General features: G+C 62.6%; 83 protein-coding genes and 1 tRNA gene (2 of these 84 cut by a window edge). 51 read left to right on the top strand and 33 right to left on the bottom strand.

The annotated features are described in order from the left end of the window. From JS541_RS03925 to JS541_RS03950, 6 genes are all read left to right on the top strand, one after another. Positions 1 to 615, top strand: the 3' portion of a protein-coding gene (locus JS541_RS03925; protein WP_214373192.1) for a hypothetical protein. 471 nt of this gene lie to the left of the window's left edge; only the last 615 of its 1,086 coding nucleotides appear in the window; its start codon lies beyond the left edge, outside the window; its stop codon occupies positions 613 to 615. Then, entirely contained in the window at positions 581 to 1,459 is an 879-nt protein-coding gene (locus tag JS541_RS03930) for a glycosyltransferase family 2 protein (protein WP_214373193.1), read from the top strand. Before JS541_RS03925 ends, JS541_RS03930 begins: the two co-directional genes overlap by 35 nt. Before the next feature lie 5 nt (positions 1,460 to 1,464). Further along, positions 1,465 to 2,481 (top strand): glycosyltransferase family 2 protein, encoded by a 1,017-nt coding sequence (locus tag JS541_RS03935; protein WP_214373194.1) that lies wholly within the window; start codon positions 1,465 to 1,467, stop codon positions 2,479 to 2,481. Positions 2,482 to 2,741: 260 nt separating this feature from the next. After that, positions 2,742 to 3,059, top strand: a complete 318-nt coding sequence (locus JS541_RS03940; protein ID WP_214373195.1) for a serine acetyltransferase — start codon at positions 2,742 to 2,744, stop codon at positions 3,057 to 3,059. 35 nt (positions 3,060 to 3,094) lie between these two features. After that, positions 3,095 to 4,213, top strand: coding sequence for a polysaccharide pyruvyl transferase family protein (locus JS541_RS03945; protein ID WP_214373196.1), 1,119 nt, complete (start codon positions 3,095 to 3,097; stop codon positions 4,211 to 4,213). A gap of 38 nt (positions 4,214 to 4,251) precedes the next feature. Beyond that, positions 4,252 to 5,766 carry a lipopolysaccharide biosynthesis protein gene (locus JS541_RS03950; RefSeq protein ID WP_214373197.1) on the top strand — a complete coding sequence of 505 codons (1,515 nt, stop codon included), beginning with the start codon at positions 4,252 to 4,254 and terminating at the stop codon, positions 5,764 to 5,766. A 37-nt stretch (positions 5,767 to 5,803) separates the two neighbouring features. On the opposite strand, the gene JS541_RS03955 is transcribed toward JS541_RS03950, so the two are convergent. The 3 genes from JS541_RS03955 to JS541_RS03965 all read right to left on the bottom strand — a co-directional run bounded on the left by JS541_RS03955 (position 5,804) and on the right by JS541_RS03965 (position 14,618). Beyond that, entirely contained in the window at positions 5,804 to 7,189 is a 1,386-nt protein-coding gene (locus JS541_RS03955) for a Coenzyme F420 hydrogenase/dehydrogenase, beta subunit C-terminal domain (protein WP_214373198.1), read from the bottom strand. A gap of 251 nt (positions 7,190 to 7,440) precedes the next feature. Continuing rightward, positions 7,441 to 10,416, bottom strand: coding sequence for an Ig-like domain-containing protein (locus JS541_RS03960; RefSeq protein ID WP_214373199.1), 2,976 nt, complete (start codon positions 10,414 to 10,416; stop codon positions 7,441 to 7,443). 173 nt (positions 10,417 to 10,589) lie between these two features. Continuing rightward, positions 10,590 to 14,618, bottom strand: a complete 4,029-nt coding sequence (locus JS541_RS03965) for an Ig-like domain-containing protein (protein ID WP_276310677.1) — start codon at positions 14,616 to 14,618, stop codon at positions 10,590 to 10,592. A gap of 480 nt (positions 14,619 to 15,098) precedes the next feature. Here JS541_RS03965 and JS541_RS03970 point away from each other — a divergent pair, with 480 nt between their 5' ends. After that, complete coding sequence (locus JS541_RS03970; RefSeq protein WP_214373200.1) at positions 15,099 to 16,463, top strand: hypothetical protein; 1,365 nt, start codon at positions 15,099 to 15,101, stop codon at positions 16,461 to 16,463. 155 nt (positions 16,464 to 16,618) lie between these two features. Here JS541_RS03970 and JS541_RS03975 read toward each other — a convergent pair whose 3' ends face one another. Next, entirely contained in the window at positions 16,619 to 17,575 is a 957-nt protein-coding gene (locus tag JS541_RS03975) for a conjugal transfer protein (protein WP_214373201.1), read from the bottom strand. A 210-nt stretch (positions 17,576 to 17,785) separates the two neighbouring features. Between JS541_RS03975 and JS541_RS03980 the strand changes: the two genes are divergently transcribed. The 6 genes from JS541_RS03980 (at position 17,786) to JS541_RS04005 (ending at position 26,798) form a co-directional block, all read left to right on the top strand. Next, positions 17,786 to 18,931, top strand: a complete 1,146-nt coding sequence (locus tag JS541_RS03980; RefSeq protein ID WP_214373202.1) for a hypothetical protein — start codon at positions 17,786 to 17,788, stop codon at positions 18,929 to 18,931. Further along, on the top strand, positions 18,928 to 19,566 hold the full coding sequence (locus tag JS541_RS03985) for a TetR family transcriptional regulator (RefSeq protein WP_214373203.1): 639 nt from the start codon (positions 18,928 to 18,930) through the stop codon (positions 19,564 to 19,566). Before JS541_RS03980 ends, JS541_RS03985 begins: the two co-directional genes overlap by 4 nt. A gap of 163 nt (positions 19,567 to 19,729) precedes the next feature. After that, positions 19,730 to 22,075: a glycoside hydrolase family 3 N-terminal domain-containing protein gene (locus tag JS541_RS03990; protein ID WP_214373204.1), complete on the top strand. Its 2,346-nt coding sequence runs from the start codon at positions 19,730 to 19,732 to the stop codon at positions 22,073 to 22,075. A 276-nt stretch (positions 22,076 to 22,351) separates the two neighbouring features. Continuing rightward, entirely contained in the window at positions 22,352 to 22,885 is a 534-nt protein-coding gene (locus JS541_RS03995; RefSeq protein ID WP_214373205.1) for a MarR family transcriptional regulator, read from the top strand. Continuing rightward, positions 22,882 to 24,783 carry an ABC transporter ATP-binding protein gene (locus tag JS541_RS04000; RefSeq protein WP_214373206.1) on the top strand — a complete coding sequence of 634 codons (1,902 nt, stop codon included), beginning with the start codon at positions 22,882 to 22,884 and terminating at the stop codon, positions 24,781 to 24,783. Before JS541_RS03995 ends, JS541_RS04000 begins: the two co-directional genes overlap by 4 nt. After that, on the top strand, positions 24,780 to 26,798 hold the full coding sequence (locus tag JS541_RS04005) for an ABC transporter ATP-binding protein (RefSeq protein WP_214373207.1): 2,019 nt from the start codon (positions 24,780 to 24,782) through the stop codon (positions 26,796 to 26,798). Before JS541_RS04000 ends, JS541_RS04005 begins: the two co-directional genes overlap by 4 nt. Positions 26,799 to 27,003: 205 nt before the next feature. Here JS541_RS04005 and ilvD read toward each other — a convergent pair whose 3' ends face one another. Both ilvD and JS541_RS04015 read right to left on the bottom strand, forming a co-directional pair. Next, entirely contained in the window at positions 27,004 to 28,866 is a 1,863-nt protein-coding gene (gene ilvD / locus JS541_RS04010) for a dihydroxy-acid dehydratase (RefSeq protein WP_214373208.1), read from the bottom strand. A gap of 111 nt (positions 28,867 to 28,977) precedes the next feature. Further along, positions 28,978 to 29,691 (bottom strand): 3'-5' exonuclease, encoded by a 714-nt coding sequence (locus JS541_RS04015; RefSeq protein WP_236036782.1) that lies wholly within the window; start codon positions 29,689 to 29,691, stop codon positions 28,978 to 28,980. A gap of 68 nt (positions 29,692 to 29,759) precedes the next feature. Here JS541_RS04015 and JS541_RS04020 point away from each other — a divergent pair, with 68 nt between their 5' ends. Continuing rightward, on the top strand, positions 29,760 to 31,922 hold the full coding sequence (locus JS541_RS04020; RefSeq protein WP_214373209.1) for a TetM/TetW/TetO/TetS family tetracycline resistance ribosomal protection protein: 2,163 nt from the start codon (positions 29,760 to 29,762) through the stop codon (positions 31,920 to 31,922). A gap of 87 nt (positions 31,923 to 32,009) precedes the next feature. Here the strand turns inward: JS541_RS04020 and JS541_RS04025 are convergent, their stop codons facing one another. Both JS541_RS04025 and JS541_RS04030 read right to left on the bottom strand, forming a co-directional pair. Then, positions 32,010 to 34,511, bottom strand: a complete 2,502-nt coding sequence (locus JS541_RS04025) for a DUF2156 domain-containing protein (RefSeq protein ID WP_236036810.1) — start codon at positions 34,509 to 34,511, stop codon at positions 32,010 to 32,012. Between the two features lie 194 nt (positions 34,512 to 34,705). Then, the gene (locus JS541_RS04030; RefSeq protein WP_236036783.1) at positions 34,706 to 36,082 is read right to left on the bottom strand and encodes an alpha/beta hydrolase-fold protein; all 1,377 of its coding nucleotides are present in this window, start codon (positions 36,080 to 36,082) and stop codon (positions 34,706 to 34,708) included. A 305-nt stretch (positions 36,083 to 36,387) separates the two neighbouring features. Between JS541_RS04030 and JS541_RS04035 the strand changes: the two genes are divergently transcribed. Then, complete coding sequence (locus JS541_RS04035; RefSeq protein ID WP_236036784.1) at positions 36,388 to 38,604, top strand: alkaline phosphatase family protein; 2,217 nt, start codon at positions 36,388 to 36,390, stop codon at positions 38,602 to 38,604. Between the two features lie 91 nt (positions 38,605 to 38,695). Here JS541_RS04035 and JS541_RS04040 read toward each other — a convergent pair whose 3' ends face one another. From JS541_RS04040 to JS541_RS04050, 3 genes are all read right to left on the bottom strand, one after another. Further along, entirely contained in the window at positions 38,696 to 39,235 is a 540-nt protein-coding gene (locus JS541_RS04040) for a low molecular weight phosphatase family protein (protein WP_214373211.1), read from the bottom strand. A gap of 223 nt (positions 39,236 to 39,458) precedes the next feature. Next, a complete protein-coding gene (locus tag JS541_RS04045; RefSeq protein ID WP_214373212.1) occupies positions 39,459 to 40,406 on the bottom strand; it encodes an ROK family glucokinase in 948 nt (315 codons plus the stop codon). Positions 40,407 to 40,662: 256 nt separating this feature from the next. Further along, a tRNA-Arg gene (locus JS541_RS04050) sits at positions 40,663 to 40,735 on the bottom strand. A gap of 215 nt (positions 40,736 to 40,950) precedes the next feature. On the opposite strand from JS541_RS04050, the gene JS541_RS04055 reads away from it, so the two are divergent. After that, a complete protein-coding gene (locus tag JS541_RS04055; protein WP_240539241.1) occupies positions 40,951 to 41,955 on the top strand; it encodes an endonuclease/exonuclease/phosphatase family protein in 1,005 nt (334 codons plus the stop codon). A 122-nt stretch (positions 41,956 to 42,077) separates the two neighbouring features. On the opposite strand, the gene JS541_RS04060 is transcribed toward JS541_RS04055, so the two are convergent. Further along, positions 42,078 to 42,374, bottom strand: a complete 297-nt coding sequence (locus JS541_RS04060; RefSeq protein ID WP_214373213.1) for an exodeoxyribonuclease VII small subunit — start codon at positions 42,372 to 42,374, stop codon at positions 42,078 to 42,080. Positions 42,375 to 42,459: 85 nt separating this feature from the next. After that, the gene (xseA, locus tag JS541_RS04065) at positions 42,460 to 43,722 is read right to left on the bottom strand and encodes an exodeoxyribonuclease VII large subunit (protein WP_214373214.1); all 1,263 of its coding nucleotides are present in this window, start codon (positions 43,720 to 43,722) and stop codon (positions 42,460 to 42,462) included. A 301-nt stretch (positions 43,723 to 44,023) separates the two neighbouring features. Here xseA and nrdD point away from each other — a divergent pair, with 301 nt between their 5' ends. Together nrdD and nrdG are read left to right on the top strand one after the other, a co-directional pair. Continuing rightward, positions 44,024 to 46,420, top strand: a complete 2,397-nt coding sequence (gene nrdD, locus JS541_RS04070) for an anaerobic ribonucleoside-triphosphate reductase (protein ID WP_214373215.1) — start codon at positions 44,024 to 44,026, stop codon at positions 46,418 to 46,420. Between the two features lie 181 nt (positions 46,421 to 46,601). Continuing rightward, on the top strand, positions 46,602 to 47,312 hold the full coding sequence (gene nrdG, locus JS541_RS04075; protein ID WP_214373334.1) for an anaerobic ribonucleoside-triphosphate reductase activating protein: 711 nt from the start codon (positions 46,602 to 46,604) through the stop codon (positions 47,310 to 47,312). A 101-nt stretch (positions 47,313 to 47,413) separates the two neighbouring features. On the opposite strand, the gene JS541_RS04080 is transcribed toward nrdG, so the two are convergent. Beyond that, positions 47,414 to 48,745 (bottom strand): MFS transporter, encoded by a 1,332-nt coding sequence (locus JS541_RS04080; protein ID WP_214373216.1) that lies wholly within the window; start codon positions 48,743 to 48,745, stop codon positions 47,414 to 47,416. A 659-nt stretch (positions 48,746 to 49,404) separates the two neighbouring features. Here JS541_RS04080 and JS541_RS04085 point away from each other — a divergent pair. From JS541_RS04085 to pafA, 6 genes are all read left to right on the top strand, one after another. Further along, a complete protein-coding gene (locus JS541_RS04085; RefSeq protein WP_214373217.1) occupies positions 49,405 to 54,552 on the top strand; it encodes an acyl-CoA dehydratase activase-related protein in 5,148 nt (1,715 codons plus the stop codon). 224 nt (positions 54,553 to 54,776) lie between these two features. Further along, positions 54,777 to 56,048: a glutamate-cysteine ligase family protein gene (locus tag JS541_RS04090; RefSeq protein ID WP_214373218.1), complete on the top strand. Its 1,272-nt coding sequence runs from the start codon at positions 54,777 to 54,779 to the stop codon at positions 56,046 to 56,048. A 98-nt stretch (positions 56,049 to 56,146) separates the two neighbouring features. Beyond that, on the top strand, positions 56,147 to 57,787 hold the full coding sequence (gene dop, locus JS541_RS04095; RefSeq protein WP_214373219.1) for a depupylase/deamidase Dop: 1,641 nt from the start codon (positions 56,147 to 56,149) through the stop codon (positions 57,785 to 57,787). 126 nt (positions 57,788 to 57,913) lie between these two features. Then, positions 57,914 to 58,741 (top strand): inositol monophosphatase family protein, encoded by an 828-nt coding sequence (locus tag JS541_RS04100; RefSeq protein WP_214373220.1) that lies wholly within the window; start codon positions 57,914 to 57,916, stop codon positions 58,739 to 58,741. 87 nt (positions 58,742 to 58,828) lie between these two features. After that, positions 58,829 to 59,020 (top strand): ubiquitin-like protein Pup, encoded by a 192-nt coding sequence (locus JS541_RS04105; protein ID WP_214373221.1) that lies wholly within the window; start codon positions 58,829 to 58,831, stop codon positions 59,018 to 59,020. Next, positions 59,020 to 60,480, top strand: a complete 1,461-nt coding sequence (gene pafA, locus JS541_RS04110) for a Pup--protein ligase (protein WP_214373222.1) — start codon at positions 59,020 to 59,022, stop codon at positions 60,478 to 60,480. Before JS541_RS04105 ends, pafA begins: the two co-directional genes overlap by 1 nt. A 141-nt stretch (positions 60,481 to 60,621) precedes the next feature. Here pafA and JS541_RS04115 read toward each other — a convergent pair whose 3' ends face one another. The 3 genes from JS541_RS04115 to purB all read right to left on the bottom strand — a co-directional run bounded on the left by JS541_RS04115 (position 60,622) and on the right by purB (position 65,154). Further along, positions 60,622 to 60,903, bottom strand: coding sequence for an HU family DNA-binding protein (locus tag JS541_RS04115; protein WP_163228992.1), 282 nt, complete (start codon positions 60,901 to 60,903; stop codon positions 60,622 to 60,624). 234 nt (positions 60,904 to 61,137) lie between these two features. After that, entirely contained in the window at positions 61,138 to 63,666 is a 2,529-nt protein-coding gene (locus JS541_RS04120) for a lysylphosphatidylglycerol synthase transmembrane domain-containing protein (RefSeq protein ID WP_214373223.1), read from the bottom strand. Positions 63,667 to 63,717: 51 nt separating this feature from the next. Continuing rightward, entirely contained in the window at positions 63,718 to 65,154 is a 1,437-nt protein-coding gene (gene purB / locus JS541_RS04125) for an adenylosuccinate lyase (protein WP_214373224.1), read from the bottom strand. A 255-nt stretch (positions 65,155 to 65,409) separates the two neighbouring features. Here purB and JS541_RS04130 point away from each other — a divergent pair, with 255 nt between their 5' ends. The 4 genes from JS541_RS04130 to JS541_RS04145 all read left to right on the top strand — a co-directional run bounded on the left by JS541_RS04130 (position 65,410) and on the right by JS541_RS04145 (position 69,046). Next, positions 65,410 to 66,171, top strand: coding sequence for a response regulator transcription factor (locus JS541_RS04130; RefSeq protein WP_214373225.1), 762 nt, complete (start codon positions 65,410 to 65,412; stop codon positions 66,169 to 66,171). A gap of 129 nt (positions 66,172 to 66,300) precedes the next feature. After that, a complete protein-coding gene (locus tag JS541_RS04135; RefSeq protein ID WP_214373226.1) occupies positions 66,301 to 67,248 on the top strand; it encodes an ATP-binding cassette domain-containing protein in 948 nt (315 codons plus the stop codon). Then, positions 67,245 to 68,120 (top strand): ABC transporter permease, encoded by an 876-nt coding sequence (locus JS541_RS04140; protein ID WP_214373227.1) that lies wholly within the window; start codon positions 67,245 to 67,247, stop codon positions 68,118 to 68,120. The genes JS541_RS04135 and JS541_RS04140 overlap by 4 nt, the downstream gene beginning before the upstream one ends. A 20-nt stretch (positions 68,121 to 68,140) precedes the next feature. After that, entirely contained in the window at positions 68,141 to 69,046 is a 906-nt protein-coding gene (locus JS541_RS04145) for a HAMP domain-containing sensor histidine kinase (protein WP_214373228.1), read from the top strand. A gap of 34 nt (positions 69,047 to 69,080) precedes the next feature. Here JS541_RS04145 and JS541_RS04150 read toward each other — a convergent pair whose 3' ends face one another. From JS541_RS04150 to JS541_RS04190, 9 genes are all read right to left on the bottom strand, one after another. Further along, entirely contained in the window at positions 69,081 to 70,682 is a 1,602-nt protein-coding gene (locus JS541_RS04150) for an alpha/beta hydrolase (RefSeq protein WP_214373335.1), read from the bottom strand. Further along, the gene (locus JS541_RS04155; protein WP_214373229.1) at positions 70,682 to 71,020 is read right to left on the bottom strand and encodes a hypothetical protein; all 339 of its coding nucleotides are present in this window, start codon (positions 71,018 to 71,020) and stop codon (positions 70,682 to 70,684) included. Before JS541_RS04155 ends, JS541_RS04150 begins: the two co-directional genes overlap by 1 nt. 193 nt (positions 71,021 to 71,213) lie before the next feature. Then, entirely contained in the window at positions 71,214 to 71,792 is a 579-nt protein-coding gene (locus JS541_RS04160; RefSeq protein ID WP_214373230.1) for a DUF6466 family protein, read from the bottom strand. Next, the gene (locus JS541_RS04165) at positions 71,789 to 72,817 is read right to left on the bottom strand and encodes a vWA domain-containing protein (protein WP_214373336.1); all 1,029 of its coding nucleotides are present in this window, start codon (positions 72,815 to 72,817) and stop codon (positions 71,789 to 71,791) included. The genes JS541_RS04160 and JS541_RS04165 overlap by 4 nt, the downstream gene beginning before the upstream one ends. Before the next feature lie 14 nt (positions 72,818 to 72,831). Beyond that, positions 72,832 to 73,905, bottom strand: coding sequence for a VWA domain-containing protein (locus JS541_RS04170; RefSeq protein WP_214373231.1), 1,074 nt, complete (start codon positions 73,903 to 73,905; stop codon positions 72,832 to 72,834). Continuing rightward, a complete protein-coding gene (locus JS541_RS04175) occupies positions 73,905 to 74,438 on the bottom strand; it encodes a hypothetical protein (RefSeq protein ID WP_214373232.1) in 534 nt (177 codons plus the stop codon). Before JS541_RS04175 ends, JS541_RS04170 begins: the two co-directional genes overlap by 1 nt. Beyond that, the gene (locus JS541_RS04180; RefSeq protein WP_214373233.1) at positions 74,435 to 75,370 is read right to left on the bottom strand and encodes a DUF58 domain-containing protein; all 936 of its coding nucleotides are present in this window, start codon (positions 75,368 to 75,370) and stop codon (positions 74,435 to 74,437) included. The genes JS541_RS04175 and JS541_RS04180 overlap by 4 nt, the downstream gene beginning before the upstream one ends. Beyond that, the gene (locus JS541_RS04185) at positions 75,367 to 76,464 is read right to left on the bottom strand and encodes a MoxR family ATPase (protein WP_214373234.1); all 1,098 of its coding nucleotides are present in this window, start codon (positions 76,462 to 76,464) and stop codon (positions 75,367 to 75,369) included. Before JS541_RS04185 ends, JS541_RS04180 begins: the two co-directional genes overlap by 4 nt. Positions 76,465 to 76,500: 36 nt before the next feature. Then, on the bottom strand, positions 76,501 to 77,214 hold the full coding sequence (locus JS541_RS04190) for a uracil-DNA glycosylase (RefSeq protein ID WP_214373235.1): 714 nt from the start codon (positions 77,212 to 77,214) through the stop codon (positions 76,501 to 76,503). Positions 77,215 to 77,335: 121 nt separating this feature from the next. Here JS541_RS04190 and JS541_RS04195 point away from each other — a divergent pair, with 121 nt between their 5' ends. The 3 genes from JS541_RS04195 to groL all read left to right on the top strand — a co-directional run bounded on the left by JS541_RS04195 (position 77,336) and on the right by groL (position 80,312). Next, positions 77,336 to 78,040 carry a LytR C-terminal domain-containing protein gene (locus JS541_RS04195; RefSeq protein ID WP_214373236.1) on the top strand — a complete coding sequence of 235 codons (705 nt, stop codon included), beginning with the start codon at positions 77,336 to 77,338 and terminating at the stop codon, positions 78,038 to 78,040. Positions 78,041 to 78,233: 193 nt separating this feature from the next. Continuing rightward, positions 78,234 to 78,437 (top strand): cold-shock protein, encoded by a 204-nt coding sequence (locus JS541_RS04200; RefSeq protein ID WP_094729628.1) that lies wholly within the window; start codon positions 78,234 to 78,236, stop codon positions 78,435 to 78,437. Between the two features lie 255 nt (positions 78,438 to 78,692). After that, positions 78,693 to 80,312: a chaperonin GroEL gene (gene groL / locus JS541_RS04205; protein ID WP_214373237.1), complete on the top strand. Its 1,620-nt coding sequence runs from the start codon at positions 78,693 to 78,695 to the stop codon at positions 80,310 to 80,312. A gap of 64 nt (positions 80,313 to 80,376) precedes the next feature. Here the strand turns inward: groL and JS541_RS04210 are convergent, their stop codons facing one another. Beyond that, positions 80,377 to 80,667: a WXG100 family type VII secretion target gene (locus JS541_RS04210; RefSeq protein WP_214373238.1), complete on the bottom strand. Its 291-nt coding sequence runs from the start codon at positions 80,665 to 80,667 to the stop codon at positions 80,377 to 80,379. 86 nt (positions 80,668 to 80,753) lie between these two features. Between JS541_RS04210 and JS541_RS04215 the strand changes: the two genes are divergently transcribed. The 5 genes from JS541_RS04215 to JS541_RS04235 all read left to right on the top strand — a co-directional run bounded on the left by JS541_RS04215 (position 80,754) and on the right by JS541_RS04235 (position 86,085). Further along, positions 80,754 to 81,602: a TPM domain-containing protein gene (locus JS541_RS04215; RefSeq protein ID WP_214373239.1), complete on the top strand. Its 849-nt coding sequence runs from the start codon at positions 80,754 to 80,756 to the stop codon at positions 81,600 to 81,602. Positions 81,603 to 81,656: 54 nt separating this feature from the next. Continuing rightward, positions 81,657 to 82,400: a response regulator transcription factor gene (locus tag JS541_RS04220; protein WP_214373240.1), complete on the top strand. Its 744-nt coding sequence runs from the start codon at positions 81,657 to 81,659 to the stop codon at positions 82,398 to 82,400. After that, positions 82,397 to 84,565, top strand: coding sequence for a HAMP domain-containing sensor histidine kinase (locus JS541_RS04225; protein WP_240539243.1), 2,169 nt, complete (start codon positions 82,397 to 82,399; stop codon positions 84,563 to 84,565). Before JS541_RS04220 ends, JS541_RS04225 begins: the two co-directional genes overlap by 4 nt. 89 nt (positions 84,566 to 84,654) lie before the next feature. Continuing rightward, entirely contained in the window at positions 84,655 to 85,044 is a 390-nt protein-coding gene (locus tag JS541_RS04230; RefSeq protein WP_214373241.1) for a cold shock domain-containing protein, read from the top strand. Positions 85,045 to 85,047: 3 nt separating this feature from the next. Next, a complete protein-coding gene (locus JS541_RS04235; RefSeq protein ID WP_346428288.1) occupies positions 85,048 to 86,085 on the top strand; it encodes a DUF3027 domain-containing protein in 1,038 nt (345 codons plus the stop codon). An 85-nt stretch (positions 86,086 to 86,170) separates the two neighbouring features. Here JS541_RS04235 and JS541_RS04240 read toward each other — a convergent pair whose 3' ends face one another. Further along, positions 86,171 to 87,133: a universal stress protein gene (locus JS541_RS04240; RefSeq protein ID WP_214373242.1), complete on the bottom strand. Its 963-nt coding sequence runs from the start codon at positions 87,131 to 87,133 to the stop codon at positions 86,171 to 86,173. A 151-nt stretch (positions 87,134 to 87,284) separates the two neighbouring features. Here JS541_RS04240 and JS541_RS04245 point away from each other — a divergent pair, with 151 nt between their 5' ends. Then, positions 87,285 to 89,900: an ATP-dependent Clp protease ATP-binding subunit gene (locus JS541_RS04245; protein WP_214373243.1), complete on the top strand. Its 2,616-nt coding sequence runs from the start codon at positions 87,285 to 87,287 to the stop codon at positions 89,898 to 89,900. A 74-nt stretch (positions 89,901 to 89,974) separates the two neighbouring features. On the opposite strand, the gene JS541_RS04250 is transcribed toward JS541_RS04245, so the two are convergent. Then, complete coding sequence (locus JS541_RS04250; protein ID WP_214373244.1) at positions 89,975 to 90,856, bottom strand: AraC family transcriptional regulator; 882 nt, start codon at positions 90,854 to 90,856, stop codon at positions 89,975 to 89,977. 196 nt (positions 90,857 to 91,052) lie between these two features. Here JS541_RS04250 and JS541_RS04255 point away from each other — a divergent pair, with 196 nt between their 5' ends. Next, positions 91,053 to 92,522, top strand: a complete 1,470-nt coding sequence (locus JS541_RS04255; protein WP_240539244.1) for an alpha-L-fucosidase — start codon at positions 91,053 to 91,055, stop codon at positions 92,520 to 92,522. A 111-nt stretch (positions 92,523 to 92,633) separates the two neighbouring features. Here JS541_RS04255 and JS541_RS04260 read toward each other — a convergent pair whose 3' ends face one another. Then, positions 92,634 to 94,103: a DUF349 domain-containing protein gene (locus JS541_RS04260; protein WP_214373246.1), complete on the bottom strand. Its 1,470-nt coding sequence runs from the start codon at positions 94,101 to 94,103 to the stop codon at positions 92,634 to 92,636. A gap of 103 nt (positions 94,104 to 94,206) precedes the next feature. Here JS541_RS04260 and hisS point away from each other — a divergent pair, with 103 nt between their 5' ends. Further along, positions 94,207 to 95,601 carry a histidine--tRNA ligase gene (gene hisS, locus JS541_RS04265; protein ID WP_214373247.1) on the top strand — a complete coding sequence of 465 codons (1,395 nt, stop codon included), beginning with the start codon at positions 94,207 to 94,209 and terminating at the stop codon, positions 95,599 to 95,601. A gap of 79 nt (positions 95,602 to 95,680) precedes the next feature. Continuing rightward, positions 95,681 to 97,477 (top strand): aspartate--tRNA ligase, encoded by a 1,797-nt coding sequence (gene aspS / locus JS541_RS04270; RefSeq protein ID WP_214373248.1) that lies wholly within the window; start codon positions 95,681 to 95,683, stop codon positions 97,475 to 97,477. A gap of 208 nt (positions 97,478 to 97,685) precedes the next feature. On the opposite strand, the gene JS541_RS04275 is transcribed toward aspS, so the two are convergent. Then, complete coding sequence (locus JS541_RS04275) at positions 97,686 to 97,835, bottom strand: hypothetical protein (RefSeq protein WP_214373249.1); 150 nt, start codon at positions 97,833 to 97,835, stop codon at positions 97,686 to 97,688. 231 nt (positions 97,836 to 98,066) lie between these two features. On the opposite strand from JS541_RS04275, the gene JS541_RS04280 reads away from it, so the two are divergent. After that, positions 98,067 to 99,818 carry a DUF6020 family protein gene (locus tag JS541_RS04280; RefSeq protein ID WP_214373250.1) on the top strand — a complete coding sequence of 584 codons (1,752 nt, stop codon included), beginning with the start codon at positions 98,067 to 98,069 and terminating at the stop codon, positions 99,816 to 99,818. After that, positions 99,790 to 100,431: a response regulator transcription factor gene (locus JS541_RS04285; protein WP_214373251.1), complete on the top strand. Its 642-nt coding sequence runs from the start codon at positions 99,790 to 99,792 to the stop codon at positions 100,429 to 100,431. The genes JS541_RS04280 and JS541_RS04285 overlap by 29 nt, the downstream gene beginning before the upstream one ends. A 130-nt stretch (positions 100,432 to 100,561) precedes the next feature. Here the strand turns inward: JS541_RS04285 and JS541_RS04290 are convergent, their stop codons facing one another. Further along, complete coding sequence (locus JS541_RS04290) at positions 100,562 to 101,326, bottom strand: hypothetical protein (protein WP_214373252.1); 765 nt, start codon at positions 101,324 to 101,326, stop codon at positions 100,562 to 100,564. 247 nt (positions 101,327 to 101,573) lie between these two features. Here JS541_RS04290 and JS541_RS04295 point away from each other — a divergent pair, with 247 nt between their 5' ends. From JS541_RS04295 to JS541_RS04315, 5 genes are all read left to right on the top strand, one after another. Then, a complete protein-coding gene (locus JS541_RS04295; protein ID WP_214373253.1) occupies positions 101,574 to 102,125 on the top strand; it encodes a YbaK/EbsC family protein in 552 nt (183 codons plus the stop codon). Between the two features lie 121 nt (positions 102,126 to 102,246). Beyond that, positions 102,247 to 103,050, top strand: a complete 804-nt coding sequence (locus JS541_RS04300; RefSeq protein WP_236036790.1) for an amino acid ABC transporter ATP-binding protein — start codon at positions 102,247 to 102,249, stop codon at positions 103,048 to 103,050. Between the two features lie 62 nt (positions 103,051 to 103,112). Next, entirely contained in the window at positions 103,113 to 103,913 is an 801-nt protein-coding gene (locus JS541_RS04305) for a glutamate ABC transporter substrate-binding protein (RefSeq protein WP_214373340.1), read from the top strand. After that, positions 103,913 to 104,590, top strand: coding sequence for an amino acid ABC transporter permease (locus tag JS541_RS04310; protein WP_214373341.1), 678 nt, complete (start codon positions 103,913 to 103,915; stop codon positions 104,588 to 104,590). The genes JS541_RS04305 and JS541_RS04310 overlap by 1 nt, the downstream gene beginning before the upstream one ends. Before the next feature lie 6 nt (positions 104,591 to 104,596). Further along, on the top strand, positions 104,597 to 105,877 hold the full coding sequence (locus JS541_RS04315) for an amino acid ABC transporter permease (protein WP_214373254.1): 1,281 nt from the start codon (positions 104,597 to 104,599) through the stop codon (positions 105,875 to 105,877). A gap of 128 nt (positions 105,878 to 106,005) precedes the next feature. Here the strand turns inward: JS541_RS04315 and JS541_RS04320 are convergent, their stop codons facing one another. Then, a complete protein-coding gene (locus JS541_RS04320; protein WP_214373255.1) occupies positions 106,006 to 106,773 on the bottom strand; it encodes a fibronectin type III domain-containing protein in 768 nt (255 codons plus the stop codon). A gap of 311 nt (positions 106,774 to 107,084) precedes the next feature. On the opposite strand from JS541_RS04320, the gene JS541_RS04325 reads away from it, so the two are divergent. The 4 genes from JS541_RS04325 to JS541_RS04340 all read left to right on the top strand — a co-directional run. Further along, positions 107,085 to 111,200, top strand: coding sequence for a 5'-nucleotidase C-terminal domain-containing protein (locus tag JS541_RS04325; protein ID WP_214373256.1), 4,116 nt, complete (start codon positions 107,085 to 107,087; stop codon positions 111,198 to 111,200). Positions 111,201 to 111,387: 187 nt separating this feature from the next. After that, entirely contained in the window at positions 111,388 to 112,368 is a 981-nt protein-coding gene (locus JS541_RS04330) for a PPK2 family polyphosphate kinase (protein WP_214373257.1), read from the top strand. A 211-nt stretch (positions 112,369 to 112,579) separates the two neighbouring features. Continuing rightward, entirely contained in the window at positions 112,580 to 114,958 is a 2,379-nt protein-coding gene (locus JS541_RS04335; RefSeq protein ID WP_214373258.1) for an alpha-L-rhamnosidase, read from the top strand. A 185-nt stretch (positions 114,959 to 115,143) separates the two neighbouring features. Then, positions 115,144 to 115,343: the start of a DEAD/DEAH box helicase gene (locus tag JS541_RS04340; protein WP_214373259.1), read on the top strand. Its footprint extends 2,365 nt past the window's final position; only the first 200 of its 2,565 coding nucleotides appear in the window; the start codon lies at positions 115,144 to 115,146; its stop codon lies beyond the right edge, outside the window.

Genomic DNA, 115,343 nt, shown 5'->3' on the forward strand with positions numbered 1-115,343 from the left:
ATTAAAAAAATAAATTTGATTTGGGTTTTCATCGGAGAAACGGCCAATTATATTTTATATAGATATACTGGATCTAGAACGGGTTTGCTTATAACTGCGGTGTGCCTCTTGATGTTTATTGTCTTGAAGAAGATACCGCGATTGGTTGGTTCGTTTAGGTTTCTCTTTAGATATTCCTTTTGGATAATGTTGTTTATCTCCATTGGAACTGCTCTGCTATATCCAAAGGTAGCGTTTATACAAAGAGTGGATTCTCTTTTGACCGGTAGAGTTTTGTATGCATATGAAATTTTACAGTATAGGATACCTCTAATTGGCAGTATAAAATACAATGAATATGTGAACTTTGACAATGGATATATTACTCTTCTATATGAAGGGGGTCTTTTTGCCTTCTTGTGGATTGCAATCTATATTTCGTTGCTAACTCGTTTTCTATATAATGAGAAAAGAACAGAAGACCTTCTTCTTATTTTCATTTTCAATGTCTATGCTTTGACTGAGAGCTTCTACCCTAGTGCAGTTGTGAATATCTCTCTTATTCTTATTGCGCAGATTATTTTTCGAAAGGATAGAATAAATGGGATTGGTCACCATATTTACGCCAACGTATAATCGTGTTCCGCTTCTTTCTAAACTCTATGAGTCACTATGCCAACAATCGGATAAGGATTTTGTTTGGTACATTGTTGATGATGGTTCCGACGATGATACTTCTCATTTTGTATCGCTTTGGAAAAAAACCGCGCCATTTCAAATTATTTACCGATACCAGATTAATTCAGGGAAACATATAGCTTATAATTTGGCACTTCAAGAATGTAACACGGAATGGTTCGTATGTATAGATAGTGATGATGTATTGCTCAACAATGGTGTTGCGCTAATGAAAGAATATGCTTCTAAGATTCATGGTGATTTGGCCGGAATTATTTTTCCAAGACAATTGAATGGTCATAGATCGTATTCTCTTAGTCGCATTATTGATGGACCAATTGATATTATGGATTTAAAATATAAATATAATTTCAATGGTGAAACATCTATTCTTTTTAAAACTCAAATTGCAAAACAATATTTATTCCCATATTTTCATGGTGAAAAGTTTATGAGTGAAGAAATTGTATATATTAATATGTCAAAGAAATATAAATTTTTATATATAAATTATCCACTCTGCTCGTATGAATATCATTCAGATGGTCTTACTAAAAATTTATATATAAATTGGGCTAATAATTATTATTCCACAAATTTACTCTTAAATATGAGGTATTTATATTTAAGTAAATATAAATTCTCTGTAAGGATTGAAAATAGGCTTAAGACGATTATTAATCATTCAGCAGTTTCTTTTAAGGCAAAAATAAATCCAATTGAGCACTCGCCTTCAAAACTGTTGACGATAGTTTTGTTTATTCCGTCGATTATTTTTTATTTTAGTAAGTATCATAGGTGATTGTTGTGGCTAAAGTCAGTGTCATAATTCCTTTTCATAATGCATCATTATATATAAAGCGATGTATTATTTCATTGAAGAATCAGGAATATACGGATTTTGAAGCTATTTTTGTTGATGACGGATCAACCGACGATTCGCTTCGGGTTTTTAATAAGTATAAGGACTCGAGGTTTGTCTGCTACTCAATTCCCTCACAAGGTGTTTCCGTAGCAAGAAATGAAGGACTCAGTCATGCGACCGGCGAATATATTGCCTTTATGGATTGTGATGATACCGTTGCAGTGGATTTCTTGTCTCGTTTTACTTATGCCATAGAAAGTTCCAATGCTGATATCGTAATTTCAAATTACGTTGAGGTATATAATAATGGAACAAAAAAAGAGATTCATCTTCCTTGGTCAAACGAGATTATTGATAGATCGGCAATCGAAAAAGAACTCATTCCCCGTATGATAGCTGATGAGGATGGAGTCTTAATCCGTGGACTTGTGTGGAGAACTTTTACCCGTAGATCATTTATATTTGATCAAGGTATTTGCTTTATAAAAGATATCAAAGTAGCCGAAGATTTATTATTTACTATACAATTGTATAATAGAGCTAATAGTATTTATGTTATCGATGATTGTATTTACGAGTATCATAAGAATATCGAATCTACTGTTAATTCGTACCGGAAAAATAATATCGAGGACAATCTGAGGTTTCATCAGAGTTTTATAAAGGTACTTAGGGATGAAGGATTGTATGAAGATAATTACACAAGATATTTGATTAATAGATTTAGTTTTTATTCTTATGCAATATCAAATGCAATCAGAAACCCTAAGCATTCGGAGATCAAGAAGGAACTGACAGAACTTCGAAAAGTGTTTGTAAATGATTCTTTTGACTATTCGCATTTGAACATAACATTCTCAAAGCGTATTATCTATTATCTTCTTAAAATGAATTTCTTGGATGTTTTAATGCTAATTTATAGAATGCATGAAATTATTAGAAGGAAAAAGTTGATTTGAACTATGTGTGTTGGATTAGTGGTTTAGTGTGTGAGGTATTATGAGTTTTATAAGACTGATTTGTGAAGACATTGCGGCTTATGATTCCAGACTTAATGTTGATTCTGTTACCCTTATTGATTTTTTTTATCGTTGGTTGAAAACTCCCGGGTTCCGGGTTACTACTAGGATGCGTTTATGCAGGTATCTTGAATCAAAACATTTTCTTGTATTTTTGTTTTATTTAGAGAGACTGTTATATAGAAGATGTCAAGTTAAATATGGAATCCAAATTGGATATAAACTTCAGGTGGGGGGGGGGATTTACTGTCCATCATTTTGGAGGTATTGTTATCGGAGAATCCTCGATAATTGGTGAGCGCTGTAATATTCGACAGAATATTACTATTGGCCATTCGCATGGGAAGTATCCTATCATTGGGAATGATGTTTTTATTGGAGCTGGCGCTATAATCCTCGGTGGAATAACCATTGGTGATGGATGTGTGATTGGTGCGGGTGCTGTGGTAACTCGATCTTTTCCCCCTAATAGTGTTATTGCCGGTGTGCCTGCTAAACTTTTAAAAATAAAAGAATAAGTTTTTTATAACCGATTTTACGGATTGGAGTTTTTATGATTAGATTGTGGATTCTCACCATTAACGATGAGGTTAATTACGGTAATAGGCTTCAGAATTATGCTTTAACTGATCTGCTTCACTCCTATTCATCTTCCGTGAATACTATTAGCTATCAGATGATTGATGAAAACGTATTTGCTCATCAATGTAGGCTAATGCTTCGTCCGATAAAACGTACTATTAAGAGATTATCCGGAAGAAATGGAGCATTACAATATAGACAACTTGTTTCATTCAAAGAGTTTGCTGCTGAATTTAAGAAAAGCTCTATCTTGTCTTTGTCGATGAGAAAAGGGCTTTCACGTCCCGTTGATAATAATGATATATTTGTCATCGGGTCTGATCAAGTTTGGAACAACTCATTTGATTATGTCACTGATGACATGATTAAGATGAGACTCGGTTGTTGGTTTCCGGCGTACAGATTTATTTCGTACGCTGCAAGTTTTGGCATTGACCAAGTTAATCCTGCGTCTAAACCTATTTTTTCAAAGTATTTTCCTAGGTTCTCTTCAATTTCTGTGAGAGAAGATCGAGCTGTTGCCCTTGTGAAAGAGCTTTCTGGATGTGATGCCGACGTTGTTTTGGATCCAACATTGATGATGTCTGCAGATCGTTGGAAAAAGGTTATTTCTGATAACTTTGTACCTGTTGACGAGAAATTTGTGCTTACATATTTCCTTGGCAAGCCAACTTCCCGACAGGAGGAGGTGATTCAGCATTACGCAAATGAGCATGGCTGTAAAGTTCGTCGTTTGCTTGATTTTGATGATCCGGAAACTTTCATTGCTGGTCCTCGCGAATTTGTGGAGTTATTTTCGAAGGCGCAGTATGTTTTTACGGATTCCTACCATGCTTGCTGTTTCTCTATCATTTTTAATAAACAATTTAAGGTGTTTAATCGCGCTGGTTTCTCGGGCAAGGGTAATATGAATTCGCGTATGCAGACATTGTTCCGTCTGTTTGAGTTGGATGATCTTATGGACGATGACACCAAGCTCTCTTATATTGATTACGCGCATGTCAATCGTCTCCTCAAGAAGCATCGCAAGGAGTCCCGTGAATGGCTGGATAGCGCGATGTCCAAGGTTGGGGTCGTCGCGTCGCGCTGATCTGTCGGGATTACATAAGGCGCCTGAGAGGAGGATATATGGTTTCGCAGCGTAAGGCTGGCGCGGCGCTTGGCTACGTGAACGTGGTTGCAAAGAATCTTGTGAACCTGTTGTACGTGCCATTGCTCCTGCATTTCCTTGGCCAAGGTGATTATGGAGTGTTCCAGATGACGAACAGTGTGGTGTTCGCGCTGACTCTGTTGAGTGCTGGATTTTATGGCAGTTATGTGCGGTTTTACATGAGGGAGCGGGCGCATGGTAGTGAACAGGGTGTCCGCCAATTAAACGGTATGTTTCTGCTCGTGTACATCGTCGTAGCCTGTCTGTGCATAATCGGCGGATTGCTGCTGATTGTGAACGTGCACAGTCTTTTCTCCGGTGGCTTGACTGCACGTGAAGTGGAGCTGGCTCGTCAGCTGTTGATGATTATGAGCGTGAATATTGCGGTGCAGCTGATGTCTACGCCGTTCGACTCGTATATCGTGGCGCATGAGCGGTTCACGTTCCAGCAGACCCGACAGTTGTTTACCACGTGCGCGATGCCGTTCCTCGCGGTTATGCTCCTGTACGCGGGTTTGGGGGCCGTGGGCGTAGCTTGTGCGCAGCTTTCCATCAGCTCGATCCTGTTGTTGTTGAACATCCGGTATGCGGTGCGTACGTTGGATATGCGGTTTACCTTCACTGGTTTGCAGTGGAGTCTGTTCAAGACGATTGCCATATTCAGTTTCTGGATCTTCTTGAACCAGATTTTCGACCTCGTCAACAACAACGTGCCTAATTTCCTCTTGGGGGCTATGGCCAGTTCCAGCGCAGTCGCCACATTCGCGATCGCTGTGCAGATCAGAAATATCTTTTTCTCGATGAGTACCACCATGTCAAATGTGTTTGTACCCCAGATCAACAGGATCGTTGCTGAACACGATGACAACGAACGGCTCACCAAGCTTATGACTCGGGTCGGTCGATATCAGATGATTCTATTCTGGTTCATCTACGGCGGGTTCGTGGTCGTCGGCCAGAATTTTGTGAGACTTTGGGCTGGCAACGCTAACGTGGATGCGTATTGGCTGAGTCTGATAATGACCTTGCCTGTCATGATCCCCCTGACTCAGAACACCGGCATCGAGATACAACGTGCGAAGAACCGGCACAAGGTGCGCAGCCTGATTTACATCCTCACGTCACTTATCGACATCATCATCAGTATCTTGTTCATCCCCTTATTCGGTTATTGGGCCACCGCATGGGGATATGTGGCAAGCATCCTACTCGGCACTGGCCTGTTCATGAACTGGTATTATCGCTACCGGATCGGCTTGGACATGGCCTATTTCTGGAAGAACATGATGCCCACGATCATCACCAGTGTTGGGGTGAGCTTGGTATGCTGGTTTCTCTCTCATATGTTCACATTGTCGGACTTGGTGAAACTGTTCGTGTTTGGCATCCTGTACTGTGCCCTCTATGCGGTCTGCGCATGGCTATTCATTGCATCATCTCAGGAACGCCGAATGATGCGTGGTAAGGTACTTCATAAAAAAAGAAGGCATTGATTATGTTGCGGGGCTCGACATGAGCCCCGCAACATAATCAATGCCTTCTTATCATCTTTTTGAGCTGTCTTTTGACTTTCCTCATGGCTCTCCGCCATAGCGGTGGGGTGTCAGCCTTTTTGTACTCAGTAAGAATGGGCTGCATGTGTTCCACGAAGGCAGGCATACCCTGTCCGGAATCCAACGCGTGATGGTACGCGTTGAAGCTTTCCTCAATCAGCTGGATGCGTCCTTCATACACCTTCTTGCGTCGTTCCGGCAGATCGTTGGACGCCTGCACGCGTTTTGTCGGTCGCCACTCATGCTTTTGGTCTTTCAGATAGAGCCGGTACTTCAATCCCTCGCGGCGGTGGCGGATACCGGAGCTTTGCGATTTCGCGATGACGGAGGCCGGTACTGGCTCCATGTGAACTTCTTTGGAGAATTCGTCGAACAGCGTTTGGATTTCGGGATTGCGGACCACGACAACATTCGTTCCTTTGCCGTCGGAAACGTATTGTGGCAGCCAAGCGTCACCGCAGGTTACGTCGGCGGTCTCGGCGAGTACGTCATCACAGTATTCGCATGCCATGTACTTGAAATACCCGTATCCCCAGTTCGTGGTCGACAGCTCACGGGTTGGCTTGACCACCTCTACGGGATCGCCTTGGGAATCTCGACCGACGGCTTTGATGCCGTAGTCGCTTGCCGCACGGCCGGGGATCTTGTATCGGAAATCAACCGATTCCACGTTTCCGGGTTCGATACCGCTTTCCCATGCCTCTGACAAGGCAAAGAACGTGGACTTCAAGTGACCGCACACCAAACCAAGATGATACCTGATCCGTTCTTTTACGAGCGGTTCCTCGTGCTCGAGCATGCGTAGCGCCTTGATGAAGCAGGGGATGCCCACCACGGCGTAACGTTCGTCATGTTCCCGTACGTACTCGAGCACATGTGACAGTTCGATGGGATAATACTTCGACTTTGCGCCTTGATTCAGCTCGTCGACCGTGTGAGACACCTGATACGAGTACATGATGCCGGGCTCATTGGACGGCTTGACATGAATCACCGCATCGACTCGCCCGGTCTCCAGCAGCTTGGACGCCATCCAATTCACCAGGCCGCCCGAACTGCCTCGTTCACGGAACCCGTTGGTCGCCGCGAATCCGACATACGTGTGCAGATAATATCCCAAGGCGTCATCATGACGGACGCCATCCACATTGCCGTACAGTTCCCGGCTGATCGCATCCTCGTTATACGAGGAATTCGCAAACGGGCACACCTGAGAGGCCTCAGCATCATGTTTCTCGGACAATTCCGTTGCTTGGTATTTGCCGTCCTCATTCATGGCGATCTTAAGGGTCGAATCCACAAATGGGCACACACCACAACCAACGCAATATCCACCCCGGATTACTTGGGAAACAGCATCCATGACGTCATCCTTTATTGCTGGCTTAATCACGTTTTACAGGTACAAAGCCTTAAACTGCATAGCAGTTTACTCCTAAGGGGGTACCGATAGTCCCTTTTATCCATAGAAACTCTCTGCACAAAAAAATATGAGCCTCTGTCGTCAGGCTATCCCCTCATCGTAGGGAGTCAACAGACAGAGGCTGAATAACCTATATTTCTACTATGAAAGCTTGACCATTCAGCTTTCGACGTGTCCATATAGTTGGTGGTTTATTGTTTGATGGCGCAGTTGGGGGTGACGTCGGCGATGACTTGGCCTTCGCTGACGGCGAGTGTGTCGCCGCTGCCCCAGTAGCCGTTGGATTGTCCGTTGGTGCTGCCGTTGTTGTCGGTGTGCTTGTTCGGCCCGTCGGTGAATACGAGCTTTACCTTCGCTCCGCCGGTGTCCTCGATCTTGTAGGTGTACCAACCGTCGCATGAGGCTGACAGGCTGACGTATTTGACCGTATCGCCGATGCGGTAGTACATCTTTGCCCCGTCCCACGAGGAGGCCGGCTTGTAGTACACCGTCATCGGCTGCTTGGCAGCGGGCTTGGTGACGGTGAGCTTGACCGTGGCCTTCACGTTGCCGGATTCGGCGGTGATGGTGACGGTGCCGGTGGACTTGGCGGTCACCTCGCCGGTACCCATCACCGTCGCAACCGACGAATCAGAAGACGACCAGTACAGGGGAGTGGAAGAAGCGCTTTCAGGCGTAATAGTGGCCTTCAATGTGGTGCTTTCGCCTATGATGAGGTTCAGCTTGCCATTGGAAAGCTTGTCGCCGGAAATGGTGATTTTTCCCACGGTCGGCTTTTCAGGTTCCGGATCAGGGTTGGGCGTGGCTTTGCAGGGGACTACCGTACCGAGTTTGCCGTTTTCGACGACGATGGTGGAGCCGGATGCCACGTAGTTCTTGCCGCCGTTGTTGTCCCAGTTGCTGCCATTGTCTGTGATGTCGAATTCGAGCTGTGCGCCATCGGTGCGGATCGTGGCCTTGACCCAACCGTCGCACGCCGCCTCGAACTTCATACGACCGTTCACGTCGGAATCCCATTTACCGTTCACGCCGTCGCCCACCTTGTAATGCAGGTAGTAGCCGGCCCAGCCGTTCGTGGTCGGGTAGTACACGGTCGTCATCGCGGTGGTCGGTATCTCGCCGGTCAACGTGAGCTTCAACGTTGCGGACTTGCCGCCGGCGGTCGCCGTAATCGTCGTAGTACCGGCTTTCAGGCCAGTCACCACGCCGTCCGAGTTCACGGTCGCCACGGACTCGTCGTTCGACTTCCACGTCACCGTCTTGGCCGATGCGTTGCTCGGCGTGATGGTGGCGGTCAGCTGTGCGGACGTCGTCTTGGCGAGATCCATGCTCAGCGTGCCGTTCTTCACACCGTCGCCGGAGATCGCGACCGACGTCACATCAATCTGCTTGGTCTTCGTGTACGAATACGTATGCGACACGGTCTTGCCGTTGTTGCCGGTACCCTTCACGGTCACCGTCACCTTGCTACCGCCCTTGGTCTTGTTGCCGACCGTGACGATCTTGCCGTCGGTGAGTGTGCCGGAATCGCCTTCGGACGTGGTGTAGGTGGCGTCCTTCATGTTGAACGAACGCATGGTCACGTCGAGCGTGTCCTCGAACTCGCCGGTGTTCGGCATCGCCTCGGCTGACGAGATCTTCGTGTGCTTGACGGTCGGGTTGTAGAACACGGCGACCTGGTTGTTGGCGATGGAACCGGCCGTGATCTTGCCACCGGACACGGTGATCGTGGCGCCGGTGACCTCGTCGGTGTACGTGCCGTTGTCGAGCTTGACCGACTGGCCGATCAGCGACGTGCCGCCGTCCTCGTCCGCGGCGACCATCACGCCGTCGTTTGCGGCATTGCCGTCGCTCACATACCGTTCGACCATGATGCAGCCGTCGTTGCCGCAGTTGCTCAGGTTGTCGTCCTGTCCTTCCATCTGGTTGCGGAAGTGGTTCACGGCCACGACTTCCGGGTCCTTCCACAAGTCAGAACCAACGTCGCCGATATGCGACTTTTCGGAGAACCATTCCTGCGTGCCACCGGACGCATACGGACGGCTGAAGAACAGCGACATGCCGTTCTTGCGGGCGGTGATGACGGCCCAGCCGAGCTTGATCTGATCGTCGGTGAGTTTCTCGGATTGGCGATCGCAGTAGTTGTCGTGCGACTCGACCCATGTCACCATGTTTTCAGGATCGGTCTCGACCTGATAGTTGGTGAAGAAGCGCGTGTTCAGACTGTGGTCGTTGAGCGCGTTGCGGACCTCGTGGCCGTAGTTCGACGTGGTGATGCCGCCACCGCCGATTGCGGATGCGGCGAACATGCTTGCGTAGTCGCTTTCGCGCACGTTCGCGTCCTGCAGCACCTCGCCGTACTGGAACTGCGCGCCGTTCGGCAGAATCGTCTTCCAATACTGTGAGCCGCCGAACTCGTCGGTCAGTTCGATATGCTTGGCGGCGTCGAAGCGGAAACCGTCGGCGCCGTCGGCGACCGTGCGCTGGAGCAGTTCGTGCATCTTCTGCGCCACGTAATCGTTCTGCGTGTTGAGATCCCACAGGCCGGAGAGCGTGTTCTGCGTGCAGTCCTCGCGGTTGTTGTAGTCGCTGATGGCTTTCTGCGCGTGGAAGTACGCTTTGTTCTGCCATTCGGTGTCGATCGCGTCCCAATCGGAGGTGAAGTGGTTGGAAACGGAGTCGACGATGATGCGGATGCCGTACTTGTGGGCCTCCTTGCACAGGGTCTTGAAGTCGTCTTCGGTGCCCATCACGTAGTTGCCGATGTTCATGCTGACCGGCTGGTACACGTAATACCAGTTGAGATACCAGCGACCCTTGCCGAGTTCGCGGTTGTCTTTGATTGCAACGATCGGTTCGGTCTGAATGGACGTGTAACCGGCTTCGGCGATTTCGGGCAGATGCTTCTGAATGGTTTTGAACGACCACATGAACGCGTGAAGCGTGGCGCCATTGCGCATCTCCTTGGCGAGGCCGTACTGTTTGCGGGCAGCCTCGAAGGTGGCGTTGCCGACGGTGTCGGAGTAGCTGTCGCGGGTGGTGGCGGCTTCGGCGGTGCGGGTGGTGGTTGCGGTGGCGGCGGTGAGACCGGCGAACATGGTGGCGGTGATGGCCAGCCATGTGGCGGTTTTCTTGCTGATGGAGGTCAGCCAAGTTGGGTATTGCATATGTGAGTTGCCTTTGAAAATGGGCCGCTCTCGGAACTTGGGTTCTGGGAGCGGCCCGGGTTGGATGGTTTGTCATTTCGAGTGGAGCGAAGTGGAATCGGGGAATCTATGGAGCTGGGAGCAGTGAAAGATTTCTCCGTTCGCTTCGCTCAGTCGAAATGACAGTTGGTGGTTTATTGTTTGATGGCGCAGTTGGGGGTGACGTCGGCGATGACTTGGCCTTCGCTGACGGCGAGTGTGTCGCCGCTGCCCCAGTAGCCGTTGGATTGTCCGTTGGTGCTGCCGTTGTTGTCGGTGTGCTTGTTCGGCCCGTCGGTGAATACGAGCTTTACCTTCGCTCCGCCGGTGTCCTCGATCTTGTAGGTGTACCAACCGTCGCATGAGGCTGACAGGCTGACGTATTTGACCGTATCGCCGATGCGGTAGTACATCTTTGCCCCGTCCCACGAGGAGGCCGGCTTGTAGTACACCGTCATCGGCTGCTTGGCAGCGGGCTTGGTGACGGTGAGCTTGACCGTGGCCTTCACGTTGCCGGACTCGGCGGTGATGGTGACGGTGCCGGTGGACTTGGCGGTCACCTCGCCCGTGCCCATCACCGACGCGATGGACGAATCAGAGGACGACCAGGAGATTCGGGCCGTGTCCTGCGCGGATTCCGGAGTGACCGTGGCCTTCAGAGTCGTCGACTTGCCGACCTGCAAGGACAGCTTGCCATTCTTCACACCGTCACCCGAAATCGTGATCTTCTCAACGGTCGCCACGCACGGGCTTACGGAGCCGAGCTGGCCATCCTTGAGCACGATGGTCGCGCCGGACGCCTTGTAGTTCTGGCCGCCGTTGTTGTCCCACTGGCCGGAGCCGTTGGTCACCACGAACTCGACCTGCTGCTCCTTCACGTCCTTGATCGTGGTGGAGACCCAGCCGTCGCACGCCGCGGTCATCTTCACACCCGGAACGGTGGTCCAGGTGCCGGAACCGATACGATAGTGCAGGTAGGTGGAATCCGCGCCGAAACCGGTGCTCGGGTAGAACACAGTCGTGTTGTTCGCCACGGGCTTCTCACCGGTCACAGTCACGGCAACGGTCGCGGACTTGCCGCCGGCGGTCGCCGTAATCGTCGCGGTGCCCTTCTTCACGAACGTCACGAGGCCGTTCTTGTCCACAGTCGCAACCGCGGTGTTCGACGACTTCCACGTGACCTTCTTGTTGGTCGCATTGTCAGGCTTGACGGTCGCGGTCAGCTGTGCGGAGGTCTTGCCGGCGGCCAGATCGGCCGTCAGCTTGCCGGACTTCACGCCGTCGCCGGAGATCGCCACGGACTCGACCTTCACGGTCGTGTCCTCGCCGCCATCGCCCGAACCGGAATCATCCGAGCCGCCGATGCGTGCGAAGTTCACGGTGAAGTTGTCCTGATCGGACTTCTCGAAGCTGTTGTTCTCCTGCGAGCCGGCCGAATCGTCCAGATCGGCGTTGTCGTTCACCGCGAGATCGTACGGGAGTGCGTCCATGCCGGACTTGCCCATCGTGGCGACCAGCTGCACGCCGAGGCCGCTCTTCGCGATCTTCGCCGCGTCGGTGCCGAGCTCGCTCAGCGGGATGGACATCTCATAGTGGAAGTCCATCGTGGACGAATTGTGGCCCTTCTCGTTGAAGTTGACCCAGTTCGCCTTGCCGTCGGCCTTCATGTCGCCGGGCACGCGGCCGTTGTTGGTGCCGTACGCGCCGTCGATGCCGTTGACCTGCGAGCTCAGAATGCCGGTGCCGTACTTGAACACGATGCCGGACTTCTCGGTCTCGGTCTTCGCGTTGGCTGCCGGGCCGTACTGCGCGTTCGCGTTCAGGCCGTCGCTGTCGCCGCCGTAGACCCACGGGCCGTTCGCGCCGTTCGTGGAGATCGCGAGCACCTTGTTGAGCTTGTTCTGCCAGGTGATGCCGGAATCCCACAGCGTGCCGCCGGTGTTGAGCTGCGCACTCTTGCCGATGCGCGTGGAGCTGTCGCCAGTATCGAACGCGAAGAAGAACGGGACGTTCATGTTGTTGAACAGCGTGCCCTGCGTGAGCGGGTAGTTGTCGTTGGGGGCGACCACGTCCTGAACGTTGGTCATCTCCCACATCAGGTACAGGTTGTCGTCGTCGTACGTGCCGTACAGCGTGTACAGATCGATCGGGACCTCGTACATCGAGTTCGGACGGTAGACGCGCGGGTCGTCGTTCGCGGCGCCCTGCGCGATGATCATCGAGCTGTCCCAGTCGTTCGTGTCGCCGTCGACCGTGATGGTCTTCTTCGCGGCGTTCGTCTTCGTCTGGTACTGGCCGGCGAGATTCTGCGCCTCGACCTCGGTCTTCGTGTACGTGTACGTGTTCTTGAGCGTCTCACCGGTCTCCGCGTTCGTGGCGGTGACGGTCACGGTGACCTTCTCACCGATCTTCAGGGAGCTGCCGACCTCGATGGTGTCGCCGTCCTTGAACGAGCCGGACTCGCCTTCGGACGTGGTGTACTTGGCGTCCTTCACGTTCTTCGCGTACAGCGTGACGGTGGTGGAGTCGGTGCTGAACGACTTGGACGCGGTGGCGGAGACGGAGGCGACCTTCGCGGTGCTGCCCTCGGCGTCGTAGTAGACGCTCACGGCGTTGCCCTTGGCGGTGCCTTCGGTGATCTTGCCGCCCGCGACGGTGATGGTGCCGCCGTTGACCTGGTCCTTGTACGTGCCGTCGTCAAGCGTGGTGGCCGAGCCGACCAGGCTCGTGTCGCCGCCCATGTTGGCGACCACGACGCCGTCGTTGGCATGATTGCCGTCCGCGACGTAGCGCTCGACCATAAGGCAGGAGTTCTGGCCGCTGCAGTTGCGCAGGTACTCGGCCTCGCCGTCCATCGCGTTGCGGAAGTGGTTGACCGCCACGACGGACTTGTCCTTCCACATGTCGTCGCCGGCGTCGCCGAGCTGGCTCTTCTCCGCGAACTGCGGGTTTGAGCCGCCGGAGCCGACCGGACGGTTGAAGTACAGCGGCGCGCCGGCCTGACGAGAGGCGACAAGCGCCCAGCCCATCTTCAGCTGATAGTCGTTGAGGTACGTGGATTCCTTGTCGCCGTTCGCGTAGTTGTCGTGCGACTCGACCCACGTGACGAGCTGGTCGTTCTTCGCACCGCCGTTCGACAGGTTGTTGAGCGTGCCGGCACTCAGGTTGCCGTTCTTGATCGCGGCGCGCACGGTCTGGCCGTAGCTGGACGCGGTGTTGCCGCCGCCATCCGACGAGTACTTGGTGAACAGGTCGGCGTAGCCCTTGTAGTTGAGGCTGGAATCGCCCTGCAGCACCTCGCCGTACTGGTACTGCGCGCCGTTCTGCAGGATCGTGTCCCAGTAGATCGAATGCTCGCCCAGCTCGTCCGGCAGCTCGACGTGCTTGGCAGCATCGAAGCGGAAGCCGTCCACGCCGTCCGCGACGGCCTGCACGAGGAAGTCCTTCATCTTGTTCGCGGCGGTCTGGTTCTGCGTGTTGATGTCCCACAGGCCGAGCAGGTGGCACTGGGTGACCTGCCAGCGGTTGGAATAGTTGATGTTGTCGCCGTTCGCGCCGGAGCAGTTGGTGCGCTTGTGGAAGAGGCTGGTGTCCTTCCAATCGGAGTCGATGGCGTTCCAGTCGGAGGTGAAGTGGTTGGCGACCACGTCGACGATAATGCGCACGCCGTACTTGTGCGCCTCGGCGGTCAGCGCCTTGAGATCGTCCTCGGTGCCGACGACGAAGTTGCCGATCTTCGTGTTCGTGGGCTGGTAGACGTAGTACCAGTTCTCGGTGAACTTCTTGCCGTTGGCGGTGTTGACCTTGATGTGGCTCATCGGTTCGGTCTGCACGGAGGTGTAGCCGGCCTCGGCGATGGCGGCCATGTTCTCCTTGATGGTGTTGAACGACCACATCCAGGCGTGCAGGATGGCGCCGGAATCCATTGATTCGGTCAGGCCGTACTTCTCGCGGGCGGCCTCGAACGTGGCGTTGCCGCGGGTGTTGGCGTAGCTGTCGGTCACGCCTTCGTCGGCTGTGGCCGACATGGTGGCGACGGATACGCCGCCGAGCAACGTGGCTGCGGCGGCGAGCCATGCGACCGCTTTCTTGCCAACCTTTGCAAACGGGGATTTGCGGCGGGCGTGGCGCGGTTCTTGCGAACGCGCGCCGCCTTCCGAATCCGATGGATAGCCGGTATACATGCTGCTCCTTTGCTTCTGTGGTCTCACAAACGCGCGAATTGACGTTGAACTATGCACACGTTCCCATGTGTTTTGCTCGACGAAAATCGCTGTTTACTGCCGATTTCACCGCGTTTGCAGTATGTTGGCGGCTATTCTTCGACAACGTTTGCACTATTGGGTTATGTCGAGGGCAATACCTTGCTGTTCCGGTGGGCTTGTGGCTCCGGTTCATTCCGGTGCTGTGGAGAGGAACGCTCTCTTCAGCGTCTTTGCTTACTCTTGCACTCAATGGTAACCCATTTTTGCAAGCGTTGTCAATTTGAGGAAACGCGACATGCTCCAACGTTTCCGGGATGCTGTGATATCGGTGTTGCCAACGGTTTCAACGATTATCAACGAAGATGAGCGATGCGTCCCGTATGTAAAAAACCGGCGGCGGCGTGTACGTAGGTCGCGGCCGCCGTGCATTCGTTACGTGGGTGCGTTAGCATCGGGGCGATGACTGATGTGACTGAGCATATGATGATGCGGCGCGACGCGCGTGCGCTGATGTGGCTGTTTCCGATGACCGACCGCAGCGACCTGCTGCTCTACCTGGCCGTGATCATGCTGCCGGTGGACGGCACGGTGGTCGGGCCGTACGCGCCGTTCTGGACGCCGATCTCGCCATGGCTGTTCCTGGTCTACGCTGCCGCGAACTGGCGCGAGCTGCCGCGTGTATACCGGCGGTTCCGCGAATGGATGCTGATGCCGGCCGTGCTGGTCGTGCTGTCGGCGCCCGGATGGGCGACGGTCGCGCTTCATCCCGTTCCCGCGCTGACGAGTCTCATGGCGGTGGTCTGCGCGCTGGCGTGCCTCGCCTCGCTGGACATCGCCCTGCGTTGCAAACGGTTGCCGTGGCAGGGTCTGCTGCGCGCGCTCATCGCGGCGTACTGGTTCGCGTTCGCGGTGGGCGTGGTGCAATGGCTGGGCATCAGGCTGCACCTCGGTTCGGTGAAGTCGTATTTCACGCATCTCATGGCCCGCGAATACATCACCAGTACCTCCCATTGGGGCGGCGGACGCCCGCAGTTCCTGTTCGCCGAACCCAGCTACATTGGCATGCACCTGTTCAGCGTGCTCCTGCCATTGCTGTGGATGATGCGTTCGCGCGACTCCATCTATCGCAAGCGTCTGCGTGACCTGATCGTTGTGTTCGCCGCCGGATCGGTGATGATGGGGGCTGGCGTGCGTATCATCCTCGATTCGTTGGTCGCCCTGATCGTCGTGATCGTCGAACGCGTGCATTGGCGGCAACGCTCCCAGCGCAACCGCGGCATCGCGGCATTGGCCGGTACCATGCTGCTCGGCGCGGTCAGCATCGCGTTGAACAGTCGTCTCAACAGCATCGCGGCGAACGGCATGGACGGCGACGGTTCGTTCTATGGTCGCATCTGGCAGTCGCTGGGGCCGATCTGCGGACTGTTGCGGCATCCGCTGTACATCCTGACCGGCTACGGTGCCGGCAACATCGCCGATGCCACCCATGCCGGGGCCCGCGACGCCGTGCGGTTGCTGGCCTCCCTGCACTTGGACGCGTCCAGCCCGGCCGCATGGTATAGAAGTATGACGGCCGACAGCATCTGGACGATGAGCGCTTACACGAGCTTCCTGACCGAATACGGTCTGGTCGGGTTGGCTCTGGTCGTGGGATTGCTGGCGTGGCACATCACGGCTCGCCGCATGTGGACCAAGACGGTGATCTGCTGGTTCGTGCTCGTGGCTTACTTATACGTCCAGTTCGAAGGATACGCGTTCTACGCCATCCCGTTGCTGACGTGGTTCGTCGAGCGCGACGCGCGATCATCGACGCACGCCATATAAACGACGGTGGGGGCGTTTCCGTATCGTTTGGAAACGCCCCCACCGTCGTGTGCCGGAAGATCAACTAATGCTTTGTCGGACTTAACGTGATGGGTCTGACGCTCCCTCAGTCGGCTTTGCCGACAGCTCCCTCGGCCGAGGGAGCCGAGAACAAATTAGGCCCGGTGAGCGCCGTGCGTATGTGTGTCGCGCTGGTACTGCGCGAAGATCTTTACGGCGTAGGCCAGCGTGGTCAAGATGGCGACCGCGACCAGAATCATCACGGTCGTGGCACCGGTCGAGGCGAGCGTGCCGGGCTGCTGGGTCTCGTTGGAAGCCGTCGCATGGGAAGCGGAGCCGGTACTGTTGGTGTTGTTGGGCTTCGTGGCAGTCGCCTGGGTGGTGGACTTGCCGGTCGTTGCGGTGCCGGCGGATCCGTTGGACTGCGAATCCGTGCCGCTGGTCTTGGAGCCGTTGCCGGACGTGGTGCCGGAGACATTGGTGGTGGAACCGTTGGTGGAGCTCGAGCCGCTCGTGCCGTTGCCGACGTTCTTCGTCGCGTCGGCGATCACCTTGCTCAGATTGTCGTGCCACTGCTGGAGCGTGTTCACGAGATCGAGATGATCTTGCTTGAGCTGGTCGTGATCCTGCTTGAGATCCTCGTGCGTCTGATCGAGATGCGTCTGCGCGTCCTGCGCATCCTGATGCAACGTGTCATGCGTGTCCTGCAGCCGATCCTTCGCGCCGTCGGCCGCATCCTTGATGTCGTCGTGGGTCTGCTGCGCGTTCTGCCACGCCTGATTCGCATCCTGCCGCAGATCGTCGGCGTCCTGATGAGCCTGATCATGCACATCCTCGGCATGCTGCTTGGCCGTATCGGCATCCTGCTTGATCTGATCCTTCGTATCGTTCACATGCTGCTTGGCCGCGTCGATATCCTGCTTGATCTTGTCGTTCGTGTCCTTTACCTGCTGCAGGGCGTCGTCGATCTTGTCCGGCAGCGTACCGGACACGTCGGTCTGTCCGTCGATCGTCACATCCAGGCCATCCGCCATCGCGCCGGCCGGCAATCCGAACGCCAGACCGCACGTCGACAACACGGCGACCGTCGCCGCGAGGATCCTCTTCTTCATAGCCGTCGTCTCGTTTCCTTACGTTTTCGATATATGCTCATACGGGTTTCAACCCGGTATTATAGGCCGCCCGCGGGTTTGCGTCATCGGACAGTTGTATGGTTGTATGTCTATTGAGCGGGGAAGCGTTGCCGGTTTTCGACGATTGTCCGGTGAATGATGATAACGGATGCTGCGTGGCATGCCGGATGATGACCGAAGGAGCGAACCATGGAGACGTTGACGACATTGGCAGTCGACCCACACGTCGAACAGATGTCTGATCTCGAACCGGCCGGGCCTGATCTGCCGGATTTCTTCGACGGTGAGGAGCCGTCGTCGTGCGATTGGGAGGACGGTTGGTGCTCGGAACTCGCCACGCACTACATTCTCGCGTACTGCAGCTATCCGGACTGCAAGGACGACCATACGTCGCGGTACTGCCTGCGGCACTACATCATCAATCTTGGCCTCAAACTCGATCATCTCAAGGTGTGCCCATCCATGCGCATCGCCTCGACGCCGGACGATATTAGGCGTGTAATCATCGAGCATGTGCCCGGCTTCGGCGAGATCGGCGCGGAATCCCGCCGGCGGGGCAATGACGCGGCACGTGACGATGCGGATCGTGACACGGTTCAGGATCCCGCGGAGGAACGGATGGCGGATGACGACGGGATCGACGACAAGCTTGACAAACTGGAGGAGTCTCGCGTCCACTCCGGCTCATACGACTCGCTGCACATGGACGAGACCACGACTCTCGCCGACGTGCAGCGGTGGCTGGACGGCCTGGAACTGTGCCATTGGCGGATGCGCGTCATGTATTTCAGCTGGCTGGACGACGAACCCATGTACCTGCAGGAAAGCCGGTACGACAATTCATGGGAGGATGACCCGTACCGCTCCCGCGTCTACGATCCGATCGCGAACGAACTGGAATGGTCGGCGGCCGACAGCCTGTCGATCGAGCGTCGGGGACTGCTGGCGCCGAAACTCGTCACCGACCAGGATCCCGATACTGGTGAACTGCGGTACTGGTACACGTGCGATACGCTACGGGCGCAGGAAATGATCGAATCTGGCCAGTTGACCGACAGCGAGACGATCCGCGTGCCGAAGACGTTCGCCCTCGTGGAGGAGCGCACGGACACGGTGATGCCGTTCACCGACGGTTCGTGGCTGCAATGGAAGGCGCAGTTCGACGGCGACGAGAACCAGATGACCATCTGCGATGCGGCGACGTTCCGGCGCTCCATCGTGCCGTACCTCGAGTACTACGACGAGAATCGGCCGCTTGACGTCGCCGAGGCGAGGACCAGGGCCGCGCAGCTCGAGGGGCGGATCAACCGCATGATCAGGGACGGTGTGCGGTGAACGCCGCAGTGCATGAGGGCCGGCGTGTGCGCAAATCGCCCGATGAGCGGCGGCGTGAAATCCTCGACGCGGCCGTACGGCTGATCTCCGAACGCGGGTACAACGGCATCTCCCTGCAGGATGTGGCCGACGAGGTCGGCGTGACCAAGCAGGGCGTGCTGCGTTACATCGGCAGCAAGGACAACCTGCTGGCGATGGTGTACCGCGACAACTACAACGCCACCGGCAACGTCGAGGAATTCATGGAGTCGGGCCTGCCGGGCAGCATGCCCGACGATCTGCGGTTCCCCGCCTACCTGCGGTTCCTGGTGCGGTACAACTCCGGCCGGCGCATGCTGGTGCAGCTGTTCTCCGTGCTGCAGGTCGAATCGTTCAACCCCGATCATCCGCTGCATGACGAGTTCGCGGGGCGTGCGGATGGGATGTGGGAATACTATTCCGCGTTCGACTGGTGTATTCCGCCGCGGATCGGCTCATGGGACGAGCATATGCGCCCGGTCGTCCGGCGCGCGATGGAGACGATGGACGGCGTGCAGTTGCGATGGCTGCGCGAGCCGGCTATCGATCTCAACGAGGAGTGGGCCGATCTCGAGCCGCTGCTGTTCCCGGCAGAGGTGTGGAAAGGGTATTGCTGACGGTTGGTTTAGCCATGGCGTGAGCTGATTTCGATGTCTGGCCATACGGCGTTTTCAGGCGAATTACCTGTGCGCATGTGCGTGTCGTGTGTACCTTCATATTAAACTACCAATTGGTAACTATAAATTGTCGTTTGATTTCACCGAAGAAAGAGAAAACGCCATGGCCATAACCGCATCAACCTTGCCATATCGCGATCCGAGCCTGACGGATGACGAACGCGTTGCTGACCTGCTCTCCCGCATGACGCTGGAGGAGAAGGTCGGCCAGATGATGCAGCTCGACGCCCGTAGCGCCGATCTCGAAGACCTGATCGTCAACAAGCACGTCGGTTCGATCCTGCACACCAGCCCGGAGGACCTGCCCCGCGCGGTCAAACTGGTGAACACGAAGACGCGCCTGGGCATTCCGCTGGTCATCGGCGACGACTGCATCCACGGATACTCGTTCTGGCCGGGCGCCACGATCTTCCCCGAACAGCTCGGCATGGCCGTCAGCTGGGATCCGGACAAGATTGAGGCCGCCGGCCGCGCCACTGCCGAGGAGGTCTCCTGCACCGGCGTGCATTGGACGTTCTCCCCGGTGCTATGCATCGCTCGCGATACCCGCTGGGGGCGCGTGGGGGAGACGTTCGGCGAGGACCCGTATCTGATCGGCGAACTGGCGTCCGCGATCGTGCGCGGCTATCAGGGCGGCGCCAAGGCCGGCGAACCGCTGCCCAAGGATGCGATCCTCGCCTGCGCCAAGCATTTCGCCGGTTACTCCGAGACGCAGGGAGGCCGTGACGCGTCCGAGGCCGATCTGAGCCACCGCAAGCTCGAGTCCTGGTTCCTGCCGCCGTTCGAGCGCGTCGCGAAGGAAGGCTGCGGCACGTTCATGCTTGGCTACGAGTCGATCGATGGTGTGCCGGTTACGTTCAACAAGTGGCTGCTCGCCGACAAGCTGCGTGGGGCATGGGACTACCGTGGCATGCTCATTACCGACTGGGACAACGTCGGCCGTTCCGTATGGGAGCAGAGGATCAAGCCAGACTATGTGCGTGCCGCCGCCGACGCGGTCAGGGCCGGCAACGACCTTATCATGACCACGCCGCAGTTCTACGAGGGCGCGATCGAGGCCGTGCGCGCTGGTCTGCTCGACGAATCGCTCATCGACGCCGCCGTGAGCCGCATCCTCTCGGTCAAGTTCCGCCTCGGCCTGTTCGAGGACCCGCGCCTGCCCGACAAGGCTCGCATCGCATCCGTCATCGGGTCGGACGAACATCGGCGTCTCAATCTGGAAATCGCCCGGGAATCCGTCGTATTGCTACGCAACGACGGTACGCTGCCGTTCGCTGCCGACGCGGCGCGCCGCATCGCCGTCGTCGGCCCGCTCGCCGACGACGCGCAGACGCAGCTCGGCGACTGGGCCGGCAGCTCCGGCCAGGTCAACTGGATGCCCGACGGCCAGCCGCGCGAGATGATCACCACTGTGCTTGACGGTATCCGTGAGCTCGCCGGCGAGGCCTGCGATGTCGTGTATTCGCGCGGTGCGAACGTCGTCGACCTTGTCGACGACCCGGCCGGCGAGTTCTATCCCGACGGACAGCCGAGGCCGAAGGTCGCCGTCAATGCGGCTGTCGACCAGGGTCTGATCGACGAGGCCGTGGAGAACGCGCGTCAATCCGACGTGATCGTCGCCGTGGTCGGCGACGTGGTGCAGCTGATCGGCGAAAGCTGTTCGACCGCCACGCTCGACCTGCTCGGTGGCCAGAACGCGCTGCTCGACGCGCTCGCGGCCGTCTCCCGCGAAACCGGCAAGCCCATGGTCACCGTGCTCATCAGCTCCAAGCCGCAGATCCTGCCCGCGAGCATCGTCGGCGCGAACGACGTGTTCGCCAAGCGCTGCAACGACCCGGCAGCCGGCGTCGGCTCGATCCTGTGGGCGCCCAGCCCGGGCATGGAGGGCGGGCGTGCCATCGCCGAAATCATTTTTGGCCGAATCAACCCGTCCGGACGTCTGCCGATCACGTTCCCGCGTCACGCCGGCCAGCTGCCGGTCTACTACAACCAGATCCGCGGCCAGCACGGCGACCGGTACGCCGACCTCACGCAGGATCCGGCGTTCGCGTTCGGCGAGGGTCTCGGTTATTCGGCCTTCGAGTATGGCGATCCGGCGATCACCGGCGGTGCCTCGCACGACGACGGCACATTCGCGGTAGACGACACCGTGCATGCCTCGATCACGCTGACGAACATCGGCGACCGGACCGGCACCGAAGTCGTGCAGGCGTACGTCAGCGACGTCGTCACCTCGTACAGCTGGACCGACCGCGAGCTCAAGGCGTTCCGTCGCGTGGCCCTGGAGCCCGGCGAAAGCGCGACCGTCACGTTCGACATCCCCGTCGCCGACTGCACGATCGTCGATCCGGACGCGCGCCGCATCGTCGAACCCGGCGAGTTCGAACTGCTCATCGGCCATTCGTCTCGCCGCGAGGATCTCAAGTCGATCTCGTTCATCGTCTCGTGACGCCCGCTGCGGCGAGATTCGGATAGGGGGCGCGTGCCCGCATGCGGCAATGCGTGCGGGCACGGGGCGGCCGATCCGCAGGTGTTCGGGGACGATCTGGTGCTCGCCGTCGTCCGTGTCGGGGTGTTTCCCGCTCTCGCGTGTGTTGCAGTGACGTGCGACACGCTGATTGTTGTATGTGCAACTGTTGTATGTGGGGCGTATTAGTCTTTGATGTTGCATATACAACAGTTTCATATGGGACTGTTGCAGGTACAACATCATGATGGGAGGAATATGGATCAGCATGTCCTCAGCATCGAAATGCGTTCGCTGAGCAAGGCAGTGGATCGCTATCTGGGCGAAAGCATGCCGGAATCGGCGCGTGTGGCGACCGGGGGTAACGCGCATATCATCGTGTTCCTCGCCCGTAATCGCGACAAGGACATCTACCAGCACACCATCGAGCAGAAATTCTGCATCACCCGTTCCACCGCGTCTCGCGTACTTGCCCTGATGGAGAAGAAGGGGCTCATCATACGCGAACCGGTACCGCATGACGCACGGCTCAAACGCATCGTGCTCACCGCCAAGGCCGATGACATCGTCGCCGATCTGAAGGCGAACGCCGAACGGACGGAACGACTGCTGGTCGAAGGGCTGAGTCCCTTGGAGCGGGAGACACTGCGCCAATGCATCCGCCGCATGCGGCAGAACATCAACGAGGCGCAACACGAGTTTGAACAACATGCGGATTCCCGTGCGCATGCGGCGCTTGCGCCGGACGAGGAACCCGAAAACGACGACGATATGAAGGAGGAAAGCAAATGAGCGATAACGCAGCCGCAACCGAAGCGGCCATCGAACGGTCGCGCAAGGCCGTCGAACCGGACCGGCCGAAGCACATCATCCGCACACTGGCCGGATCGATGCGCGAGTATAAGAAGGAGAGCCTGCTCGCGCCGCTGTTCGTGTTCATCGAAAGCATTCTGGAAATCGTGATCCCCACGGTCATGGCCTCGCTCATCGATCAGGGCATCACCGGCGGCAGCATGCCCGCCATCGTCAAGTTCGGCCTGATCCTGCTCGTCTGCTCGCTCGTCTCGCTGTCCTGCGGATTCCTCGCCGGCAAGTTCGCGGCCATCGCCGCCGCCGGCTTCGCGAAGAACCTGCGACGCGACCAGTTCGAGAAGGTGCAGGCGTTCAGCTTCACCAACATCGACCGGTTCTCCACCGGCTCGATCATCACCCGCCTGACCACTGATGTGACCAACCTGCAGAACGCCTACGGCATGATGATCCGCATGGGCGTGCGCGCCCCGATCATGGTCGTCGTCGCATGGATCTTCTCGTTCCGCATCTCGCCGTCGATCTCGCTGGTGTTCCTTGCCTGCGTGCCGATCCTCGGCCTGGGCCTGTGCGGCCTTGCCGTGCTCGTGCACCCGGTGTTCGAGCGCGTGTTCCACACGTACGACGCGTTGAACAACGTCGTCGACGAGAACCTGCAGGGCATCCGCGTCGTCAAGTCCTACAACCGCGAATCCCATGAGATTTCCAAGTTCGACCGCATCTCGCAGCGCATCTTCAAGGACTTCACCAAGGCCGAGCGCATCATGAGCTTCAACAGCCCGATCATGATGTTCTGCATCTACGCGTCGATGATCCTCATCTCGTGGATGGGCGCGCAGCAGATCGTCGCCTCCGGCAACAACGCCGCGCTCGGCCTGACCACCGGCGACCTGACCGCGCTGGTGACCTACGCGATGCAGATCCTCATGGCCATGATGATGCTGTCGATGATCTTCGTCATGATCATCATCTCGCAGGCGTCCGCCGAACGCATCTGCCAGGTGCTGCAGGAGGAAAGCACCGTGACGAACCCTTCCAAGCCGATCACGACCGTCGCCGACGGCTCGATCAGCTTCGACCACGTCACCTTCCGCTACTCCGGCACCTCCGAAAAGCCGGTGCTCGACGACATCGACCTCGGCATCCGCTCCGGCATGACCGTTGGCATCGTCGGCGGCACCGGCTCGTCCAAGTCGTCGCTCGTGCAGCTGATCCCGAGACTGTACGACGTGAGCGCCGGCTCGCTCAAGGTCGGTGGCGTGGACGTGCGCGACTACGATCTCGAGGTCCTGCGCGACCAGGTCGCGATGGTATTGCAGAAGAACGTGCTGTTCTCCGGCACCATCGCCGAAAACCTGCGTTGGGGCAACCCGGACGCCACCGACGAGGAGATCCGCCACGCCTGCCAGCTCGCGCAGGCCGACGGCTTCATCCAGGAATTCCCCGACAAGTACGACACGTACATCGAACAGGGCGGCACCAACGTCTCCGGAGGCCAGCGCCAGCGCCTGTGCATCGCGCGAGCGCTGCTCAAGAAGCCGAAGATCCTGATCCTCGACGACTCGACCTCGGCCGTCGACACCAAGACCGACAAGCTGATCCGCGCCGCGTTCCACAACGAGATCCCGGACACGACCAAGATCATCATCGCCCAACGCGTCGCCTCCGTGCAGGAATCCGACATGATCCTCGTCATGGACAACGGCCGCATCATGGCCCGCGGCACGCACGACGAACTGCTCAAGACCTGCGACGAATACCGGTCCATCTACGAATCCCAGACCAAGAACACCGCCGAAGGCCAGGCCGCGCTTGACGCGGAGGCCGCCCGCGAAGCCGCCGCGGTACGCGAAGCCGCACAGGAAGGAGAGGCACGATGAGCGATAAGAAGCAGAACTTCAACAATCGCAAGCCGGGCATGGGCAAACCGGCCCCCGGCACCACCAAGCGCATCTTCGGATACATCATGGCATACCGGTGGCGTGTGGTCGCCATCGTGATCTGCATCCTCGTCGGCGCGGCCGCACAGGCCGGCTCGGCGCTGTTCCTCCAGTCGCTCATCGACACATACATCCTGCCGATGGTGGGAGCCGAGAACCCCGACTGGGGGCCGCTGCTGAGGGCCGTGACGCTCATGGGATGCCTGTACGTCGCCGGCATCGTGACGAGCTGGCTGTGGCAGTGGCTCATCGTCACCGTCGAACAGGGCACGCTCAAGAAGATCCGCGACGACATGTTCGCCCACCAGCAGTACCTGCCGATCCGCTACTTCGACACCAACGAACACGGCGACATCATGAGCCGCTACACCAACGACACCGACACGCTGCGCCAGGCCATCAGCCAGTCGTTCCCGCAGATGTTCGCCTCGATGATCTCCGCGATCGCCGCCATCATCTCCATGCTGTGGCTGTCCATCCCGATCACCGTGTTCGTGCTGCTGTTCACCGTGCTGCTCTTCTTCATCATCCGCAAGGTCGTTTCCCGCGCCGGCCGCTACTTCGTCAAGCAGCAGCAGTGGCTCGGCGACGTGAACGCGTTCGTCGAGGAATCCGTCAACGGGCAGAAGGTCATCAAGGTCTTCAACCACGAGGATGCCACGCAGAAGACCTTTGACGAGAAGAACGAGGAACTGTTCGAGGCGGCCGCCGAAGCGAACACGTGGGGCAACGTCACCATGCCGATCGTCGGCAACATGGGTTACATGCTCTACATCCTGCTCGCCATCATCGGCGGCGCCATGGCCCTCGGCGGCGTCGGCAACGTCGGCCTGTCGGGCTTCGGCACGCTCACGCTCGGCACCCTCATCTCCCTGCTCACCCTGTCGCGCTCGTTCATCAACCCGCTCGGCCAGGTCTCCATGCAGCTCAACATGGTGATGATGGCGCTCGCCGGCGCCTCCCGTATCTTCGCTCTCATGGACGAGCCGGTCGAGGCCGACAACGGCACCGTGACGCTCGTGAACGTCGAGCTGGGCGAGGACGGCCGCACCATGCGCGAGGTCGATCATGAGACCGGCCACTGGGCGTGGAAGCGCGAGGAAGGCGACGACGGTACCCGTTCGCTCAAGGCCGCCGAAAAGTTGCGCGGTTCCGCCCGCGAAGTCGCCGTCAAGGCCAAGGAACAGGCGATCACATCGCCGGACGGCCGCTACACGCTGCTCAGGGGCGACGTGCGCTTCACCAATGTGACCTTCGGCTACAACCCCGACAAGCCGGTATTGCACGACATCACCTGGTTCGCCAAGCCCGGCCAGAAGGTCGCGCTCGTCGGCGCGACCGGCGCGGGCAAGACCACCGTGACCAACCTCATCAACCGGTTCTACGACATCCAGGAAGGCCAGATCCTCTACGACGGCATTTCGGTCGCCGGCATCAAAAAGCCCGATCTGCGTCGCTCGCTCGGCATCGTGCTGCAGGACGTGAACCTGTTCACCGGCACCGTGATGGACAACATCCGCTACGGCCGGCTCGACGCCACCGACGAGGAATGCATCGAGGCCGCGAAGCTCGTGAATGCGGACGGCTTCATCCGCATGCTGCCGCAGGGCTACCAGACCGTGCTCGAAGGCGACGGTTCCGGCCTGTCACAGGGCCAGCGCCAGCTGATCTCGATCGCGCGCGCCGCGGTCGCCGATCCGCCGGCCCTGATCCTCGACGAGGCGACCTCGTCGATCGACACCCGCACCGAGGAGGTCGTGCAGGCCGGCATGGACGCGCTCATGAAGGGACGTACCGTGTTCGTCATCGCACACCGCCTGTCCACCGTACGTAACTCCGACGTGATCATGGTGCTCGACCACGGCAACATCATCGAACGCGGCTCGCATGACGAGCTCATCGCGCAGAAGGGAGAGTATTACCAGCTTTACACGGGCGCAGTGGAACTCGAGTAATAGCCGATACGGACGGCCTGACGGCCGACTGTCGACATACCTCAGCGCTGCCGCGCTTCGGCGTCGCCTACGGACAGTCCACTGGACTGTCCGCTTGACAGCTCCGCAGCTTTACACGGGCGCGGTGGAACTCGAATAGGTTCGCCGCATACGAAGAAAGCCTCCGCAATCGCGGAGGCTTTCTTCATGATTGACGGAGAATCCGTCAGGCCAGACCGGAGAGCTTGTTGATCAGATCCGGATCGCGGGTGGCGCCCTTGTCGGCGGAGCGGGCGAAGGCGGCGTACGCCTTGAGCGCCTGACTCACCTTGCGGTCGCGGTGCGCCACATAGCCGTCACCGGCCTCGAGCTCGGCACGGCGCTCGGCCAGCTGCTCGTCGGTCAGCTCCACGTTCACTGAACGGTTCTCGATATCGATGTTGATGATGTCGCCGTTCTTGATGAGCGCGATCGGGCCCTTGTTCGCCGCCTCAGGCGCGATATGGCCGATCGCCAGACCGGACGAACCGCCGGAGTAGCGGCCGTCGGTCAGCATGGCGACCTGCTTGCCGATGCCCTTGCCCTTGACGAACGAGGTCGGATACAGCATCTCCTGCATGCCAGGGCCGCCCTTCGGGCCCTCGTAACGGATCACCAGCGCCATGCCCGGCTTCAGCGTGTCGTTCAAGATGACCTCGATGGCCTGCTCCTGCGATTCGACGACCAGCGCCGGGCCACGGAACTTCCAGATCTCCTGCGGCACGCCCGCGGTCTTCACCACGCAGCCGTCGGGCGCGAGGTTGCCGCGCAGCACGGCCAGACCGCCCTCGTGAATCTCCGGGTGGTCGATATCGTGGATCGCACCGTTCACGCGGTCGGTGTCGAGCGAATCGAACAGCGTCTCATGCGTCCACGGTTCCGGCGACACGATGTGGCCCGGTGCCGCGTGATACATGGTCTTGGCCTCTTCGGTGCAGGTCGGGCGCATGATGTCCCAATCGTCCAGTTTGGCTTCGAGCGACGGGTAGTCGACCGAATGCACGTCGCGGTGCAGCTTGCCGGCACGGTCCAGCTCGCCGAGGATGCCGGTGATGCCGCCCGCGCGATGCACGTCGGAGATCTCCCACTTGCCGGACGGGGACGCCTTGCAGATGCACGGCACGGTGTGCGAGATGCGCTCGATGTCGTCCAGCGTGAAGTCCACGTCGGCCGACTGCGCCATCGCGAGAATGTGCAGCACGGTGTTCGTGGAGCCGCCCATCGCGACGTCCATCGTCATCGCGTTCTCGAACGCGTGCTTGGTCGCGATCGAACGCGGCAGCACGGAGTCGTCGTCCTCGTGGTAGTAACGGTTCGCGATGTGCACGATCTCGCGCGCGGCCTTGCGGAACAACTCCTTGCGGAAACCGTGCGAGGCCAGGATCGTGCCGTTGCCCGGCAGGGCCAGGCCGATCGCTTCGGTGAGGCAGTTCATCGAGTTCGCGGTGAACATGCCGGCGCACGAACCGCAGGTCGGGCACACGGTCTTCTCGTAGTTGAGCAGGTCCTCCTCCGAGATGTTGTCGTCGGCGGACGCGTACATGACGGAGATCAGATCGGTGTTCTTCTTGACGGTGCCGTCGGCCAGCACCGTGGTGCCGGCCTCCATCGGGCCGCCGGAGACGAAGATCGTCGGGATGTTCAGGCGCAGCGCGGCCATAAGCATGCCCGGGACGACCTTGTCGCAGTTCGGGATGCAGATCAGCGCGTCGGCGCAATGCGCGTTCACCTGGTATTCGACCGTGTCGGCGATGATGTCGCGGGACGGCAGGGAGTACAGCATGCCGGTGTGGCCCATGGCGATGCCGTCGTCCACGGCCATTGTGTTGAACTCGCGCGGGATGCCGCCGGCCTCCTTGATCGCCTCGGAGACGATGCGTCCGACCTTGTTGAGGTGCACGTGGCCGGGAAGGAACTCGTCAAACGAATTGGCGATGGCGATAATCGGCTTGCCGAAATCCTTGCCGTCGACACCGGCGGCTCGGTAGAGGGCTCGGGCGCCCGCGAATACGCGCCCATTCATCAGTTTCGCGGATCTCATTTCTGCCATGACTCTATTCAAGCCCTTAATCGAGACACGCGTGTTGTCAATAGTCGGATAGTGGAATTCACATATCGTTTACGTTGCGCGGCGTCCGGGACACCGCGCGCAACTCCACGATCAGCGGTCGTGATCGCGCATCCATTCGAAGCACATGCGCGTCTGCTCGGCATCGGCCAGCGCACGATGTTCCTCCACATCGGCGATGTCGAACCGCTGGATCAGGTCGAGCAGCCGGTGGTGCCGTTCGTCGGGGAACATCGCCCGGCTCATCTCCAACGTGTCGATCACGCGGTTCGGCACCGGCCGGTGCAGCAGACGATCCGCCGCGGCGGCGATGAACCGGATGTCGAAACGGATGATGTTGTGCCCGATCAGCACGTCGTCGCCGCACCAGTCGAGGAACACAGGAAGCACGTCGTCTAGATCGGGGGCCGGCTCAAGCATGTCGTCGGTGATGCCGGTCAGCTGCGTGATGCGCCAGTGCAGTGGCCTCATCGGGTTGACGAGCTGCTGGAACGTGGCGACCGGTTTGCGATCGCGCACTTTGACCGCGCCGAATTCGATGATCGTGTCGCGCTGCCAGCTGATGCCGGTCGTCTCCAGATCGAGCACCACGTAATTGTCGGGCAGCTGCATGGTCATCGTCGTGTCTCCATATCTTTGTGATAATGCCGAACACCGCCGTCCGTCGCGCGGGTGCAGCATCGTGCGGTCCGTGCCGTGACGCGTGGGCGAATCATCATCATACAGGCATGCGGGCGACCGGCGCACGACGATGGGTATGCTGGTGGGGTAATGGCCGGACAGGCCGCGGAACAGGTCGTGGATCATGGATCATATGGTGCGGCGTCACGCGGCCGGCAGGCCGTATGGGCGAGGCAAAGGAGTTCGGGAACGGCATGAAGCACATCGTCGCAGGCATTCTCGCGCATGTGGACGCGGGCAAGACCACGCTGTCCGAGGCGTTGCTGTACTCCACTGGTACGATTCGCAAGCTCGGCCGCGTCGATCACGGCGACGCGTTCCTCGACACCAACGTGATGGAACGCGCCCGCGGCATCACGATCTTCAGCGAACCGGCCGTCATCGAGTCCGGAGACCTCGAACTCACCCTGCTCGACACGCCCGGCCACGTCGATTTCGCGGCCGAAACCGAACGCACGCTGCGGGTGCTCGACTATGCGGTGCTCGTCATCTCCGGCGCGGACGGTGTGCAGGGGCATACGGAGACGCTGTGGCGGCTGCTCGCGCGATACCGGGTGCCCACGTTCCTGTTCGTCAACAAGATGGATGCGCCCGGCGCGGACCGTGCGGCGTTGCTGGCGCAGCTCAAGCACCGGTTCGGCGACGGCGTGACCGATTTCGAGGATGCCGCGGCGACCCCCGAGACGAGCGAGGACGTCGCGATGCAGGACGAGGTGGCGACGGACGCGCTGCTGACGGACGGCATGATACCGCTCGACGACATCCGGCGCATGATCGCCGAGCGCAAACTGTTCCCCTGTTTCTGGGGTTCGGCGCTCAAGATGGACGGCATCGACGCGTTCCTGGCCGGATTCGAACGGTATGCGCGCGAACCGGATTATGATGCCGCGCCCGAATCGTTCGGCGCCCGCGTGTACAAGATCTCGCACGACGCGCAGGGCAACCGGCTGACGTGGCTGAAGGTGACCGGCGGCGAACTGAAAGCGAAGACGATGGTCGACGGCGGCTTGAACGGCGACGGGGCGCCGGACGCCATGCACGACGGCCGCGATGCGGACGCCGGGGACGGCTGGAGTGAGAAGATCGATCAGGTGCGCGTGTATTCCGGCGCGAAATTCACGACCGTCGAATCGGCGCCGGCAGGCTCGATCTGCGCGGTGACCGGCCTGACGTGCACGTTCCCCGGCGAGGGACTGGGCCGTGAGCGTGACGCCGCCAGCCCGAGCCTGCAGCCGGTGCTGACGTATACATTGCTGCCCGGTGACAACGATGTCCACAAATGTCTGCTGGCATTGCAGCAACTGGATGACGAGGATCCGCTGCTGCATGTGGTGTGGGTGCCGCGACTGCAGGAGATCCACGTGCAGCTCATGGGCGCGGTCCAGCTGGAGATCGTCCAGCAGATCCTGCACGACCGGTTCTCGCTGGACGTTGAATTCGGGCCGGGCGGCATCCTGTACCGTGAGACGATCACGCATGCGGTCGAAGGCGTCGGCCATTTCGAGCCGCTGCGGCATTACGCCGAGGCGCATATCCTGCTCGAACCGCTGGAACCCGGCAGCGGACTGCGGTTCGAAAGCGCGGTGAGCGTCGACGAGCTCGCGCGCAACTGGCAGCGGCTGATCCTGACCCATCTGGCGGAGAAGGAGCATCTGGGCGTGCTCACCGGCTCGCCGATCACCGATATGCGGCTCACGCTGGTCGCGGGGCGCGCCCATGAAAAGCACACGGAGGGCGGCGATTTCCGGCAGGCCACATACCGGGCCGTGCGTCAGGGCCTGATGATGGCGCGGGCCGAAGGCAACGTGTCCGGATACGGTTCCGATGCCGAAGATACGGCTTCGGATGGTATCGGTTCCGCGGCGGCCCACGATGACAACGCTGGCATGTCCGACGGCCGAACCACCGCTGCGAACGATGGCGACGATCGTCCGATCGAGCAGGGCTGGTGCCGGCTGCTCGAACCGTGGTACCGGTTCCGACTGGAAATCCCGCAGGATATGGTCGGCCGCGCGATGGCCGACATCCAGCGCATGGCCGGCACGTTCGACCCGGCCGATATCGACGGCGACTACGCGACGCTGACCGGCGACTGCCCGGTATCCGAAATGCGCGACTACGCGATGGACGTGAACGCCTACACGCACGGGCTCGGACGCCTGTCGTGCACATTCGGCGGCTACCGGCCATGTCATAACGCGGACGAGGTGATCCGCGAGAGTGCATACGATCCCGAATCCGATCTCGACAACACCCCGGACTCGGTGTTCTGCGCCCACGGCGCCGGCTACCCGGTCAAATGGTATAAGGTCCCCGAATTCATGCATCTCGGCTACGCCACCGCGATAGCGGTGTGAGCCTGACGGATGCCGCGGCCATGCGCCGATCGTGATACACATGGCCGCGGCGAGTCGGAAAGACGCGAAACGAACGGCCCGGATCCGTCACCGTTGCAGGGTCTTGAGCATGGCCAGGGCCTCGGACACGCTCACGGACGGTACATAGGCGCGCATGACCGCAAGCCCCAGCTGCGGCAGGGCGGCTGGATCGGGATAGCACACATACACCGGCTCCTCGCTCGGCTGGAACTTGCGCTTGAAGTTGAACAGGGAATGGAAACCGTACGCCGGCTCCATCCAGTCGGCCACGATCTGCAACGCGTGCTGCAGCATCGCCGTGCCGGTATCGGTGTGCCCGGTTCCGTCTGTATTGTCTCGGTCGGGATTCATGCCGGCCAGCGGCGCGGCCGACAGACTCATGAACTCGACCGCGCGGTCCGGATCATCCTGTCCCTCGTCACGCAGGCGTTCGGCCATGCGCGCGATCAGGAACTCCATGACGCCGTTCGGGGAATCGGTCCGATGCCGCATGAAATCCAACGTCCAGCCGACGATCCGGCCATCGCGCCACGTCGGCAGCCAACTGGTGACGCCCAGCACCAGTCCGTTTTCGTCGACCGCATACAGGATCCGCACGCGCGGGTCGCGCAGCTCCTCGACACCGCCCAGCGTGAACTTCATCTCCGGCAGCGCCTTCTGTCCGGCCCACTGCTCGGAAATCTCCTCGATCTGCTCGCGCACGTCCGCACCGGCGTCATCGAACGTCGTGAGCACGTCCACGATGCCGTCGCGCTTCGCCTTGTTGATCGCCGTGCGGATGTCCTGCCATTTCTTGCCGGTTGTCTTCCACGTGCGCGGATCGACGACCATCTCGCCGCCCACTTCAAGCGAATACCAGCCGGCGGCCACCAGCGCGTCTCGCTGTTCGCGATGCACTGCATAGAACGCCGGCGACCACGAATGCGCCGCGCAGAACCGTGCGAACTCGCGCAGATCGCTCAACCATTCGCTGCTCTCGCCGAACGGGCCGGTGCAGGTCAGGGCGATGCCGTTGACCACGCGGTACGCCACAGCGGAACGGCCGGTCGGGGAATACCAGTATCGGTTACCTTCCCACGTGGTCATGAAACTCATCGATTCGCCGTCGTGCTCGACCAATGCGCCGGCTTGATGTCGCGCGCGGTCGTCGATGACGAGCACATCGCGCAGCCAACGTACGCATACGATCAGCACCACCGCCCAGAACACAAAACCGACGCCCTGATACACCACGGACGCAGGTACTGTCAGCGGCATGAACCGCAGGCGTGTGCGGCTCAGGAACCCGATCGGAATGAACCGGCCCGGCAATTCGGCCAGCAGATCGGGCAACGTGGCCGATGGGCTGAACTCGCCCGGCCACAGCAGACCGTACCCGAGATAGACGACTACACAGGTCAGCAATGCGGCCAGCATCGAAATCAATCCCCGCCGCAGCCGCCGGGCATCGGTACGAATCGGGAAATGATGCAGCGACATGAGCAGCGCGGCGGCGAACGCGACGGGCAGCAGCGCGTTCGCCAGACATGCCATGATCGCCCCGTGGCGGGTCAATGACGCCAGACCGTCCGGGGCGAACGCCAGCGGCATGACCAGATAATAGACGACAGTCAGCGCGGCCGCGCCCAGATTGCACAGGGCCGTCACCCAAGCGGCGAGCCGGCGGCCACGATACAGCCCCCACGCCATGATGACCATCACCGTGGTCGGCAGCAGCGAACGCAGGATCGCGCCCGGCATCGAGGTGCGCAACAGATCGAACTGGAAGAAACATCCGCGATGCGCGGCACCTGCCAGACATGCGGCCAGACGGGTGGTATCCGGGTCGGCCGGGCTGAGCATCAGGCCAAGCGAGCTCAACGGTCCGACATGCGTAGGCGAGGTGATCGCGAGGATCGGGCCGAGCGCGAGCACCAGCGCGAACGCGGCGAACATGCGACGAGCCTCGAACGACGTGTTCAACTGCCAATGCATCGGATCGATGTGCGACGTGGCGGCACCGGAGCGCCGCACCATGAGCGAGCCGATCAGATGACCGGTCAGTGCGGCCGCCAGCATGCAGTAGTTGCCGGGATTGCCGCTGAACAGCAGCACGGCGAAGATCGACGCGTAGCCGATCAGCCTCATACGCCGCCTCCACAGCGGCCGGCTGAACGCGCTCGCCGCCATCAGCATGCCCACGCCAAGCGTCAGCGGACTGAGCACGAACCGAACACGGTCGATGACGGGCGTGCCCTGCATCAGCGCCGCGAAACCGGCGCACAGCAACAGTCCAAGCACCGTGCCGGCCAGCGTCGACACGGCGCCGACCAACAGCATGCGGACACGTCCCAACAGCGGTTCCGACAGCGACAACATGACCAGCAGCAGGACGACGTCGATCAGCAGTTGCAACACGCCTCGAGCCAGCAGCAGCGTCGCGAGCAGCTTCGACAAACTGAACTCGCCCATCGACGTGGCCAGTTCGGTCAGCGGCAGTCCATGACCGAGCATGGCGGCGATGATCCAGACGACCACGTTGCAGACCGCGAACGTGGCGGCGAACCAGACCGAAAGCAGGTGCGCCATGATCCAGCTGCGGACGTCGCCGAACAGCGCGCGCAGGGCGGGGGAGTACTGCTTGCTGGGCCAGGCGCGACGTCCGGTGCGGCCGCCGGTGGATGCGCCGTTGCGCGCCCCGGGTTCCGGCGGTTGTTTCACTGGCTCCGGCTGCGGCTGTGCCGGCTGTGCCGGCTGTGCCGGATTGATATCTGTCGATACGCTCATCGAATCACCTTCAGTCTCGTGTAGTCCGACCATGTCTTGTCCGTCCTTCCCAATCCGATCCGCGCGCACCACCACGGCAGGGCCGCCTGAAGCGTCGCGTTCACCGCATGCCAGTCATGCCCGGTGCCGGGAACCTCCAGTGTGACCGTGTCCATGCCGGCCTTGCGCGCCGCCGCGCCGATCGTGCGCACATTGGCGAGTGACGTCTTGTCGTTCTCGCCGGCCGCCAACACCGCCGCCTGATCGGACGGCGCATGCGCGGCGATCGCGTTCGCCGGAACCTGAGATTCGTAGGCCCGCCTGTCGCCGCCGAAATACGTGGTGACCATGTGGTCCACGCTGCCGTCGGTCGGTGCGATCTCGCCGTCCACGGCGATCATCGTGCCGAACAGTTCCGGATGGCGCGGCGCCAGCTGCGTCGAACAGGTGCCGCCCTGCGAGAACCCGCCGATCGCCCAGTCCGCGGCTTTCGCGGACACCGGAAGGTGGGCTCGAATCCAAGCCGGCACATCGCCTGTCAGATACGTTTCCGCCTTGCCATGTTTCGTTGTGTCGGCGCACAGGCTGTTGATCGTGTCCGCACCGTTCTGATCAGGAGAGACAACGATCGGAGCAAGACCGTCATGCTCGGCGGCATAGTCGTCGAGCAGCGCGGTGATGCCGCTGGCCGACATCGCACGCCCCGGGCTGCCCGGCTGGCCGGCGAGCAGGATCAGCACCGGCAGTCGCGGCGGAGTTGTGCTCAACGCTGCCGGCGGCAGCCAGACCAGCGCGTCGCGCGCCTGAAAACCGGAGCGCTCATTGCCGATATGCTGCGAATACGTTTTGCCGTGTGCCGGCATGGACGGCAAATCGTCATCCGCCGCCAGCCTGCGCCACCGGGCCACGCTCATCGAGCCGTCTTTGAGTCCGGCCGAGTCGACCGACCGGTACGGCGTGTATCCGAACAACGAGCCGATCGTCTGGTATTCGCCGTAGATCGCGTCGATGCGCAAGCCCGTGCAGACCAGCAGGATCGGCACCATAAGCGCCGAGAGCGCGCGGCGTACACCATGTGCCTGCACCGCCGTCGCGACCGCGAATCCCATGGCGGCGCACCCTGCGGCGGCCGTGAATATCACAGGCCAGCCCAAGGAAACGCCGAACACCATGATGCCGTCGGAGATCAGCCATGCCGCCAGCAGTCCCAGCGCGCCCGAACCGAGCGCGACGGCAGCCTGCATGAGCAAAGCCTTCCTGTCGTCACGCAGCATCTGCCATACGACCAGCGATACGAGCCCGACCGCGCCCAGCGCGAACGCCGTCGACGGCACCGGTCCCGAGACCAGCCCGACCGACATTAACGAACGCATCCAAGCTGTCAACTCCTCCATATCGTGCCTCCCCATGCATGATCCAACCGCGATAGTGTAGGCGGCGAATCTGCAAGCGCAAATCCGCCGCGGGGACGATATCGGCGCGCGTATGCCGGTCGATACGATCGATGTCTCGCATACGCCGGGCGAAACACGAAACAATCGTGAACATCGCATGCGCCATGCGCGCTTTGTCAGCAACGGCGAGGACAATAGACGCGATATGCCGTCATGCATGGGGCCAGGAGGGCGAGGCGCCCGATCCCGATGACGGCTGACCGCGAAGCAAGCAGACAGTGAAACTACTCGTGAAGTGCAGGTTTATGACCAACGACAACAAACACGCTGTAAACGACGATGAGATCGAGGAACTGTGGATCGCCCGCAAGGGGGAGCGCCCCCACGTGGAGCCATCGACGGCCGGCACCATGCCCGATACCGCTGACGCGACCGACGGGAACGACGCTGCCGCGGATGACGCGCAGGACGACGACCAGTCTGACGAGCAGGCGGAACGCAACGAACGCCGGTGGTTCAAATTCCGCAGCAAGCCGTTCCCCGGCTGGCTGTACGCCATCTTCTTCGTCCTGTTCGATCTCGCCGCCGTCGCCGCACTGCAATGGGGCGTGTCGCTCAAAAGCACCCGCGTCAAGCTTTCCAGCCCCACCGTCGGATGGGGATTCGTCACCAAGATGTGGCTCAGCCACAACTTCGTGCTCGTGCTCAACCTCATCTTGTGGGGCGTCATCTATCTGATCCTGCTCATGCTCATCAACCGGTTCTGGATCGCCACACCGATTTTCCTCGCGATCGCGATCGTCATCGCCGTCATCGAGCATTTCAAGGTGCAGATCCGCTACGAGGCCGTGCTGCCCAGCGACCTGAACTTCCTCAAGGCCGATAAAGGCAACCTGCTGAGCTTCATGCCGCCCGGGGCCCACTGGACGATCATCGGCGCCAGCTCGATCTTCGTGGGCGTGGCGCTCGTATGCTACCTGCTGTACCGCATGGACGGACGCAACGGCCGACTGATCCGCTTCGACAACCGCGGACTGGGCTTCACGGTGCGTCTGCTGCTCATCCTCTTGCCGGGCATGTTCTTCACCCTGTACACGATGCAGGTGAGCACCGTTGGCTCGTGGGCGAAGTCGTTCGCCACCGTGATGGGCGACAAACCGAGTATGTGGGATTCCGTCTACGACGCGCAACGCAACGGCCCGCTCGTCTCGTTCACGCGCCAGCTCAACCCGCGCATCATGGAAAAGCCCGCGAACTACAGCGAGGAGACGATGCAGGCGCTCGCCAAGAAGTACGCGGGCGAGGCCGAGACGATCAATGAGAACCGTTCTGCGGACATGACCGATTCGACCGTGATCTACGTGCTGAGCGAATCGTTCTCCGACCCGTCGCGCGTACCCGGCCTCAAGGTCAACAAGGACTCCATGCCGAACATCCGCAAGATCAAAAGCGGCACCACATCCGGCCTCATGTTCTCGTCCGGGTACGGCGGCGGCACCGCGAACCTCGAGTATATGGGCCTGAGCGGCCTGAGCATGGCGAACTTCGATTCGTCGCTGTCGAGCCCGTACCAGCAGCTTGTGCCGAGCGAGCACTGGACGCCGACGATCAACCAGATGTGGGGCGCGGCCAAGTTCTCCGAGGCGTTCCATCCGTACGAATCGTCCATGTACTCGCGCCAGACGAATTATCAGAAGTTCGGGTTCTCGCATTTCTATACGCTGACCGGCGACGGCAAGGGCAACGACATCATCAAGTACCAGGACAAGATCGACGAGTCGCCGTACGTGTCCGACGAGGCGACGTACCGGAGCGCGCTCGAGGAGATCTCGAAGACGGACGAGAACCAGTTCATCCAGATCATCACGATGCAGAACCACATGCCGTACAACAACTGGTACTCCGACAACGATTTTACGGCCGAATCGACTGATCCGTCGCAACCGCTCGAGAAGGACGAGACGAAGTCGATCGAAACGTACCAGAAGGGCGCGAGCCTGACCGACGAGGCGACTGCCGCGTTCCTCGACGAACTCGACAAGCTCGACAAGCCGGTCACGGTCGTCTTCTACGGCGACCATCTGCCCGGCATCTACGAGACGGCCAGCGCGGACACGAACAACTCGCTCGCGCTGCATCTGACCGACTATTTCATCTGGTCGAACAAGGCGAGCGGTTCGCAGGGCACCGACATCGACAACGACGCCTACTCGTCGCCGAATTTCTTCGTGGCACAGGCGGCCGAGCATATGGATGCGAAGGTGTCGCCGTATCTCGCGTTCCTGACCGAGATGCATGCGAAGATCTCCGCGATGGAGCCGCCGGTGGTCAATTCGATCCAGGGTTGGGACCGGATTCCGGAAGGCCAGAACATCTACCTTGATGCCGACGGCAAGCCGATGGCCGAGTCCGATTTCGACGAGGAGACCAAACAGCTGTTGGAGGACTACCGGCTGATCCAGTACGACATCACAGCCGGCAAGAACTATCTCAAGTCCACCGGCTTCATGGATCTGCCGTAACGGAGGATATGCCCGTCCATCGTCTGCCTGGTACGGCGATGGACGGGCGCGGACAGACGGTGGACGGGATACGCAGGGGCGCGAAGGATTGTTATTCGGTGGCCTTGGCGATGATGGTCAGGGCCTGGCAGATCTGGTCGTACGCCTTCTGGAACACCGGGAAGTCCTTGCGGTGAGGGTCCTCGATCGAGATCGGGGCGGGCAGCATCGGGCGGATCATGGAAGCGTTGTCGATCACCGATTCCAGCCGTTCCTGGCGAGTGGAACCGATGATGAACCCCTGATTGGCGCAGTAGGCGCACATGTTCGCGAAATCGGGCAGCAGGAACGTGCGGCGGCCTGCGCGTGGCGCGATCGTGGCGATGTCCTGACGCTGGTGCGGTTCGAAGCAGAAGATCAGATCGGCAGAATCGGCCAGTTGCGGCGTGATGCGTTTGGAACGGAACGCGCTCGGGTCGATGCCGGCCTGTTCCATGAGTTTCGCGCTGGACGGGTCGATCGCGTGGCCGGCAAGGCCGCGGGTGCCGGCGCTGTCCACGGTGATCGACGGATCGTTGATGTAGTGGGGGAGCAGCAGCTCGCCCATCGGGGAACGGCAGATGTTGCCGGTGCACACGAACAGAATCTTCATGCCTACCACCTTAGTTCGGGGGAAAAGGGTGTGACGTCAGTGCGTGTCGGTTCCCGGGATCGGCCTTACCGGTCCCGGGAACCGGAAAAGTGACATATATGCACATTCGCACATTGCGATATCCCGGAATACCGCCGTTTCGTGCGAAAAAACGATCATGGCCGGTTCCCGGGATTTTCCGTGTGAGATCCCGGGAACCAGCCATGAGCTGCCATGCGGACGCTTAGCGCAGGGCGAGGTTCGCCGCACCGATCAGGCCGGCGTCCTGGCCGGCGGTGGCGGCGACGATCTTCGCATGGCCGCGGTAGGCGCTGCCTTCGAGGAAGCGGGCGTAGTTGTAGCGCGCCGGCTCGAGCAGGATGTCGCCGACGGCGACCACGCCGCCGCCGATCACGAAGATGTCCGGATCGAGCACCGCCGCGGTGGCGGCCATCGTGCGGCCCAGCCACTCGCCGATCTTGTTGAAGGCGTACAGGCCGAGCACGTCGCCCTCCTGGGCGGCCTGCGAGACCATCGGGCCCTCGAGCTTGGTGATGTCGCCGTCGCACAGCTCCAGCAGACGCTTGGCGTCCTGCGGGCGGCGGCGCACGGCCGACTTGGCGAAGTTCTCGAGCGAAGTGCCCGAGGTGTAGCGTTCGGCGCAGCCACGCAGGCCGCAGCCGCAGTGGTCGCCATCCGGGACCATCGGCAGGTGGCCGATCTCGGCGGCCATGCCGAAGGAGCCGCGGTACAGCTCGCCGTTGATCACGATCGCGCCGCCGAGACCGGTGCCCACGGTCAGCGCCACCATGTTCTTGCTGCCCTGGCCGGCGCCATGCACGTACTCGCCCCAGCCGGCGCAGTTCGCGTCGTTCTCGATGACGACCGGCACCGCGTGGTCGATGAGCGCGCCGATATGCTCGGACAGGTCGTAGTTGATCCACGCCGGGATGTTCGCGGCGAAGGTCATGGTCTTGCGATCCGCTCCGACGTTGCCGGCGGCGGAGACGCCGATCGCCTTGATGTCGTGGCCGGCGGCGGTGGCTTCGCGGTAGACCTTGGCGATGTTCTCGTTGATCGCGTCGGCGTTCATCGGCGTGGGGACGCGCCAGCGCTGGACGATGGCATCGTTTTCATCGCACACGGCCGCGGCGATCTTGGTTCCTCCGATATCGACGGCGAGGGTGGACATGGCTCTCCTTTGATTGTTCCTATGCCTGTTAGACACTGGAATGATAACGGTTGCGTGAGACGATGCGGACGATTTGCGCTTAGGATGCCGTCAAAACGTCGCCGTTGGTATGCTGGGAGCGTTCACACTCGGCGTGTCTTAGTTACCAACCGTCAAGCAAACGATGTCAGTCAGTGCGCGACCTGTCGCGTCGGCATTGTTTCGCGCGAATATGCTGAATCCCTTTGGAATTGCGGCAATTCCAAAGGGATCGACGTGCCCTGGATCGGATTCGAACCGACGACACCCGCTTTAGGAGAGCGGTGCTCTATCCCCTGAGCTACCAAGGCGCAAGTGTCCATTGTACATGGTGCCGGCGGCATTGCGTCGCGCGTGCCTCGAATTCGTGAAAGGAATGGAAAAATCGTGGCGATGATCGGCAATGACGCGACGGCGGCCGGGCATATCCGTTACAGTGGTCGCCGTGCGTGTGAAGCAGAGGAAACAAACCCGCAAGCCGGTTCGAAAGCCGGTCCGCCAGTCGCCGGCGTGGCGTGTGCGGGTCATGGGATGGATCGCATGGTTGCTGGCGGTGGCGGCGGCCGTGAGCGTGGCCGCGCGCATGCTGCCTGCCGACATGCAGGCGTTGCCGTACGTGCCGGTGCTTGTATCCGTCACGCCGTGGTTTGCGTTGGTCGCAGTGTTGGCTCTGGTACTGGCTTTGCTGGGCCGGCGCTGGGTTGCGGCGTTGGTCGCGGTGCTGTGCCTCGCCGCACAGGTGTGGTGGCAGTACCCATTCTTCCGCGCGTCCGCCGCATTGCCAGCCGAGGCCGGGCAGGCGGTGTCGGGAGCGTCGGCGAACACCGGTGACCGGTATGCCCGTGTCATGACCTGTAACGTCTATAAGGGACGTGCGGATGCGGCCGCCATCGTCGAACTGGTGCGCGACCAGCGCGTCGAAGTGCTCGCGTTGCAGGAGACAAGCGACGATTTCGTGGCGGCGCTCGATGAGGCCGGCATCAAGGATTATCTGCCGTACTCGCAGGTGTCCACGTCGGATGGCGTGTATGGCAATGGACTGTGGTCGGCGGCCCCGCTGGAGGATCCGGCCGACGATGACGTCAATTCGAGCGCATCGTTCATGCCGGGCGGCACCGTGACATTCGTCGGGGATGATGCGCAGGAGATGCCGATACGGTTCGTGTCCGTGCACACGACCTCGCCGACGCCAGGATACTGGGCGCAGTGGAAGCGGTCGCTGGACGAGCTGGCGCTGATGCGTTCGCACACCGATGCGAGGTACGTGTTCATGGGGGATTTCAACGCGACCGTCGACCATACTCCGTTCCGCATGTTTCTCGGCGACCGGTTCACGGACGCCGCATGGCAGTCCGGCCATGGCTTCACGTTCACGTGGCCGGCCGACAAGTCCCCATTGCCGCTGTTCGCGGGCATCGACCATATCGTGCTTGACCAGGGCATCGTGGCCGGGCAGATGCAGGTTCGCAGGATCGCCGGCTCGGATCACGCGGCACTGCTCGCCACGATCGCGGTGGAACCGGCGAAGTGAGCGGCCGCGGTAGCGGATCGCGAAGGGAACTCAGTCGAGATTCGACTGGGCTGAGCCGTTAAGCGGACGCGCAGCGTCTGTAGGCGAAGTGAGCGGCCGCGGTAGCGAGTCGCGAAGGGAGCTCAGTCCAAATTGGACTGAGTTCCAGCGGTGTCCGCGCTGGTGGCCTGTTCGGCCTGCGCCGCGTCGAGCTTCGCCCTGACGTCGTTGAGCAGGCTCTGCGCGCGCTGGGCAAGCGCCTCGCCGATCTCCCACTGGCGCATCGACTGATCGAGGTTGAGCCCGCCGGCCTCAAGCGCCTGCACGGCCTGGATGAGCTTGTCGCGCGCCTCCTCGTAGGGCATCTGCGCGATAGCCTCGCGCTCCTTGTCGGTCAGGGAGGAGGTGGCGGCGGTGGTCTTATTGGTCTTATCGGTCATGGTGAATTCCTTGTGTAATGGTGGGCATATCCGCCCAGGTCGGTTTCGTTGACGGCTCCTTGTGCGGGAGTCGGGGGCACACGGTTCAGGAGACGGTGGCGTTGAGCGGCCCATGCTTCAAGGTGATGGTCAACGGGTCGCCGCTCGAGACGGCAGCGGGATCGTCGAGTACATGTCCGCCGGCCGCCTGCACGACCGCATAGCCGCGGTCGAGCGTCGATTGCGGACTCAGCGCGGTCAGGCTGGCGTGCAGCTTCTCGACCGTCAGGCTCGCGTCGTCCACGATGCGAGTCAGGCCGATATCCATGCGCCGCCGGGCGTCGTCAAGGAACCGCTGATGCGGTTCGAGCATCGTCAACGGTCGAGTCAGGCTCGGCCTGTTCGCATATCCCTCGACCAGTCGGATCTCGCCTTCGACCCGTGCCTCGATGCGCATGCGCGCCCGATGGATCGCGTTGTCGATCAGCTGCCATTGCTCACGTACGTCCGGCACGACCTTCTTTGCTGCGTCGGTCGGCGTCGAGGCGCGCAGGTCGGCGGCCAGGTCGATCAGCGTCCAGTCGTCCTCGTGACCGATCGCTGAGACGATCGGCGTGACGCAGGCGGCCGTCGCGCGTACCACCGATTCGTCCGAGAATCCGATGAGATCCTCGAACGCGCCGCCGCCGCGGGCCACGATGATCACGTCCACATCCGGATCCTCGTCCAGTCTGCGGATCGCGGCCACGATGTCGGGCGGGCACTGCGGTCCCTGCACGTGCGCATGCACGACCTTGAACCGCACGGACGGCCAGCGCAGGTTCACGTTCGTGATCACGTCGCCCTCCGCGCGGGCCTGTGGCGCGCAGATCAGGCCGATGCACGACGGGAACTCCGGCAAGGGCACCTTGCGGTCGGCGTCGAACAGTCCCTCGCCCTTGAGCTTCTTGCGCAGTTCGTCGATCTGTTCCTTCAAACCGCCGCCCGAACCGATCTTGCGGATCTCATCGCCGATGAAACTCAACCGGGTCTGCTTGACCCAGATGTCGGCCTTGCCGTGGATCACCACGCGGTCGCCCTGCCGGAACGCAGCGGCCTGCGCGGCGAACGCGCGCCAGCCGGACACGGAGATCGCGATGTCCTCGAAATCGTCGCGCACGGTCAGATACGCCGAACCGGCGCGGCGCGTGTTGATTTCGGTGATCTGACCGCAGATCCACGCGGACGGCCACTTCTCCACGGCGGTGTGGAACTTCTGGCTCAGCACTGACACCGGCCACGGCCGTTCCGCGGTCGTTTCGCTGGCCAGTCGTGGCAGTTGGTCGAGCGGCTGCGGCGCCGGCGCGTTGGTTCCCATATCCCAGTTCATACAGTCCAGATTCACCTATATAACGGACAAGGCCCGCTGTCAGGCAGCATTCGTCCGGGCGCCGCGGCGCGATCCCGCAGGGCTCGAGCGCGACACGCTGGGAGCAATTCGTTACGTAAATCACACAACTGCGCTTTCGGCTTGATTCTGCCACTTACCACTATATTTAGGAGAAACACGGCGCGCCGACACTAGATATCGGGGTGGGGTTGCCGTACAGTACATAGGGCTTAAAACTTAACGGCCATGGCTCGGCCGGCGGAAACCGGGCGGGACAGCCAGACGACAGGAAGGATTTCAGATGGAAACTCAGGTGATGGACACCGCCTCGACGACCACCCGTGCCGCCAAGGGCGCGGTGCTGGTCGAGAAGCGTGACGGTCGCGTGGTCGACTTCGACCCGATCAACATCATCGAGGCCGTGAAGTCCGCCTTCGGCGACCTCGACAAGCAGATCGGACCCGAAGAGGAGAAGATGATCCGCGGCTTCGCCAACCAGGTCGAAGGCGAGATCAAGGGCCGCTACAACGGCCCGGCCAAGATCGAGGACATCCAGAACCTCGTCGAGCACGCGCTTATCGACGCGCACCTGTACGACGTGGCGCGCGCCTACACCAACTACCGTCTCGACAAGGACATCCAGCGAGCCAAGGCCACCGACGTGAACGAGGCCGTCGCCCGCTTCATCAACCAGGATCCGACGCTGATCCACGAGAACGCGAACAAGGACGCCAACGTGTACGCCACGCAGCGCGACCTGCTCGCCGGCGCCGTTTCCAAGGCCGCCGCGTTCAACATGCTGCCGCCGGCTGTCTCCAACGCCCATATGAAGGGCGACATCCACTTCCACGACGCCGACTACTCGCCGTTCACCGCGCAGTCCAACTGCTCGCTGCCCAACTTCTGGGACATGCTCGCCAACGGCTTCACGCTCGGCAACGCGCCGATGGCCTCCCCGAAGTCCATCGCCATCGCCGCCACCCAGATCACGCAGATCATGAAGGACGTGGCCTCCAGCCAGTACGGCGGCCAGACCGCCAACCGCGCCGACGAGCACCTCGCCGTCTACGCGCGCAAGGACTACGAGAAGTTCCTCGAGGAGGCCCGCGAGACCATCCCCGATGGCATGCCGGTCGAATTCGCCCGCCGTCAGGTCGAGAACGCGAAGAAAAACGAGCCGACCAAGCTGCACTTCGGCTCCCGCGAGCCGCTGCCGATGGACACGCCGTTCCATGACGACGTCGACGAACTCGAGCAGGAGCGCGAGATCCTCGCCAAGATCCGCACCCGCAAGGCCATCTACGACGCCATGCAGACGATGGAGTACCAGATCAACTCCAACCGCGTCTCCAACGGCCAGACCCCGTTCGTGACGATCGGCTTCGGCCTGGGCGCCGACTGGTTCGCCCGCGAGATCCAGCGTGCGATCCTGTTGAACCGCATCCGCGGCCTCGGCAAGGAGCACCACACCGCCATCTTCCCGAAGCTCGTGTTCACCGTCAAGCACGGAGTGAACGCCGACAAGGGCGATCCGAACTACGACCTGAAGCAGCTTGCGCTCGAATGCGCCACCAAGCGCATGTACCCGGACGTCGTGTTCTACGAGAACATCGTCAAGATCACCGGCTCCTTCAAGGCGCCGATGGGCTGCCGCTCCTTCCTGCAGGGCTGGATCAACCCCGCCACCGGCAAGGACGAGGAAGACGGCCGCATGAACCTCGGCGTCGTCTCCGTCAACGTGCCGCGCATCGCGCTCGAATCCCACGGCGACAAGAACCGCTTCTGGAAGCTGTTCGAGGAGCGCATGGAAGTCGCGCACCAGGCCCTGCAGTTCCGCATCATGCGCTGCAAGCAGGCCACGCCGGTCAACGCCCCGACCCTGTTCCGCTTCGGCGCGTTCGGCCGCCTCGGCGCGAACGACAACGTCGACGAGCTGTTCAAGAACGAGCGCGCCACCGTCTCGCTCGGCTACATCGGCCTCGCGGAGACGACCGCCGTGTTCTACGGCAAGAACTGGATCCGCGACCACGGCTGGGACCCGGAAGGCAAGGAGTTCGCGCTCTCGATCGTCAAGCGCATGAACGAGCTGTGCAAGCAGTGGAGCAAGCAGGAAGGCTACCACTACTCCGTGTACTCCACGCCGGCCGAGTCGCTCACCGACCGCTTCAACCGCATGGACCGCGAGAAGTTCGGCCGCGTCGAAGGCGTGACCGACCACGACTTCTACACCAACTCGTTCCACTACCCGGTGTGGCTGCAGCCGACCCCGATGGAGAAGCTCAACTACGAGAAGGACTTCCCGTACTACGCGTCCGGCGGCTTCATCAACTACTGCGAGTACCCGTGCCTGCAGGACAACCCGAAGGCGCTCGAGGCCGTGTGGGATTACGCCTACAACGTCGGCATCGGCTACCTCGGCACCAACACGCCGATCGACCACTGCTTCGTGTGCGGCTTCCAGGGCGACTTCGAGCCGACCGACGAGGGCTTCAAGTGTCCTGAGTGCGGCAACTCCGACCCGGACAAGTGCAACGTGACCAAGCGCACCTGCGGCTACCTCGGCAATCCGGTCCAGCGTCCGATGGTGCACGGCCGTCACGAGGAGATCTCGCACCGCGTCAAGCACATGAGCGGCGAGACCGGCCATGTGACGCTGGCCGACGGTCAGACCCGCGAGTGGTTCGAAGAGGCCAAGTAACTACTGATATCGCGAAAGGTGTCCGCGTCCCGCTGGGGAAGCCGATACATGTTGCGTGACACGCTCCAGGCCGCTCGGCCGAGTCTTACGGTCTCGCAACATGTATCGGCTTCCCCAGCGGGACGCTCGTTTTCGCTCAACGTTACGGTTGGGCGGGAGCGGAAGGGGTAGGAGGGTGATGATGGATAAGACGCCGACGTTGCATGATTTTGCGGCGGGGGAGACGGGGCGGGGGCCTTCGATTCCTACCGACGAGGCGAACAATCCTCGTGCCGGTCAGTGGGACGGTCGGCGCATGTCCAAACGCATGATCGCCGACTACAAGACGTTCATCGTCACCGACGGCGAAGGCGTGCGCAATTCGCTGTACGTGTCCGGCTGCCCGTTCCACTGCGTCGACTGCTTCAACTCGTCCATCTGGGACTTTCAGGCCGGCCACGAATACACTCAGCGGCTCGAGGACAAGATCATCGACGACCTTCGCGCCCCGTGGGTGCAGGGCATCACGTTCCTCGGCGGCGAACCGCTGCTTAACACGCCGGTGCTCGTGCCGCTTGCCGAACGCATCCGCGCCGAGTTCGGGATGACCAAGGACATCTGGTGCTGGACCGGCTACACGTGGGAGGAACTCATGCGTCCCGGCGAAACGCCGGACAAGCTTGACCTGCTGCGTCTGATCGACATCCTCGTCGACGGCCGCTACATCAAATCGCAGCATGATTCGCTGCTGCAGTTCCGCGGTTCGAGGAACCAGCGCATCCTCGACGTCCCCGCCTCGCTTGAGGCCGGCAAACCGGTCATCTGGGCCGGTCTGCACGATCAGGAGCGCGACATCCCCGAAATCTACCTTAAGGACCGCATGGCCGGCGAGGACTCGCAGTCGTCGTCGTGACCGATCTGCGAACGTCTCTGCAATACATATGATGATGGCCCCGCACATGGCAAGATGTGCGGGGCCATCATCATATATGCGACTATCCGTCCGATCGTCGCTCACTTCACGCGCTTGACGGCGAGAATCAGCAGGCCGCCGATCACGCAGATGATCGTCTCGGTCGGGAAGATCCAGCGGTAGTCGTTGCCGGAGATCGTCAGGATCGCGCCGGCGATGGCCGGGCCGAAGATCTGGCCGAGCGTGTTCGCCATGTTGATGATGCCCAGATCCTTCGCCGCGGTCTTCGGATCGGGCAGCACGGCCACGTTCAGCGCGCCGTCCACCGCGTTGTACGCGCCCATGCCGATGCCGGCCACCAGCGCGTACGCGTACATCGTCCACGGTTCGGCTGCGAAGAACGGGAAGAACGCGCCCACGCCGAGCATGATCGTCGTGATCGCGACCGGCAGCTTGAGACGGTGGAACCGGTCGGCCAAAGGTCCTGCGATCACGCAGAACACGATGCCAGTGACCATCAGGATCATCGACATGATCTTGAGCGCCGCGTTCTGGCCGTCCGCATCGAGCTTCATGTAGTCGCTGAAGATGTACAGCTGGTAGCCGACGATCACGTACTGGCCGGTCACCATGAGCATCTTGCCGACGAGCGCGAAGTAGTAGTCGCGGCAGTTCTTCGTCGGGAACATGAAGTTGCGTTTGATCGACTCGGCGTCGAACTTGGCGCGCGCGGCGTTCAGATTGCTCGGCTCGCGCATGATGATCGGCGAGACGACGCCGCCCACGGCCGCGATGAGCGCGAAGATGAGCACGCCGGTCGAGATGGCCGCGTTGTCCTTGATGAAGCTCGACGCGATGATGCCCGAACCGTAGTTGCCGATGGCCATGCCGATGCCCCAGCATGAGGAGATCGTGCCACGCCAGCGCGGGGCGATGCGGTCGGAGATCTGCGCGATCATCGGGGCGGTCACGCAGTTGAGCGCCACGTTGTACAGCGTCCAGATCACGAGCAGCATTGGCCACGAGCCGGCGAACGCGAACCACACGAAGAACAGGCCGCAGGCGATCGACGCGCACACGATCCACGGGGAGCGCGAGCCGAAGCGGGAACGCGTGATGTCGGACAGGGCGCCGGCGATGATGTTGGAGATGGTCGCGGCGATCATGGCGACCAGCGAGAACAGCGGGATGAGCGCGACCTTCTGGCTGGGGGCGAGGATCTGCAATTTGGCGGGCAGCAGCGTTGCGGACACGCCAACATAGGCGAGCATCCAGCAGGCCGGGCCGACGAGGAGCCCTGCACCGAGGCGGGTGGGCAGCGTGGGCTGCTGGTCGTTGGTGACGCCGTACGCGGGCTGGTGTTCGGCGATTTCCATGGATGTGGTTGCGTTATCAGATCCGTTGCCTGCAGACGGCACTGTTTGTTCTGACATGCGATATTCTTCCTCTATTTGTCAGGCTTGTAGAAGGTCTGACTCCGTTTATTGATGATGTTTGCGTAAACATTTGCGTGATATATCATACGACATGCTGTGACATTGTGTGCACAAAAGTTACGAAATGTTGAACTTGCGGCGGCAGATGCGGTGATGGACGCAGCCGTGGTTGCGGTGGCGGGTACGGTAATGGCAGCAACGATGGGTGCAGTGATGACGGTGACGATGAGTGCGGTGGCGGGTGCGATGACGACGAAGACGCGATCCTGCGACCGTCAACCGTCACCATGTTCGAGTGATGATGAGAGCGGCTCGAACATAGTGATGATTCGGGTGACTGAACCGTCACTATGTTCGAGCGGTGTCCGTAAAGACTCGAACATAGTGACGGTTACGGCGGCAGTCCCTTGGCCGCAATCCGACAAAGCGGGGCGACGTGCGGGGTTTACCGCCTTCCTCTGTTAGATAAATCACGCCGGCCCAGCTCCCCAGACGGCTGCTTGGGCGGGGCTTCAGACTACAGTATGAAAGCTGAGAGGCCGGGCAACGCATGAATCGGATGCGCCACGGGATGGCACGCATCCGCGACGGACGAACCGCGAAACAGCGAGCAGACCCATGATTTCATGCCCCGGAAGCAGCTTAAAGAGGTTTACATGGTGAACGAAGCACATACCGCGGCGGACCGCCACGATACGAAGCCGTTGCGCGTGGGACTCGACATCGGTTCCACCACGGTCAAGGCCGTGGTGCTCGATCAATCCGACTCACTGTCCGACACCATCTTCTCCGACTATCGCCGTCACCATGCCAACGTGCGAGCCACCGTCGCGGGACTGCTCGTCGACATCCACAAGGAACTCGAAACCCGAGGCCGCGGCGACGAGCCGATCCGTCTGGCCATCACCGGCTCCGGCGGCCTCGCGCTCGCCGACAGCATGCACGTGCCGTTCGTGCAGGAGGTCATCGCCGAAACCGAGGCGATCGACAAGGAATATCCGGCCGCGGACGTCATCATCGAACTCGGCGGCGAAGACGCGAAGATCACGTACCTGAAGCCCACGCCCGAACAGCGCATGAACGGCTCGTGCGCGGGCGGCACCGGCGCGTTCATCGACCAGATGGCCACACTGCTTGACACCGACGCCTCGGGCCTCAACGAAATGGCGAAAAGCTACGAGAACCTGTATCCGATCGCGTCGCGCTGCGGCGTGTTCGCCAAAACCGACTTGCAGCCGCTCATCAACGACGGCGCCGCCAAGCCCGATCTCGCCGCGTCGATCTTCACGGCCGTCGCCACGCAGACCATCGCCGGCCTCGCCTCAGGACGCCCGATCCACGGCACCGTCATCTTCCTCGGCGGCCCGCTGTTCTTCATGAGCGAACTGCGCGCCGCGTTCCAGCGCGCGCTCGACGGCAAGGTCGACGAGTTCATCGTGCCGACCAACGCCCACCTGTACGTCGCGTACGGTGCGGCATTGCAGGCCGACATGGACAGCGACGACGAAGGACACCATTTCGAGGCGCGCACCTGCGACGACATCTTGCACTGTCTCGACGAGCTGAAGAACCTGCCGTCCAACACGCCCACCATGCCGCCGCTGTTTCCCACCGAGGCCGACCGCGAGGCGTTCAACGAGCGCCACCACCGCGAGCACATCCACATCGGCACACTCGAGGGCGCGCATGGTCCGCACTTCCTCGGCATCGACGCGGGTTCGACCACCATCAAGGCGACCCTCGTCAACGACGACCGCGAGATCGTCTGGTCGAGCTATGCGAACAACGAAGGCAGCCCGCTGACCGCCGCGATCAACATCGTCAAGAAGATCCAGTCCCAGCTGCCTCAAGGCGCGTGGATCGCGCGATCCTGCGCGACCGGATACGGCGAGGGCCTGATCACCACCGGCCTGCACCTGGACGAGGGCGTGGTCGAGACGATGGCGCACTACCGCGGCGCCGAAATGGTGAGCCCCGGCGTCACTGCCGTGATCGACATCGGCGGCCAGGACATGAAGTACCTCGCCATCACCGACGGCGTGATCGACTCGATCGCCGTCAACGAGGCGTGTTCGTCCGGTTGCGGCTCGTTCCTGCAGACGTTCGCCATGTCGATGGGACTTACCATCCAGGAATTCACGCAGAAGGCGCTTGCCTCGACCCACCCGGTCGACCTTGGCTCGCGCTGCACCGTGTTTATGAACTCGTCCGTCAAGCAGGCGCAGAAGGAAGGCGCCTCAATCGAGGACATCGCCGCTGGCCTGTGCTATTCGGTCGTGCGCAACGCACTGTACAAGGTCATCAAACTGCGCGATTCCGGCGAACTTGGCGACACGGTCGTCGTGCAGGGCGGCACGTTCTTGAACGACGCCGTGCTGCGCGCGTTCGAACTGCTCACCGAACGTCAGGTGACCCGACCGAACATCGCCGGCCTCATGGGCGCATACGGCGCGGCGCTCACCGCACGCATGCACTACGAGGACGTCGCGGACGACGATCACGAGCATGTGCTTGCGGACGGATCGTCGGCAGAGTCGAACGCGGACGGTGCGAACGGTACTGCGCACGGCGCGGCCGTCGCCGATACGTCGGTTGCCGCCGGCGATGCGGCCAAGTCGGCCGACATGGCCGGTGTCGACGTGACCAATGCGGCCGCCGCCGGACACGAGCACGAGGTCGTCGTCGACGGCGTGCATCACACCGCATCGTCGATCCTGACCGGGGAAGCCCTCGACAACATGTCGATGACCACCGAACGCGACGTGTGCAAGCTGTGCCAGAACCACTGCAAGCTCACCATCACCACGTTCTCCGACGGCTCGCGCTTCGTGACCGGCAACCGCTGCGAACGTGGCGGCGACGCGAAGAAACAGCGCTCCGACCGGCCGAACCTGTACGACTACAAGTACAAGCGCTGCTTCGCCTACCGCCGCCTGACGGACAAGAAGGCCACGCGCGGCGAGATCGGCATCCCGCGCGCGCTCAACATGTACGAGAACTACCCGTTCTGGTTCACGCTGCTCACCTCGCTCGGTTTCAAGGTCATGATCTCCGGCCGCAGCTCGCACGAACTGTTCGAGACCGGCATCGAATCGATCGCATCCGAGAACATCTGCTACCCGGCCAAGCTCGTGCACGGCCACATCAAGTGGCTGCTCAACAAGGGCATCAAGACGATCTTCTACCCGTGCGTGAGCTACGAGGACAACCTCGTGCCCAACACCGACAACCACTACAACTGCCCGGTCGTGGCGAACTACCCGCTCGTCGTCGGCGCGAACATGCCCGAACTGCGCGCCGAGGGCGTGCGCTACATGCACCCGTACTTCAACCTCGCCAACCACGAGCTCATGGTCGACCGTATCGTCGAGGAGTTCGCATGGGCCAACGTGACGCGCGAAGAGGCCGAAACGGCCGTCAAGGCCGCGTACGCCGAAGACAAGGTGTTCAAGAACGACGTGCAGCAGGAAGGCCTGAAGGCGCTCGCGTACATGAAGGAGCACGGCTGCCGCGGCATCGTGCTCGCCGGCCGCCCGTACCACGTCGACCCGGAGATCAACCACGGCATCCCCGAGACGATCTGCTCGCTCGGCATGGTCGTGCTCTCGGAAGACTCGATCTGCGAACTGCAGCCGGGCGAAAAACTCGATCTGACCGAGTTCCTGGCCGCCGGCGAGGAGGACCCGCGCAAGAAGAACGCGAACGGGTTCCGTCACGTCGGCGACCGCAAGGTGAGCGTCAACCGCATGCCGCTGCGCGTGACCAACCAGTGGGCATACCATTCGCGGCTGTATGCGGCGGCTCACTTCGTCGCCTCGTATCCGGGACTCGAACTCGTGCAGCTCAACTCGTTCGGCTGCGGCCTCGACGCGATCACCACCGATCAGGTGTCGGAGATCCTCGCCGACAAGGCCGACGTGTACACGCTGCTCAAGATCGACGAGGTGTCGAACCTGGGTGCGGCGAAGATCCGTCTGCGCTCGCTCAAGGCCGCGGTCGAGGAGCGCGAACGCAATAAGGCGAAGGCGGTCGCGGCCGTGTCCGCGGCGGCCGGTGACAATTCGTCCGTGACGTCCGTCGGCAAGCGGGATCAGATGATCATCAACGGTTCGTCCGCCGCCGAGATCAAGGCGCGCGAAGCCGCCCAAGCCAAGGCACAGGCCGATCTGGCCGCCGCGGAGACGCAGCTTCAGGCAGCGAAGGAACAGCTCGCCGCTGCGCAGGCCGCAGTCAAGGCCGCCGAAGCCAAGCGCGCGGCCGCCGATACCGCTGCCGGCGACGTTGCGGCTCCGAAGCCGACCGGCTTCCGCAAGACCGGTTCCCAGGCGCCCACCGCCGGCCGCCAGGTCCTGCTCGACACGACGATGGCCGCCAATCCGAAGCTCACCGAATCGGTGCGCCGCGCCTCGCGCCTCGCCGCGCAGCGCGACATCGAGGCGGCCGCGCAGTCCGCCAAGTCCAGGAAGCCGTCCAAGTCCGGCCACAACAACGCGACTATGTCGCGCTACGCGCACCGCCAGAAGTTCCTCAAGGACATGAAGAAGGACTACACGATCGTCGCCCCGCAGATGAGCCCGATCCACATGTCCCTGGTCGAGGCGGTCATCCGCTCCGGCGGCTACAAGTTCGATATCCTCAAGCACGCCAGCCGCGAGGACGTCGAAACCGGCCTCAAATACGTGAACAACGACGCCTGCTATCCGGCCATCATGGTCATCGGCCAGCTCATCGACGCGATCATCCAAGGCAAGTACGATCCCGACCACGTCGCGCTCGCGATCACGCAGACCGGCGGCATGTGCCGTGCGACCAACTACTTCGGCCTCATCCGCAAGGCCCTGATCGACGCGGGCTACCCGCAGATCCCGGTCATCGCGATCTCCACGCAAGGCCTGGAGGACAACCCGGGCTTCAAGGCCACGCCGGCGCTGCTGCACCGCGCGATCAAGGCGCTGATCCTCGGCGACCTACTCATGAAGTGCCTGTACCGCGTGCGCCCGTACGAGGTCGATCCGGGCTCGGCGAACAAGCTGTACGAGCAGTGGGACACGATCGTGCGCGAGACGCTCGAACACCACGGCTTCTCGAAAACCGCGGCCAAGACACCGTGGCTGGGGAAGGCGTACCTGCCGTACGGCACGCTTGCGGCCGAGATCGTCAAGTCGTTCGACGCGCTGCCGCTTAAGGACATCCCGCGCAAGGTGCGCGTCGGCGTCGTCGGCGAGATCCTCGTCAAATACCAGCCGGACGCGAACAACCATGTGGTCGACGTGATCGAATCACAGGACTGCGAGGCCGTGGTGCCCGGCATCATGGAGTTCATGACGACCCGTCCGTACATCACCGACTGGAACGAACGCAACCTCGGCATGGGCGGCAACCAGCAGCTGTACGCGCTCATGCGCTGGGGCCTCGACCGGTACAACGCGCCGATCCGCAAGGCCATCGCGCTCGCGAACGGCAAGTTCAAGCAGGACGATCCGATGCCCGAGCTCGTCAAGAAGGCAGCCGAGGTCACGTCGATCGGCGTGCAGGCCGGCGAAGGCTGGCTGCTCACGGCCGAGATCCTTGAGCTGATCGAACAGGGATGCCCGAACGTGATCTGCGCGCAGCCGTTCGCCTGTCTGCCCAATCACGTGACCGGCCGCGGCATGTTCGGCAAGATCCGTCGTCTGCACCCGGAGGCCAACATCGTCTCCATCGACTACGATCCGGGCGCGAGCGAGGCGAACCAGCTCAACCGCATCAAGCTCATGATCGCGGCGGCCAAGAAAGCTCACGACAAGTTGATTGCGGCGGATTAGTCTGTGATTGGGTAGCTTGGCCGCCGCCTTCGCGGGTTGCCTGTATTGCAACCCGCTCACTTCGCCTACGGACAGTGCACTGCACTGTCCGCTTAACGGCTCAGCCAAGAAAGCTCACGACAAGTTGATTGCGGCGGATTGATTGGCGGCCGGGTAGTCCGTTATCGGTTTTTCGTATAGCCGGACGGCCGCGTCGCGGCATATTCGTCGGCTAAGCTGGGCGCATGAGTACACCGCGCATCAGTTATGCCCATTTGCTGGCCAAACCGAATCCGAAGCATGTCCAAAGCCTGCTCGACTTCTTCGAGCATGGCCGGTCCAAACGCGGAACCGGCGGCTTCGGCGTGGAGATCGAACACTTGCCGGTGCACAACAGCGACGACACCGCCGTGAGCTACTACGAGCCGAACGGCATCGAGACCCTGCTCAAGCGCATCGCCCCGTACTACGACGAAACCAAGGAATACTGGGAGAACGGCCATTTGGTCGGCTTGGGCCGCGAAGGCATCGCCGTTTCGCTCGAACCGGGCGGGCAGGTCGAATGCTCGCTCGGCATCCTCAAGAAACCCGAGGACCTCAACACGCTGTACCGCTCGTTCCGCCGCGACGTCGACCCGGTGCTCGACGAACTGGGCTTCCGTCTCGTCAACTACGGCTACCAGCCGAAATCGAGCTATGCGGACGTGAAGGTCAACCCGAAGGACCGCTACGACGCGATGACCGCGTACCTGGGCCGCGTCGGCCAGTTCGGCCCGTGCATGATGCGCTGCTCCGCGTCCACGCAGGTGAGTATCGATTACGTGGATGAGCAGGATGCGATCGAAAAGCTGCGGCTCGGTACCGTGGTCGGTCCGATCCTCGCATGGTACTTCCGCAACACGCCGTACTTCGAAGGCGAGCCGAACCCATGGCCGCTGCTGCGCCAGCGTATGTGGGATTTCCTCGACTTCCAGCGCACGAACGTGATCCCCGGGCTGTTCGATCCGCGCTTCGGCTGGGAGGACTACGCGGTGGACGTACTGTCGACGCCGCTGATGTTCGCCGATCTGACGCATACGCCGGAGGCCGAGGGGCTCAGCGGCAAGGAACTGCATCACCCGGCGTTCTACGAGAACGCGGGGGAGGTGTACCCCGATCGTCCGCTCAACCCGTACGAGATCAACCACATCATCTCCACGCACTTCAACGACGTGCGCCTCAAGAACTTCATCGAACTGCGCCACTGGGATTCGCTGCCGCTGGCCCGTGCCGAACGGCTCACCGAAATCGTCGCGTCGTTGTTCTACGTGCCGGAGAACCGCGAACGGCTGGTCAGCTACTTCGATGGCATCCGCGAAGAGGACGTGTTCGAGGCGAAGACGAACCTGCAGGCGCACGGCCGCAATGCCGCGCCATACGGCCAGCCGCTCGAGTTCTGGAAGGAATTCCTCGGTCTCGAAGGCGTGCTGGCGGATGAGCCTGGCGATCCGAAGCACCCTGACGTGTTCCAGGAGTAATCCCCGGCAGACTCATGCCGGCGGTTCCCGCCCGTCCGCGCATTGGTTGGCCGGCCCGAATAGGATGCAAGAAAACAGGTGCATCGAAAGGGTCGACCATGAGCGTGATACGAGTGATGGGTACGGAAACCGAATACGCGGTGTCTCGCGCGGACGGGCAACACGCCAACCCCGTGCAGCTGTCGTTCGACGTGGTCGGCGCGGCAGCGACCGAGGCGAACGCGCACATCCGCTGGGACTACCGGCAGGAGGATCCGGTCAACGACGCGCGCGGCACCAGGCTTGAACGTGCCGCGGCCCGGCCCGACATGCTCACCGACGCGCCGCAGCTCAACATCGTCAACGTGATCGCCGCCAACGGGGGTCGCGTCTACGTCGACCATGCGCATCCCGAATACTCCGCGCCCGAAACCACCGACCCGTTCGAGGCGGTACGTTACGACCACGCCGGCGACCGCATCATGCTGGCCGCCGCACGCAAAGCCACCGATATCACCGGCCGGCCGATCGTCCTGCACCGCAACAACGTCGACGGCAAGGGTGCCAGCTGGGGGACGCACGAAAACTACATGATGCTGCGATCCGTGCCGTTCGACACCGTTGCACGCCTGATGACCGCGCACTTCGTCACCCGGCAGATCTACACCGGATCGGGCCGTGTCGGCATCGGCGAGCACAGCGAGACGGACGGCTACCAGCTGAGCCAGCGCGCCGACTACTTCCACATGAAGGTCGGTTTGCAGACCACGTTCGACCGTCCGATTATCAACACGCGCGACGAATCACACAGCACCGACCAATACCGCCGTCTGCACGTGATCGTCGGCGACGCGAACCGCATGGACGTGCCGCAGACCCTCAAGCTCGGCACGACGTCGATGCTGCTGTGGCTGGCCGAACATGCCGACGAAGCGGGACTTGACATGGACGACCTGCTCGGCCAGATCGAACTCGCCGACCCGGTCGCCGCCATACACGACGTCTCGCACGACCTGACACTCGCCGAACCGCTGCCGTTGGAGCACGGCGGCACGATGACCGCGTGGCAGATCCAGGTCACCCTGCGCGCCGCCGTCTACGCGGCGTCCGCAATGATGTACGGTACCGACACCAAGGGGGAGCCGGTCTGGCCCGACAAGCCGACGCGGTCGATCATGGCGATGTGGGGGCAGGCGCTCGCCGACACCGGGGCCATCCGGCACGCCGACGACGATCACCGACTGCAGCTGAGCGCCGAGGCCGGCCGCATCGAATGGCTGTTCAAATGGCAGCTGCTCGAAAAACTGCGCCGCAAAGGCTCCGGCAGCTGGCAGGATCCGAAGCTCAAGGCCGTTGATCTGAGCTGGGCCGCGCTCGATCCGGCGCGTTCGGTGTTCGGCAAGCTGCGTTCGCACACCGAACGCGTCAACACGGACGCCGAAATCGCCGCGGCGGCCGAACACGCGCCCGAAGACACCCGCGCATGGCTGCGTGCCGCGATCGTGAACCGGTACCCCGAACAGGTCGTTGCCGCGTCGTGGTCTCATCTGACGGTGCGCGCGCACCCCGATGCGGTCGACGACATCGACTGGTACGGCAACGCCAGTCGCCCGCAGATCAGACAGTCCGACCTGTTCACGCTTGACATGTCCGATCCGCTTCGTTTTGACCGGTCGGCATGTGAACGGATTGTGGACGAATGTTCGAGCGCAGCGGAAACGCTGTCGAGACTCTCTGCGATCATCACCACTTCCAGATAAAATCGAACATGGTAACTGAACGTTTCGCACAAGGGCACAGAGGAAGCCGGCGCGCCGGGCTCTTGGCGCCATGACGACCGAACATACAACCGCAATGCCGATATTCGGCGGTAGACGAGGAGACACATGGAACTGAGGGAACTTGCTCTGGAGGTGGCGCGCATCGCGCAGGACGCCGGACGGCACGCGCTGGGCGACCAGATGAACCCGCGCGATCTCAAGGGTCTGCACTTGGCCGAGGACAAGCCGTCCACCCTTGACGTGGATAACCGGCTCGTGCGGTTCATCACCAACCGTATTTCGTACGTGGAGAACTTCAACGGCCTGTGGCAGGACCGCCCCGCCGAATGCCATCCGGGGGAGCGCTACTGGTGCGTGGGCAACATCGACGGCATCATCAACTACACGCGCAACATGCCGGAATGGGCCATCACGATCTCGCTGTTCGAATTCAACGAGGAGCTGTCCGCCCAGCCGATCCTCGGCGTCGTGCATGCGCCCGGTCTCGGCCTGACTTATCTGGCCGCCCGCGGCCAGGGCGCCATCCGTATCCGCAAGACCGCGGTCGGCGAGAAACGTGAGAAGATCATGCCGTCCACCACCGCGCATCTGGAAGGTTCGGTCGTCAGCTACGGCATGTCCTACGTGCCCACCGAATCGAAGCGCGCGCTCGACGTGGTGAGCGCGATCGCCGGTCAGCCCGCCGACATCAAGCGTATCGGCCCGGCATCGCTTGACCTGTGCAAGGTCGCCGATGGCACCTACGACGCGTATTTCGAGCCGCACCTGCACAAGTGGGATGTGCCCGCCGTATCCGCCGGTGCGGTCGTATGCTGGGAGGCACAGGCCAAGCTGCGCACGTGGAAGGGCGGCCAGGTGCATTGGCGCCGAGGCAACGACATCGTCGCCTCGAACGGCCTGATCATCGATGAGCTGCGGCCGTATTTGCAGTGATGGAACGGTTATGATCGTATCGTGATCGCAAACGATTGCTCCCCTCGGGCCCTGCCCAAGGGGAGCATGTCTGTTATGGAGGGAACCATGCCTCAGGAATTTGTGCAGGGCAAGGCCGAACAGGCCGTCGAACACGGTGAGGAGACGACGCGCGTCGAAGCCGTCGAGGCGCAGGAGACCGGTGACGTGCTTGATTCGGTGCTGGACGACATCGAATCCGTGCTCGAGACCAACGCCGAGGAATACGTGAACAGTTTCGTGCAAAAGGGCGGCGAGTGATGCCCCAGCTGCGCGACAGCGGCAACAGCGGGCCCGGCGCATCGGTGCCGTTCTCCCCGCAGTTCGAAGGATTCGCCCGCATCTTCGGCGTGGAGACCGAGTACGGGGTGTCCGTCACGGGTGCGACCCGTCCGATCGAGGCCGGGCAGGTCGCGATGACGATGTTCCGGCCGATCGTCTCCCGGTCGCGTTCCACGAACACGTACCTGTCCAACGGATCCCGACTGTATCTCGACGTCGGCTCGCATCCGGAGTACGCCACGGCCGAGGCCCGTGACCCGCTGGACGCGCTCGCCCAGGATCTGGCCGGCGAACTGGTGATGCGCCGGCTCGCCGTGCAGGCGCAGGAACGGCTGCGTGACGCCGGATCTGGCGAGGGGGCGCGCGTGCACGTGTTCAAGAACAACGCCGACTCCGCCGGACATTCGTTCGGATGCCATGAGAACTATCTTGTGCGCCGTTTCGTCTCGCTCGAACAGGTCGAGCACGAGTTGCTGCCGTTCCTCATCACGCGTCAGCTGTACACGGGCGCGGGCCGCGTTACCGACGAAGGCTTCGAGATCACCCAACGAGCCGATTACCTGGATGAGGCGGTGTCGTCGGCCACGACCAGGTCGCGTCCGATGGTCAACACGCGCGACGAACCGCACGCCGATCCGGAGGAATTCCGTCGTCTTCATGTGATCATCGGCGACTCCAACCGATCGCAGTGGGCGACCTGGATGAAACTCGCCGTGACCCATCTGGTGCTGTGCGCGATCGAAGATGCCGCGCGGCAAGGAAGGCCGAGCGGATTCGAATCGTTCGCATTGGCCGATGCGGGGGACGCCAACCGTGCGGTCAGCCGCGACCTGACCTGCCGCACTGCACGACTGCGGCTGGCCGATGGCCGCGAACTAGGCGCGTTGGACATCCAGCGCGGCTATCTGCATATCATCGAACGGTTCATGGCCGACCGCCGCGAACCGATGAACGATGCGCTGCCGCACGACACGGCCGAACATATCCTTGACGAATGGCGGCATGTGCTGGATCTGCTCGAGTCCGGGCAAAGAGCCAGCCTCGCGGATCGCATCGATTGGGCGGCGAAGCTGCGCCTGTTCGACGCGTTACAGGCACGGCATGCCGGCAAGATCCCGCAGTCGAAGCTCGAGCAGCTCGACATGGATTACCACGACATCGTCAACGGCACGCTGTACGACTCGTTGCTGCGGCGTGGCGCGATGACTCGGCTGCTGGGGGACGACGATGCCCGTCAGGCATTGAGCGAACCGCCGGACGATACCCGTGCCGCGCTGCGCGGACGATTCGTCGCCGCAGCGTTGGCCGCCGGCGCGCAGTTCTCCTGCGATTGGACGCGACTGACCTTGACCAGTCCCGAACATCGCGAGGTCGTGATACTGGACCCGTTCGCGAACGATCCTGCGCCGGAATACCGGCAACTGCTGTCCGCACTGTAGAGCGGAGGGCGTTGTCGTGCGCGATCCCGAGCATCGCGTACCGTCGCAGCCCGGGCATGAAAAAGCCCCGACCGTCCATGGTCGGGGCTTATCTCGTCTGTCGTTGCCGAGACTACCGAGCGGAACCGCTTACTCGGTGATTCACTCGGTGACGGCCTTCTTCAGCAGGGAGCCGGCGGAGATGCGGACACCGTAGGTGGCCGGGATCTCGATGGTCTCGCCGGTACGCGGGTTGCGGCCGGTGCGAGCGGCACGCTTGACGCGCTCAGCGGAGAAGAGACCGGTCAGCTTCAGGCCTTCGCCGGACTGCATGGCCTCGATGAACACGTCCTGGAAAGCGTTGACAGCCGCCTCGGCCTGGGCCTTGGTCAGGTTGGACTTCTGGGCGATCTTCGAGACGAGATCAGACTTGTTGTATGCCATAAAGCATCCTTCTTGAGTCAGGGGATGGCCCTCCTAGGTCGAACCATCCACACGTTCATACTGAATAATAGCGCACGATCGCGCCAAATACCGCATTTTTCAAGGGTTTTCGAGGGAATTTACCCCGAAAACGACACATTGGACGCACCTGCGACAGCATTTGACCGTCCCGGGGGAGCGGAACGGTCGACAAACGGCTCCACCATTGGGCTTACGCGATGTGCTGGTCGGCGATCAGATGAGGTTGCGCCGGTCCAGCCATCGCATCGCCGCCGCACCCAAGGGGATGCGTACCCAGAAGAACACCACACGGTACAGCAGCGTCGCCGACAGTGCAACACCGGCGGGCACGCCCATCGCGCCGAACGATACGGTCAGTGCCGCCTCGACGCCGCCCAGGCCGCCCGGGGTGGGCACCGACGAGCCGACCGCATTGGCGATCATGAAGATGAAAAACGTTTCGATCGGATTCGTCATGTATCCGAACGCCAGCAGCGCCACCCAGAACCCCAGACCGGTCGCCACGTTGAGCACCAGCATACCTGCGATGCTCGGCAGCAGCTTCACCGGATCGGACAGGGTATCGACCAGTTGGCGGGCATAGGTCTTCACCAACGGCAATATGGTGCGTGCGGCGAAATGCCGCACCGGCGGGATCATCATCGCCACGGCCAGTGTCATCAACACCACGCCAAGCACCACGATCAGGGTGTTCGTCGGGATCATGCTGCTCAACGCGTCGCTGCCGGTGAACAGGCCGACTACCAGCGTGAGCAGCACCGTGCCGACATAATACACGACCAGCACCGCGCCCATGATCGCCGTGGCAGCGGTGTTGCGGTAGCCGCTTTTGCGCAGGAATTGCAGGTTGACAAACGCCGGGCCCACGCCGGCGGGCATCGACACCATTGCGAAGCTTTGCGCCACCTGCGACATGAATATGCCCACGGGATCACGTCGCTGCCTGTCCACGAACGCACCGAGCTCCAACGCGGATCCCAGCCACGCGACGAGTCCGAACGCCAGACAGATCACGGCCATCGCCGGGTTTGCATTGCGCACCGCGGAGATCACCTCGTCGGGCTTGAGCTGCGTGAACATCACGGATACCGCGACCACCAGCAGCGCCAGTCCGATGAACGAGCGCACACTGAACCGCGACAGCGTCACTGGCTCCGTCGTCTCGGCGGCATCCTGCGGCACCAGATCACGCAACCGGGCGCGCAGGTCGTCCAGCACATGGTTGTTCCAGCCGTCCAACGCGCGCGTCGCCTTCGGTATCGCCGCCTTCTGCACGAACGGGATCAGCTCGATGATCGTGTCGACACCCCAGACGCTGCGTCCTGCCGCGACCGCACGTTCCGGGCCGATCAGGGCGGCCAGCAACGCCAGCAGCTGCACTTGGTCGAGTGCCACGTTCGCCGCCGTGCTTGCATCGTCGCCGTTCTGCCATCCCGCAATGATCGGCGTGCCCGACTCAAGCCGGGCCAGTGTGTTCGGCGTGATGCGGCGGTGCGTGTAGCCTCGTCTGTTCGCCACGGACAGGAACCGCATCAGCGCGATCGCGTCCTCATCGCTGATCGTGTTGCGGTTGCATTCGTGCATCGCGTCATTGCCCTGCAGGACCAGAATCGACGATTCTCCCGTATCCGCCACGCCGTAGACGCGCGGCGTGGGCAGACCGCAGTTATGCAGCCCCAGCAGCATCGCCATATGATGCTGCGTGGCCTCGCGCGGGGAACGGTCGCGCCGCGTGGACACGCCGGTGAAACGAATCCACTGCCACAGTTGGCGCATGTATCCGGCCGTATGCGATTGGCTGTCGAGCACCGAGATCACGAAATGGCGGCCACGGTCGTCCTGCGCGTCATAGCGGCGTGAGCGTTCGACCAGATCGTCGTCGAGCGAGGACCGGGACGCGGCTGCGGAAACGGACTCGTCGCTGTCGATATGCCGGGACAGATACACCAGATGCAGATCGATGCCTGCCAAGGCCTGCACCAGCTCCTCGCCCCACACGCCCTGATTCTTGGTGCCGACCGCGAACCGCAGCAGCATGCCGATCAGACGGCCGATCGCGAACGACACCAGCACGCCGGCCACGGAATTGACCGACAGCAGCACCAGCAGCGCCGCCACGGTGTACAGGATGTTCCAGCCCCATTTGACGGTGGATCTTGTACGTCGCGGCCCGCCCGCCGTCAGCAAAGCGGCGGCGCCGGCGTAGAAATCGGGCAACAGACTGGACCCCGTCCAGCTGTTGGGCGAACTCAATGCGGCGATCAGCGTCGCGTCGCCGAAACGCGTCACGGTCAGGGAAATGCCCCACACGGCGCCCAAGGCGGCGAACATCGCCAACACCGACAATGCGGCCTGCATCCATGCGCGACTCAGCAGCAGCTGCGCGACCACCATCACCACGATGGAAACGATGGCCAGCTGCTGCAACAGCGTGGTCGGCAGATCGACCATCCAATTGAGCGCCTGCCCGGCCGTGTGTGCGTCGGTCTCGACGCCGGTGGTGATGCCGCGCAGGTACATGGCCGACAGCATCGCAACGACCGCAAGCACCACGGACGCGCCGGCCCGCAGCAGGTCGCCGACGTCATGGATGCGCCTCGGCGGCACGTCGTCGATGACGGTCGTGGTGACCGGAGCCGTCCCCTCGTCCGTCATCTTCGGAGTGATGTTCGTAAAACGCGATTCCGCCGACGAGGCGGTGCGCTCGTCGGCGGAATCGGTCGCATGCTGTTGATCGCTCATCAGAACCCTTCGCGATTGACTGCGTGCATGTCAGTGCGGCTGGGCCGCCGTTCAGCGGTCGAAATCGACCAGCTTGCTCGCCACGCCCGTGTATGTGGCCGGGGTGAGCACCTTGAGGCGTGCGGCGGTTTCGGGATCGAAGGACTGCTGGTCGATGAACGCCTCGACCTGTTCCTTGTTGATCTCATGGCCGCGCATGAGCTCCTTGACCTTCTCATACGGCTTGTCCATGCCGGGCAGGCCCTTGAGCTCGCAGGCGCGCATCGCGGTCTGGATCGGCTCGCCGAGCACCTCCCAGTTCTCGTCCAGCTCGCGCGAGATCACATGGTCGTTCGGATGGATGGACTTCAGGCCGCCCATGAGGTTGTACAGGGCCAGCTGCGAGTAGCCGAGCGCCGAGCCGATGTTGCGCTGCGTGGTCGAATCGGTCAGATCGCGCTGCCAACGGGACTCCACGAGCGTGGCCGACAGGGTGTCGAGCAGCGAGCAGGAGATCTCGAAGTTCGCCTCCGCGTTCTCGAAGCGGATCGGGTTGACCTTGTGCGGCATCGTGGACGAGCCGGTCGCGCCCTTGACCGGCACCTGCGCGAACACGCCGCGCGAGATGTACATCCACACGTCCACGCACAGGTTGTGCATGATGCGGTTCGCGTGGGAGACGGTCGAATACAGCTCGGCCTGCCAGTCGTGGGATTCGATTTGCGTGGTCAGCGGGTTCCACGTCAGTCCCATGCGGTTCGTGACGAACTCGCGGGAGACGGCGATCCAGTCGACGTCCGGGCAGGCGGCCAGATGCGCACCGAACGTGCCGGTTGCGCCGTTGATCTTGCCCAGGTACTCCTGGTTCTCGATGTGCTTCAACTGGCGGTTGAGACGGTAGACGTAGACCGCGAGCTCCTTGCCGAGCGTGGTCGGCGTGGCCGGCTGGCCGTGCGTGAGGGACAGCAGCGCCTTGTCGCGGTATTCGTCGGCCTTGGCGGCCAGGTGGTCGATGATCTCCTTGAACGCCGGGGTCCAAACCTGCTCCATCGCGTTCTTCACGCAACGGGCGATCGACAGGTTGTTGATGTCCTCGGACGTGCAGGCGAAGTGCACGAGGGTTTTCAACGCGTCGTTGATGTTGGTGAGTTCTTCCGGGGCCTTGTCGATCTGGTCGTCGATGTAGTACTCCACGGCCTTCACGTCGTGGTGGGTGACGGCCTCGTGCGCGGCGTGCTGCTTGATACCCTCGGCGCCGAAGTCCTCGGGGATCGCGCGCAGAAACGCCTTTTCTGCCTCGGTGAACGGCTTGACGCCGTCGATGATCGGCTGGTTGCCGTTGCCGTCGAAGCCGTTCGCCAGCAGGATCATCCATTCGACCTCGACGCGCATGCGCTCACGGTTCAGGGCCGGCTCGCTCAGGTATTCGACGAGCGGAGCGGTGGCGTTGTGGTAACGGCCATCGAGCGGGGTCAATGCGATTGCGGGGGAAATATCAGTAAGCTTCATGGATTCTAGGGTACTTCCAGCCGTGAACCGGACGACAGGGCGGTGTCAACGACAGTCCGGCACATGCCCGATGCGTACGGTATTGCCGAATGCTTCGGCGAAAACGTACGAATGGGCGATGTCAGCGTACGGTATTGCCGAGGTCGTCAGCGGAAACGTACGCGAAGCAGCCGTCAGCGTACGGTTGTGCCGACGGTTCCGGCAATAACGTACTGTGGGACGCGGTACCGTGGAACGATGCGGAGGGAGGCCGGCATGGGTGCGCGCATATTGGTGATCGAGGACGATGCGGACATCAACGAAGTGACCTGCACGCGGTTGAGCCGTGCCGGGTTCGACTGCACGGCCGCATACTCCGGTTCGGAGGCACGGCTGCTGCTGGAACGCGGGGCGACCGGATCGTCGGACGGCGGCTTCGACTGCATCATCACCGACCTCATGCTGCCCGGATTGAGCGGGGAACAGCTGGTGACGATGCTGCGCGAACGCGGGGCCGGCGTGCCGATCATCGTGATCTCCGCACGCGACACCGTCGCCGACCGCGTGACCTTGCTCAAGCTCGGCGCCGACGACTATCTCGTCAAACCGTTCGATCTGGATGAACTCGTTGTGCGCGTCGAAGCGCAGTTGCGCGGACGCGGCTACGGGCATGGCCGCACAACCGACTCGGTTTCCTCGGTCGAGAAAGCACCGGAACCGGTCGCCTCGGATGATCGCGCATCCCTGCTCACCGCCGGCCGCTGGACGCTCAGCCCGGCCGCCCACACGTTCGCCATCGACGGGCGGCCGGTATCCCTCACCAACACCGAATTCAACATCATCGAACTGCTCATGGCCCATCCCAGCACGGTCTTCACCAAACAGCAGGTCTACGAACTGTGCTGGAGGGAACCGTACATGGTCGACGACAACACCGTCACCGCGCACGTGAGCAAGATCCGCGCCAAATTGAAACCCTCCGGCACCGACTCGTATATCAAAACCGTCTGGGGACTCGGCTTCAAGCTCGACGTGTGAGCGTCGTCGATCGTCATACTTTCGCAAGGTTTCCGTGAGACTATCGCATGAGGTGAGTGGCGATTGCGCAAGATCCGTTCCGTACAGTGGGGTGCATCATCCAAGGAAACGTAAGGAAAGGAACGGAAGATGGACGCGATTCGCATACGGTCGCTTGCCAAACGGTACGCCGGCAAACGCGCGGTCGACCATTTCGACATGAGTGTGCCGCAAGGCGCGATCTACGGATTCGTCGGCAAGAACGGTGCCGGCAAGTCGACCGTGATGAAAATGATCGCCGGACTCATCACACCGAGCGGCGGCGAGATCACGCTGTTCGGCAACACGTCCGACGGCGCCGGCAATGCAGGCGGCGGCGTGCAACGCGTCGGCGCGCTCATCGAGAACCCCGGACTGCTGCCGCACATGAGCGCTTTCGACACGATGATGGCACAGGCGCTTGCCCTTGGAGTGGCCGATCCGAAACCCGTATGCCGCGACCTGCTCGACCAGGTCGGACTCGGCACCGTCGGCCGCAAGACAACCGGCGGCTTCTCGCTCGGTATGAAACAGCGGCTCGGGTTGGCGCTCGCCCTCGTCGGCGGGCCGGATCTGCTGCTGCTTGACGAGCCACTCAACGGCCTCGATCCGGACGGTGCGCGCACCATGCGCAATTATCTGGTGCAGCTCAACCAGCAGCGCGGCATCACCATCGTCATCAGCTCGCACGTCCTCGACCAGTTGGAACGCATGTGCACCCACTACGGCGTCATCGCGAACGGCCACATGGTGCGCGAAATGACCGCCGAGCAAGTCCAAGCCGAATGCGGCGACAGCCTTACCGTACGCACCGCCGACACCGCGACCGCGCTCGCCATGCTCGAGGACCGGTTGCCGGACAATCCGACAGATCCGGTGCGCTTCGCCGCCGAACCCGACGGCTCGATCACCATCGCCGGCGGATTCGACGCGGCCGAAGTATCCCGAATCCTGCATGAAACCAACCAAACCATCCTCGAACTGTCCGCGAAATCGCACGACATGGAAGACTTTTTCGTCGCTCTCATGGACGACGCCCATACGGAAGGGAGCCGATGATGCTCAACTTACTGCGTTCCGACCTGTACCGACTCATCCACGGCCGTAAATTCTGGGTCGTCACCATACTGGTCATTCTGCTGACCGCCGGTCTGCTCACTACGCTGATGCTGCTCGGCGCCGCCACGGGAGCTGCGCAAACCGACACCGACGGCGTTTCGGTCACGACTAATGCCACCGCCGGATTGGCGGCGACCGCCCGCATGATGGACTCGCATACCGCGATGCTGGCCAGTTCGGGATTGGGCGGCGGTTCCGTGTTGGCTGTGTTCGTCTCCGTGCTGGCAGTGCTCGTCGTCATGGACGACTGGGATGCCGGATTCGTCAAGAACCTCGTCTCCGGTCGTCCGAGCCGGACTGCCTACATCGCCGGCCGATTGCTGCTGTCGGTGCTGCTGTCCGTATGGAACGCGGTCGTGGCTATCGCCTCGCTGGAACTGGCCTGCTTTGTGCTCGGCGTGCGGTTCCGTCGTACGGAGAGTTTCGGCTCGTATCTTGGGTTCTGCGGCTTGAAGATACTGGGCGCGGCCACGCTTGTGCTGATCGTCGTCGCCGTGACGATGATCGTGCGGAGCAAGGCGTTCGGCATCGCCGCCGCGGTGCTGGTCGGCGCGGGCATCATGGGATCGATGACGAACATCGTATTGTCGGTGATCGCCGCGTATGCGCCGTGGACCGGGCAGTTGACGCAATGGCTGCCGTCAAACAACGCGAAACTGTATTCCGACAGTGCCGGACTGTTCGCCACGACGGCCGGCGGCATGTCGCTCGGCATGCCGGTCTGGGCACATGCGCTGATCTGCTTCGCCGGCTGGATCATCCTGTCCGTCGGCGCGACGCTTCTCGTCAACCGCCGTCGCGACGTGTGCTGACAATCGTTGCCATGGTGATTGTGGGGTTGCTGGTCGGACTGGTTGCGGGGATCGCGATCGGGGCGGCGGTGTATGAACGCGAGATGCGGCGGATGGCCAGGTTTCTGCGTGATCGACCGGCGGGAAGCAACGCGCGGCTGAACGTGGAACTGCCCAGCGGGGCGAGCCGTGAACTGGCACGGGAGATCAACGTGCAACTGGATGCGATACAGGGCGAGCGGATCGCCGCGATGGCCAAGACGCAGGAGTTCCAGCGTGATCTGTCGTCGTTGGCGCATGACGTGCGCACGCCGCTGATGGGCGCACAAGGTCATATCCAACTGGCGATGACGAAGGATCTGTCTGCGGATGACGGACGTCACCTGACGGTGGCGCTGCAGAGGCTGGATGACATGCGCGGGTTGCTCGACCAGCTGTTCGCCTATGCGCGGGCGAATGATCCCGATCGCACGCTGGATCTTGAGCCGGTTGCCGTGCAACCGCTCGTGGCGGAGGTGCTGGTCGGCCATTATCCCGAGTTTGAGGAACGCGGCTGGGAGCCGACCGTCGACTTCGACGACGAACGGTTCACGCTGGAGGCTGACCGGACCGCATTGCGTCGCATCGTCGACAACCTCGTCACCAACGCGTTGCGGCATGGCAGCGGCGCTCCCGTGATCACGCAACGCGGCGATGCCGTCTCGTTCTCCAATCCGATCAGCGCCGAAGCTGCTGCCGGCATCGATGCCGCCAAACTGTTCGACCGGTTCTATCAGGCCGACGATTCGCGCGGCACACACGGCTCCGGCTTGGGACTCGCGGTCGCACAGTCCCTGGCCCGGGCCATGCATCTGCATCTGGCGGCACGCATCGACCGAGATCCTGATACGAGAACCAGCGGGATTGTCATCGTCCTCGAACCGGCACCTGGCATCATGCGTTCTTGACGACCCGACCGGGTGAAAAACCGGCGTTTCCCGGTCAGTCGTCTGCGAGCGTATCCGTATCGATGCGGTGCGGAGACGGGGCGGTGGTGATGCCTCCGTGCATCATGCGGCCGCGATAGTAGCGGGTCTCCTCAAGCTCGCCGTCAATGACCTGCTGGAAATGCCGTTCGTGCGCGTCGACGGCGGGAGAGCCCAGGTCGGAGGCATTCCGATAGGCGGCCTGATGGTATTTGAGCCAGTGCGTGATCTCCTTGTCGTCCGGAGCGTCCTTGACTTCGGCGCCGGCGTAGTCGCGGCTCCACGACGACGATGCGGTGCCGGGCATGCAGGCCACGTCATCGTCGACCGTGCCGGTCGTGATGCCGTTGGCGGTTTTCGTCGCATAGCCGTGGACGGTCAGCCAGTTTTCGGTCGTGGGATTCGCGGCCCCGTCGAGCGCGGCGACCAGTTCGTCCTCCATTTCGATGCTGGTCACCCACGTCTTCGACGGGATCGGATGATTCGCGACCGGGGAACCGGCCGTCACCACATGCTCGATGGTGTACTGATCGGCCATATCCGCGGCGATCGCCGCGGCGACGATCCCGCCTTGGGAGTGGCCGATCAGTGCGACCGGCTCGTCGGAGCCGATGCCGGCCTGACGCATTGCCTCGACCACCATGCGCGCACTGTCCGCGTTCATACGTTGTTCGGGATCGTCGCTCATCAACTCGACGTTCTGCGCCCATCCGAACGGCGAATCGTCCTCGCCGTCCGTGCCTGGGATCGTTACGAGCCAGCCCACCGAATCGTCCGCTCGCCGGTACTTCTGGATCGCTATCGTCGCATAGTCCAAACCACTGTTCAGCTCGATCGTGCCGAGCCGTTCCTCGGCCAGCCGGCGCAGGTTCTCCAATGCCTGTGAGACGGATGAGGACGCGCCCACCACCGGCGCCCTGCTCGAGACCTCCTGCACGTCGAGCATGTCGCCCTGCCTGAGATCCTTCCACGGCTTGGTGACCCGCGCTATCCGGCCGGCCGCCACGTTCACCTCGTCGGTGCGGCCGATCCCGCCGATCGGATTGATGCCGCCCACGAACGCGCCCAGACCGCTCATCAGTCCCTCGTGCGTCTTGGCCGACGAGGTCAGTCCCCAGATCGGGTTGAACCGGCCTTCATGTAGGGATCCGGCGAGCATGCCTCCGCCGGCCAGCGCGGCCCCGCCGGCGGCCGAGAACTTCGGCTGGCTTGACGATATGCCTTGCAGCAGCTCGTTGAGCAGACGGGTCGCCCATGATTCCGACTCCGCATACAGCGAGTGCGCCCGGATCAGTAGCAGGGCCATGCCCGACAGTTCGTCGGCGATCAGACGACACCGGTTCGCATGGTCGGTGCATCGTTCCACCAGGCGGGCGTACGGCAGCGTGGCATGTCCGGGCATGGCGGTTGAGGGACTGCCGGACGCGAGCGTGGCGCACAACGGCACGCTGAACCGTTGCTGCGTCAGCCGCAGCGCCGCGGTGGACCATGCATTCGAGACCGCGCGCCAATCGGACGACGCGTCATGCAAAGCCCGAGCGGCGGCCCGGTATTCCTCGAACGCCGCAGACGAATACCGTCGTCCGCCGTGAATGACCGAAGTGACCTGCCATCCCATCATGCACCGCCGGTCCATGCCAGACGGTGCGTGACGGCGGCGTCATCGCACATGCGCCGGGCTTGCGCATCACAGTCGGACAGTCGTCGCCGGAACAAGGTGGCGGCATTGCCCTCCCAGGCGATATCCGAGGATCGCACATGCGCGGCCGCGGCATGCGCCGCCGCGTCGACCGTGCCACGTTCATGCATGGCGATCAGATCGCGGCCGTCCGTCACGACGGCGCGGCAGGCACATGCGGGAGACGATGCGCCGAAGAACGGGAACCCGCCGCTGACCTCGAACGGGCTGGACGTGGGGAATGACGATGCCGATTGCGGGAAATATGCGTTGTTCATGTTCTCATTGAACGGGATGCGGCTGGGCCCGTCCAACGGATACGGGACTGTGGACGCAATCGGCGGTCATCGGCGTGTTGTGGATAAGTCGCGGTGGATAATTCCATCCACAATGAGCCGCATTTCGGTACCGAACCGATTCACGGCACCGAGATACGGCTCGGACGTCAGCGTCAAGCCGCAGCCGAACAACTCACCAAGGCTTAGAACTGTTACCGGTGTTGTTCGTCGTTTCGGACTGCGATCCGTCGGCCGACGACCCATCTGCGGGAGCGTTCTGTCCGTTGGACTGCAGCAGTTCCTCCACCTGACGGCGCTGCTCGTCGGTCAGGCCGGACTGCGCCGAGCCGGAATCGTCCTGCGTCTGGTCGTTCGTGCCGCTCTGCCCCTCGGCCGTCTGGCCGTTCTGCTGATCGGTCTGCTCGCTCAGCCGTTGCCGTACCAGCTGCGTCAGTTTGGCGGAAACGTCGGCGTTCCTGGCGATCGCGTCACGTATCGACGGCAGCAGCACCGCACCGGCGGCCGCAGCGTCGCGGAACTGCGCGTCCGTCTGATCCTGCAGCGTGCTGAGCGCGTTGTAGTCCGGCGTCTCGGCGTTGACCGCCGCGATATGCTCCGTCAGATCGTCCGTGGCTCGGTTGAACGTGTCCACGGCGCGCAGGTTCACCGCCGCGAGCACTCCGAATACGACGAACACTGCGGCCGCCACGCCGAGCGCGACCCGCACCGCCAATCCCGCCCGAGCCTTGCGGGCCGAAGTCGTATCGCTCATATCAGCCTCCTCGACAATGCCAGCCACGAACCCGTCTCCCATGCCAGCAGCACCAGCGCGAGCAAGGCCAACGGCCAGACTACCGCGGTGGCGCGCGTGCGCTCTTTTACCGTTCGAGTGACCTGCCAGCGCGACGACAGTTCCTTGGACTGTCCTTCCGCCATGGTCGTGGTCGCGTTCACCGCAAGATACGATCCGCTCAGCTCGTCCGCGATGTCGCGCAGGTTCGTCTCATCCATGCGCGAGATGCCGGGCTGACCGGTGTCGGGATCAGTGACCCATGACCCGTCCTGCGTCTGTCCGCCGTCGGCTCCGTCCCGTATGACCGGGATCCTGCCGCCCTCCGTCGAACCCACGCCGACCGTGAACCCGTCGTTCACGTACTTGCGCAGCGTCGAATACGAACGCCGCGTCGTCGTTCCGGTCTCTTCGCCGTCGCTGATGAGATACACGATGATCGCGTCGTCCGGCCTGGATTCGTGCATCGCCTTGAGATTGACGAGCAGCTGGTCGAGGGGCGCGTCCAACGACGAACCCGCCGACACACTGGTCGCCTCCACGCCCAGCGTGTTCGCCCAGTTGCCGATCGCGCGCGCATCGGGGGTCAGCGGCACGTCCACCGTGCCGGACGAGCCGAAGCGCAATCCCATGAAACTGGCATCGGGGTACATCGCCGTGATATCGGCGACGGCACGCTTCGCGGCGTCGAGCCTGCTGATCGTCTCGTCCGAACCGTAGTGGGCGTCCGCAACGGCCATCGAACCGGTCACATCGACCGCGATGACCACGTCGGTCGCGTTGACGGCCTGGCTGGTCGTCGTCGAGACGATGCTGGGCGTGAGCGCCATCACCGCGAGCGTCACGCACAATGCCACGCGCCGTACGCAGGCCGCCACCGTCTCGTCGCTCGATCCGCGGTGCCGCACATGCACGATCACCGCGGCCGCCGCAAACGCCATCATGACCGTCGTCAGAACGATGCCGGCCGGCCAGCCGAGCGCGGGGGAGAACGTAAGATTCGTCAACATGCCGGTGAACGTCATCGACGCAACCTCCAAGCCAGGATCATCCAAACGGCTGTCACCACCGCAAGCGCGAGCGTCCACCAACCGGGGGCGTCGGTCACCGCGGCCTTGGCATCCGTCTGGCTGGCGGCCTCGCGCCTGTGGTTGATCTCGCGCACCAGCTGGCTGACGCTTGAGCCGTTCGACTGCGTGAGGAACATGCCGCCGTGCGCTTCGACGAGATTCCTCATATCGGTGGTCGTGGCCTCCGATTCGCTTGATTTCGGCCCCGAGAACAGGCCATCCACGGTGATGCCGGCACCGGAGACGAGGTCGAGGGCCGCGCTGAGCGTGTAAGTCGGGTCGCCGGAGACGACGTTATCGGTCGCCAGCACGATCGACGCGGCACGCTGGCGCTGCGCACCCGTGCCGGACGACGACCCGTAGGCGAATCCGGGCAGCATCGCCGCACAGCTGACCACGCCGTCGCCAATCAGCGAGGTCGCGTTCGTGCGGTTCTGCGTGCCGTCGAGCCAGTCGGAGATCTTCTGGTACTGTTCGTCGCTCATCTTGTCTATGTCGTCCTGCGTTTCGACCCCCTTGAGTATCTCGGCGGCCGATTCGAGTTGGGAGGCGACCAGATCGTAGTCGTCGGTCAGCGGGAACACGGTGCGCGACGTGGAGTTGAAGATGCTCAGTCCGATACGCTCACCTTGGAAATGGGACACGAGATCACGGTATGTTTCGATGACCTCGCGGTCATACGGCAGCGTGGAGCCGGATACGTCGAGACACAGCACGATGTCGCGTTTGCTGGCCCGTTCCTCGCTCACGTCGATGGAGGATGGACGCGCGACCAGCACGACGGCCAATGCGCCGGCTACGACGAGCAGTGCGACGGCGACGCGGTTGAGCGTGCGCCAGCGTCGCAACTGACGTGCGGCATGTTCGGTCGCCAGATCGTCGTCCAACGAGAACACGGGCGCGTCGTCGGCACGATCCCGCACCGGCCGGGAACAGACGACGATCAGTATGATCACGGCCACCGCAACCAGAACCGCGGCCAACGCGGCCCACGGCCATTGCCAGGTCAGCGTCGAGGACTGCATCAGCGCCACCTTTCCATCAGATTCGACACCCAGCCGGCCGCCTCGTCCACACTCGTCTCACCCGCGAGACGATTCAGCCCGGCATCGGCGAACTCCGCGGGGTACAGCGCCGAAATCGTCTGCTTGAGCAGATCGAAGCTACGGCGGTTGCCGTCCGTGCGCGGCAGCACGACAAGATCGCTCAGCGTGCTGGCTCGCATGTCCATGCCGCTCGCCTCGCTCGCGAACCGTCTGGCGACATCGGCGAGCTCGACGAACGACTCCTCCCGCGACAGGGAACCGTCATGATAACGGCGCACGACGTCGTCGACGATCCGCCGCCAACGAGCCAGCATGCCGTCGTCGACGTGGACACCGCGCGCGCCGCGACGGGCAACGATCTTTTTCGGACGCGACAGCAGCACGATCGCGACGATCAGCATGGCTGCCATCGCCGCGCATGAGACGACAACGGCGATCAGCGGCGCGCCCAGATCGAGTCGACCGACCGGATTCAACCCGTCCGTGCCATCGGCAAGCAGCATGACGGTCATCGCACACCTCCGGAACGTATCTCATTGAACGCGGGCGAAACGGTGGCCAGCGACACCAGCTGCACGAACTCGTCGAACATCGCCTCGCTGGACGCGCCTCGAATCATGCGCGAGCCGCACCGGGCCAGCTCCCGCTGCAGTGAGGCGGCCACGAACCCACGGTGCACGTTCACCTGTTCGGCGCTTGCCGCGTCGCGCAGGAACGAGGGAACACGCCGGCGGCGCACGCCGTCGACGACCGTCATGCCGGCATGGCCGACGAACGGGTTGATCGTGGCCACGTCGATGAGCACGACCGGATGCGTGCGTGCAATGCGACCGATAAGCGCGACATGCCGTTGCCCGAGGGCATGCTCGTCGGTGGCGAGCACGATCAACGCGTCTCGGTCCCGGATACGCCGCGCGTATTCCAACAAGGCGTCGATGTTGCGTTCGTGCGCCCACTCGCGTTCCAACGCCTGATCAAGCGTGCGCTCGAACTGGCTGAACCCTCCATGGAACGGCACGCGCGTGATGCTCGCCGCATCGCCGAACACCAGCGAGATATCGTCGGATCGACGCAACGACAACGCCGCGAACATACGCAGCGCGTTCGCGGCGATCTGCCATGCCTGTTCTCCGCCTTCGCACGCGCCGGTCATCTCGCGGCCGACGTCGAGCAGCAGCCAGACGCGGCTCGTTGCCCGACGTTCGCGCTGGGCGGCCATCGGGCGTCCCAGACGGGCGCTCGCCTTCCAGTCGATGGCGCGTGCCTCGTCGCCGGGGCCGTAGACATGGATGTCCATCACGTCGTCGTTGCCGCCACGACGGCCCGAGGCGTGCTCTCCCTCAAGGACGCCCAACGCCTTGCGCACGGTCGGCAGGCTCAGCGATGTGCCGAGGGATTCGATTTTCCTGCGAATCGGATCCTCGTTCGGCGTGCGTCCGATCATGGAACCGGAACCGCCTTGACGATCGAATCGACCACCTGATCGGCGCTCACGCCGTCAGCCAGCGCCTCGAACGTGAGCATGATGCGGTGGCGCAGCACCTGATGCGAGAACGCCTTGATGTCTTCGGGCACCACGTAGTCACGTCCGGCCAGCAGGGCGTTCGCCTGTCCGATGCGTGTCAGGGCGATCGAGGCTCGCGGGCTCGCCCCGAGCCTGACCAGCTGCGCCAGCCCCTTGACCGGGTGCGTGCCCGCGCCACGCGACGTCGCGGCCATATCGACCGCATACCGCATGATCGCATCCGATACATGCACGCGTCGCGCAGCCGCGCGCAGGAACTCGACATCGCGGATCGACAGCACGTCGGGAGCCAGCGTGGACGGATCGAGCGTATCCGAACCGCGACGGGTAAGCATCGCCAGCATGCGGGCCTCCTCGTCGGCACTCGGATAGGTCATCACCGCCTTCATCATGAAGCGGTCCATCTGGGCCTCGGGCAGGTTGAACGTGCCCTCCTCCTCGATGGGGTTCTGCGTGGCGATCACCATGAACGGCTTGGGCAGTTCGATGCGCTCGCCGCCGATGGTGGTCGCGCCTTCGGCCATCGCCTCGAGCATCGCGGACTGGGTCTTCGCGTTGGAACGATTGATCTCGTCGAGCAGCACGAAGTTCGCATGGATCGGGCCGATCTGCGTGGTGAACCGCTGCGAGGCGAAGTCGAAAACCTGCGTGCCCACCAGATCGGACGGCATAAGATCAGGCGTGCATTGGACGCGCTTGAACGTGCCGGACACCGAAGTGGCGAGCGTCTGCGCGGCCGTGGTCTTCGCCAGTCCCGGCACCGATTCGATGAGGATGTGGCCGCCGGCCACAAGCGTGACGATGAGCGACTCGCGCAGGTTGTCCTGTCCGATCAGCGTGGCCGCGAAGCGTGAGCGCAGACGGTCGGCAAGCTGACGGGCGCGGGCTACATCGTCCGCGGCCAGACCGACCGTCGAGGATGGCTGCGGTATGGCCGGCATCGCGGGCGCGGCGGGAGGCATGGCGGAGCCGGGCTGCGGCGGAACGTTCGGTTGCATCGGAAATAAAGGCATGCGCCCCACTGTAACCGCACTTGCTGAGATTTGATTTCAGCTGTGGGCGGGAAGGGTCCAGTCCACAGGCTCGGCGCCCATGGCCTTGAGGGCGGCATTGACGCGGGAGAACGGCTTGGATCCGAAGAAGCCCCGCGAGGCGGACAGCGGGCTCGGATGAGGGGATTTGATGATGACCGCGTTCGTCAGCAGCGGTTCGAGCGTCTGCGCGTTGCGTCCCCACAGGATGGCCACCAGCGGTTTGGGCTTGCCGTCGGCGTCGGTGCGCGCGTTCAGCGCCCGGATGGCGGCATCGGTGATCTGCTCCCAGCCCTTGCCCTGGTGTGAGTTCGGCCTGCCGACGCCGACCGTCAGACATCTGTTGAGCAACATCACGCCCTGATGCGTCCACGGCGTCAGATCGCCGTTGGCCGGTACCGGCACGCCCAGGTCGTCGACCAGCTCCTTGTAGATGTTGATCAGACTCTTCGGCAGCGGCCGTACGTCGGGCGCGACGCAGAAGCTCAAACCCACCGGATGCCCCGGCGTGGGATACGGGTCCTGGCCGACGATCAGCACCTTGATCGAATCGAACGGGATCGTGAACGCCCTGAGGATATTGCGGCTCGCCGGCAGGTAATGGCGTCCCGCGGCGAGTTCGGCGCGCAGGAAATCGCCCATGCGGTGCACGTCGGGCTCCACCGGGGCGAGCGCTTCGGCCCAGCCGGCCTCGACGAGTTGCGACAGCGGTTTGACATGAGTTGCATCCATGTGAAAATACTGTAGGCGTACCGCCGGTCGTCCGCGTCGCCGAGCGCCTCGACCGGTTCCGCCGGCCGCTTGGGCAAGGTGGCGGTTAGACTCTTGACTAGCTGTGTATGGAAGGGCTGATATGGCGAAACAAGACAAAGCGACCTACGATTCGTATGCTCCCGATATGTTCGACAACCCGCCGGTCGGGCCGGTGGGCGTTCATCGTGGGCCTCGTTCGCTGGGCGCGCGTGTCGCCCCGTATCTCACCGTGCTTGTCATCGCGATCCTCGCCGGTGCACTGACCTGGAGTGTCGTGACGGGCGAGTTCTCCAAGGTGCTTGGCCTGTCGAGCGGGTCCGACGCCACCACTTCGCAGACCAGCGGCGGTTCGTCGGATCAGGCCTCCACGTCGGGTTCCGGCACCGGCTCGGATACCGGTTCCGATGACTCCTCTTCCTCCTCGAATACCGAAGCCAATACGGATAGTTCGGATTCCACCGACGGCGACGGCACGACGGACAGCCAGTCGAGCGAGCAGAACGCCGATTCCCAGAACGGTGACCAGAGCGCGCAGGTGAACAAGGCGGCCTCGGTGCGTGTCGTGAACGCCTCCGGTATCAACGGATACGCCGGCCAGAAGAAGACCGCACTCGAAACGGCCGGATACACGTCCGTCGAGGCCGCGAACCCGACCTCGAGCGATCTGCCGACGGCCAATGTCGTGTGGTATCAGAACGACACGGACAAGGCGACCGCCGAGGACGTTGCCGCCACGCTCGGCATCTCCGACGTGCAGCAGGCGACCGGTCTGGACGTGTCCGTGGTGGTCGTGCTGCTCAACTGAGCGCGATGCGCGCCGCGCATCGTCGCGGCCGCATAGTGACCGGTTCCGGCCCGTGAAGCCGGACGACGAATGCGCTTCGTCCCGCCACTCGCTACAATAGGGATAGTCGCAAGGCGGGGGGAGTGCGATTTGTGCTGTGTGTGTTCTCTTCCTTTGAGTCTGCGATGTTCGGATTACCAAAGAAAGAATGGTTATGGCACACGGAACCGTGAAGTTCTTCAGCGCAGGAAAGGGTTACGGCTTCATCAACCCGGATGATGGTGGCGATGATGTGTTTGTCCACTACTCGGTGATACAGGCCGATGGATTCAAGACGCTGGACGAAGGGGACAAGGTCGAATATGAGGCCGAGCGCGGCCCCAAGGGCATGCAGGCAACCAAGGTGATCAAGCTGTAGGGATCGTCTTGTTCGACAGTCTTCCGGCAATCAGCCCCGAACGCATTCGCTTGCGTTTCGGGGCTGATTTCGTATGCGGACAGTTTGCCGTAAGCACAATCGCCGGCCGAGCGGTTGGCACTCGGGCACCGAGAGTGCTAATCTCCCAATTAGCACTCGGAAGGCGAGAGTGATAACCGGCAGCTGACGGCCGGTCCCCGCCCGGCGTCTTCCGGTGAAAACAAGTACCGTGAAGCCATTTGGAGGATATCAACCATGGCAAAGATCATTTCGTACGACGAGGAAGCTCGCCAGGGAATGCTCGCGGGCCTCGACAAGCTCGCCAACACCGTCAAGGTCACCCTTGGTCCGAAGGGCCGCAACGTGGTGCTCGACAAGACCTATGGCGCGCCGACCATCACCAACGATGGCGTCTCCATCGCCAAGGAGATCGATCTTGAGGATCCGTACGAGCGCATCGGCGCCGAGCTGGTCAAGGAAGTCGCCAAGAAGACCGACGACGTCGCCGGCGACGGCACCACCACCGCTACCGTGCTGGCTCAGGCCCTCGTGCACGAAGGTCTCAAGAACGTGACCGCCGGCTCCAACCCGATCGCGCTGCGCCGCGGCATCGAGAAGGCCACCGAGGCCATCGTCAAGGAGCTGAAGGCTTCCGCCAAGGAAGTCGAGACCAAGGAAGAGATCGCCGCGACCGCGACCATCTCCGCCGGTGACGAGGAGATCGGCGACAAGATCGCCGAGGCGCTCGACAAGGTCGGCGAGGACGGCGTCGTGACCGTCGAAGACAACCAGGGCTTCGGCCTGGACCTCGAGTTCACCGAGGGCATGCGCTTCGACAAGGGCTACATCTCCGGCTACTTCGCCGCGGGCTCCGAGAACCAGACCGTGTCGTTCGATGACCCGTACATCCTGCTGACCACCAGCAAGATGTCGAGCATGACCGACTTCACCCACATCGCCGAGCAGGTCGTCAAGACCGGCAAGCCGCTGCTGGTCATCGCCGAGGATGTCGACGGCGAGGCCCTGGCCGGCATGGTCATCAACCACACCCGTGGCGCGATCAAATGCTGCGCCGTCAAGGCCCCGGGCTTCGGCGACCGCCGCAAGGCCATGCTGCAGGATATGGCCATCCTGACCGGTGGCCAGGTCGTCTCCGACGATCTGGGCCTCAAGCTCGACTCCGTGGATCTGTCCATGCTCGGCTCCGCCAAGAAGGTCACCGTGACCAAGGACGAGACCACCATCGTGTCCGGCGCCGGCTCCGCCGATGAGATCGCCGCTCGCGTCGAGCAGATCCGTGGCGAAATGGCCAACACCGATTCCGACTACGACCGCGAGAAGCTGCAGGAGCGCCTGTCCAAGCTCGCCGGCGGCGTGGCCGTCATCAAGGTCGGTGCCGCCACTGAAGTCGAGGCCAAGGAGCGCAAGCACCGCATCGAGGACGCCGTGCGCAACGCCAAGGCCGCCATTGAGGAAGGCCTGCTGCCCGGTGGTGGCGTGGCCCTGATTCAGGCTGCAGCCAAGGCCGAGAAGGACGTCAAGCTCGACGGCGACGAGGCCACCGGTGCCGCGATCGTGTTCCGTGCGATCGAGGCCCCGATCAAGCAGATCGCCGAGAACGCCGGCCTGTCCGGTGACGTCGTCATCGACAAGGTTCGTGCGCTGCCTGCCGGCCAGGGCCTGAACGCCGCGACCGACACCTACGAGGATCTGCTGGCCGCCGGCGTCGCCGACCCGGCCAAGGTGACCCGTTCCGCGCTGCAGAACGCCGCCTCCATCGCCGGCCTGTTCCTGACCACCGAAGCCGTGGTGGCCAACAAGCCGGAACCGCCGGCAGCTCCGGCCGCCGGCGCCGGCGCCGACATGGGCTACTGATCCCGTCGGTGACCGACTGATCTCAGGGAGACTCCCCATTGGGGGAGTCTCCCTTTTTTCGTCATCATGCAGTGAACAGACGTGCCGCCTGCGCTTCGGCTTCGGCGTAGACGCTGGAAGCGGACGCCAGCGCACGCTGGATCGATTCCAGCGACTGCTCCATCTGCTGTTGTGCGGCGCGCCACTGCTCGGCGACGGACGCGAACTGCGTGGCGGCGCCACCGCGCCAGACGCCCTGCAGATGATTGAGATTGGCGTACATGCCGTTGACCGCCTGACGGATCGCGTTGACCGACGCGTTCACGGCCGCCGACGAGGACTGGATCTGCTCGGAATCCACTTGATACTGGGGCATGGCGTTCTCCTTTCCGAAAGAACGGGTTGTGTGTGGTTATGACAGCGACCGGATGCTTGGCGAAGCCGGCCGCTAAGGTGGACGATATGACAGATCACGAAATCGCAGCGACGAAAACGACCTATGTGGTCGAACGGTATTCTCACGGCGTGTCGCCAGTATTCGCAGTGCTTGCGGCGTTGCTCACCCTGATTTTGTGTTTTGGAAATTGTTCCGCGATCGCTCTCGCCGACGATACGGGTACGACGAATGACGCCACCGGCGGCGATTCGTCATCCGATACGTCAGGTACCACATCCACCTTCACCGACGACGTCACCGACGTCAACAACCTGTTTGGTTCCGACCTGACCAAAGTGACCGATGCGATCAAAACGACCAAGGACGAGACGGGTGTCACGGTACGACTGATGTACATACCGAGCTTCGGCACGACGAGTAAGCCCGCCAAATGGGCGAGCGACGTGCTGGAGGCCATGTCCCCGGCCAAAAACACGGTGATGCTGGCCGTGGCGTCCAACGACGGCAACCTGGTGGTGGCCGTTTCGTCGAATTCCGAGGAATGGCTGAAAAAGCAGCAGACCGTGGACGACCTGTCGAAGGCCGCGGCCGATCCGTTGCTGGAAAGTACGCCGGACTGGGCCGGGTCGGCCATCGCGATGATGGACGAGCTTGTCAAGCAAAGCAAGACCGCGACCTCGAGTTCCTCGGTGACGGTCGGCATCGTCGTGATGGTCGTAGTGCTGGCCGTGCTGGTGACGATCATCGCCGCGGCCATTGTGATCCGCCGCCGCATCAAGCGTAAGGTGATGAGGATGGCTGCGGAGCGTAGGAAAAACGCAGCCGACTCCGGTGAAGAGACCGGCGACGATGAGGAGCACCTCAGCCGCAAGGAGATCCGCATGCGCCGCAAGGCCGGCATGTGGAAACAATAAAATCTACAGACGGCATTCAGGAAACCTTCAGATCGGCGCGACATGCTGGGAGGCATGAGTAAGCCTATTGAAGCATCGATCGTAGTTGTGGACGACGAGCCCTCCATCCGCGAGCTGCTCGTCGCCTCCTTGCATTTCGCCGGTTTCGAGGTCGCCACCGCGGCTTCGGGCTCCGAGGCCATCGAGGTTATCGAGAAGACGGATCCCGATCTCATCGTGCTTGACGTGATGTTGCCTGACATCGACGGCTTCACCGTGACGCGTCGCATCCGTCAGGAAGGCATCAGCGCGCCCGTGCTGTTCCTCACCGCACGCGACGACACGCAGGACAAGGTCATGGGTCTGACCGTCGGCGGCGACGACTACGTCACCAAGCCGTTCAGCCTCGAGGAGGTGGTCGCCCGCATCCGCGCGATCCTGCGCCGCACCCGCGAGCAGGTCGAGGACGACCCGATCATCCGCGTCGGCGACCTCGAGATCAACGAGGACTCGCACGACGTGTCACGCGCCGGCCAGCCGATCGACCTGAGCCCGACCGAATACAAGCTGCTGCGCTATCTCATGGACAATGAGGGTCGTGTGCTCTCCAAGGCGCAGATTCTCGACCACGTCTGGCAGTACGACTGGGGCGGCGACGCGGCCATCGTCGAATCGTACATCTCGTACCTGCGCAAGAAGGTGGACGGCATCACCTACACCGACGCCAATGGCGAAACGCGCAAGGTCACCCCGCTGATCGAAACTAAGCGCGGCATCGGCTACATGATCCGCGAACCGAAGACCGCACCCGGCGCATGAGCAACGAATCGCAGCAACCCACGGGCGGCGCACCATCGAACGGCACTCCCATGAACGGGAACCCGGCGAACGGTGCGCCGCAGCCGTCTCCCGCACCTGCTTGGCAGCCGCAACCGGCCTCGCCGCAGCCGTCGGCAGCTACGCAGTCCCAACCGTCGTCTCCGGCCTCGCAGCCGCAGTCGTCGCCTGCCGCACGGTCCGCGGCTCATGCCACGTCGAGCGCCACGGCACCGGCCGTCGCCGCACCGACCAAGCCGAACTGGTTCCAACGTCACGTACGCCGTCGCATCGACGCGGTCCCGCTGAGCACCAAACTCGTCGCCTGCATCATCGTGCTGCTCACCATCGGCTCGTTCGCCCTATCGTTCTCCATTCGCCAGCTCGTCAGCAGCTACCTGATGGAGAAAACCGACAAGCAGCTGTCCAACCAAAGCGAGTTGGTCGTCAACGCGGCCGACATTCTCGCCAAAACCGACCCCAGCCAGTCCAATTTCGGACTTAATGACTACTACGTGCAGCTGCGCGATCTCAACTACAAAATCGTGCGCGTGCCGCTCAAGCCCACGTCCACCAACGGCACGACCAGCATCGCGCCGCTGCTGCCGGACGACGGGTCGATGGGATCGGTGCAGCTCGGCGTACCGTTCACCACCACCGCGGTCGTGACGACCACTACGGTGTCAGGCCAGAACGGTCAGAACGGCAGCAACCAGAACGGCAACGGCCAGAACAATGGCCAGAACAGCCAAGGCAATACGGACGGCGATTCGCAGGGCAATCAGGATAATTCCGACGCCCAGAACACGCAGTCCCAGCAGGGGCAGATCACCGTCACCAAGACGAATACGCCATGGCGTGTGCTTGTCCTGCCGACCATCGACAAAAATGGAACTCCCAGCGGTTACGCGTTCATCGCGCTGCCGCTCAAGGACGTGGTCGACACCACCAACACGCTCACCCGATACAGTGCGATGGTCGGCATCGCGGTCGTGCTGCTCGGCGCGGCGATCGGTACGCTGCTCGTGCAGACCACGCTCACCCCGCTCAAGCGCATCGAGAAGACCGCCGCGAAAATCGCCGCCGGCGACCTGAGCCAGCGTGTGCCGTCCGCGCCGGAAAACACTGAGGTCGGCTCGCTCGCCGCGTCGCTGAACGCCATGCTCGCCCGCATCGAACAAAGCTTCCATGAGCAGCAGGAAACGACCGAGAAAATGAAGCGGTTCGTCTCCGACGCCAGCCACGAGCTGCGCACGCCGCTCGCGGCCATCCACGGCTATGCGGAACTGTACAAGATGCAGCGCGAGTTCCCAGGGGCCCTCGAGCGTGCCGACGAGTCGATCGAGCACATCGAGGCGTCCAGCGCTCGCATGACCGTGCTCGTCGAGGATCTGCTCTCGCTTGCGCGCCTCGACGAAGGCCGCGGCATCGACCTGACCCAGCAGGTGCCACTCACGTCGATCGTGTCGGACGCTACCGAGGACCTGCACGCGCTCGACCCCGAACGCGGCATCCGTTCGGGACGGCTCGATCTGGTGCCGTCCGAGGATGGCAGCGGTTCACGATTCGTGTTCGAGGAAGGGGACATGCCGCAGATCACGCTCTCCGGCGACGGATCGCGCCTGCGCCAGGTTGTCACCAATATCGTCGGCAACATCCATCGCTATACGCCGGCCGACTCTCCGGTCGAGGTATCGATGGGCGTGCTGCCCGCGTCGATCAGCCCCGAATCGCTGGCCCGTATGCCCGCAACCGAAGCCTCGATGAAGCATCTGGTCGAAGCGGTCGAGGTCGGCCAGACCATGCACGTCGGCATGAACTACGCGTTCGTCCGGTTCTCCGACCACGGTCCCGGCGTGCCCGAGGCGTCGCGTTCGCAGATCTTCGAGCGGTTCTACACCGCCGACCCGTCGCGTGCCAGGCTCAAGGGCGGTACCGGGCTCGGCATGGCGATCGCGCTGTCGGTCGTCAAGGCGCATCGGGGGTTCATCTGCGCGTCCGGCTCTCAGGGAGGCGGACTGACGCTGACGGTGGTGCTGCCGATCGCCCCGGTCGAGCCGCAGGTCGGCGCCGCGCACGGGACGATGGCCGTGCCGGCCGCCGCGGTGAACGCCACTGAGACGCGGCAGCGTTCCGCTAAGCCGGACAAGAAAACCCGTGTTCGCTGAACAGACCTTGAGGTAAACTGTTACTTTGGTTTGAAGTCGGCGGGCACGGGGTCCGCCGACATGCGAGGCGAAGAACGAGGTGTGACACAATGCCCAGTGGACGAGTGCGCTGGTTCGATGCGAACAAGAAGTACGGTTTCATCATCAACGAGGAAGGCAAGGATGTGTTCCTGCCGGCCGCCGCGTTGCCTGTAGGCGTCACCACGCTGCGCAAGGGCGCGAAGGTGGAGTACTCGGTGGTCGACGGTCGTCGCGGTCCGCAGGCGATGGGCGTGACGCTGGTCGAAAGCGCCCCTTCGCTGGTCAAGGCCACGCGCCCGAAGCCGGACGACATGGCCGCCATCGTCGAGGATCTCATCAAGCTGCTCGATTCAGCTGGCAACGATCTGCGCCGCCATCACTACCCATCCGCCGCCGACAGCAAGAAGCTGGCCACGCTCATGCGCGCCGTGGCCGACAATTTCGACGTACAGGAATGATCCATGAGCGATGAGATGACCATGCAGGACATGGCCCAGACGCAGGAGCCCGCCGAGCTCGCCCGCGCGGTGGCGCTCGACATGGCCGACGAGCCCGAGCAGGTCGGTGCGTTCGTGGAATCGGTCGATCTGGGCGACCATGTAACCGATTTCCGGTTCGTCTGTGGCATCAGGGGCTACGAGGGCTGGCAGTGGTCGGTCACGCTCTACCATGACGAGGAAACCAAACGGTGGACGGTCAACGAATCCTCGCTGATTCCCACCGAAACTGCGCTGCGACCGCCGCAGTGGGTGCCGTGGAAGGATCGGCTGGAACCGACCGATCTGTCGGTGACCGATTCGATCGGTACCGATCCGGACGACCCGCGCATCGAGGACGGATTCCGCAGGACACAGCCGGCTGACGATACGCTCGATGCCGGTGCCGTGACCGATACCGTTGAGGACGCTAATCCCGCAGCTGGTTCGGACGACGAGGTGAAGTCCGGCTCCGGCGATTCGACCGGCTGCGATGGTGTCGCGGATGGCACGGTTTCCGAAGAAGACGAAGGCGAATCCGCGCGGTCTGTCACGTCCGAGCAGGACATCGACGACGCGGTGGACGAATTCGACCTTTCGCGTCGCCACGTGCTGAGCGCACTTGGCCGCTCCCAGACCGCGAAGCGCTGGTACGAGGGGCCGCACGGTCCGAAATCGCTGTCCACGAAGACTGCGGACGGCAATGTCTGCGCGAACTGCGGTTTCTTCATTCAGCTCAAGGGAGAATTGAACGTCCTGTTCGGCGTGTGCGCGAACAAGTGGAGCCCGGATGACGGGCGCGTGGTGTCGGTGGATCATGGATGCGGCGAGCATTCCGAGATCGCTCCGCCCGAGCCGACGCATCTGTGGGTGCAGTCCAAGCCTGCCTACGACGACTACCATATCGACGTGATCGCGCAGACACCGCGTGAGGAGAACGGCCAGATCGAGCTACTCGAGCGTCTGACCGATGCCGGCATCAAGGTCGGCAAGGGCGTGATCGTCCTCAAGTCGCAGTTGTAGACGCCCAGACGACCGAGGGGCGTTGGAAGATCGATTCCAACGCCCCTCGGTCGTTCTGCAGCCGGCTTATGCGGCCGCGTCCCGGTCAGTGCACGACGGTGAGGGTGCATTCGGACAGGACGACGAGCTGCTTGGACACCGAGCCGAGGAAATGCGCGTCCAGCCCGGACAGCCCGCGCGACCCCACGACCAGATGACTCGCGTACCGCGACGCCGCGATCAGACCCTTTGCCGCGGCGATGTGGAACGCGTGCGCATGTACGTCGACCCCGTCGGGGAACGATGCGCCCCGCATGAGATCGCTGAGCATGTGTTCGGCGCGGTTCTGACCCGCCTCCACGGAGGCGATGGCGTTCTCGTAGCCAGGCACCGTGCCCAGATCGCGCAACTGCCAGCAAAACAGTACATGCAACGGCAAGCCATGCACCAGGGCCTCATGGGCGGCGAACTCCAGCGCGCGTCGCGACGTGGCCGAGCCGTCCACGCCAACCACCACCGGCCGCCCGCTGATTTCGAGATTCGGACGGTCGTAGCCGGTCGTCACGTTCGCCGGGGTCAGCGCGTTCGCGATCGCGTCCTGCATCGACTCGTCCTCGTCGGAGAAAATACGCACCACCGTCACCGGGACCGTTGCCTCCTCGGCCAGCGATGCCGAGAACGAACCGGTGAACCAGCGGGCCACCCGTCCCAGCGACCGTCTGCCCACGACCAGCTGTTGGGCGTCCTCGCCGATTTTCAGCAACGCGGCCGAGCCGGACGCATGCACCGACGTGAGCTTGACCTTGTCGAGCGACACATCGTCCATGCCTGCCACCGCGGCATCGACCCAGTCCCTGAGCCGCTCCGCGATCCGCAACCGCAGTTGCTCCCAGCCATCCTCACTGTCCGGCTCGGGGCCCATGTCCCACGAACGCGTCCATCCGTACACGGCGTTCACCTGCTGGCCGGTTAGCTGGGACTCGCGTAACGCCCAGCGCAACGCGGCGAACGACTCGTCGGAACCATCCACGCCGACCACGATGTCGGCCAGATTCATATTGTCAGCCATGATGCCTCCCTTGTGCAACGTGCATAACAACCGCCATGTTCCCAGCATAATGGCTCGCGTTGCGTCTACAGCGCAATTCGCGGAATGTCGGCAATAAACGTCACCGCGAATCGGTAGAGTGTTATGGACTAACAAGAGTGGAAGGACAAGCATGTTCGAACGGTTTACCGACCGTGCCCGGCACGTGATCGTGCTGGCGCAGGAAGAGGCTCGTGCCCTCCAGCACAACTATATTGGCACCGAGCATCTGCTGCTCGGCCTGATCCGCGAAGGCGAAGGAGTGGCCGCGAAGGCGCTCGCCTCCAAGGGCGTGACCCTGGAAGACACCCGCAAGCAGGTCGAGGAGATGATCGGCAAGGGCAACGCAACCCCCGGAGGTCACATTCCCTTTACCCCGCACGCCAAGCAGGTGCTGGAACTGAGTCTGCGCGAGGCGCTGCAGCTGGGACACAGCTATATCGGCACCGAGCACATCCTGCTCGGCCTGATCCGCGAAGGCGAAGGCGTCGGCACGCAGGTGCTCATCAAGATGGACGTCGATCTGGGGGAGCTGCGCAGCGCCACCATCGATCTGATCCGCGGCAACTCCGCCGGGTCGGACGGCCAGAACAAGGGCGATCTCGCGAATGCGGGCGGCGTGCAGGATAAGCGTGCGCAGACCGGCTCCGCGATCCTCGACCAGTTCGGCCGCAACCTGACGGCCGAGGCCGCCGAAGGCAAGCTCGACCCGGTCATCGGACGATCCAAGGAGATCGAACGCGTGATGGTCGTGCTCTCGCGGCGCACCAAGAACAACCCGGTGCTGATCGGCGAGCCCGGCGTCGGCAAGACCGCCGTCGTCGAGGGCCTCGCGCAGAAGATCAACGCAGGTGATGTGCCCGAAACGCTCAAGGGCAAGCAGGTCTACTCGCTCGACCTCGGTTCGATGGTGGCCGGCTCGCGCTACCGCGGCGACTTCGAGGAGCGCCTCAAGAAGGTGCTCAAGGAGATCAAGACGCGCGGCGACATCGTGCTGTTCATCGACGAGATCCACACGATCGTCGGCGCCGGCTCGGCCGACGGCGCGCTCGGCGCATCCGATATGTTGAAGCCGATGCTCGCGCGTGGCGAACTGCAGACCATCGGCGCGACCACGACCGACGAGTACCGCAAGTACATCGAAAAGGACGCGGCGCTGGAACGTCGTTTCCAGCCGATCCAGGTGCATGAGCCGTCGATCGCGGAGACCATCGAGATCCTCAAGGGCCTGCGCTCGCGCTACGAGAACCACCACAAGGTGACCATCACCGACGGCGCGCTGCAGGCCGCGGCCGAACTGTCGGCCCGCTACATCCAGGACCGCAACCTCCCGGACAAGGCGATCGACCTGATCGACGAGGCCGGCGCACGGCTGCGCATCAAGCGTCTGACCGCGCCGCCCGAGCTCAAGGAACTCGACGGCAAGATCGCCAAGCTCGCCGCCGACAAGGACGAGGCCATCAAGGCCCAGGACTTTGAGAAGGCGGCCACGCTGCGCGACAGCCAGGAGAAGCTGGAGGCCGAGCGCAAGGACAAGGAAACTGCCTGGAAGCAGGGCGAATCCGACGTCAAGATGACCGTGGACGAGGACGTGATCGCCGAGGTGATCTCGAACACCACGGGCATACCGGTGTTCAAGCTCACGCAGGCCGAGTCCAAGAAGCTCATGAACATGGAATCCGAGCTGCACAAGCGCATCATCGGTCAGGACGAGGCCGTCTCGGCGCTGTCGCGTTCGATCCGTCGCGCTCGCGTGGGCCTCAAGGACCCGAAGCGCCCGGCGGGCTCGTTCATCTTCGCCGGCCCGACCGGCGTCGGCAAGACCGAGCTGGCCAAGGCGCTCGCCGAGTTCCTGTTCGACGACGAGGACGCGCTCATCCGCGTGGACATGTCCGAGTTCTCCGAGAAGTACGCCGCGTCGCGTCTGTTCGGCGCGCCCCCGGGATACGTCGGCTACGAGGAGGGCGGCGAGCTCACCGAGAAAGTGCGTCGCAAGCCGTTCTCCGTCGTGCTGTTCGACGAGATCGAGAAGGCGCATCCGGACATCTTCAACACGCTGCTGCAGGTGCTGGACGACGGTCATCTGACCGACGGCCAGGGACGCAAGGTGGACTTCAAGAACACCATCATCATCTTGACCACGAACCTCGGCACGCGTGACATCGCGAAGATGGCGAACACGGGCTTCAACCTCGGCACGAACACCGAGTCGAGCTACCAGCGCATGAAGGACCAGGTGAGCACGGAGCTCAAGCAGCAGTTCCGCCCCGAGTTCCTCAACCGTCTGGACGACATCATCGTGTTCAAGCAGCTCACCGAGCCGCAGGTGCGTCAGATCGTCGACCTCGACGTCAAGCAGCTCAACGACCGTCTGTTCGACCGCCACATGTCGCTCGAGCTCACCGATGCGGCCAAGGACCTGCTTGCGCAGAAGGGCTTCGACCCGCTGCTCGGCGCTCGTCCGCTGCGCCGCGTGATCCAGCGCGACATCGAGGATGCGATCTCCGAGAAGATCCTCATGGGCGAGCTGGAGGACGGCCAGCGCGTGATCGTGGACGCCGAGGGCGACAACGTGCTTGAAGAGGAGTTCACCTTCAAGGGCGAGAAGTTCGAGGAGCCGACGGCCGCTGGCGCTGCCGAGGCCGCCGCGTCCGACGATGCGTCCGTGAACGCCGGTGCAGGCGACTCCGGCGTGTCCGATTCGGATGCTGCCGGTGACGTTCCGTCTTCGGACGCCGCCACCGAGTGATCCCGTTCTGACGACGATTCGAGGGGGCCGTGGTTCCGGTGGAACCACGGCCCCCCTTGTCGTGTCTGATGGCATTATCTGTGATTTCTGCGGTATTCGGAAGGCGCTGCGCCATAGCAGGTGCGGAATGCGGCTCCGAAATGGGCGGTTGATGCGTATCCCGCGTGTTGCGCGATGTCCGTGATGCTCGCATCGGTCTCGGTCAGCAGCAACCGGGCGAAGCCCATGCGCGATTCCAGCGTTTTCTCCGAGAAGGATTTGCCGTAGTACCGCTGCAGCAATCGTTGGGTCTGTCTCGGGCCGAGCGCAAGTTCTTCGGCGAGTCCGCTGAGAGACTGTTTGCCGTAGTCCCTGAGAAAATACTGGTCCACGAGCATGGAACGCTGCATATCGGTGACGGGCGTCGCCTCGTTGGCGATGGCTTCGGCGTTATACGGTTGCGGAGGCTTGGGCAGTTTGGTGTTGTTGCGCAGCGCGGCGATGATGATCTCCTTCAGCAGGGCTTCAGCGCACTGCCGGTATCCGGCACGTCTTTGCCGGTATTCTTCGAAGAGCCTGGGGAAGAGCTGCGACAGCGATTCGTGGTCGGTGCAGACGAATCGTTTCATTGATGCCAGAACACCGGGCAGGTATCCGTTCGTCGTTGCGTCCCCCGGAGCGTCATGCAGCGCGAGATTGATGCAGTATTCGTGGATCGGGTCATCGGGATCGGGCAGCTGTGCATGCCGGACGTCGGGACCGGTGATGTACAGCGCACCCGGGCCCATGTCATGCCGATCGTCGTCGATGAACACCGTTCCATGCCCTGAGATGTGGTAGTGCAGTTCGTAGCATCCGCGACCGTGCGCGTGGAAGGGGATCGGCGTGGATATGGGGCCATGGGCAATGCGGATGATCTCAAGAGTCCGTCCGTCAAGCACAAGATCGATGTTGGGATGGTACGTAATGGTTCCCATATCACGTTTCCTTCGACGTCGTAATGCGATATCGAATATACGACATAATCATGAAGAACACGTCACCAATGTCGCTTTATGTGTATTGATCGGCGCATTATCGTAATAGATAACAGCCGGAACGCAAACGTTCCTCGCTGAACGGCAATGGATTCGAGACCACGGAAAGGGCCTGATCATGGAAAGCGTTGAGGACATGAGGTGCGATCTGGCGGCGATCGACGAGGTGATCGCGCGCGGCAGATACAAGGACGACTGGGCATCGCTGCAGCGGCATCGCGCGCCGCAGTGGTTCGAGGACGCGAAGTTCGGCATCTTCATCCACTGGGGCGTGTATTCGGTGCCGGCGTTTGGCAGCGAATGGTATTCGCGTAACATGTACATCCAGGGGTCGAAGGAGTTCGAGCATCATGTGGCGACCTACGGGCCGCAAAAGGAATTCGGCTACAAGGACTTCATCCCGATGTTCACCGCATCGCGCTTCGATCCTGACGTGTGGGCCGACCTGTTCGCCCGTACCGGTGCCCGGTACGTGGTGCCGGTCGCCGAGCATCATGACGGGTTCCAGATGTACCGGAGCCGTCTGTCGCATTGGAACGCCGCGGAGATGGGGCCGAAACGCGACGTGCTCGGCGAGCTGACTGAGGCGTTTCACAGGCGCGGGCTGGTCAACGGTGCGTCGTCGCATCGCGTCGAGCACTGGTTCTTCATGGGGCATGGCAAGGAGTTCGACAGCGACATCCACGAGCCGCTGCGCCGCGGTGATTTCTACTGGCCAGCCATGCCCGAGCCCGATCACATGGATCAGCACAGCAAGCCCGCGCCGACTGCGGAGTTCTTGGAGGATTGGCTGCTGCGGTGCTGCGAGATCGTCGACGAGTACCGGCCGAAGGTGCTGTACTTCGACTGGTGGATTCTGCACGAGGCGGTGCAACCGTATTTGAAGAAGTTCGCCGCGTACTATTACGACCGCGCGGACGAGTGGGGCGAGGAGGTCACGATCTGCTACAAGCAGGACTCGTTCATGTTCGGCACCGCCACGCCGGATGTCGAGCGCGGCCAGCTCGCCGATGCCAAGCCGTATCATTGGCAGACCGATACGGCGATCGCGCTGAACTCGTGGTGCTACACCGAACACAACCAGTATCGACCGGCCGCGGAGATACTGCAGGATCTGGTCGACATCGTCTCGAAGAACGGCAATCTGCTGCTCAACGTCGGCCCGAAGGCGGACGGCACGTTCGGCGAGGAGGATCTCGCGGTGCTGACGACGATCGGCAAGTGGCTGCGGGTCAACGGCGAGGCGATCTACGATTCCAAACCGTGGAAACGGTTCGGTGAGGGGCCGACGCAGGTCATCGAAGGGCAGTTCTCCGACGGCGTGAAGAAGAACTTCACGCCGCGCGATATCCGCTACACGGTCAACGGTTCCAACCTGTACGCCATCGCCATGCGTCCGGCCTCCGACGGCGTGTACCGCTTCGAACGACTCAAGGAAGGAGACGCCGAACACAACGCCGACTTCCACGGGCTCATCCGCGACATCCGTATGCTCGGAACCGACGACGAGCCGCTTGATTGGACGCGTGACGACACCGCTCTCGAAGTACGCGCCCCGCGCGCTGACGGCGACGCTCCCGTCGTCTTCCGCATCGCCGTGGCATGACGCGCGCACATCGTAAAGAGACGATACGGATGCGGTAATCATGATGCTGAAACAGGCGAAATCGGGAACGATTTCGCCTGTTTCAGCATCATGATCGGGTGTTGCGACGCCTTACTTGATGGCGTTGAGCCACTGCTCCTTGGTGGCCTTCTCGGCCTCGAGCTTGGCCTTCTTCTTCGGATCGGACTCGGCGGCGATCTTCTCGTTCAGCTCGGCGAGCTGCGCGTTGAGCTGCTCCTCGAAGCTGGACTTGCGGGCGTCGGCCTCCGGATCGGTCTTCTTCCAGGCGGCGTCCTCGATGGCCTTGATCTGCTTGTCGACCGCGTCGAGACGGCCTTCGATGCGGCGCATGTCGTCGCGCGGCACGTAGCCGATCTGATCCCACTCCTCCTGGATGGCGGCGAGGGCCTGACGGGCCTTCTTGGCGGCGGCCTCGTCGGAGCCCGGCACGAGCGCCTCGGCCTTGACCAGCAGCGCCTCCTTCTTGGCGAGGTTCTCCTTCTCAGAGGAGGAGATCTGGTCGCGGTCGGCCTGACGCGCGTTGAAGAACGTGTCGGCGGCGGCACGGAACTGCGCCCACAGGGCGTCGTCCTCGTTGCGACCAGCGCGGCCGGCCTGCTTCCAGCGATCCATCAGCTCGTTGAACTTGCGCGACGTCTCGCCCCACGCGGTCGAATCCTTGAGCTCGTTCGCCTCGGCGATGATGGCCTCCTTGGCCTCCTTGGCGGCGTTGCGCTCGGTGTCGCGGGCCTGCGCCCACTTGCGGCGGGCCTGGTTGAACGTGGTACGAGCGGCGGAGAAGCGCTTCCACAGCGCGTCCGCGTCGGCCTTGTCGATGCGGACCGTGGTGCGCTGGTGCTCCTGCCACTGGTCGAACAGTGCGCGGAACTTGTCGGCGGTGGAACGCCAGTTCGTGCTGTCGCCCAGCGAGGCGGCCAGCTCCTCGGCCTTGACGACGATCGCGGTGCGCTCCTCAACAGCCTTGGCGACTGCGGCCTTGCGGGCCTCGGTAATCTTCGCCTTCTTGGCCTCGCCCTCGGCCTTCAGGGCCTCGAACTGCGCCTTGAGCGCGGCGATGTCGCCGACAACATCCGGCTGCGCGGTCTCCTCGGCGAGCGTCTTGATCGTCTCGTCGATCTCATGCGCCTTCACGTTGTTGGACTTCAGCCGTCCCGCGAACAGGTTCAGCTTGCCCTTGAGGTCGAGGAAACGGCGGGCATACAGCGCCAGCGCCTCCTCCTTCGACACGTCCGGGAACTGGCCGACCTCGCGCTCCGACTCGCCGTCCTTGACATAAACGGTGCCGTTGTCGTCCACGCGGCCAAACGCCTCGGCGGCCTTGACCTGATCCTCGGCGTAGCCGGTGGCGGCCGGGGCCGGGGCGGCGGTGTGCTGCGGCTTCTTCGCGAAGGCTGCCGGCGACGGCGCGTGCGGCTTCGCCAGTGCGGCCGGCGACGGCTTCGCGGCTGCTGCGGGTGACGGTGTTGCGGCGGCGCTGGCCTGCTCCTGGGGAGCGGGCGTACTTGCCTGCTCGGTGGTTTCGGTGGTGTTCTCGGATTCGGTGACGTTCTCGTCGGCCATGGCCAGCTCCTTAAGCTACAAGGTGGTAGAGGGGCTGCGGATCGCATGCAGGGCAACGAAAACCCTGCTGCGTTTTCCGCAACCTCCCTTATTATAGGGAACCGTGGCTAAAGGCGCATCTATTTCAGGATTTCCAGAGTGGCTCCCCTCTGAACGTGTCGTGGAGCAGCGTGTCATCGACACGCTCCGTAGGGTGTTCGAGCTTAATGGCTTCATCGGCATTGAGACTCGCGCGGTCGAGCAAGGTTCCAGCCTGCTCAAGAAAGGCGAGACCAGCAAGGAGATCTACCTGCTGAGCCGTCTGCAGGAGGTCGGTCAGGAGAACGACACTCCGATTGAGGATCGTCTCGGCTTGCACTTCGATCTGACCGTGCCGCTGAGCCGGTACGTGGTCGAACATTCCGGCGACCTCGCGTTTCCGTTCAAGCGCTGGCAGATCCAGAAGGTGTGGCGTGGCGAACGCCCGCAGGAGGGCCGTTTCCGCGAGTTCGTGCAGGCCGACATCGACGTGATCGGCCAGGGCGACCTGCCGGACCACTACGAGGTCGAGCTGCCGCTGGTCATGGTCTCCGCGCTCGAACAGCTGCGCGCATATGGCCTCCCGAAGGCGACCGTGCACGCGAACAACCGCAAGCTGTCCGAGGGCTTCTACCGCGGACTAGGCCTGACCGACATCGAAGGCGTGCTGCGCGAGATCGACAAGCTCGACAAGATCGGCGCGGACGAAGTCGTCAAGCTTCTGGTCGACGGCTGCGGCGCGAACGAGGCGCAGGCCCGCGCATGCCTCGAACTGGCCGATCTGACCGCCGCGAACGGCGACGAGCTGGCCGTCAAGTTCGACGCGCTGTGCGCCAAGCACAACATCGCCGCCGATTCCGAGGCGTACGTGCTCGCCCGTCAGGGACTCGACACGCTCGCGATGATCGTCGACGAATCCGCCCGCATCCGTCCCGGCTCGGTGATCGCGGATCTCAAGATCGCCCGCGGACTCGACTACTACACCGGCTCCGTCTACGAGACGTTCCTCGACGGCGCCGCGTCGCTCGGATCGATCTGCTCCGGCGGCCGTTACGACAACCTCGCCTCGCAGGGCAACCGCAAGTACCCCGGCGTCGGCCTGTCGATCGGCCTGTCGCGACTCGTGTCGTACATGCTGCACACCGCCGGCGCGCACGCCAGCCGCGTTTCGCCGGCCGCCGTGCTCGTCGCCGTGTGGAACGAGGAGGACCGCACCCAGTCCAACCTCATCGCGGCCAACCTGCGTGCGCGCGGCATCGCCGCCGACGTGGCCCCCACCGCGGCCAAGCTCGGCAAGCAGATCAAGTACGCCGACAAGCTCGGCATCCCGTACGTGTGGTTCCCGGCGGACAAGGCCGATGAGAACGCTCACGACGAAGTCAAGAACATCGTGTCGGGCGAGCAGATGCAAGCCGATTCCCAGTCTTGGGAGCCGGATAGTGTGGTTGCCCGGCAAACCGTGGAAGTAGCGGATCGCTGAGTCCGTTTGTTGCGGCGTCTGCCCGTTCGCGCCAGTTCGTGCGGACGGCGGACGCCCATGACACAGAAATAGAGGAAGCATGAGCCAGACGGCTTACAGAACACATCATGCGACCGACGTGACCGAAGCGCTCGTCGGCCAGAAGGTGACGCTCGCGGGTTGGGTCGACCGTCGCCGTGACCACGGCGGCGTGGCCTTCATCGATCTTCGCGACTCGACCGGCCTCGTGCAGGTCGTGATCTACGACGAGGAGATGGCGCGTCCGCTGCGTTCCGAATTCGTCATCCAGGTCGTCGGCGAGGTGCGCCTGCGCCCGGACGGTAACGAGAACACGCATCTGGCGACCGGCAAGATCGAGGTCGTGGCCGAGTCCATCGAGATCCTCGCCAAGGCCGACGCCCTGCCGTTCCAGGTCTCCACCGCGCTCGAGAACGAGTCCGAAAATAAACTGCCGGGCGAGGACGTGCGCCTCAAGTACCGCTACCTCGACCTGCGCCGCCCGTCCATGCAGCACAACCTCAAGCTGCGCTCCGACATGGCCAAGGCCGCCCGTCACGCGCTCGAGGACATGGACTTCACCGAGGTCGAGACCCCGACGTTCATCAAGTCCACGCCGGAAGGCGCCCGCGACTTCCTCGTGCCGGCCCGCCTCGTGCCGGGCTCGTGGTACGCGCTGCCGCAGTCCCCGCAGCTCTTGAAGCAGCTGCTCATGGTCTCCGGCGTCGAGCGCTACTACCAGCTCGCCCGCTGCTACCGCGACGAGGACTTCCGCGCCGACCGCCAGCCCGAGTTCACGCAGCTCGACATGGAGATGAGCTATGTCGACCAGGAAGACGTGATGGCCATGGCCGAGAAGGTCGTCGCCGCGATCTGGAAGACCGCCGGCTACGAGATCCAGCTGCCGCTGCCGCGCATCTCGTGGCAGGAGGCGATGGACAAGTACGGTTCCGACAAGCCGGACCTGCGTTTCGGCAACCCGCTCGTCGAGCTGACCGACTACTTCAAGAACACGCCGTTCCGCGTGTTCCAGGCCCCGTACGTGGGTGCCGTCGTGTTCAAGGGCGGTGCCGCGACTCCGCGTCGCCAGTTCGACGCATGGCAGGAGTGGGCGAAGCAGCGCGGTGCCAAGGGCCTCGCGTACGTGGTCTTCGCCGAGGACGGCGAGCTCAAGGGACCCGTCGCCAAGAACCTGTCCGACGAGGAGCGCAACGGCCTGCGTGAGGCCGTGGGCGCCGAACCGGGCGACGCCGTGTTCTTCGCCGCCGGTTCGCGCGAGTCCTCGCAGCTGCTGCTCGGCGCCGTGCGCGTCGAGCTGGCCCGCCGCGAAGGCCTCCTAGACCCGAAGAAGTTCGCGTTCACCTGGGTCGTCGACTTCCCGCTGTTCAAGCGCACCGACGATCCGGACGACGACGATGTGGCGGTCGGCCACTCCAAGTGGACCTCCATGCACCACCCGTTCACCATGCCGTCCAAGGACTGGATCGACAAGTTCGACCAGGACCCGGAGCACGCCATGTCCGACTCCTACGACATCGTCTGCAACGGCGAGGAGATGGGCGGCGGTTCCGTGCGTATCCACCGCGACGACATCCAGGACCGCGTGCTCAACGTGCTCGGCATCGGCAAGGAGGAGGCCGAGGAGAAGTTCGGCTTCCTCCTCGAGGCGTTCAAGTATGGCGCCCCGCCGCACGCGGGCATCGCGCTCGGCTGGGATCGCACCGTGTCGATCCTCGCCGGCACCGACACCATCCGCGACGTCATCGCCTTCCCGAAGGCCGGCGGCGGCCGCGACCCGCTGACCGGCGCCCCGGCCCCGATCACCGACGCGCAGCGCGCCGAGACCGGCGTCGACTACGACCCGGAGGACGAAGACTGATCTGCGGAGCGTATACCGCCTTTCCTCACCCTCGACGTACCCGTTGTACGCCTTCGGGTTCGGACGGTGGCCTCCGCACGCGCGGCCCGGTTTTCCAGGGAGTGCGAGCAGATAATCGCTGATTGACAAGAAGGGCGGTTCCCCCAGGGGAGCCGCCCTTCTTGTTGCGTCGGTGCTCGATGGAACGCGAGCAGTGAATGCTGCCTGGTCAGTCGTCCGGCTGGCTTACGATCACGCCGTCGGCGATGGAGCCGTCGACGCCGCGGTGGGAGGCGCCCGCGGCCGTCGCATCGCTCGCCATGACGATCTCGGTATGTAACAGGTACCGTTCGGCAAAATCCAATGTGGTGTATACCATCCGCGCATCCCCCTTTCGTTGCGTGATGCGGCAGTAATCGAACGGCGTTCCCCTCCGCCGTTGAACGATAATCAAATCATGAAACCGCACACGACACAAGACCGGCGTCATAGCGATTGCCGATGACGCGTTCCTGGTTCGATTGATAGGTGCCCGCGACACACCTCGGCGACGATTAGACTGAATGATGGCAATCGGGGGAGCGATCATATGCGGCGATTCGAAGCAACCATGACGGCTCTGTCCAAGCGGGTGACCGCGCGCCGTCCGTCCACGCTTGGAGCGGCGGTGCGTTCGCGGTTCATGCCGTACTGGATGCTGCTGACCGTGGCATGGCTGCCGTATCTCGTGCTGGTCTGGCCGGGCGCGCTGCGCGACGACACGCTCGCGCAATACCTGCAGACCGCCGGACTGCACCGGTACTACACGCAGCATCCCCTGTTCGACACGCTGGTTTTCGGACTGTTCTGGAAGATCGGCGGCATGCTCGGCTCGCCGCTGATCGGCGAGGCGATCTACACGGGCGTGCAGGCGTTGCTGCTGGCCGCCGGATGTGCGCTGGTCCTGTGCTACATCCGCAAACTCGGCGCGCCACGGTGGCTGCGCGTATCGGGACTGCTGTACCTCGCCACGAGCTACGTGGTGGTCGGCTCGGTCGGCACGATGGGCAAGGATTCGCTGCATACGGTGTTCTTCCTGCCGTTCGCCGCGCTGTTTGCGGAAACGTGCCTGACCTGTGGTCGGGTACTGATGCGTCGTCCTGCGGCGCTTGCGTTCGTGGCGCTCGCATTCGCCGTGATCGTATCGAAACGCACGGCGCTGATGATCGTGCTGTGTGCCGGCGTGCCGTTGCTGGCAGTGTGCCGGCATGGGCGGATGCGTCGTCGGGCGTTCGTGTGCCTGCTGTCGGCGATCGTGCTTGCGCAGGGCGTGTTCACGCCGGTCGTCGCCGCTGTGACGCACGCCAACCAGTCGCCGTCGCGCGAGCTGTGGGGCGTTATGACCCAGTCGGTCGCTCAGGTGGCTCGTGATCGGCCGCAGGCAATATCTGGGAAGAGCAAGGCCGCGCTGAGCAAAGTCATGCGGATCGATCAGGCAGCCCTTGCCATGAATCCGCACCGCACCGACGAGACGTTCCACACACTGCGCGAGGATCCGCGGCCGTCAGCGGGTGAACAAATCGCGGCGTTGCGCGCGTGGGCCGGACTGGGTCTCGTATATCCCGGGGAGTATCTCAAGGCGTGGGCCGGGCCGATTCGCGGCTGGTGGGATCCACGCGTGAACTTCGCGTATCCGACCGATTCGGATTACCTGCTGCGTGGCGGATACCTGCGGCAATGGGCCACGTTCCTGCCCGAGAGCGAGGAAACCGCGGGGCGGCAAGATGCCGATGTCTCTGATGCCGACACCGTTGCGGCGTTGCGCGTGGCCCGGATCGGCCGTGCTCTGGCACCGCTGATGGGGACCTCGCGCAAGCCGGCATGGCAGCGGGAGCTGCTGGGACGGCTGCGCCGGTGGGTTCGTGACGACAATTCGCTCACCGCGATGGCCCTGTACGTCACGTGGATTCCGTTGATGACCATGGCGGCGTTGTTGGTGCAGCTGATGCGCAAGCGTTTGTCATCGCGGCTGGGCGGCTCCTCCATCTCTTCGCAGGCCGCCGTTCCCATGCCGTCCAGGCCGGACTCGTCTGACTTGCCGTCTCGACCGAGCGTGTTTTCTTCTTTGTCATCTCGACCGAGCGAAGCGAGCGGAGAGACCTTTCCGCCTCGCCTGTGCCTCGCCGCGTTCTCCCTGTTGTTCTTTACGATCCTGTCGTTGTATGCTTCTCCGGAAGCCCTGTTCTGGTATTCGATCCCGGTGTTCCTTTCCATGCCGTTGTTCTCCGCGCTGCCGTTTGTCGGGTACACCCCGTGTTGTCGGATGTGGCGGGCCGTGCGGGATAATGATGTCTATGACAACGATCGCGATCGTGGACAATGATCGGTTTGCGCTGGGCATGCTGACGCAGATCGTCGGGCGGGCCATGCCCGGTGCGAACGTGATCTGGACGGCGGAGGACGGGCGGACGGCCGTGCACCGTTGCCTATACGAAGGCGAGGCGCAGGTGCCGGATGTGTTGGTGCTCGACATGTCGCTGGGGGAGCCGGGCATGGGTGCCGACGGCGCGGACGCATGCCGTATGATTCGCGAGGCTTCGGCCCGGCCGCCGATCCTATGCCTGACCTCGTATTCGCGTGCGCATTACCGCCAGACGGCCATCGACGCCGGCGCGCAGGGACTGATCGGCAAGGATTCGACGCCGAGGGAACTCGCCGCGGCGATCACAGCCGTGGCGGACGGACAGGTTCTCGACGGGTTCATGGACGTGAACGCCGCGCATACGGCATTGGCGTCCGTCGCCCAGCGGACGGCGGCGTTGTCCGATCAAGAGCGCGAGGTGATGCGTTTGTACGCGACGAACCATACCACCGAGGAGATCGCACGCCGATTGGGCATCAAGGCATCCACCGTGTTCGTCGTCACACGCCATGCGAAACGCAAACTCGGGGCTTCCAGCAGAGCCGAAGCCATCCGAATATTGCTGGGCGGGTGACGGTCTCCTCCATTCGCGCTTCATCTGCCGCATACCCCACCGCGTAAGTGGGCAAAACCGGATTCGGATTTTCATAAGTGGGTAAAACCCGTCTAGAAAACCCTGTTGCGATCTTCTATCTAGTAGAGATCTACCCACCTATGGTGCGACGTGGCCTGTCTGTGTCCGGATCTGCCCACTTTTGGGTCGGATCTGTCGGTTTGACGGTACCGTCGAGCGTGTCGATGGCCTGATAGGTGCCGGTCATGGCGTGCTGGATGAACGAACGGATCGTACGCAGGTCGTCCAGCTGGGACTGCGGCAGATCGTTGCGTTCCAGATCGGCGTTGATCAGCATGATCGCGTTTGCCAGATCGTTCGTCGTCCGGTCATGCAGCGACGAGGCGATGCGCTCGCGTTCGCGACGCTGCCGAGCTTGGTCGCGCAGCCGGCGATGATCGGCCATCCACCTCGACACCAGGCCGATGACGATTGCGAACATGCAATAGGCGAACGAGATCACCACCGAATCGGTCACCCCGAGCCCGAACAGCAGCCTGCGGTCGACCAGCAGCGCGGTGACGGCCAGTCCGGCGGCCAATCCCGCAGCCCATCGGTTCTCGCGCCAGATCAGTCCTGCGGCGAGCGTCATTGCCAGCAGATACGAATACGACATCGGGAACGGCGAGACAAGGCCCACACAGGTCAGCGTCGTCACGAGCCACGCTCCCGCTTCCGGAACGAACGGCAGTGCGGCGAGCGACGCCAGCGCGAGCAACGGGATCAGCAGATACGACAGGTGAAAGTTCGTGGCCGGCCAGCGCAGCACGGTTTCCGCGATCACGCAGCATGCGATGCCCACGCATGCGACGGTCATGCGGTGCTGTGGCGCGAATGGCGGCTGAGAACGGTTCATATGACCATGATCCCACGTGTCGTGTCGACGATGTCGGATTACGGTCGTTCCAGAGTCGGAAACGATCGCAACTCAATGGTGGTGAGGCGTTTGTGTTGAGTTACGGTCGTGCGGGAGCGGGGAAGGATCTGCGCGATGATGATGGCCGCGGATAAACGGTCATAAGGAACGTCTATAGGGCAGCGGTGTTGCGCGAGTGGCATGGCCGGTAAGCTGGCGCGTAACAAGTTGCGGGGGAGGCATACCTATGACTCTGGAAATACTGGACTGGCATGATGGGGATCTGCTGGCGAAACCGGTGTTCGACGCGTTGAAGGGGCTCGTCGAGGCCGGTGTGCCGGAGAGCAAGATCCTCGGGGTCACGATCAATACGGACGAGGAATCGGACACCGACCTGTGGTGCCCGAAATACGGGGTGCCGTTCGAGAACACGGGCAACGTGGTCGTCGTGCACACGCACAAGACGCGCAAGGCGCCGCCGCAGTTCGCCGCCGCGTTCGTGACGGCGGACACCCGGGCCGACCTGAACGGTGTGGTCAAGCACACGCTGGAGGTGAGCAAGGTCAGCTTCGCGCCGATCGCGGATGCCGTGGAGGCGACCGGCATGGAGTCGGGCGGCATGTCGCCGATCGGATTGCCGGGCGACTGGCCACTGCTGGTGGACCAGCATATTCTCGCGGTGCCGAAACTGTATATCGGCTCGGGCATCCGCCCGTCGAAGCTGGTGATCGACGGGTCGATCTTCGCGGACATCCCCGGAGTGACGTTCGTGGCCGGATTGGGCAAGCCGCGCGGGTGATTGATCGATCTGCGCGGGTGAGCGTTCACGTTCCGTACGTGAACGCTCACTGTCTCATGAAGCGTCCGAAACATGGACGGCATGTGTCGAATCGGTAACATACGGCCGATATACTGCCCGCATGCCAGAAATCCAAGAAGAAGAGAAAACCGCCCGCACTCCGCTGGTGCCGGGCGTCGAATACCCCGATCACCCGCTCGTCGAGCTGACCCACGTCGAAAAGTACTTCGGCGACCTGCACGTCCTCAAGGACATCAACCTGACCGTTAACAAGGGCGAGGTGCTCGTCATCGTCGGCCCGTCCGGCTCCGGCAAGTCCACCATGTGCCGCACCATCAACCGACTCGAGACCATCGACTCGGGCGACATCCGCATCGACGGCAAAGCCCTGCCGCAGGAAGGCAAGGAACTTGCGAACCTGCGCGCCGAGGTCGGCATGGTGTTCCAGTCGTTCAACCTGTTCGCCAACAAGACCATCCTCGAGAACGTCACCCTCGCGCCGATCAAGGTGCGCCACATGAACAAGACCGAGGCCGAGCACCTCGCGATGGACCTGCTCGCCCGCGTGGGCGTCGACTCGCAGGCCCACAAGATGCCCTCGCAGCTGTCGGGCGGCCAGCAGCAGCGCGTCGCCATCGCCCGCGCGCTCGCCATGAAGCCGAAGGTCATGCTGTTCGACGAGCCGACCTCCGCGCTCGACCCGGAAATGGTCAACGAGGTGCTCGACGTGATGGTCGAGCTGGCGCACGAGGGCATGACCATGCTGTGCGTCACCCATGAGATGGGCTTCGCGCGCAAGGCCGCGGATCGCATCGTGTTCATGGCCGACGGCCAGATCCTCGAACAGAACACGCCCGACGAGTTCTTCGAGCATCCGCAGACCGACCGCGCCAAGGACTTCCTGTCGAAGATCCTCACCCACTGAGATTCGCGCGGGGAGACTATCACATGACTGTGAAACTATCTGTGAAACGCATTGCCACGCGCATGATCGCCGCCGTGGCCGCGCTCGCCTGCACGTTCTCGCTCGCGGCGTGCGGCGAGGACGAGGCCGGCAAGATCCGCATCGGCATCAAATTCGACCAGCCGGGCCTCGGCTTCAAGAAGTCCGGCACCTACGTCGGCTTCGACGTGGACGTGGCCAAGTACATCGCCAAGAAACTCGGCTACTCCGAGGACGAGATCATCTGGAAGGAGGCGCCGAGCAAGCAGCGTGAGGCCATGCTGCAGAACGGCGACGTCGACATGATCCTCGCCACATACTCGATCACCGACGAACGCAAGAAGGCCGTCTCCTTCGCCGGTCCGTACTTCGTCGCCGGCCAGGACCTGCTCGTACGCAAGGACGACCATTCGATCAAGGGGCCGGAGGATCTGAACGGCAAGCGCCTGTGCTCCGTCACCGGTTCGACCTCGGCCGCGACCGTCAAGGAGAAGTTCGCCTCCGAGGTCCAGCTCATGGAGCAGCCCGGCTACGCGGAATGCGCGACTGCGCTGTTCTCCGGCATCGTGGATGCGGTGACCACCGACGACATCATCCTCGCCGGCCTCGCCTCCGCCTCACGCGGCAAGCTGCGCGTCGTCGGCAAGCCGTTCACGCAGGAATACTACGGCGTGGGCATCAAGAAGGGCGACACGAAACTCGCCACGCAGATCAACAATGCGATCGTGCAGATGATCCAGGACGGCTCATGGCAGCGGGCCATCAGCGACAACACCGAAGGCACCGACTACACGCCGGACGTGCGCTTCAATCCGCCGACGCCGAACGAAGGGGAGGGGGAGTGATGAACGGATTCCTCGAACTGTTCAGCCAGTACGACGTGCTCGGCGCGTTCCTCGTCAACATCGAACTGACCCTGTGGAGCACGCTGTTCTCGCTCGTGCTCGGCGTGATCCTCGTCATGATGCGCATCTCGCCGATCTCGTCGCTGCGCTTCGTGGCCGGCGCGTACGTCGAGCTGTTCAAGAACCTGCCGCTGACGATCATCATGGTCTTCATGGTGCTCGGCGCGTACGCGCAGTTGAAGCTCAGCTTCTCCGACACGTTCGCCACGAACTTCTTCTGGCTCGCCGTCACCGGTCTGAGCCTGTACACGGCCGCGTTCGTATGCGAATCGCTGCGAAGCGGCATCAACACCGTGCCGATCGGCCAGGCCGAGGCCGCGCGTGCGCTGGGACTCGGCTTCATGCAGTCGGCCACGCAGATCATCCTGCCGCAGGCGTTCCGCGGTTCGGTGGCCCCGCTCGGCAACACGCTGATCGCACTGCTCAAGAACTCGACCGTCGCCGCGGCCGCGTCCGTGTCGACCGAAACGTCGTCGCTCATGAGTTCGATGATCGAATTCCGTCCGGACGTGATCATCCAGATCTTCCTGATCTTCGCGTTCGGCTATGTGATCCTGATCATCCCGATCGGCATGCTTACCACGTACCTGTCCAACAAGCTCGCCGTCAGGAGGTGATTTCGGATGGCTGATACTTCCAATTCCGTACTGTTCGACGCGCCCGGCCCGAAGGGTCGGCGCACCATCCGCATCGCCAACTGGATCGCCGGCGTGATCTTTGCGATCGTGCTTGTGCTGATTCTGATGCGTCTGCACAATCCGCCGCAGGGCGAAAACCAGCTGAGCTGGGAGCTGTGGAAGCCCGCGATCGAACGCGAGGCATGGACCGACTTCTACCTGCCCGGCCTGTGGGCCACGATCCGCGCGACGATCGTCGCCGTGATCGGCGCGGTCGCGTTCGGCCTCGTGTTCGGCGTCGGCCGACTGCTGCCGAACATCGTGATCCGGTCGATCTCCGCGGTGATCGTCGAGTTCTGCCGTGCGGTGCCCGTGCTGCTGCTTATGATCTTCTTCTGGCGCTGGTTCGCGTTTGCCGGAATGCCCAGCCCGTCGTACTGGGCGGTCGTGCTCGCGCTCGTGTTGTACAACGGCTCGGTCGTGGCCGAACTCGTGCGTTCCGGCGTCGGCAACCTGCCGAACGGCCAGCGCGAGGCCGCCGTGGCGCTGGGTCTGACCGAAACGCAGTCGCTCATGCAGGTCGAAGTGCCGCAGGCCGTGTACGCGATGCTGCCGGCCGCCGTCACGCAGCTGGTCGTCGTGTTGAAGGACACCGCGCTCGGCTCGATCATCATGTACACCGACCTGTTGCAGGAATCGCGCCGACTCGGCTCGATGTACTTCAACATCCTGCAGACGCTCGTCATGGCTGCGGTGATCTACTTCGTCGCCTGTTGGCTGCTGTCGCGTCTGGCCGAATGGCTGCCCGAGCGCATGCAGCAGCGCACGGCCGCGCCGGCCGAACCCGAGCCGGTCGCGCCGATCGCCATCATGGACCCGTCGAACGTCAACCAGATCGCCGTCGCGAAGGAAGTCAAGGAGCTGCCGCTCGGCGGCACGCCGCGCAAGTACCATGTGCACCACCGCGGCACGAACGCGTCGATCCGCAACTGGCGGCGCACCCGCTACGAGCAGGGTTACGACGAGACGCATCCCGAGTCGCAGGTCGATCCGCTGACCGGCGAGTTCCCGGCCGCCCGCAAGGCCGCCGAGGACGAGAAGGCCGCCAAGGCGAAGGCCGTGCGCGCCAAGCGCAAGGCCGAAGCGGAAGCCGCCGACGGTGCCGACCGTCACGGCGACAAGGCCGCGCACCACACCGACGCCATGCCCGAACACAACCCCGTGTTCAAGCACGGCAACGACGTGGGCAAGGGCCATCCGAACCTCGGCGGCAAGCCGAAGATCTGAGACCGCTGACGCGTTGGCGTCTCGCTCGCATAGGTAAGGAGCCGGTTTCCTCATCAGGGAACCGGCTCCTTGTCGTATTGTGCGACCGCCCGTCATGCTGTCGCCGCCTGCAAGGCCGCCGGGCGGGATCAGATGGTGTCGGCGGCGAAGCTGATGCCGCGCGCGTGCAGCAGGCGGATGTTGGCCGCGCCGGTCGCCGCTGGCCGGGAACCGGTACTCGATGCGCACATGGTCGAACAGCATATGCTCGAACACCGGCACCTGACCGGAATCCTCGCCATCGTCGGTGTACGGCACGCCGTGCAGTTGGCCGGGCCGTTGTGATCCAGCTCGCCGATGTTGATCAGACTTGACAGGCAGTCCATTTCGATGCCCTCGAACCGGCTTCGGATATACGGCTCGTAATCGGCCGGGTTTGTCGTGCCCTGCAGTGTCGCGCCCGCGGCGACGACGAGTTCAGTGTGCGAGTGCATGCGCAGCGCGCCGGTGAGGAACGTGCCGGCCGGGATGAGCACTGCGGAGTCGGCGTCGCAATCGTCCAATGCGCGTTGGATGACAGTCGTGTTGAGCGTACGGCCGTTGCCGACCGCGCAGTATGGCGGCTTGGTGACGTCGAGCATACGTTTGACGGCGGTCGTGCGGGCCGTTATGGTTCCCAGCTCCCGGCACGCATGACCGTCGCCGTCCGCGTCGAGAGACACGGCGATGCGGTACGTATGCGATGGCTGCAGGTCGTCGATCGTGTAGTGCGTCACCGTCGTCTCGTGCGTTTCGTGCGCCGCGCCGCCGCTGACCGTCACCTGATAACGGTGACCGGGCCGCGCGTCGCCCGGTCGGTCCCACCATATCGTCAACGATTCGTCCGTCGCCGCATACCGCAACCCTGCGTCAGCCATATTCGTTCCTTGCATCCGTGAAACCGCCATATTCGTACGGTTTACGGTATCCACAGCGGAGACATCGACGACAGACCGTTGCCATGTTTTGCCCTATGCCGCGTTCGCACTAACCGTGCATGACGAACGGTGCGGCCGGCTGCGGAAGCCGGCGGTTTGCCCAGTGTTCAGATGCGGTATGGCCGGCGTTCGCGTGGATACGGTGTCGGGTTCACTCGGGGTTTCTAGCGTGGGATTCGTCCATATCGATCGGCGGCGGGCTACGGTGAGGTGCATGCCCGCCCGTCGGTGCAGAAGAAGGGGTATCACGCATGGGGAACCATCACCGTATCGCGGCGTCACGCCGTGCGATCGCGCTGCTGACCGCGGCGGCGACGCTGTCGGGACTGGCGGCCGTCGCCGTGCCGACCGCGGTGGCCGAAGCGCCGGCCGCGGCCAAGCCGTCCGTCATCATCAACGAGGTCTTCGCCGGCAACACGAAGGAACTCGGCGATCCGGTCGCGCAACGCGACGACTGGGTCGAGCTGAAGAACACCGGTGACAAGCCGGTCGACGTCAAAGGCTGGGGCATCTACGACGAGAAGCAGAAGAAGCACTACACGATTGGCGTCGACAAGGAGATCAACGCCGACACCGTCGTGCAGCCGAACGGCTATCTCGTCGCCTACATCGACTACAACGGCGAGCCCGGTCTTGGGTCGGACGCCGATTCCGTCTATCTGACCTCGTCCGTCGGCGACAAGTACGATGCCGGAGCCGAAGTCGATGCGACCACGTGGAAGCTTGCTGACAAGATGACCGCCGCGCAGTCGTGGTCGCGTGCCGACGACGGCACGTTCAAGGTCAGCGACCAGCCGACGCCGGGCGCGGCCAACGAATTCCCGTCATCGACCCCGACCCCCGAACCGGGCGAGACGATGACCGTCGACGCATGGCCGGGCCTCGACACCGTCACCGCGATCGACGCGGACGGCGAATTCGGCGCGAAAGGCCAGTCCGGCGACCATACCGACGGCAACCTGTCCGGACTGGTGTACGAGTCCGGCCGCGACGGCGCCGCCGACACGCTGTGGGCCGCCGACAACGATCTCAACCCGACGCTCGGCAACACCGAAGACAAGGGGCCGGGATCGATCAACAAGTTCGTGCTTGACGCCGCGACCGGCACGTGGAAGCAGGACCCGACCGGCGGATGGACGTTCGACGTGAACGGCCAGACCAAGGGCGGCAAGCAGCTGCACTTCAAGGACGGCAAGGGCGGCGTCGACTCCGAAGGCATCACGCTCATCGACGGCGACTCGTCCAAGGGCGTGTTCATCGGCGCCGAGCGCGACAACGAGAACAAGAACGTGCCTCGTCCGTCCATCCTCTCGTACGACGCGAACGCGGCCGCCACCGACACGAACGGCGACGGCGCGCAGGACCTCGCCGCCATGCACGAGTGGAACCTCGTCGCGCCGCTGAGCCAGTTCGGCGTCACGCTTGGCAAGGATGACGCCAACCTCGGCGTCGAAGGCATCGCGTTCATTCCGGACGGCGTACTCACCGCCAAGCATTTCAAGGTCAACCTCGATCCGAACAACGTTCACGACTACGATCCGGCCGGCACCGCCAACGACTACGGCGGCCTGTTCTTCGCCGCGCTCGAGAAGACCAACGCGATCTACGCGTTCGCGCTCGCCACGGTCGCAGGCAAGGACGTGGCCTATCCGATCGCGCAGATCCCGTTGCCCGCCGCCGCGGCCAACGCCGGATTCGACGGCCCGCGCGACCTGACCTGGGACGGCGAACACGGCCAGCTCCTCGCCGAAGGCGACAACGACAACGGCACCGGCGCGAAGATCGCCACCTACACCTTTGACCAGAACGGCACGCTCGCACTCACCAAGCTCACCGCGACCCCGGCCGAGATCGCCGGTCAGAACTCCGAAGGCTTCGCGATCACGCCCGATTCGGCCGCCACCACCGTGAAGGGCGGCGTCGAGGGCAAGACCTACAAGCCGGTCTTCTGGGCCGACGACGGCGTGACCGGCGGCCACTCGCTGCGCCGGGGCTGGATCGAGGCGACCAACCCGAACCCCCAGCCGAACCCGCAGGATTCCGCCAAGGTGACGCTGTTCGGCATCACCGACTTCCACGGCCACATCGAAAACGGCGGCTACCTCGCCACCGCGCTCAAGGAAACCAAGGCCGCCAACCCGAACACGCTGTTCGTCGGCGCGGGCGATCTGGTCGGCGCGTCCGCGTTCGAATCGTCCATCGCGAACGACGTGCCCGCCATGGATCAGCTCAAGGCGATGGGACTCGCCGTCTCCGCCACCGGCAACCACGAGTACGACAAGGGCGCCGCCGATCTGGCGAATCGCATCGTGCCCGGCATCGCGCCGGCCAAATACGTCGTCGCGAACGTGACCGGCGACGTGCTCAAGGGCAAGGTCCAGCCATACGTGATCGAGGAATCGGGCGGCAAGAAGATCGCCTTCATCGGCGGCATCTTCAAAACGCTTGCCGACTCCGTCTCCCCGGCCGGCATGAAGGGCATCACCGTCACCGATCCGATCGAGGCGATCAACAAGTACGCCGACCAGCTGTCCGACGGCGACCCGTCCAACGGCGAGGCCGATGCGGTCGTCGCGCTCGTCCACGCCGACGCGAACGATCTGAAGAACCTCGACGCGAACGTCGACGCGGTGCTCGCCGGCCACACGCACCTGTACGAGACCGCGAAGACCGACACGGGCGCGCCGATCATCGAAACCGCGAACTACGGCGTCGAATACTCCACTACCGATCTGGAGATCACCGGCAGCGGCAAGGACGCGAAGGTGAGTGCCACGGCGGCCAAGCACGACGTGTTCACGCAAGACCAGGACGGCAAGGACGTGCCGCTGTTCGAGGCCGACCCGGCCGTCAACCAGATCTACCTCGACGCGAAGGCCGCCGCCGACGCGAAAGGCAATGAAGTACTCGGCACGCTGGCCGACGACGCCACGTTCAACCGCGGCGCCAGCAAGCCCGGCGACCTGAGCACCGTCGGCAACAACCGCGGCGTCGAATCCACGCTCGGCATCCTCAACGGCAACGCCGCGAAGTGGGCCGCAGAACAGTCCGGGCAGAAGGCCGACATCGGCGTGATCAACGCGGGCGGCATGCGCGCCGACCTTGACCCGAACGGCGACAAACAGGTGACGCTCAAGGAGGCGCACGACGTACTGCCGTTCGGCAACTCCAACGCCGTCGTCACCCTGACCGGCAAGCAGCTCAAGACGCTCATCGAACAGCAGTGGCAGCCGGCCGACGCGCAGCGGCCCGTGCTCTGGCTCGGCTTCTCCGACAACGTCGACTACCAGTACGACACGTACGTCGCCACCGTCGACGGCAAGCAAGTGCCGCGCGGCGCCGTGCACGACCTGACCGTCAACGGCAAGGCCGTGCACGACAACGACACGTATCTGATCGCCGGCAACTCGTTCCTGCTCGCGGGCGGCGACAACTTCACCGTCTTCCAGCAAGGCACGGGCTACGTCGACACCGGATACATCGACTTCGACGGATTCTCCGACTACCTCAAGGCACACCCGAAGCTCGAATCCGCGAAAACCCGCCACAGCGCCGGCTTCTCGGCGGCGCGCCTGGCCGACGACGGTACGGTGACGTTCACCGTGAGCGGCCTCGCGTTCACCACCGACGAACCGCGGCCGTGGGGCGTGCGGCTGACCGCGAACGGCGTCGACTTCGGCGACCTGACCGGGCTGGACTACACCGGCGAGGAGCAGGGCCCGGGCGCGGGCTCGATCACCGTGACCAAGAAGCTGACCGACGCCGAACGCGCCGCATTCGTGGCTGCGGCGGCAAAGGCTCCGGCGGCGGCGAAGGATGCGGCCGCGGCCGACGGCGGGGCGTTCGCGATCGGCGCTGCGACGGTGGAGACGCTGCTGACGAAGCCGCAGGCGGAGCGGCCGACGCCTCAGCCTGAGCCGACCCCGACTCCGGAGCCGACCCCCGAGCCTCAGCCTGAGCCGACCCCGGAACCCACGCCGACTCCGGAGCCAGAGCCGACGCCGTCTCCTGAACCTGAGCCGAACCCCACGCCGACCCCGGATCATGAGACGCCGACGACACAGGAGCAGCCTATCTCCAAGCCGCAGAACAAACCCCAGGCACAACAAACGGATACCGCCACCGGCACTCCGAACGGGGGCGCGCAACATGGGCGGCAAGACACGTCGAAGCCGTCCGTCCAGTCTCAGGGCAAGACGGGCAAGCCCGTTACGGCGGAACGCGGCGGCTCGGCGCAGGTGACCGTGCGTCGTCTCGCAGATACCGGTTCATCCGTGGCGTGGATGGCGCTCGCCACCGCCGTCCTGTTGGCATTGGGCGTCATCGGAGTCGCCGCCTTGGGTGTGCGACGCGACGATGGACGGTGATGTATAGGTGCGTCTTTGATGCACGCCAGACGGGATGCGCCGCCGAGGGGCTACTCGGCGGCGTATCCCGTCTGTTCCATAGGAGATTTACGCCGTTTGACGGTGTTCTCGCGGTGCATGACGGCGGTCGGTCGGATGATATGCGCCGCTGCCGTTGGAGCATCCCGATCGGACGTACAATCATGGCATGGGCAAGGACGCTGTCAAAACCATCACCAAGACGCTCAAACGCGCCGAAAACGGCATCGAAGCCATCGAAACAAGCGGCGGCGTGGCCGAGCGGCTCGCGCGCGCGGCCAAATCGAGCGAACTGCTCAGCGCGGTCTGGTCGTTGCCACCCGCCCAGAGGCTCATGTTCCATCCCGGCATGCAGGTCGCGCAGATCCGCGGCGCGTCCACGCCCGGCTTCGACGGTGACAAGGCCGACGCCGAACGGTTCATCGCGCTGAGTTCCGCCGAAATCGCCCGATATCAGAACCTGCTCTATGCCAACGGCGTGCACGGTTCGTCCCGCCGTCTGCTCATCGTGCTGCAGGGCATGGATGCCTCCGGCAAGGGCGGCATCGTCAAGCACGTGTTCCGTCAGGGCAACCCGATGGGCATCCACTACCACGGGTTCGGCAAGCCGACCGCCGAAGAACAGGCGCACGACTTCCTGTGGCGCGTCGAACGCGAACTGCCCGACCCCGGCTGGATCGCCGTCTTCGACCGCTCACACTACGAGGACATCGTCATGCCGCATGTCTACGGCACGCTGCCCGAGGAAACATGGCGTGCACGATACGAGATCATCAATGATTTCGAGCGCGACCTTGCCGCCAGCGGCTGCACGGTCATCAAGATCTTCCTCGTCGTCAGCCGCGACGAGCAGAAACGCCACTTCCTCGCCCGTCTCGACGACCCGACCAAGCGGTGGAAGTTCGACATGTCTGATCTTGATGCGCGCGACCGCTGGGACGACTACATGGCCGCATGGCAGGAGGTGTTCGAGCGCACGAGCACGCCCGTCGCGCCGTGGTATCTCGTGCCTGCCGACAATCGCTGGTATTCGCGGGCCGTCGTTTCCGAACTGCTGCGCACGAGCCTGAAGAACATGAACATGACTTGGCCGGCGCTGAAGTCCGGCATCGATCCGGACGAGGCGAGGCGGCGGCTTGCGGTGGAGTGACATGTGGAATCATGCGCTGGCTCGCAGTCGAAATGACATATATATGTAACGATACATGTTGGCATTGCTGAGAATATCGTGATTGTATAACTTGCTTATTCGTATCAGTATGATTACTGTATGTACCGATACATTGATGACGGTCGGCGATGTTCGGTTGGTTGCGGATGACCGGTGCCGGATCGATGATGCCAATGAAGGAGCGCGAGCAATGACGACGATGACGGAACCGGTGCGCTGGCAGGCACAGATGATCGGAGGTCCGGACGATGCCGTGGTGGTCGACCCGGTCAAAGCGGGCGGCGAGATGCGGCGGCCGCCGGTGATCCGCTGCGATTTCGACGTGGCCGGCACGCCGGCTGCGGCCCGGCTATGCGTGACCGCGTGGGGCCTGTTCGAGGCGGAACTGAACGGCCGCCGGGTCGGCGAGGATGTGCTCGCGCCCGGCTGGACCGTGTACGACGAACGTTTGCCGTACTGGACCTACGACGTGACCGATCTGGTGCATGACGGTGCGAACGTGCTGGGTTTCCGGCTCGGCGACGGATGGTATCGCGGCCAGATCGGATTCAACGGCGGGCAATGCGACAACTATGGCGACCGGCTGGGCGTGTTCGCGCAGCTGGAGCTGACGGATGCGGACGGCACGGTCACGATCGTCGCGTCGAACGCCGACGACGGGCGCTGGAAAGCGGGTTATGGGCCAATTCTCGCCAGCGGACTGTACGAGGGGGAGACGCTCGACGCGAGGGAAGAACGCGACCCGTTCGCGGAGGAGCTCTCCGACCATCATTGGCGGCCGGTCGAACGGCTCGACTTTGATCAATCGGTGCTGTATCCGGCAGACGAGTCGACTGCCGTGTGTTGCATCGGCGAGCATCAGCCGGTATCCATCAACCGGCTGCCGGACGGCCGCTGGCTCGTCGACTTCGGCCAGAACTGCACGCAGCGCGTCGTCCTGACCGTCCCCGCGACTGAGCCCGGTCGCGAGATCGACATCCAGCACGTCGAAGTCATCAATCCCGACGGCACACCGGCCACGCGCCCGTTGCGCCGCGCCATCCAGCACGACCATTACATCAGCGACGGCTCACCGGCCGTCTGGGAGCCGCGCTTCACCATGCACGGTTTCAGATACGCGGTCATCGGCGGCTGGCCGGCCGATCGCCCGCTCACCGCCGCCGACCTGCATACGCGCGTATACAGTTCCGCGCGACACCGTCTCGGCTGGTTCTCCTGCTCCGACGAACGCGTCAACCGGCTCGCCGAAAACGCGCGCTGGTCGATGCTGTCGAACTTCGTCTCCATCCCCACCGACTGCCCGCAACGCGACGAACGCTTCGGCTGGACCGGCGACATCGCCGTGTTCGCGCCCACCGCCGCCTACCTGTACGACGTGAACGGTTTCCTTGACAGTTGGCTCACAGACGTTGCGATCGAAACGGAACGCTGGGGCACTGTGCCGTACTATGTGCCGTATCCGTTTCCAGGCTGGGGCAAGCCGGATGCGGTCGCGCTGTGGGGCGACGCGGCGACGATGGTGCCGTGGGCGCTGTACATGGCGACCGGCGACGTCGCGGTGCTGCGACGGCATATCGGGCTGTCCCGGCGCTGGATGGACGAGGTCGCCGGACTGCTCGCGGACGACGGCGTGTGGGATCGCAAGCCCGACGTGTGGTGCGGCCAGCTCGGCGACTGGCTCGACCCGACCGCGCCGCCGGACGATGCGGCCCGCGCCATGACCGACAAGGCGCTCGTCGCCACCGCGTTCGCCGCGCACTCGGCCGATCTGGTCGCGCGCATGCTGCGTGTGCTCGGGGACACGGCCGCGCAAGAACATTACGAGAAGCTCGCCGCGCATATCCGCGCCGGGTTCCGCGCGCGGTTCGTGCGATCGGACGGCACGATGACTTCGGACACGCAGTGCGCGTACGCGCTGCTCATCGCGCTCGACCTGCTGGCCGGCGTGGGTGGAACCGCGGAATACGACCGGCTGCGTGCGGCGGCGGGGGAACGGCTCGTGAAACTCGTGCGCGAGCGCGGCTTCGTGGTCGGCACCGGATTTGCCGGCACGCCGTTCGTGCTGCCCGCATTGTGCGCGACCGGACATGCGGACGAGGCGTTCTCGCTGTTCCTGTCCGACCGTTGCCCATCATGGCTGTACCAGGTGCGCATGGGTGCGACGACCACATGGGAACGTTGGGATTCGATGCTGGAGAACGGCGAGGTGAACCCGGGCGATATGACCTCGTTCAACCATTACGCGTTCGGCTCGGTGCTCGACTGGATGCACTCGGCGATCGGCGGGCTGGAACTTGCCGACGCCGGCTGGAGCCGCGTACGCGTGCGGCCGCAGATCGTCGCGGCGTTGGCGCATGGCGTGACCTCGGGTTCGGCCGCGCATGTCACGCTGCACGGTAGGGTGTCGGTTTCTTGGAGCGAGGGCGACGACGGGCATGTTCGTCTTGACGTGGACGTGCCGCAGGGCGTCGAGGCGGAGCTCGGCCTTGACCTCCGGGACGAGACCGGCCGCCGTCTGCCTGCCGGAACGCTTGTCGCGCCGGGCGTGCATCGGCTGGTTCTGGCATAGGTCCGGTTCCCGGGATTTCATCGGAACAATCCCGGGAACCGACTATGTACGTTTCATCGCGGACGATCCTTGGAAAATCAACGATCGCAATGTGCGAATTGTCAGCTTATGCGCGATTGCCGGTTCCCGGGATTTTCCCGGCGAATCCCGGGAACCGCATGGGACGAAGTAGACTGGGGAGCATTATGGCTGATACTGAGACTTATGGTTCCCTGGGGGCGTTGGCGCCGAGCTGGGACGACGGCGAGCGCAACATCGATTCGGACGAGATCTATGAGCGGTTCTTCGGCTGGGTGCATGACGTCAAGCGCATCGAGCCGTGGCCGCATCAGGAGGAGGCCATCATGGACCTTCTCGCCGGCGACCATGTGATCCTCAACACGCC

It is taken from the genome of Bifidobacterium sp. SO1 (assembly GCF_018555335.1).
Lineage (GTDB): Bacteria > Actinomycetota > Actinomycetes > Actinomycetales > Bifidobacteriaceae > Bifidobacterium > Bifidobacterium simiiventris.

Bases quoted from the DNA above. Each gene is read 5' to 3' on its own strand.
- JS541_RS03930 (WP_214373193.1), top strand. From the start codon at position 581: ATGGGATTGGTCACCATATTTACGCCAACGTATAATCGTGTTCCGCTT.
- JS541_RS04020 (WP_214373209.1), top strand. From the start codon at position 29,760: ATGAAGCACATCGTCGCAGGCATTCTCGCGCATGTGGACGCGGGCAAG.
- JS541_RS04130 (WP_214373225.1), top strand. From the start codon at position 65,410: ATGGGTGCGCGCATATTGGTGATCGAGGACGATGCGGACATCAACGAA.
- JS541_RS03980 (WP_214373202.1), top strand. From the start codon at position 17,786: ATGGAGACGTTGACGACATTGGCAGTCGACCCACACGTCGAACAGATG.
- JS541_RS03965 (WP_276310677.1), bottom strand. From the start codon at position 14,618: ATGTATACCGGCTATCCATCGGATTCGGAAGGCGGCGCGCGTTCGCAA.
- JS541_RS04080 (WP_214373216.1), bottom strand. From the start codon at position 48,745: ATGTCAGAACAAACAGTGCCGTCTGCAGGCAACGGATCTGATAACGCA.
- JS541_RS04280 (WP_214373250.1), top strand. From the start codon at position 98,067: ATGACGGCTCTGTCCAAGCGGGTGACCGCGCGCCGTCCGTCCACGCTT.
- JS541_RS04195 (WP_214373236.1), top strand. From the start codon at position 77,336: ATGGCGAAACAAGACAAAGCGACCTACGATTCGTATGCTCCCGATATG.
- JS541_RS04035 (WP_236036784.1), top strand. From the start codon at position 36,388: ATGACCAACGACAACAAACACGCTGTAAACGACGATGAGATCGAGGAA.
- JS541_RS03995 (WP_214373205.1), top strand. From the start codon at position 22,352: ATGGATCAGCATGTCCTCAGCATCGAAATGCGTTCGCTGAGCAAGGCA.
- JS541_RS03990 (WP_214373204.1), top strand. From the start codon at position 19,730: ATGGCCATAACCGCATCAACCTTGCCATATCGCGATCCGAGCCTGACG.
- JS541_RS04175 (WP_214373232.1), bottom strand. From the start codon at position 74,438: ATGACCGTCATGCTGCTTGCCGATGGCACGGACGGGTTGAATCCGGTC.
- dop (WP_214373219.1), top strand. From the start codon at position 56,147: ATGAGCGTGATACGAGTGATGGGTACGGAAACCGAATACGCGGTGTCT.
- JS541_RS04260 (WP_214373246.1), bottom strand. From the start codon at position 94,103: ATGGCCGACGAGAACGTCACCGAATCCGAGAACACCACCGAAACCACC.
- JS541_RS04200 (WP_094729628.1), top strand. From the start codon at position 78,234: ATGGCACACGGAACCGTGAAGTTCTTCAGCGCAGGAAAGGGTTACGGC.
- JS541_RS04140 (WP_214373227.1), top strand. From the start codon at position 67,245: ATGATGCTCAACTTACTGCGTTCCGACCTGTACCGACTCATCCACGGC.
- JS541_RS04240 (WP_214373242.1), bottom strand. From the start codon at position 87,133: ATGGCTGACAATATGAATCTGGCCGACATCGTGGTCGGCGTGGATGGT.
- JS541_RS04185 (WP_214373234.1), bottom strand. From the start codon at position 76,464: ATGCCTTTATTTCCGATGCAACCGAACGTTCCGCCGCAGCCCGGCTCC.
- JS541_RS04170 (WP_214373231.1), bottom strand. From the start codon at position 73,905: ATGCAGTCCTCGACGCTGACCTGGCAATGGCCGTGGGCCGCGTTGGCC.
- JS541_RS04250 (WP_214373244.1), bottom strand. From the start codon at position 90,856: ATGGGAACCATTACGTACCATCCCAACATCGATCTTGTGCTTGACGGA.
- JS541_RS04325 (WP_214373256.1), top strand. From the start codon at position 107,085: ATGGGGAACCATCACCGTATCGCGGCGTCACGCCGTGCGATCGCGCTG.
- JS541_RS04315 (WP_214373254.1), top strand. From the start codon at position 104,597: ATGGCTGATACTTCCAATTCCGTACTGTTCGACGCGCCCGGCCCGAAG.
- JS541_RS04090 (WP_214373218.1), top strand. From the start codon at position 54,777: ATGAGTACACCGCGCATCAGTTATGCCCATTTGCTGGCCAAACCGAAT.
- JS541_RS04215 (WP_214373239.1), top strand. From the start codon at position 80,754: ATGACAGATCACGAAATCGCAGCGACGAAAACGACCTATGTGGTCGAA.
- JS541_RS04230 (WP_214373241.1), top strand. From the start codon at position 84,655: ATGCCCAGTGGACGAGTGCGCTGGTTCGATGCGAACAAGAAGTACGGT.
- JS541_RS04220 (WP_214373240.1), top strand. From the start codon at position 81,657: ATGAGTAAGCCTATTGAAGCATCGATCGTAGTTGTGGACGACGAGCCC.
- JS541_RS04300 (WP_236036790.1), top strand. From the start codon at position 102,247: ATGCCAGAAATCCAAGAAGAAGAGAAAACCGCCCGCACTCCGCTGGTG.
- JS541_RS04255 (WP_240539244.1), top strand. From the start codon at position 91,053: ATGAGGTGCGATCTGGCGGCGATCGACGAGGTGATCGCGCGCGGCAGA.
- pafA (WP_214373222.1), top strand. From the start codon at position 59,020: ATGCCCCAGCTGCGCGACAGCGGCAACAGCGGGCCCGGCGCATCGGTG.
- JS541_RS04025 (WP_236036810.1), bottom strand. From the start codon at position 34,511: ATGGCGCACCTGCTTTCGGTCTGGTTCGCCGCCACGTTCGCGGTCTGC.
- xseA (WP_214373214.1), bottom strand. From the start codon at position 43,722: ATGAACTGGGATATGGGAACCAACGCGCCGGCGCCGCAGCCGCTCGAC.
- JS541_RS04295 (WP_214373253.1), top strand. From the start codon at position 101,574: ATGACTCTGGAAATACTGGACTGGCATGATGGGGATCTGCTGGCGAAA.
- JS541_RS04055 (WP_240539241.1), top strand. From the start codon at position 40,951: ATGGGATGGATCGCATGGTTGCTGGCGGTGGCGGCGGCCGTGAGCGTG.
- JS541_RS04005 (WP_214373207.1), top strand. From the start codon at position 24,780: ATGAGCGATAAGAAGCAGAACTTCAACAATCGCAAGCCGGGCATGGGC.
- JS541_RS04100 (WP_214373220.1), top strand. From the start codon at position 57,914: ATGGAACTGAGGGAACTTGCTCTGGAGGTGGCGCGCATCGCGCAGGAC.
- JS541_RS04275 (WP_214373249.1), bottom strand. From the start codon at position 97,835: ATGGTATACACCACATTGGATTTTGCCGAACGGTACCTGTTACATACC.
- JS541_RS04225 (WP_240539243.1), top strand. From the start codon at position 82,397: ATGAGCAACGAATCGCAGCAACCCACGGGCGGCGCACCATCGAACGGC.
- JS541_RS04210 (WP_214373238.1), bottom strand. From the start codon at position 80,667: ATGCCCCAGTATCAAGTGGATTCCGAGCAGATCCAGTCCTCGTCGGCG.
- nrdG (WP_214373334.1), top strand. From the start codon at position 46,602: ATGGATAAGACGCCGACGTTGCATGATTTTGCGGCGGGGGAGACGGGG.
- JS541_RS04180 (WP_214373233.1), bottom strand. From the start codon at position 75,370: ATGATCGGACGCACGCCGAACGAGGATCCGATTCGCAGGAAAATCGAA.
- JS541_RS04160 (WP_214373230.1), bottom strand. From the start codon at position 71,792: ATGAGCGATACGACTTCGGCCCGCAAGGCTCGGGCGGGATTGGCGGTG.
- JS541_RS04290 (WP_214373252.1), bottom strand. From the start codon at position 101,326: ATGAACCGTTCTCAGCCGCCATTCGCGCCACAGCACCGCATGACCGTC.
- JS541_RS04155 (WP_214373229.1), bottom strand. From the start codon at position 71,020: ATGAACAACGCATATTTCCCGCAATCGGCATCGTCATTCCCCACGTCC.
- JS541_RS04285 (WP_214373251.1), top strand. From the start codon at position 99,790: ATGACAACGATCGCGATCGTGGACAATGATCGGTTTGCGCTGGGCATG.
- JS541_RS04045 (WP_214373212.1), bottom strand. From the start codon at position 40,406: ATGTCCACCCTCGCCGTCGATATCGGAGGAACCAAGATCGCCGCGGCC.
- JS541_RS04330 (WP_214373257.1), top strand. From the start codon at position 111,388: ATGGGCAAGGACGCTGTCAAAACCATCACCAAGACGCTCAAACGCGCC.
- JS541_RS03970 (WP_214373200.1), top strand. From the start codon at position 15,099: ATGACTGATGTGACTGAGCATATGATGATGCGGCGCGACGCGCGTGCG.
- groL (WP_214373237.1), top strand. From the start codon at position 78,693: ATGGCAAAGATCATTTCGTACGACGAGGAAGCTCGCCAGGGAATGCTC.
- aspS (WP_214373248.1), top strand. From the start codon at position 95,681: ATGAGCCAGACGGCTTACAGAACACATCATGCGACCGACGTGACCGAA.
- purB (WP_214373224.1), bottom strand. From the start codon at position 65,154: ATGAAGCTTACTGATATTTCCCCCGCAATCGCATTGACCCCGCTCGAT.
- JS541_RS04310 (WP_214373341.1), top strand. From the start codon at position 103,913: ATGAACGGATTCCTCGAACTGTTCAGCCAGTACGACGTGCTCGGCGCG.
- JS541_RS04030 (WP_236036783.1), bottom strand. From the start codon at position 36,082: ATGGAGGAGTTGACAGCTTGGATGCGTTCGTTAATGTCGGTCGGGCTG.
- JS541_RS04135 (WP_214373226.1), top strand. From the start codon at position 66,301: ATGGACGCGATTCGCATACGGTCGCTTGCCAAACGGTACGCCGGCAAA.
- JS541_RS03955 (WP_214373198.1), bottom strand. From the start codon at position 7,189: ATGGATGCTGTTTCCCAAGTAATCCGGGGTGGATATTGCGTTGGTTGT.
- JS541_RS04000 (WP_214373206.1), top strand. From the start codon at position 22,882: ATGAGCGATAACGCAGCCGCAACCGAAGCGGCCATCGAACGGTCGCGC.
- JS541_RS03945 (WP_214373196.1), top strand. From the start codon at position 3,095: ATGATTAGATTGTGGATTCTCACCATTAACGATGAGGTTAATTACGGT.
- JS541_RS04245 (WP_214373243.1), top strand. From the start codon at position 87,285: ATGTTCGAACGGTTTACCGACCGTGCCCGGCACGTGATCGTGCTGGCG.
- JS541_RS04105 (WP_214373221.1), top strand. From the start codon at position 58,829: ATGCCTCAGGAATTTGTGCAGGGCAAGGCCGAACAGGCCGTCGAACAC.
- JS541_RS03950 (WP_214373197.1), top strand. From the start codon at position 4,252: ATGGTTTCGCAGCGTAAGGCTGGCGCGGCGCTTGGCTACGTGAACGTG.
- JS541_RS04190 (WP_214373235.1), bottom strand. From the start codon at position 77,214: ATGGATGCAACTCATGTCAAACCGCTGTCGCAACTCGTCGAGGCCGGC.
- JS541_RS03960 (WP_214373199.1), bottom strand. From the start codon at position 10,416: ATGCAATACCCAACTTGGCTGACCTCCATCAGCAAGAAAACCGCCACA.
- JS541_RS04335 (WP_214373258.1), top strand. From the start codon at position 112,580: ATGACGACGATGACGGAACCGGTGCGCTGGCAGGCACAGATGATCGGA.
- JS541_RS04115 (WP_163228992.1), bottom strand. From the start codon at position 60,903: ATGGCATACAACAAGTCTGATCTCGTCTCGAAGATCGCCCAGAAGTCC.
- JS541_RS03940 (WP_214373195.1), top strand. From the start codon at position 2,742: ATGGAATCCAAATTGGATATAAACTTCAGGTGGGGGGGGGGATTTACT.
- JS541_RS04060 (WP_214373213.1), bottom strand. From the start codon at position 42,374: ATGACCGATAAGACCAATAAGACCACCGCCGCCACCTCCTCCCTGACC.
- nrdD (WP_214373215.1), top strand. From the start codon at position 44,024: ATGGAAACTCAGGTGATGGACACCGCCTCGACGACCACCCGTGCCGCC.
- JS541_RS04015 (WP_236036782.1), bottom strand. From the start codon at position 29,691: ATGATCCACGACCTGTTCCGCGGCCTGTCCGGCCATTACCCCACCAGC.
- JS541_RS03975 (WP_214373201.1), bottom strand. From the start codon at position 17,575: ATGAAGAAGAGGATCCTCGCGGCGACGGTCGCCGTGTTGTCGACGTGC.
- JS541_RS04120 (WP_214373223.1), bottom strand. From the start codon at position 63,666: ATGAGCGATCAACAGCATGCGACCGATTCCGCCGACGAGCGCACCGCC.
- JS541_RS04320 (WP_214373255.1), bottom strand. From the start codon at position 106,773: ATGGCTGACGCAGGGTTGCGGTATGCGGCGACGGACGAATCGTTGACG.
- ilvD (WP_214373208.1), bottom strand. From the start codon at position 28,866: ATGGCAGAAATGAGATCCGCGAAACTGATGAATGGGCGCGTATTCGCG.
- JS541_RS04040 (WP_214373211.1), bottom strand. From the start codon at position 39,235: ATGAAGATTCTGTTCGTGTGCACCGGCAACATCTGCCGTTCCCCGATG.
- JS541_RS04305 (WP_214373340.1), top strand. From the start codon at position 103,113: ATGATCGCCGCCGTGGCCGCGCTCGCCTGCACGTTCTCGCTCGCGGCG.
- JS541_RS04150 (WP_214373335.1), bottom strand. From the start codon at position 70,682: ATGGGATGGCAGGTCACTTCGGTCATTCACGGCGGACGACGGTATTCG.
- JS541_RS04085 (WP_214373217.1), top strand. From the start codon at position 49,405: ATGGTGAACGAAGCACATACCGCGGCGGACCGCCACGATACGAAGCCG.
- JS541_RS04235 (WP_346428288.1), top strand. From the start codon at position 85,048: ATGAGCGATGAGATGACCATGCAGGACATGGCCCAGACGCAGGAGCCC.